Origin of the sequence: Pseudodesulfovibrio nedwellii (assembly GCF_027923765.1) — a bacterium.
Classification (GTDB): Bacteria; Desulfobacterota; Desulfovibrionia; order Desulfovibrionales; family Desulfovibrionaceae; genus Pseudodesulfovibrio; species Pseudodesulfovibrio nedwellii.
On sequence record NZ_AP026709.1, the window covers coordinates 2842243 to 2957585 of the forward strand.

The 115343-nt window shown below is 50.4% G+C and carries 98 protein-coding genes, 1 other RNA gene and 1 riboswitch (2 of these 100 only partly in view); of the genes, 43 read left to right on the plus strand and 56 right to left on the minus strand.

Annotation, left to right across the window (positions count from 1 at the left end; genetic code table 11):
• The 3 genes from SYK_RS13315 to SYK_RS13325 form a co-directional block, all read left to right on the plus strand.
• Positions 1-629, plus strand: partial view of a formate dehydrogenase subunit gamma gene (locus SYK_RS13315; RefSeq protein ID WP_281760763.1) — the 3' portion only. The gene continues 91 nt to the left of window position 1, outside the view; the window shows 629 of its 720 coding nt (coding positions 92-720); its start codon lies off the left edge, out of view; it ends in the stop codon at positions 627-629.
• An 81-nt stretch (positions 630-710) separates the two neighbouring features.
• Positions 711-1808, plus strand: coding sequence for a rhodanese-like domain-containing protein (locus SYK_RS13320; protein ID WP_281760764.1), 1098 nt, complete (start codon positions 711-713; stop codon positions 1806-1808).
• 64 nt (positions 1809-1872) lie between these two features.
• Positions 1873-2883: a rhodanese-like domain-containing protein gene (locus tag SYK_RS13325; protein WP_271121218.1), complete on the plus strand. Its 1011-nt coding sequence runs from the start codon at positions 1873-1875 to the stop codon at positions 2881-2883.
• On the opposite strand, the gene SYK_RS13330 is transcribed toward SYK_RS13325, so the two are convergent.
• Entirely contained in the window at positions 2880-3494 is a 615-nt protein-coding gene (locus SYK_RS13330; RefSeq protein ID WP_281760765.1) for a TorD/DmsD family molecular chaperone, read from the minus strand. The two genes, SYK_RS13325 and SYK_RS13330, sit on opposite strands and share 4 nt — an antisense overlap.
• A 98-nt stretch (positions 3495-3592) precedes the next feature.
• Between SYK_RS13330 and SYK_RS13335 the strand changes: the two genes are divergently transcribed.
• Together SYK_RS13335 and SYK_RS13340 are read left to right on the plus strand one after the other, a co-directional pair.
• A complete protein-coding gene (locus tag SYK_RS13335; protein WP_281760766.1) occupies positions 3593-3886 on the plus strand; it encodes a metal-sensitive transcriptional regulator in 294 nt (97 codons plus the stop codon).
• Positions 3887-3908: 22 nt separating this feature from the next.
• Positions 3909-4166 (plus strand): EF-hand domain-containing protein, encoded by a 258-nt coding sequence (locus SYK_RS13340; RefSeq protein ID WP_281760767.1) that lies wholly within the window; start codon positions 3909-3911, stop codon positions 4164-4166.
• Positions 4167-4221: 55 nt separating this feature from the next.
• Here the strand turns inward: SYK_RS13340 and SYK_RS13345 are convergent, their stop codons facing one another.
• From SYK_RS13345 to SYK_RS13360, 4 genes are all read right to left on the minus strand, one after another.
• Positions 4222-6702, minus strand: coding sequence for an ATP-binding protein (locus tag SYK_RS13345; RefSeq protein ID WP_281760768.1), 2481 nt, complete (start codon positions 6700-6702; stop codon positions 4222-4224).
• A gap of 73 nt (positions 6703-6775) precedes the next feature.
• A complete protein-coding gene (era, locus tag SYK_RS13350) occupies positions 6776-7684 on the minus strand; it encodes a GTPase Era (RefSeq protein ID WP_281760769.1) in 909 nt (302 codons plus the stop codon).
• A gap of 3 nt (positions 7685-7687) precedes the next feature.
• Positions 7688-8098, minus strand: a complete 411-nt coding sequence (locus tag SYK_RS13355; protein WP_281760770.1) for a DnaJ family domain-containing protein — start codon at positions 8096-8098, stop codon at positions 7688-7690.
• Between the two features lie 106 nt (positions 8099-8204).
• Positions 8205-8390: a hypothetical protein gene (locus SYK_RS13360; protein WP_281760771.1), complete on the minus strand. Its 186-nt coding sequence runs from the start codon at positions 8388-8390 to the stop codon at positions 8205-8207.
• On the opposite strand from SYK_RS13360, the gene SYK_RS13365 reads away from it, so the two are divergent.
• From SYK_RS13365 to SYK_RS13375, 3 genes are all read left to right on the plus strand, one after another.
• Positions 8389-9216, plus strand: coding sequence for a helix-turn-helix domain-containing protein (locus SYK_RS13365; RefSeq protein ID WP_281760772.1), 828 nt, complete (start codon positions 8389-8391; stop codon positions 9214-9216). The genes SYK_RS13360 and SYK_RS13365 overlap by 2 nt on opposite strands.
• A gap of 211 nt (positions 9217-9427) precedes the next feature.
• Positions 9428-11494, plus strand: a complete 2067-nt coding sequence (locus SYK_RS13370; RefSeq protein WP_281760773.1) for a TonB-dependent receptor — start codon at positions 9428-9430, stop codon at positions 11492-11494.
• 93 nt (positions 11495-11587) lie between these two features.
• A complete protein-coding gene (locus tag SYK_RS13375) occupies positions 11588-12469 on the plus strand; it encodes a DUF4198 domain-containing protein (RefSeq protein ID WP_281760774.1) in 882 nt (293 codons plus the stop codon).
• A 46-nt stretch (positions 12470-12515) separates the two neighbouring features.
• Here SYK_RS13375 and SYK_RS13380 read toward each other — a convergent pair whose 3' ends face one another.
• From SYK_RS13380 to SYK_RS13395, 4 genes are read right to left on the minus strand one after another with little or no spacing between them, the layout of a single operon-like run.
• Complete coding sequence (locus tag SYK_RS13380; protein WP_281760775.1) at positions 12516-13877, minus strand: B12-binding domain-containing radical SAM protein; 1362 nt, start codon at positions 13875-13877, stop codon at positions 12516-12518.
• 4 nt (positions 13878-13881) lie between these two features.
• Positions 13882-14058, minus strand: a complete 177-nt coding sequence (locus tag SYK_RS13385; RefSeq protein ID WP_281760776.1) for a hypothetical protein — start codon at positions 14056-14058, stop codon at positions 13882-13884.
• 3 nt (positions 14059-14061) lie between these two features.
• Entirely contained in the window at positions 14062-14829 is a 768-nt protein-coding gene (locus SYK_RS13390; protein ID WP_281763276.1) for a purine nucleoside phosphorylase YfiH/LACC1 family protein, read from the minus strand.
• Positions 14817-15389: a 5-formyltetrahydrofolate cyclo-ligase gene (locus tag SYK_RS13395; protein ID WP_281760777.1), complete on the minus strand. Its 573-nt coding sequence runs from the start codon at positions 15387-15389 to the stop codon at positions 14817-14819. The genes SYK_RS13390 and SYK_RS13395 overlap by 13 nt, the downstream gene beginning before the upstream one ends.
• Before the next feature lie 286 nt (positions 15390-15675).
• Between SYK_RS13395 and SYK_RS13400 the strand changes: the two genes are divergently transcribed.
• The 3 genes from SYK_RS13400 (at position 15676) to SYK_RS13410 (ending at position 21568) form a co-directional block, all read left to right on the plus strand.
• Positions 15676-18939 carry an autotransporter family protein gene (locus SYK_RS13400; protein WP_281760778.1) on the plus strand — a complete coding sequence of 1088 codons (3264 nt, stop codon included), beginning with the start codon at positions 15676-15678 and terminating at the stop codon, positions 18937-18939.
• A gap of 85 nt (positions 18940-19024) precedes the next feature.
• Positions 19025-20404, plus strand: a complete 1380-nt coding sequence (locus SYK_RS13405) for a sigma-54-dependent transcriptional regulator (RefSeq protein WP_281760779.1) — start codon at positions 19025-19027, stop codon at positions 20402-20404.
• Complete coding sequence (locus SYK_RS13410; protein ID WP_281760780.1) at positions 20405-21568, plus strand: ATP-grasp domain-containing protein; 1164 nt, start codon at positions 20405-20407, stop codon at positions 21566-21568.
• Between the two features lie 10 nt (positions 21569-21578).
• Here the strand turns inward: SYK_RS13410 and SYK_RS13415 are convergent, their stop codons facing one another.
• Positions 21579-22970, minus strand: coding sequence for a response regulator (locus tag SYK_RS13415; protein WP_281760781.1), 1392 nt, complete (start codon positions 22968-22970; stop codon positions 21579-21581).
• A gap of 102 nt (positions 22971-23072) precedes the next feature.
• Complete coding sequence (locus SYK_RS13420; RefSeq protein ID WP_281760782.1) at positions 23073-23678, minus strand: HD-GYP domain-containing protein; 606 nt, start codon at positions 23676-23678, stop codon at positions 23073-23075.
• 149 nt (positions 23679-23827) lie between these two features.
• Here SYK_RS13420 and SYK_RS13425 point away from each other — a divergent pair, with 149 nt between their 5' ends.
• Positions 23828-26680 carry a DEAD/DEAH box helicase gene (locus tag SYK_RS13425; RefSeq protein WP_431194135.1) on the plus strand — a complete coding sequence of 951 codons (2853 nt, stop codon included), beginning with the start codon at positions 23828-23830 and terminating at the stop codon, positions 26678-26680.
• A 616-nt stretch (positions 26681-27296) separates the two neighbouring features.
• Here the strand turns inward: SYK_RS13425 and acs are convergent.
• Both acs and SYK_RS13435 read right to left on the minus strand, forming a co-directional pair.
• On the minus strand, positions 27297-29279 hold the full coding sequence (acs, locus tag SYK_RS13430; RefSeq protein ID WP_281760784.1) for an acetate--CoA ligase: 1983 nt from the start codon (positions 29277-29279) through the stop codon (positions 27297-27299).
• Positions 29280-29561: 282 nt separating this feature from the next.
• Positions 29562-30926: a protein kinase domain-containing protein gene (locus tag SYK_RS13435; RefSeq protein WP_281760785.1), complete on the minus strand. Its 1365-nt coding sequence runs from the start codon at positions 30924-30926 to the stop codon at positions 29562-29564.
• Positions 30927-31076: 150 nt separating this feature from the next.
• Here SYK_RS13435 and SYK_RS13440 point away from each other — a divergent pair, with 150 nt between their 5' ends.
• Complete coding sequence (locus tag SYK_RS13440) at positions 31077-31694, plus strand: SPOR domain-containing protein (protein WP_281760786.1); 618 nt, start codon at positions 31077-31079, stop codon at positions 31692-31694.
• A gap of 51 nt (positions 31695-31745) precedes the next feature.
• Here SYK_RS13440 and SYK_RS13445 read toward each other — a convergent pair whose 3' ends face one another.
• The 3 genes from SYK_RS13445 to SYK_RS13455 all read right to left on the minus strand — a co-directional run bounded on the left by SYK_RS13445 (position 31746) and on the right by SYK_RS13455 (position 33432).
• Entirely contained in the window at positions 31746-32030 is a 285-nt protein-coding gene (locus tag SYK_RS13445) for an integration host factor subunit alpha (RefSeq protein WP_281760787.1), read from the minus strand.
• A gap of 29 nt (positions 32031-32059) precedes the next feature.
• A complete protein-coding gene (locus tag SYK_RS13450) occupies positions 32060-32485 on the minus strand; it encodes an HIT family protein (RefSeq protein ID WP_281760788.1) in 426 nt (141 codons plus the stop codon).
• Between the two features lie 323 nt (positions 32486-32808).
• Complete coding sequence (locus tag SYK_RS13455) at positions 32809-33432, minus strand: acetyltransferase (protein ID WP_281760789.1); 624 nt, start codon at positions 33430-33432, stop codon at positions 32809-32811.
• Positions 33433-33603: 171 nt separating this feature from the next.
• Here SYK_RS13455 and SYK_RS13460 point away from each other — a divergent pair, with 171 nt between their 5' ends.
• From SYK_RS13460 to SYK_RS13470, 3 genes are read left to right on the plus strand one after another with little or no spacing between them, the layout of a single operon-like run.
• Entirely contained in the window at positions 33604-34530 is a 927-nt protein-coding gene (locus SYK_RS13460; protein ID WP_281760790.1) for an ACP S-malonyltransferase, read from the plus strand.
• Positions 34531-34538: 8 nt separating this feature from the next.
• A complete protein-coding gene (gene aroE, locus SYK_RS13465) occupies positions 34539-35348 on the plus strand; it encodes a shikimate dehydrogenase (RefSeq protein ID WP_281760791.1) in 810 nt (269 codons plus the stop codon).
• A gap of 53 nt (positions 35349-35401) precedes the next feature.
• Entirely contained in the window at positions 35402-36064 is a 663-nt protein-coding gene (locus SYK_RS13470; protein WP_281760792.1) for a peptidylprolyl isomerase, read from the plus strand.
• A 67-nt stretch (positions 36065-36131) separates the two neighbouring features.
• On the opposite strand, the gene SYK_RS13475 is transcribed toward SYK_RS13470, so the two are convergent.
• Entirely contained in the window at positions 36132-36611 is a 480-nt protein-coding gene (locus SYK_RS13475; protein ID WP_281760793.1) for a chemotaxis protein CheD, read from the minus strand.
• A 99-nt stretch (positions 36612-36710) separates the two neighbouring features.
• Here SYK_RS13475 and SYK_RS13480 point away from each other — a divergent pair, with 99 nt between their 5' ends.
• Together SYK_RS13480 and SYK_RS13485 are read left to right on the plus strand one after the other, a co-directional pair.
• Positions 36711-37457, plus strand: coding sequence for a metallophosphoesterase family protein (locus SYK_RS13480; RefSeq protein WP_281760794.1), 747 nt, complete (start codon positions 36711-36713; stop codon positions 37455-37457).
• Positions 37458-37539: 82 nt separating this feature from the next.
• Positions 37540-39411 (plus strand): N-acetylmuramoyl-L-alanine amidase, encoded by a 1872-nt coding sequence (locus SYK_RS13485; RefSeq protein ID WP_281760795.1) that lies wholly within the window; start codon positions 37540-37542, stop codon positions 39409-39411.
• A 212-nt stretch (positions 39412-39623) separates the two neighbouring features.
• On the opposite strand, the gene dapF is transcribed toward SYK_RS13485, so the two are convergent.
• Together dapF and SYK_RS13495 are read right to left on the minus strand one after the other, a co-directional pair.
• Positions 39624-40475: a diaminopimelate epimerase gene (dapF, locus tag SYK_RS13490; RefSeq protein WP_281760796.1), complete on the minus strand. Its 852-nt coding sequence runs from the start codon at positions 40473-40475 to the stop codon at positions 39624-39626.
• 81 nt (positions 40476-40556) lie between these two features.
• Positions 40557-40922, minus strand: coding sequence for a hypothetical protein (locus tag SYK_RS13495; RefSeq protein WP_281760797.1), 366 nt, complete (start codon positions 40920-40922; stop codon positions 40557-40559).
• 193 nt (positions 40923-41115) lie between these two features.
• On the opposite strand from SYK_RS13495, the gene SYK_RS13500 reads away from it, so the two are divergent.
• From SYK_RS13500 to SYK_RS13530, 7 genes are all read left to right on the plus strand, one after another.
• Complete coding sequence (locus tag SYK_RS13500; RefSeq protein ID WP_353618234.1) at positions 41116-41319, plus strand: hypothetical protein; 204 nt, start codon at positions 41116-41118, stop codon at positions 41317-41319.
• A gap of 80 nt (positions 41320-41399) precedes the next feature.
• Positions 41400-42152: an MBL fold metallo-hydrolase gene (locus SYK_RS13505; RefSeq protein WP_281760799.1), complete on the plus strand. Its 753-nt coding sequence runs from the start codon at positions 41400-41402 to the stop codon at positions 42150-42152.
• A 125-nt stretch (positions 42153-42277) separates the two neighbouring features.
• On the plus strand, positions 42278-43612 hold the full coding sequence (locus tag SYK_RS13510) for a tetratricopeptide repeat protein (RefSeq protein WP_281760800.1): 1335 nt from the start codon (positions 42278-42280) through the stop codon (positions 43610-43612).
• A gap of 152 nt (positions 43613-43764) precedes the next feature.
• Positions 43765-45222 carry a tetratricopeptide repeat protein gene (locus tag SYK_RS13515; protein WP_281760801.1) on the plus strand — a complete coding sequence of 486 codons (1458 nt, stop codon included), beginning with the start codon at positions 43765-43767 and terminating at the stop codon, positions 45220-45222.
• Between the two features lie 144 nt (positions 45223-45366).
• Positions 45367-46401: a DUF2157 domain-containing protein gene (locus tag SYK_RS13520; RefSeq protein WP_281760802.1), complete on the plus strand. Its 1035-nt coding sequence runs from the start codon at positions 45367-45369 to the stop codon at positions 46399-46401.
• 110 nt (positions 46402-46511) lie between these two features.
• Positions 46512-48155, plus strand: a complete 1644-nt coding sequence (argS, locus tag SYK_RS13525; protein WP_281760803.1) for an arginine--tRNA ligase — start codon at positions 46512-46514, stop codon at positions 48153-48155.
• Between the two features lie 4 nt (positions 48156-48159).
• Positions 48160-48846, plus strand: coding sequence for an SPOR domain-containing protein (locus SYK_RS13530; RefSeq protein ID WP_281760804.1), 687 nt, complete (start codon positions 48160-48162; stop codon positions 48844-48846).
• Positions 48847-48942: 96 nt separating this feature from the next.
• Here the strand turns inward: SYK_RS13530 and SYK_RS13535 are convergent, their stop codons facing one another.
• From SYK_RS13535 to SYK_RS13610, 16 genes are all read right to left on the minus strand, one after another.
• Complete coding sequence (locus tag SYK_RS13535) at positions 48943-49635, minus strand: queuosine precursor transporter (protein WP_281760805.1); 693 nt, start codon at positions 49633-49635, stop codon at positions 48943-48945.
• Between the two features lie 224 nt (positions 49636-49859).
• The gene (gene tyrS / locus SYK_RS13540) at positions 49860-51140 is read right to left on the minus strand and encodes a tyrosine--tRNA ligase (RefSeq protein WP_281760806.1); all 1281 of its coding nucleotides are present in this window, start codon (positions 51138-51140) and stop codon (positions 49860-49862) included.
• A gap of 35 nt (positions 51141-51175) precedes the next feature.
• Positions 51176-51961, minus strand: a complete 786-nt coding sequence (locus SYK_RS13545) for a TIGR00282 family metallophosphoesterase (RefSeq protein ID WP_281760807.1) — start codon at positions 51959-51961, stop codon at positions 51176-51178.
• Positions 51962-52035: 74 nt separating this feature from the next.
• Positions 52036-52881: a CheR family methyltransferase gene (locus tag SYK_RS13550; RefSeq protein ID WP_281760808.1), complete on the minus strand. Its 846-nt coding sequence runs from the start codon at positions 52879-52881 to the stop codon at positions 52036-52038.
• Positions 52882-53120: 239 nt separating this feature from the next.
• Positions 53121-54677, minus strand: coding sequence for a ribonuclease Y (gene rny, locus SYK_RS13555; RefSeq protein WP_281760809.1), 1557 nt, complete (start codon positions 54675-54677; stop codon positions 53121-53123).
• 186 nt (positions 54678-54863) lie between these two features.
• Positions 54864-55047: non-coding RNA, 6S RNA (gene ssrS, locus SYK_RS13560), on the minus strand.
• A 42-nt stretch (positions 55048-55089) separates the two neighbouring features.
• Entirely contained in the window at positions 55090-55344 is a 255-nt protein-coding gene (gene zapA, locus SYK_RS13565; RefSeq protein ID WP_281760810.1) for a cell division protein ZapA, read from the minus strand.
• A gap of 12 nt (positions 55345-55356) precedes the next feature.
• On the minus strand, positions 55357-55533 hold the full coding sequence (locus SYK_RS13570; RefSeq protein ID WP_281760811.1) for a hypothetical protein: 177 nt from the start codon (positions 55531-55533) through the stop codon (positions 55357-55359).
• Between the two features lie 31 nt (positions 55534-55564).
• Positions 55565-56941, minus strand: coding sequence for a bifunctional UDP-N-acetylglucosamine diphosphorylase/glucosamine-1-phosphate N-acetyltransferase GlmU (gene glmU, locus SYK_RS13575; protein WP_281760812.1), 1377 nt, complete (start codon positions 56939-56941; stop codon positions 55565-55567).
• Between the two features lie 273 nt (positions 56942-57214).
• On the minus strand, positions 57215-59173 hold the full coding sequence (locus SYK_RS13580) for an OPT family oligopeptide transporter (RefSeq protein WP_281760813.1): 1959 nt from the start codon (positions 59171-59173) through the stop codon (positions 57215-57217).
• 241 nt (positions 59174-59414) lie between these two features.
• Positions 59415-61421: a DUF6785 family protein gene (locus SYK_RS13585; RefSeq protein ID WP_281760814.1), complete on the minus strand. Its 2007-nt coding sequence runs from the start codon at positions 61419-61421 to the stop codon at positions 59415-59417.
• Entirely contained in the window at positions 61418-66310 is a 4893-nt protein-coding gene (locus SYK_RS13590; protein ID WP_281760815.1) for an FtsX-like permease family protein, read from the minus strand. Before SYK_RS13590 ends, SYK_RS13585 begins: the two co-directional genes overlap by 4 nt.
• A 3-nt stretch (positions 66311-66313) precedes the next feature.
• Complete coding sequence (locus SYK_RS13595; protein ID WP_281760816.1) at positions 66314-67084, minus strand: ABC transporter ATP-binding protein; 771 nt, start codon at positions 67082-67084, stop codon at positions 66314-66316.
• A gap of 8 nt (positions 67085-67092) precedes the next feature.
• Positions 67093-67764 (minus strand): ABC transporter permease, encoded by a 672-nt coding sequence (locus tag SYK_RS13600; protein WP_281760817.1) that lies wholly within the window; start codon positions 67762-67764, stop codon positions 67093-67095.
• Positions 67765-67879: 115 nt separating this feature from the next.
• Positions 67880-68653, minus strand: a complete 774-nt coding sequence (locus SYK_RS13605) for a polysaccharide deacetylase family protein (protein ID WP_281760818.1) — start codon at positions 68651-68653, stop codon at positions 67880-67882.
• Between the two features lie 6 nt (positions 68654-68659).
• On the minus strand, positions 68660-70138 hold the full coding sequence (locus SYK_RS13610) for a PP2C family protein-serine/threonine phosphatase (RefSeq protein WP_281760819.1): 1479 nt from the start codon (positions 70136-70138) through the stop codon (positions 68660-68662).
• Positions 70139-70305: 167 nt separating this feature from the next.
• On the opposite strand from SYK_RS13610, the gene SYK_RS13615 reads away from it, so the two are divergent.
• From SYK_RS13615 to SYK_RS13630, 4 genes are all read left to right on the plus strand, one after another.
• Positions 70306-70974 (plus strand): hypothetical protein, encoded by a 669-nt coding sequence (locus tag SYK_RS13615; protein WP_281760820.1) that lies wholly within the window; start codon positions 70306-70308, stop codon positions 70972-70974.
• Positions 70975-70976: 2 nt separating this feature from the next.
• A complete protein-coding gene (locus SYK_RS13620; protein ID WP_281760821.1) occupies positions 70977-71894 on the plus strand; it encodes a hypothetical protein in 918 nt (305 codons plus the stop codon).
• Positions 71881-72258: a PqqD family protein gene (locus SYK_RS13625; protein WP_281760822.1), complete on the plus strand. Its 378-nt coding sequence runs from the start codon at positions 71881-71883 to the stop codon at positions 72256-72258. The genes SYK_RS13620 and SYK_RS13625 overlap by 14 nt, the downstream gene beginning before the upstream one ends.
• Before the next feature lie 679 nt (positions 72259-72937).
• A complete protein-coding gene (locus tag SYK_RS13630) occupies positions 72938-73180 on the plus strand; it encodes a hypothetical protein (RefSeq protein ID WP_281760823.1) in 243 nt (80 codons plus the stop codon).
• Here SYK_RS13630 and SYK_RS13635 read toward each other — a convergent pair.
• Both SYK_RS13635 and SYK_RS13640 read right to left on the minus strand, forming a co-directional pair.
• Complete coding sequence (locus SYK_RS13635) at positions 73168-73560, minus strand: 3D domain-containing protein (RefSeq protein WP_281760824.1); 393 nt, start codon at positions 73558-73560, stop codon at positions 73168-73170. The genes SYK_RS13630 and SYK_RS13635 overlap by 13 nt on opposite strands.
• Positions 73561-73645: 85 nt before the next feature.
• Positions 73646-74362 carry a glutamine amidotransferase gene (locus SYK_RS13640; RefSeq protein WP_281760825.1) on the minus strand — a complete coding sequence of 239 codons (717 nt, stop codon included), beginning with the start codon at positions 74360-74362 and terminating at the stop codon, positions 73646-73648.
• Between the two features lie 138 nt (positions 74363-74500).
• On the opposite strand from SYK_RS13640, the gene SYK_RS13645 reads away from it, so the two are divergent.
• Positions 74501-75874, plus strand: a complete 1374-nt coding sequence (locus SYK_RS13645; RefSeq protein WP_281760826.1) for a M48 family metalloprotease — start codon at positions 74501-74503, stop codon at positions 75872-75874.
• Positions 75875-76137: 263 nt separating this feature from the next.
• Here SYK_RS13645 and SYK_RS13650 read toward each other — a convergent pair whose 3' ends face one another.
• The 8 genes from SYK_RS13650 to SYK_RS13685 all read right to left on the minus strand — a co-directional run bounded on the left by SYK_RS13650 (position 76138) and on the right by SYK_RS13685 (position 85953).
• Positions 76138-78378 carry a vitamin B12-dependent ribonucleotide reductase gene (locus SYK_RS13650; protein ID WP_281760827.1) on the minus strand — a complete coding sequence of 747 codons (2241 nt, stop codon included), beginning with the start codon at positions 78376-78378 and terminating at the stop codon, positions 76138-76140.
• Positions 78379-78749: 371 nt separating this feature from the next.
• Complete coding sequence (locus SYK_RS13655; RefSeq protein ID WP_281760828.1) at positions 78750-79493, minus strand: ABC transporter ATP-binding protein; 744 nt, start codon at positions 79491-79493, stop codon at positions 78750-78752.
• Between the two features lie 17 nt (positions 79494-79510).
• Entirely contained in the window at positions 79511-80275 is a 765-nt protein-coding gene (modA, locus tag SYK_RS13660; protein ID WP_281760829.1) for a molybdate ABC transporter substrate-binding protein, read from the minus strand.
• Between the two features lie 20 nt (positions 80276-80295).
• Positions 80296-80985 (minus strand): molybdate ABC transporter permease subunit, encoded by a 690-nt coding sequence (gene modB / locus SYK_RS13665; protein ID WP_281760830.1) that lies wholly within the window; start codon positions 80983-80985, stop codon positions 80296-80298.
• Between the two features lie 561 nt (positions 80986-81546).
• Positions 81547-81966: a bacteriohemerythrin gene (locus SYK_RS13670; protein WP_281760831.1), complete on the minus strand. Its 420-nt coding sequence runs from the start codon at positions 81964-81966 to the stop codon at positions 81547-81549.
• Between the two features lie 24 nt (positions 81967-81990).
• Positions 81991-83925, minus strand: a complete 1935-nt coding sequence (locus SYK_RS13675) for an adenylate/guanylate cyclase domain-containing protein (protein ID WP_281760832.1) — start codon at positions 83923-83925, stop codon at positions 81991-81993.
• Positions 83926-84148: 223 nt separating this feature from the next.
• On the minus strand, positions 84149-85456 hold the full coding sequence (locus tag SYK_RS13680; RefSeq protein WP_281760833.1) for a MerR family transcriptional regulator: 1308 nt from the start codon (positions 85454-85456) through the stop codon (positions 84149-84151).
• A gap of 17 nt (positions 85457-85473) precedes the next feature.
• A complete protein-coding gene (locus SYK_RS13685) occupies positions 85474-85953 on the minus strand; it encodes a hypothetical protein (RefSeq protein ID WP_281760834.1) in 480 nt (159 codons plus the stop codon).
• A 182-nt stretch (positions 85954-86135) separates the two neighbouring features.
• Here SYK_RS13685 and SYK_RS13690 point away from each other — a divergent pair, with 182 nt between their 5' ends.
• From SYK_RS13690 to SYK_RS13700, 3 genes are all read left to right on the plus strand, one after another.
• Positions 86136-87308, plus strand: a complete 1173-nt coding sequence (locus tag SYK_RS13690; protein WP_281760835.1) for a pyridoxal phosphate-dependent aminotransferase — start codon at positions 86136-86138, stop codon at positions 87306-87308.
• A gap of 56 nt (positions 87309-87364) precedes the next feature.
• Positions 87365-87637 carry a hypothetical protein gene (locus SYK_RS13695; protein ID WP_281760836.1) on the plus strand — a complete coding sequence of 91 codons (273 nt, stop codon included), beginning with the start codon at positions 87365-87367 and terminating at the stop codon, positions 87635-87637.
• 235 nt (positions 87638-87872) lie between these two features.
• Positions 87873-88574: a hypothetical protein gene (locus SYK_RS13700; RefSeq protein ID WP_281760837.1), complete on the plus strand. Its 702-nt coding sequence runs from the start codon at positions 87873-87875 to the stop codon at positions 88572-88574.
• Between the two features lie 150 nt (positions 88575-88724).
• Here SYK_RS13700 and uvrA read toward each other — a convergent pair whose 3' ends face one another.
• Positions 88725-91490: an excinuclease ABC subunit UvrA gene (gene uvrA / locus SYK_RS13705; RefSeq protein ID WP_281760838.1), complete on the minus strand. Its 2766-nt coding sequence runs from the start codon at positions 91488-91490 to the stop codon at positions 88725-88727.
• A gap of 136 nt (positions 91491-91626) precedes the next feature.
• Between uvrA and SYK_RS13710 the strand changes: the two genes are divergently transcribed.
• From SYK_RS13710 to SYK_RS13720, 3 genes are all read left to right on the plus strand, one after another.
• The gene (locus SYK_RS13710) at positions 91627-92127 is read left to right on the plus strand and encodes a hypothetical protein (RefSeq protein ID WP_281760839.1); all 501 of its coding nucleotides are present in this window, start codon (positions 91627-91629) and stop codon (positions 92125-92127) included.
• A 106-nt stretch (positions 92128-92233) separates the two neighbouring features.
• Positions 92234-92308, plus strand: a riboswitch (cyclic di-GMP riboswitch).
• 72 nt (positions 92309-92380) lie between these two features.
• Positions 92381-93388 (plus strand): HD-GYP domain-containing protein, encoded by a 1008-nt coding sequence (locus tag SYK_RS13715; RefSeq protein WP_281760840.1) that lies wholly within the window; start codon positions 92381-92383, stop codon positions 93386-93388.
• A gap of 55 nt (positions 93389-93443) precedes the next feature.
• Positions 93444-93716 (plus strand): DUF4911 domain-containing protein, encoded by a 273-nt coding sequence (locus tag SYK_RS13720; RefSeq protein ID WP_281760841.1) that lies wholly within the window; start codon positions 93444-93446, stop codon positions 93714-93716.
• A gap of 460 nt (positions 93717-94176) precedes the next feature.
• Here the strand turns inward: SYK_RS13720 and SYK_RS13725 are convergent, their stop codons facing one another.
• The 3 genes from SYK_RS13725 to SYK_RS13735 form a co-directional block, all read right to left on the minus strand.
• On the minus strand, positions 94177-94506 hold the full coding sequence (locus tag SYK_RS13725; protein WP_281760842.1) for a carboxymuconolactone decarboxylase family protein: 330 nt from the start codon (positions 94504-94506) through the stop codon (positions 94177-94179).
• 245 nt (positions 94507-94751) lie between these two features.
• A complete protein-coding gene (locus tag SYK_RS13730; RefSeq protein ID WP_281760843.1) occupies positions 94752-95180 on the minus strand; it encodes a hypothetical protein in 429 nt (142 codons plus the stop codon).
• A 17-nt stretch (positions 95181-95197) separates the two neighbouring features.
• Entirely contained in the window at positions 95198-97741 is a 2544-nt protein-coding gene (locus tag SYK_RS13735) for an ABC transporter ATP-binding protein/permease (protein ID WP_281760844.1), read from the minus strand.
• Between the two features lie 157 nt (positions 97742-97898).
• Between SYK_RS13735 and SYK_RS13740 the strand changes: the two genes are divergently transcribed.
• Positions 97899-100487, plus strand: coding sequence for a SpoIIE family protein phosphatase (locus SYK_RS13740; protein WP_281760845.1), 2589 nt, complete (start codon positions 97899-97901; stop codon positions 100485-100487).
• Positions 100488-100504: 17 nt separating this feature from the next.
• Positions 100505-100837, plus strand: coding sequence for an STAS domain-containing protein (locus SYK_RS13745; RefSeq protein ID WP_281760846.1), 333 nt, complete (start codon positions 100505-100507; stop codon positions 100835-100837).
• A gap of 284 nt (positions 100838-101121) precedes the next feature.
• Here SYK_RS13745 and SYK_RS13750 read toward each other — a convergent pair whose 3' ends face one another.
• The 6 genes from SYK_RS13750 to radA all read right to left on the minus strand — a co-directional run bounded on the left by SYK_RS13750 (position 101122) and on the right by radA (position 107739).
• Entirely contained in the window at positions 101122-102066 is a 945-nt protein-coding gene (locus tag SYK_RS13750) for a DMT family transporter (protein ID WP_281760847.1), read from the minus strand.
• A gap of 138 nt (positions 102067-102204) precedes the next feature.
• Positions 102205-102672 (minus strand): LysM peptidoglycan-binding domain-containing protein, encoded by a 468-nt coding sequence (locus SYK_RS13755; RefSeq protein ID WP_281760848.1) that lies wholly within the window; start codon positions 102670-102672, stop codon positions 102205-102207.
• 53 nt (positions 102673-102725) lie between these two features.
• Positions 102726-103496 carry a hypothetical protein gene (locus SYK_RS13760; RefSeq protein ID WP_281760849.1) on the minus strand — a complete coding sequence of 257 codons (771 nt, stop codon included), beginning with the start codon at positions 103494-103496 and terminating at the stop codon, positions 102726-102728.
• A gap of 9 nt (positions 103497-103505) precedes the next feature.
• Positions 103506-104927 (minus strand): sensor histidine kinase, encoded by a 1422-nt coding sequence (locus tag SYK_RS13765; RefSeq protein WP_281760850.1) that lies wholly within the window; start codon positions 104925-104927, stop codon positions 103506-103508.
• 4 nt (positions 104928-104931) lie between these two features.
• Positions 104932-106272: a glucose-6-phosphate isomerase gene (locus tag SYK_RS13770; protein ID WP_281760851.1), complete on the minus strand. Its 1341-nt coding sequence runs from the start codon at positions 106270-106272 to the stop codon at positions 104932-104934.
• Positions 106273-106413: 141 nt separating this feature from the next.
• Positions 106414-107739 (minus strand): DNA repair protein RadA, encoded by a 1326-nt coding sequence (gene radA, locus SYK_RS13775; RefSeq protein ID WP_281760852.1) that lies wholly within the window; start codon positions 107737-107739, stop codon positions 106414-106416.
• Positions 107740-107856: 117 nt separating this feature from the next.
• On the opposite strand from radA, the gene SYK_RS13780 reads away from it, so the two are divergent.
• The 3 genes from SYK_RS13780 (at position 107857) to SYK_RS13790 (ending at position 110819) form a co-directional block, all read left to right on the plus strand.
• Positions 107857-108552 carry an AzlC family ABC transporter permease gene (locus SYK_RS13780; protein ID WP_281760853.1) on the plus strand — a complete coding sequence of 232 codons (696 nt, stop codon included), beginning with the start codon at positions 107857-107859 and terminating at the stop codon, positions 108550-108552.
• Positions 108545-108874 (plus strand): AzlD domain-containing protein, encoded by a 330-nt coding sequence (locus SYK_RS13785; RefSeq protein WP_281760854.1) that lies wholly within the window; start codon positions 108545-108547, stop codon positions 108872-108874. Before SYK_RS13780 ends, SYK_RS13785 begins: the two co-directional genes overlap by 8 nt.
• Before the next feature lie 232 nt (positions 108875-109106).
• A complete protein-coding gene (locus SYK_RS13790; RefSeq protein WP_281760855.1) occupies positions 109107-110819 on the plus strand; it encodes a SulP family inorganic anion transporter in 1713 nt (570 codons plus the stop codon).
• A gap of 52 nt (positions 110820-110871) precedes the next feature.
• Here the strand turns inward: SYK_RS13790 and SYK_RS13795 are convergent, their stop codons facing one another.
• Complete coding sequence (locus SYK_RS13795; RefSeq protein ID WP_281760856.1) at positions 110872-112296, minus strand: sigma-54 dependent transcriptional regulator; 1425 nt, start codon at positions 112294-112296, stop codon at positions 110872-110874.
• Positions 112297-112652: 356 nt separating this feature from the next.
• Between SYK_RS13795 and SYK_RS13800 the strand changes: the two genes are divergently transcribed.
• Entirely contained in the window at positions 112653-114755 is a 2103-nt protein-coding gene (locus SYK_RS13800; protein ID WP_281760857.1) for a glycosyltransferase, read from the plus strand.
• Positions 114736-115343, plus strand: the start of a protein-coding gene (locus SYK_RS13805) for a glycosyltransferase (RefSeq protein ID WP_281760858.1). Its footprint extends 967 nt past the window's final position; the window shows 608 of its 1575 coding nt (coding positions 1-608); the start codon lies at positions 114736-114738; the stop codon falls past the right edge of the window. The genes SYK_RS13800 and SYK_RS13805 overlap by 20 nt, the downstream gene beginning before the upstream one ends.

Consider the following 115343-nt stretch of genomic DNA (forward strand, 5'->3'; position numbering starts at 1 on the left):
GAGTGGGGCTGATCCAGCACCCGGCCATTGATCCGTTTGGTTCCGGCTATCCCGAGGCTATGCGTGCCATGGTGGGCGGCGGGGCAAATCTGCTGGTCATCCATGAAATTATCGGTCTGCTTTGGCTGGCCGGGTTCGTTTTCTATCTTTTCGTCAACTTCAAGGGTGCCCGGTTTTTTCTGGCAGAAGTGTTCGCCGTCAGTCCGGCGCGTGACATGGCGTGGATGATCAAGAAAATGGTGCTCATGACGCTGGGACCCAAGGCTCTCAAAGTAATGGGTATGGACCCGGAATTGCCGGATCAGGGATATTACAACATGGGCCAGAAGGCGTTTGCTCAGGCATCGGTTGTGGGCGGTATCGTTATCGCTGTGACCGGTGTGATCATGTTCATGTCCGACCGGACTTTCGGGGCCGAGTCCACAGGCATGATTGGCTGGGCTGTGACCCTGCACTTCATTGCCGTGGGGTTGGTTTTCGCGGGATTGCTGGTTCATATCTATATGGCTGCCATTTCGCCGGAAGAACGTCCTGGCTTTAAGTCCATGTTCACCGGCGTGGTTCCCGGCAACTATGCCAAACATCATCACCGCCTGTGGTGGGAAAAGGTCAAAACCGAGGGTGAATAGGCCTCGGAAACGATAGTGTCAGAGAGGACTCTGCCTCGTGCGGGGCGGAGCACAAACAAATCTTTAGGAAGGGAGTTTGTTATGTATAGGAAATTGTTTGCCGCAGTCATGATGCTGGTGTTCGCTCTGGTGGCGACAACCGGTGTTGCAATGGCTGATGAAGCCAAGAAGTCGAAGTTCAAGGAATTCCACTCCATCGTGGATTACAAATTCGTGGCTAAGTACGCCAAGATGCCCAAGCCCAAGGGTGCGATGATCGTTGATTCTAGGCCGTATAAGCCGAAATATGTCGCTGGGTACATCCCGACTGCCGTGTCAATTCCGACCAGTCAGTTCGACAAGATGGTGGATAAGTTGCCCGCCAACAAGGACGATCTCCTTGTTTTCTATTGTGGCGGCTTTCATTGCGGACTCTCCCATAAAGCGGCCTGGAAGGCAGAAAAGCTTGGCTATACCAACGTCCATGTCTACGCCGCGGGTTTCCCGGATTATAAGAAGCACGCGTTGTACTACTCCATCGGTCTGGAAAATCTCCACGGCAAGATGGCCAACGGCGAAAAATACGCATTGATCGACGCCCGTCCATACCAGAAGTATTTGGCTGGCGCGATCCCGTCCGCTATCGGCATTCCTGAAAAGGATTTTGCCGACAAGCGCGGTATGTTGCCAATTGATAAAGCTGAAGTCACACTGGTTTACTATTGCGGCGGCTACAAATGTGCCCTGTCGCACAAGTCCGCAATCAAGGCCCGTTACCTTGGCTACAAGAAAGTTGTGGTTGCTGAAGCCGGTTATCCCGGTTGGAAGGAAATGTTTGGTGGTGCCGATGTGGCCGTCAAGGCCGGTGAAGCTGAAGGCGCAGTCGATGCCGAGTGGTTTCTGAAGACCATCAAGGAAAATCCAGATTCCATTCTGCTGATTGATGTGCGTGATCCTGAGGAATACGCAGCCGGTCACTTCCCCTCCGCCATCAACATGCCTGTTGATATGGTTGAGAAAAAGGCCAAAGAAATTCCGACAGACAAGCCTATCGTATTCTCCTGTGCCACGGGCGCACGAGCTGGCGAAGCCTATTACCTGTTTATGGACATGGTGCCTGATGCCAAGAATGTCTTTTATCTGGAAGCCACTAATGATTTCGGTGAAGACAATTCTTACGAGGTTCATCCCAATAAATAGATTCCAGTTGCAGAAGGTCGGATAGTCCGACCAGACGTCACACACAGACAGGCGGGGAGCAGATATGATGATACGGACATCTTCCATTGTATATTTGCTCCTCGCCTTATGTTTTTTTGGGAGTGCACCCGCCAATGCCGACGAAAATGAAGTTTGGTGGGCCGCTGCACAAGGTGAAGCCGAGCGCGAAGGGTATAAGCTTATTGACTCCAAGGGGTTGAAAGAGCTGATTGATTCAGGCGCGACGCCACTCATTATTGATGCGCGAGCTGATTATGAGTTCTCTGCAGGGCATATCCACGGCTCAAGCAATATGGAATTTGATCTTGGCGACCGTATGGATCTGCCCGAGGCCAAGCGGGCTGTGCTCAAGGAATTGGCCGGACAGGATCAGAAAAGATTGCTGGTGGTGTATTGTCGTAGTTTCAGGTGACTGCGCAGCGGCATTGCGGCGCGCTGGGCAGCGCGTCTCGGATACACTGATGTTTATCGGTATGCAGCGGGTTTTCATGCTTGGAAAGAGACATACCCCGAACTCGTGGATGGCGTGCAGGAAGAAAAGCATATCCTGGCCGTGGGCGATACGTTTCCAGCCTGTCGGGTGGCGGTGCTGAATGGTGATGCGGATCGCGAATATCTGGAGTTACCGGAAGGGACCAAGTGGTTGCAGCTTTCTGAACTATCTGCCCGTTTTGTGCTGATCCAACTTTACAATACCATGTGTAACGACTGTGTCAGGGAAACCAAGTTGCTTTCTCGGTTTTTCAAGGATGTGGAGAACGATCCTGTCTTGGCCGGACAGCTCAAGATCATTGGGCTGGGTGTGTATGACTCGAATCATGCCGTTGTCCGTTTTAAGAAACATTACGAGGTGGCCTATCCACTGTTCTCAGATAAAAGTGGACAGATTTTCGAGTGTCTTGGGCAGGCCGAATTGCCGTTGGCCTATCTGGTTCGGGCCGAGGGCGATGGCAACTGGACCATTGAGTTGATTCGGCGCGGATATTTTGAACCGGATAGCAAGTTCTTGGATGTACTTCGGTCAGCTGTGATTCGAACTGAGGAACTGGATTAGATTTTTGATACTGCTTCCAGAGTTGCCACTGTGAGGTCTGCTATACAGGTGAATATTGGATGCGGGTTCGCCTTGTTTAGCGCGTCCCGGAAATGGCGTACCCACGGAAGCATGATTGACTCGGCGAATTCGCCGCCTTGAACCGCTTGTTCACTTTGGCCGAACCAGCCTTCGGAGAGCAGGTAGAAGAGGAATTCGAGTTCAATGGTCAGATGGTCGGCGGGTTCGTTGGAGTCCAACGATATTTCAAGCCCGGCTTCCTGAAGACGAGTTTGCATGTCTAACGCACTTTGTCCCATGGTTCGGGGTGTGGTGGCGAGATGACAGGATTCATACAACGGTGCGGGAATTCCCCCGGAACCGGCAATGAACAGTCGGACATATTCGGTTTCAAGAACCGCGACGTCTTCATCCGAAAGGCTGGCTGATAATTGGTTTAAACGTTGGACCGGAGCAAGGAAGGCATCGGGGTTTTTCTGGACACTGGCAAGGAGTTCAGGCACTCCAACCTTGGCGAGATTGGCCCATTCTTCTGCATTAGGGCCACGAAATACGGTGACACACAGTTCCAATACATTGAGTAAATGAAGTTTTGATTGAGATATGGACATTTTGAATCCTTTTGTCGGCAGTGATTTATACCGTACTACAGTACGGTAAAGTTTGAGACCCGGCAACGGGAACTTGCCCTGAAGTCAAGGAGAATGACATGGAATCAGCAGCAACAGTTGAAGAACAGAAAATTAAGAAAAACGTTTTGTCTCGTATGAAGCGGATCGAAGGGCAGGTGCGTGGTATTCAGGGTATGATTGAGGCAGGCAAGGAATGCCAGGATATTCTGGTTCAGGTTCGGGCTGTCCGCTCTGCTTTGCAATCCGCCAATAAGTTGATCTTGAAACGGTACATGTTGAGATGCTACGCCGATGCCATGGAGGGTGAAACTGATGAAAAAGAGGCTTTGGATAAATTGATCAAGGTTTTGACCGGTTTTATTGAAGGTTAATATAACGAGACTCGGAGAGTATATGAAAAAAATGTTTCTAGCCTTTGTATTGGTTCTCATTGCGAGTCAGCCTGTTTTAGCCAATACAAATTATAATGTCTGCTTCAATTCTTTGGATGCGGATGTGAATGGGACCATAACCAAAGGTGAGTTCTTGGTGGCGTTTCCCAGTGGAGAGTTGGCAATTTTTGAAAAGGTCGACACCAACGCGGATAGTGCGGTGGACCACGAAGAATGGGAAGCCTACAAGACGGAACAGGGGTTTGAAGAAAACCATTGATCTGTGTTGTGGATACCAGATCATAAACCGCTGCTTCCTTTGGGAGCAGCGGTTTTTACGTGCCGAGTACTTTGTTGAGGATGGCTCTGAGTCCGTTAAGGCTGACTGGCTTGGCAAGATAGTCGTCCATACCGACTTCAAGGAATTTCTCGCGGTCTCCGCTCATTGCGTGTGCAGTCAGGGCGATGATCGGGATGGTCTGCTTCTTTTGGTCTTTCATCGAACGAATTTCGTTGGTAGCTTCGATACCGTTCATGATGGGCATCTGGATATCCATGAGGATAAGATCGAAATCGTCTTCAGCCAGTTTTTCTAGTGCCATCCTGCCATTGTTTGCTTTAGTTGTAGTATGCCCCAGTCGTTCCACCAATTTAGTGATGGCGATCTGATTGACCCGCTCGTCTTCCACAATCAGGATCTTTTGCGGAGGGATATCTTCCACCAGCATATCCATGGGGGCATGGCATTGGGCTTCGGATCGATCATCCCATTTGAATGTGGCCGAGAAATGGACTGTGGTTCCGTTGTCTTCGGTGCTTTTAATGGAAACTTCGCCGTTCATGAGTGCGGCCAACTGTTTTACAATATGAAGGCCGAGTCCTGTTCCCTGAAATTTTCGTGATGTACCCGGTACCTGAGTGAATGCGCCGAAAACTTTTTCCTGCATGGCTTTGGGGATACCTATACCGGTGTCGATGACCGAGAAGAGAAGTATGGACGCTTCCGATGATTTTGCAGGTTGCTGTGAGACTTCAATCGAAACCGACCCTTGTTCGGTGAATTTGATGGCATTACCGACCAGATTGAAAAGTACCTGCCGCAGGCGGGCAGAATCTCCCACTACACATTCTGGAATATCTTCGTCTATCGAGAGGGAAAGCGTCAGGCCTTTCTCCTTGGCCGGTTGAATAAATGCATCTCGTACGGTCAGGAGAAGTTGTCCGGGGTTGAATGGAACCGGTGTAAGATCCATTTTGCCTGCTTCGGCTTTGGAAAGGTCGAGGATATCGCCGATGAGTCGGGCCAGGCTTGTGCAAGAGGAAAGGGCCGTGTCAACATACTCTGCATGCGGAAATTTGATGTCTTCCAATGCCATGAGTTGGAGCATACCCATGATGCCGTTGAGTGGTGTGCGCAGTTCATGACTCATATTAGCAAGGAATTCACTTTTGCTTGTATTGGCGGCTTCCGCATTCTCTTTAGCCTCGATGAGCAGAGCCTCGGTCCTTTTTTGGCGCGTGATGTCTTGGATGGCTCCTATGCGTTTGATGGGCATACCATCAGCGGAAAACTCGTAGGAAAAAACACCGGCTCCAGTTCTATAGGTTCCCTTACCTGGCTGTCTGAAGCGGAATTCCAGAAAAAAAGATGGAGATTTAGGGGAAACCGCGTTGGTCTTTCGTTCATATTCCTTCATATCTATCGGGTGCAGGCATTCGCGGAATTTTTTTGTGCTGGGGGCTTTGTCTGATCGCGGGAAGCCGAGGACCTTGTATAGACCTACGGACCATTGGCCTTCGTCCGTGATGAGATTTCGTTCAAGGCTGCCGAGGGACGTTAATTCCTGAGCTCGACTGAGCTGTGACTCTCTGGCCTTTAATTTTGCTTGTGTCTTAACCAGTCTCTCCATGGACTGTTTGAGTTTTTCGTTGATTTTGGACACGGACAGCCAACGCCAGAGCGAGAATCCTATTACCGTTAAAATTAAAAGGATTGTTCCAATGGAGACGACTTTTTGCGTTGTCCAATAGGGGATGGGTTTACCTCGCCATTTCAAATAAACGGTATTAAAGGCTGGAGAAGCGACATAGGTATGCAAGGCCTTGTCCAGTCGGTCGCGTAATTCGGTGTGGTCCTTGCGCAGGAGGTATCCGCGTTTGACCTCCATAAGAGGTGGGCCAACGACTTTGATTTTGTTTTCAACTCCGATTTTTTGCGCTGTCCGCCACAGGAAAGGTTCAGGGAAGATAATAGCGTCCGATTTGCCTGACAAAAGACTGAACAAGGCTTCATCGACAGAGTGGAGCGGTAACAGGGTGACACCAGAAATTGTCTTGAGCAGGGTCTGGGGTGCTGTTTTGTCGATGAAAGCTATACGGCGCCCAGGGAAGTCGGCTATTCCTTTAATGTCAGTGGATTCAGAGCGAACAAAACAGGAGATTGACACTGTTTCGAAAACATCTGTGAAGATGAATTTTTGTTTGTTCGGCTTGGTGAGTCCTATGCCGGGAATGAAGTCGGCTTTTCCGGTGGAGATGGCTTCTAACGCTTCGGACCAGCTTTCGACAACAAGCAGATCATATACTATCTCTGCTTCGGCCCCTACCGCCTTGAGCACATCCAGAGCAAAACCATCCGGTTTGCCGCTGCCGGTGGTTGTGTACAGGGGAGGAAATTCCGCGAGAACAACTGCTGTGACGTGATCGTTCGTATGTTCTGCCTGAGCCGGGTATGTGAAAAAAAGTCCGCAACAAAGCGTTGCCAAAAGGATGGCTTCGGTTAGGAGCCGAACGCGATGAATTAGAATTGCAAACATGACCACCTCATCTTTCAAGGACCATGGTGCATTATTTCACTGTTTTCGCAAGAGGGTTATATTCGGGGCAGAGCTATTCTCCCAGTCCCATGGCCCTGAGAAATCCGGGATCTTCTGTCCAGCCTTCACGGACCTTTACCCACATTTCCAAGTGAACTTTTGATCCTGTCAATTCGCTGATGTCTTTTCGGGCATCCGTGCCAATTCGTTTAAGGTTTGATCCCTGTTTGCCAATGATCATGCCTTTGTGGCTTTTACGAGAGGTGTAGATGACTGCATTAACGATGATCATGTCGTCTCGAGATTCTTCATCCCATTGTTCGATCTCAACCGCTGTGGAGTACGGAAGTTCCTGTCTGAGAGAGTAAAACAGTTTTTCGCGGATGATTTCGGATGCCATGAAGCGCATGGGAGCCGTGGAAATTTGATCTTCCGGGAACATGGGCGGGCCTTCGGGCAGAAGCGAGAGGATACGGTCCATGAGCTGATCCGTCCCCTTGCCGCGTAGGGCAGACACCGGGATATACTCGGCTTCGGGCCACATCTCAGCCACGCGGGCCATGAGTGGCAGGAGTTTGTCCTTTTCCTTGACCCGGTCAATCTTGTTAACAGCTACCAACACAGGTCTGCCGGACTCGCTAATGGGCTTGACCAGCGGAGCAATTTCTTTTTCCAGCAGGTGCGGCTTGGCGCAGTATAAGGCCGCATCGATGAGCACGACCACAGCATCAGAAGAGGAAAGAGCACTCCAAGCTGATTCAAGTAGGAATCGGTTCATCTTGCCGCGCAGTTGGTGAATTCCGGGTGTGTCAAGGAAGACGATTTGTGCATCTTCCTCGGTCAGAATGCCACTGATACGGTTGCGTGTGGTCTGTGGCTTGGGCGATACAATGGCCACCTTCTGTCCAAGATAGGTGTTCATCAGGGTGGATTTGCCTGCGTTAGGCGGGCCGATCAGTGCGACCATTCCAAATTTATGCATGATTTACTCGTTGTTTTTATGGGTGGTGCCGAATCGTTCTTCCGCGATCCGTACTTTTTCTACAATGCGGTGATAATATTCGCCCGAGTCATCCAGATGGATTGGGCGTCCGCGTCGTTCGTTCATCTTCAATATCATGACGTTCAGTTTTTGTATCTGTCGATACCGTTCCTGTTCGTCTTTCATGTGCGCCAAAAGATCGATGGTGCGTACTATTTCGTTTTCTTCAGCTATTTCAGAAGGCACATAGCCAGAGCTTTTTAACATTCGATACGCCATGCGTAGTTCTGGGGGCAGGTTCTCGGCTTCATCTTTGGGGAGTGGCTTTCCTTTCCCTTCAAGGTTGTCGAATTTGCCTTCCTTGATTGCCCGTTTGATATGGGCTTCAGACACGATCTGCGCGAAATTAAACATGGGGTAGTTTCCCATACAAAGAGCATCGGGTCAAAGTGAGGGGGAGCGGAATTTTTTTTTGCTGAGCGACAGGCTTTACTCCTTGCGGTGGAAAGAGTAAAGACTTTCAAAATTCATGATAATGAAAATCAAAATCAAATGGTGTAATTATGTCGGACATCCAAACATTCGAAGCCGAACCGCTTGTCCCTTCGAGCAATCCAGGCCACGTCTTTTTCCATTGCCCGAAATCTATCGGTACCGGAAATTTTTCCATGGAATCCTTTGCGTCAGGGTTGAATTTGGTGGTCATGGATGTTGCTTTTAACGAGTCGGCCATCATTCACCAGCAATGTTCCGCGCAATCAGTGGGAATGGGGTTTATTCTTAGAGGGCATTCCAAGTCAGCTTCCCCATCCTACAAACGGTCTATGAAGGTCGTTCCGAATATGAATGGTCATTTTGTTTTTCCTGAAACCGTTGATATGAAGGTTAAAATTTTGCCAGAAAGGTGCCAAAAGGTATGGATTCTCATGAATAAAAACACCTTGATTGATATGACTCGTGATGACGAGGAATCCTTTTCCCTTTTTTGGGAAGGGCTACACCAACAAAAAACGATTGTCGCGTCGGACAAGCTTACTTCCGTCATGCGTCACACCTTGCTTCAGGTCTTGAACTGCCCGTACCGAGGAAAGGTTCGCTCTTTGTTTTTAGAGAGTAAAACACTGGAGCTGATGAGTTACAAACTTGAACAGATTCAAAATAGTCGTCGGAAAGGAATGAGCAGGACTGCTACGGTGGGGCCTGCCGATGAAGAGCGGGTTCAATATGCTGCTGATTTGCTGGTTCAGGACATGCAGAGTCCACCGGATCTTTCTGCCTTATGCAGTGCCGTCGGTCTGAGTCGCAGTAAGCTTCATTCATCTTTTAGGCTTGTGCATGGGTGCACCCCTTTGGAGTACCTGCGTGACTATAGACTTGCCTCTGCCAAAAAGATGCTGAAAGAGGGGCGCTGCAATGTCAACGAAGCTGCTTACTGGGTGGGCTACGAAAGCGTCGGTTATTTTTCCAAGCTTTTTTCGGCGCGTTTTTTGAAAACGCCTAAGGAATTTCTTCGCACGAACAGCCGTTGTTGATTCTTTTTTTGCAACACCCATTCTTTTCCCTTTACGCGATTTTTCGCCTCCAACGGTCATCCTTGGCTGATAAATGCCGATTTTTATCGTTTTTACAGACGATCGTGGGTAAAATTTGGACGTTTGTGCCGTTCACCTTTGTCGGATTTTGTTAACAGTTTCAACTTACTGCTGAAGTGCTATTCAGAATTTTCAGAAATAAGGAGAAACAATGCTTGCACGATATGTCACTCTTGCCGTCGCATTGACGACGCTTTTACTCTTCACGAGTCATGCCTTTGCAGAGGATGATCAGGAGGTAAAGTTGAAAGGAGTAACGGTCACGGCTCAGAAACGGGAGGAGAATGTTCAGGACGTTCCCGTCAGCATGAATGTTGTCACGGGAATTGATATTGAGGAAGCTCGGATTACTGATTTGTCTGAATTAATTCAGTATACTCCTAATGTCTTTTCAACCCAGTCACTCGATAATCGGTCCATGGTCATACGAGGGATATCAACCATGAACACAGCACTAAGTCCGGCGGTTGGTCTTTTTGTCGATGATATCCCGTATGCCATTAATAGAATGCAAAATCCTGCCCTTTTGGATGTCGAACGTGTCGAGGTTTTACGCGGTCCCCAAGGCACTCTGTATGGCAAAAACACAGAATCCGGCGCTATTAATATCATCACCCGGCAGCCGGACAACGAGTTGCGAGGCAAAATCTTTGGTGAATATGGATTTTATGACATAGGTAAAGCCGTGCCGCTATACCGAGCGGGTGGTAACGTGAGCGGCCCTATTTTGGAAGATGAGCTGTTTGTTGGTGTCGCGTTCCAGGGTAAAACCTCTGATAGTTACATGGAAAATATTTACGACGGGGACAAAAGTGCTGCCGAGTATGATCAGAAGATCGGCAGGGTTTCTTTGCGTTGGACTCCTGCACAGGTGTGGGATATTTCTTTCATCGTAGATGCAGAGAAGAATAACAATAAATATGCATGGTTGCGATATGAATCTGGCGCCGGAGCCAGCGACAAACATAAGTCCAACTGGAATGGCGGAAACGACTGGGACACGGACAGTAACAATCAAGTTCTCAAAGCCAAATACAGCGGCAAACATTTCGACCTGCTTTCCATTACAAGCCGAAGCGATTACCGGACCGAAATTCTCAATGACGCGGACTTCGGCCCTTTTAATTTTGGAAATCAAGACTTCACGTTCGACTGCGTTTCCTACAATCAAGAACTCAGGCTGTCGTCTCCCAATGATGGGAAAGCGTTGGAATGGTTGGTCGGCCTGTTCGGTTCCAAGGACAAGACGTTTGCGAAATCACACACCCCCGTGTACTTCGCGGTGCGCGATACGGATATTGATATCGGGACAGTGGCCGTCTTCGGGCAGGCCACATATACACTGTTTGACAGTCTGCATCTGACTGTGGGGACTCGTTACGAACATCAGAATTTGGAAGGAAAACAAACCAACCAATTTGCTGCAACGCCCAAGTATTCTCATTCAGAGACTAATGATGAGTTCTTGCCGAAGTTATCGATAGCTTATGACTTGACTGATGATATCATGGCCTATGGAACGTATTCCAAGGGATTCCTGTCCGGAGGGTACAACTTCCACATGGGGAACAATGCTGATGACATGTATTTCAAGCCTGAACATACCACCAGTTATGAAGCCGGCTTCAAGTCTGTTTTCTGGGACAGCCGTCTTACCGTCAACGCCGCACTTTTCCACATCGACATCAAGGATAAGCAGGTGATCGAATGGCCGGTTGGTGGTGCTCCTACACTGAGACGTGTTTCGAATGCCGCTCAGGCGTCCTCCAACGGACTTGAGTTGGAAGTTTCGGCTCGTCCATGGAACGAAATCGAGTTTTTTGGTGGAGTTGGATACACTGAGGCCAAATTTGACAACTGGGTAGCACCGCGCCCTGGCGGCAATAGCTTTGATTACAAAGGCAAATATTTACCCAACGCCCCCAAGTATACCTACAATCTGGGAGCGCAATATCGGGCCATGAACGGTCTGTTCCTGCGGGGTGATCTTTTGGGAACAGGGAGTTATTACTGCGACTCGGAAAACACCCAAAAGGTGGACGGGTATAAGACCGTGAACCTCAAGGTCGGTTATTCATGGGAAGATGTTGATGCCGTTTTGTGGGCGAACAACGTGTTCAACGAAAGCTACGTCGTCAGCCGGATGGCCTATATGGGATCACTCGTTCAAGACGGGGAACCTCGGAGCACCGGTCTGACTTTGACCTACAGATTCTAATCATGAGTGTTGTCCGCATGGCGTGTAGTACACTGTACGGACAGCTTCTTTTTATTCGATCATGAAAATACTCAATGGAAAAGGAAAGAGAAAATGAAAATAGTATCTCAAGCTATTATAGCCTTGTTGCTGTTGGTTGCTCCCGCCCATGCGCATATGTTGTGGGTGAATGCTTTTGAATCCTTCGCGCATAAGCCCGGTCACACCACAGTATCTATCGGGTGGGGGCATTCTCTGCCTATTGATGACATAACGAATAGTGTGAATGCCAGAACCGTCGTGAAGGATTTCTCTCTGACCGACCCGGCCGGTAAAGTCCTTTCGTTGCATATTCCTGCGTCAAAAGTGACAAAGCCATTTGCAAAAACGGTTGATGTTGGGATTTTTGATGCAGACACCGCTTGTCAGAAAATCGCATTTAACAAGAACACGACACCCGGTACATATCTGGCGGCGGCAAAAACGGAAATTAAATCATATACCCGGTACATCGATTCCAAAGGGCGAACTCGTCTGGCTTTGAAGCCGCAAAATGAGGTTAAGGATATCGAGAAAGTGCTGTTTTCGGTCCAGTATCAGGCTTTTGCCAAATCGTATTTTTCTGTCGAAAAATGGATCAGTCCCAAACCTATTGGACATGGGTTGGAAATTACTCCCCTGACTGATCTTTCCAAGGTGAAAGTGGGTGATTTGGTGGAAGTGGATGTTCGTTTTCTGGGAAAACCATTATCGTATGGCCCTACCGGAATTGAATATGTGACAGCATTCAGCCCTTCATTTGGGCAGGGGAAGGGATTTGAGCTGTTCTCCTATATATCTGAAGGAAAGGCCCAGTTTGAGGTGCAAAGTGTTGGGCAATGGGTTGTGAATGTTTTTCATAACGAACCCGTAACAAAAGACGGTCCACTGAAAGATCTTTATGGAAAGGTGACGTCGGTCAATTACGGAGCCACCCTGACCTTTACCGCAAAATAGGAAGAGCCGTTGAGCGGCTGCTTCAGGTGTTTGTCAGGCTATTGAATTAGCCCGTCTCACCATGAAGCAGTCGTTTCCATTTTCGAGCTTCTTCCCAGTTGAATCCGCCGGGGACGCAGGGCCAGATGGAGTTGTTTTGGAATAGCGGGTCATTGGCTAGTGGGTATGGACTGGCTGCGCAGGCAGTTTCAAACATGGGTGAACCGGGAATGGGAGTGTAATAGGCTAGGTGTGGTCGGAATCCAAAGGCGCGGACGTGCTCAACCGCATGGGCTACATTGTCGAGGTCCTGATTTGGCAGGCCAAACAGAATATAGACGCCGATGTCGTCGAGATCAAATCCGGCATCCAGAAGATTGCGTGCGCCGGATTCCCACTCTTCGCGGGTGAGTTTAACGTCATTTCGGTGATCGAAATCTGTGGTTTCTAGTCCGAGCCGAACAGTGTGTAAACCGGCTGCCTTGAGTCTGGTGCAGACCTCTGGTGTAAGCCTGCGGATGTGCATGGCGTTGGGCGTGTGCAGTCGGAGGTCTGGAGCGTGTTCGGTTATTTGATCAAGCACCGGCCAGAGCCATTGCTTCGGGTTGACAAGCAGGGCATCGTCATAAAAGGAGAAGTCTCGTACTCCTCGGTCATACTCTGATTGTATGGATCGCATGATCGCATTGGGCGACCCTTGGCAGAAGTTGGGGTACAGAGCATGACTCGCGCAGTATTCGCAGGAAAATGGGCAGCCTCTTGATCCAAGAATAATCGAGTATGATGGGTCTTCGTATAAATCGAGTGCTAATGAAAGTCCTGCATTGTCGGGTAATTGTGGAATCGATGAATTAATGCGACTCCAGAAATCAGCCCAGTTGTCTGAACGTTCAAGCGGGCCTTGTTGCAGGTGCGCGTTCGCGTGTTTTTTTGCATGGTCCGCACACAAGGAGGCATAACCGCCGCCCAGAAAACGGGGTGTATCCGGCCAGAGTTCAGCGGCCATGTCGAGTACGTCCAGTGCGCCGGGATACCAGTAGGTCATGATGGACGAGACCATGACCGCATCAGGTTTGGGATCGAGCGCGGTCAGTGCTTCGCGTATCTGTTCGTGTGGCAGGCCGTAGCGGGAGAATCGTCGGTCCATAAAAGACAGTTGTTCGGGGAGTGGTATTTCTTCCTTGGGATAATGGCCGGTGCCGTACTTGCCCGGTTTGGGCCAATGCACGTCTCCCCATGTAGGGTTCAGGCAGTCCATGAGTGCCACGGAAGCGCCGGCTTTGCGCACCATGTCGAGACAGGCCAGCAAACCCACGGGCCGTGACCAGACATTGAAGGCGGCGAAGTCATGTATCCATGGATTGATGCCGAGAATGCGGGGACCGTTCCCCTCGGTCCAGAGGATATGCGGGAAATCCGGTCGAGTCACAACGTTACCGCGTCAGGAAGTTGGACAGGATGGACAGTCCGAGCATCACGATAACGATGATCAACAGTACGTTGGTCCATTTGTCACGGCGGTGCGCTCGTTCCACCTTAGATTTGGTGAATTGGCTGATAATGAGAAAGATCAGTCCGAGTACGATGATGAGTTTGATAAATAAGCCCATGGTTTATTCTCCACGTATCCAGATAATACCCGCTTGCCGGCCGGTATCTCGGTTCGGGGTCTTGCAGGCTTTGCGGTATGAGAAAAAGGTATCGTCCAAGCCCATGGTGCAGAGATTCATGCCGAAGATCTGATTTTCAGGCAGTCCTGCGTCCATGAGCTGGTCGCGGGTGATCTGCCATAGATCTACGGTGTTGGTGGTCGGATTGAAATAGCTTTTGAAATTTGGGCCAAAGTCCTTGTCGAAGTTGATGAATTCGGCGGCGTCAGGGCCAAGGGATGGACCGCGTACTGCGAAGACGTCTTCGGGTTTGAGAGCATATTGTTCACAGAAACGACGGACTCCAGAGCCGGGGAAATTGATCTTGTTACCGCGCCAGCCAGCGTGGAGCCCCGCTATATATTTGCCGGAACGGTGGGCCAACAGTATGGGCTGACAGTCTGCGGTCTTGATGACCAGTCCAATACCGGGAGTGGCCGTGGTCAAGCCATCTCCGTCGAGAGTCGCGTGGATTTCGGGCTGTGTTGGTTCCGGGTCACAATGAATTATATCGCCGTGAATTTGGTTCAGCTCGCACCAGCCGTTCAATTTCAGACGGTCAAAAATAGCGCGTCGATTGGTTTGCACGGCCTGTTCGTCGTCGTTGACGTCAAAGGAGAGATTCGTCGAATCGTGGGGTGGTTCGGAGATTCCGCCCCGGCGAGAGGTGAAGGCGCAGGCAACATTGGGAATGTCGATGAACTGATAGGGGAAGAACGCTATGGCCGCCATAATTCCTTGTCCGTGCAGACCGCGTGCATGGGTTTGTCCCATGGTTCGGTGGGGAGAGCTTCCACGAATTGAAAATCGTAGCCAATGCCCACGGTCAGAGTGTTTTGCATGTTTGTAGTGGTTAAAAGTCGGTCATAGTAGCCGCCGCCAAAGCCGAGTCGATTGCCGGCGCGGTCGAATCCAACACCGGGAATGAGGGCTATGTCCGGGCAGAAATCCTGTTTAGGCGGACATTTCTCCGTGTCCGGTTCCATAATGGAGAATGGACCTGGTGTGAGGTCTCCCTCACACGTTGCGCAGGCCAAATCCATTTTGCCGTTTGCGCCGGGATGACATCGTGGCAGGAGCACTCGACAGTCGCGCTGCCACAGTTCGGTGACCAATGGACGCAGATCTATTTCCCCTCTGATGGGCCAGTATATGAGTGCTTCGGTGGCGTCCTTCCATCGCGGTAGGGTACGAATGAATTCCATAACCTTTCGGCTGGCATTGCATACCTGTTTCGGGGTGAGGTTGTCGCGTTGCTTAAGAAGCGTCGTACGCAACGTCTGTTTGTCCATGTCCATCATAAAGAATGTCTATCATGCACGCTCAGGACAATCCAGAGTTCGCTTTAGGTAGAATCATCGAGTGAGCGTGCATGAGATTTTGTGAATATTTGATTGTGATACTCGATGTTATTTTAACGTAGGGTATAGCTGCCGGGAGTGTCTTTTTGAACCTCAAATCTATACCTGCGCAGTATGTTTATGAAATTATTATATTCTTTAACGCAATTTTTTTGACATTTTTAATAAATAGAAGGTAGTGCACACTATTCTAAATATAGATTAAGGATGTCTGACGATGCACTACCCCGTTGTTTTCCCTGCTGCTGATAGTGTCACTTCCCTTTCATTTTTCCCCTTTCCTTGGAAGTGGGCATCCCTTCTATCCATTGCTGTCTTTGTTTTTTTCGTTGCTGCTCCGACTGCAGCGTGGTCGGCCAATATCGCGGTTACCAATTTGGATGACACTGGTGCCGGTTCCTTGCGAGAGGCGTTGGGTGCTGCCGTTGACGGCGATACCATCACTTTCAAAACAGGGCTATCGGGTACTCTCCTTTTCGATTCCACCATGTCGGTGGATAAATCCGTAACATTTGTGAATAGAGAAAATATCACATTTAACCAGACCTCTGCTGCTGACGCCGTAGGGTTTCGAAATGTAGCCGCCGTTACGTTGACTGATTTTTTGTCAGGAACGATTTGGGTTGATTCCACGGCAAAAGCCTATGCGATGAGAGCCGCTGGTGCTCTCACTATTGAAGGTGGTATTACAGGGGATATTTATTCAACAGGAAGCATCGCTAACGGTTTAGTCTTGAGAGATACAACAATCAATGGAGATGTTTCTGGTTCGATTACCGCCAAGGGGATGTTCGTTGCATCCGCTTTGAGAGCCAACAACTTGGTGCTTAACAATGCTTTTTCCGGCTCTCTTTTAGCCTTAAGTGGCGGAGTTAATGCTGAAGTCCTGTATGCAAATGCATTGGATGTTTTCGGGGAATTCTCAGGCTCCATCATTGGTGGAAGTCAATCAGGGGATGTTTATGGACTTATGGTGGAGAACGGCCTCGTTCTGCACGATGATTTTTCCGGTTCAGTTTATGTGTCAGGGGGAAATAGCGCAGTGGCGGCGGTGGGACGTCATGTTGCGATTCACGGTGAGATGTCGGGGTCAATAGTGGCACTGAGTGACTCTATGGATGCTATTGGTGTATATTCAGCAAGTGATATAGTTTTGAATGGAGGCCTTTCCGGTTTGGTGACTGCTGAGGGAAAGTGTAATGTTTTTGGCTTCAAGTCGCGAAATTCCACGACAATTAATGGCGGTCTTTCCGGTGTCATTTCCGCAACGGCCAATAGGTGGCAGGGTGCGAAAGGAATTATGGCTGGGGATTCACTGACTATCAATGGTGGTCTTTCTGGTTCCGTTCTTGCCACGGCAGAAAATGACATGTCAGCGATTGGTCTTTTTGCTGGGGATTCGCTGACTATCAACGGAGGGCTTTCGGGCCTCGTTGGAGCGCGTGCTTCAGGGGACTATGCGACTGCATTATTTGGCGGGAATAACATAGCGATCAATGGCGGCTTGTCTGGAATTGTTTCGGCCGAGGGTGGAGGCAATATTGTTTTAGGGTTGGAGTCAAACGGTAATATTTTTATCTCCGATGGTATTTCTGGTACTGTCTCGGCTGTTTCTTCCGGAGGGGACGAGGCCTATGCCGTAAGAGCTCTTTCGAAAATTGAAGATGGGACTGGCGGAGCCGTGGATATTTCCGGTCAAGTGTTAGCCAGGGCCAAAGGGATCGCTGTTGGTGTTTCTTCCGGTCAGGGGCTTAAACTGAATGTGACAGGTGCAGTGAGTGCCCTTGATACGAGTGGTGCCGGGAAAGCATATGCTATCGCAGACGGTTCACGGGATGGTGCCGGTGGCTGGTCTCTTGGAGCAAGTGATGATGTCGTTACGCTTGGGGACGGCGCAGATATTAACGGCAAAATTGAACTTGCTGGTGGCACCAACATCTTGAATCTGGTTGGTGGCGGTTATCTGAATGGCTCCGTGAATGGTGGCGACACCATGACCAAGTCCGGGAGCGGGACGTGGACAACCGGTGAAATTGCCGCGACAAATCTGGATATTCAGGCGGGCAAACTGCAAGTCCGTGTTGGTCAGACTGCGACCGCGACAGTTGAGACTTCCGCTGCCGTGAACAACGATGCTGAAGTGGAATTTTTGCTCGATACAACGGTGGCCAGTGGAACCATATTTACCGGTTTGACCAGTGGAGGTCTGACGGGAACAGGCGTCTACTCTTCTCCCATGCTGGAAGTCGCTGTCGCTGGTGACGATCTCACCTTGACCAAAAAATCGTATGATAGCGTGGCAACGGGAGCGCATCGGCAGATAGCCGCATCGCTTGACCCACTTGTTACGACGGCGACCGGTGATATGGCAGCAGTTATGGCCGCGCTTGACTGTTCGACTTCTGTGGAAGATTTCAACAGCAATCTTGACCAGTTGACAGGCGTATTCTCAATGGATCTGTCATCTCAGACGTTGGATATGACACGATTTTCTTCTCTGTCCATCCAGTCCCGTATGGCCGATTTGCGTACTCATCAAATTTTGTTAGCACAACAAAGCGAACAGGCTGACGTAGACGATCCTGATTCTTGGCCTATGGTGGCATCTATAGGTGATTTGGCTGGCGTCATGCAGAGGACATCTGACTACTGGAATAATGGTGTCCATATGCGTGCCATCGGGCGCACTGCAAATATGGAGACCCATGGCAACCGTGTCGGGTATGACTATGGCAGCCTGATTTTATCGGGCGGGTATGACAGAGTGTTGAATGACGGGTTCCTCGCCGGTATCAGCGGTGGGTATTCCAAGACCAATGCAGAATATAAAGATGCAGGTGAAAGCGAATCAGAGGCTGACAGTTACACTCTTGGATTTTATTCTTCGTGGTTCGAGGATAATTGGTATGTGGATACGATTGTCTCTGGTTCCTACAACAAGTTCGACATTGAAAGGAAAATTCCTTTCTTGGGTCGTACTGCTGACGCTGATCCTGATGGGTATTCATTCTCGGCCAAGGTCGCAGGTGGTTACAAGTATATGCTGAGCGAGTATGGTCTGACGCCAATAGCTTCATTGGAATACACTCGGTTGCATCAAGGTAAATATACCGAAACAGGTGCAGGAGCTGCCAATCTGACGGTTGAGGACGTTGACAGTAATTTTCTTGAAAGTGGACTTGGTTTTAAAGTTGATCGGGCATGGGTGACTGATTTCGGTCAAATTATCCCCGAATTATCCGCCATGTGGATGCACGAGTGGTTTTCACAGGATGACGACCTGACAGTGTTTACCTCAGGAGCGCCGGATGTTGCCTTGTCTCAGCGAATTTCTTCGGCTGCTGACGATTCTTTGCGTTTTGGTGCAGGAGCCCAATTTATTCACAATGACGGTCTTGCCATGGCCCTGCGGTATCAGGGAGAAGTCGAAGAGTATGCAGAGTCTCACAGCTTCCAAATTGAAGCATTGTACGTCTTTTAAACGCATGACATCCCCGCTTGGGTTTCGGACCGTCTTGTTGTATTGTGTACGGCGATATCAACGAAACTGATCGAGCGGAGTACCGATGGCTGCGAATATACTGGTTCTAGACGACGAAAAAAACTATCTGCTCATCCTTGAGACTATTCTGGAGGACGAAGGGTTCAACGTGACCACTTTGTCAGACCCGGAAATGGGGTTGGCCTACCTTGAAGACTCCGAGGTAGACATTGTCCTGACCGACATGAAAATGCCCGGCCTGACAGGACAGGATGTGCTGGAACATTGTAAAAAGAACTATCCGCATATTCCGGTGCTGATCATGACCGCTTTCGGGTCGATCGAAGCCGCGGTGGAAGCCATGCGAATTGGTGCATTCGATTATATCACCAAACCCTTTGCCAACGAAGAACTGTTGCTTTCCATTTCCAAGGCCGAACAGTTCGCGGCCACACAGCAGGAGAACATTCGGCTGAAACGGGAAATCCGTGACCGCTATTCCAAGGATAACATTATTGCGCGCGGCAAGGGCATGCAGCAGGTTATGGACATGGTCGATCGGGCCGCTCCCTCTAGATCCACGGTGCTTATTCTTGGCGAATCCGGCACGGGTAAGGAACTCATCGCCCGCTCCATTCATACTTCTTCACCGCGTCGGGAAGCTCCGTTTATTACGGTCAATTGCATGGCTCTTAATCCTGGCGTGCTGGAATCCGAACTTTTTGGTCATGAAAAAGGATCCTTCACCGGCGCTACCGCTCTGCGTAAGGGCCGGTTCGAACAAGCCAACAAGGGCACGCTTTTTCTTGATGAAATCGGTGAATTGACACCGGAATTGCAGGTCAAACTGCTTCGAGTGTTGCAGGAACACCAGATTGAGCGCGTGGGTGGTGCCGAGACTTTTGATGTGGATATTCGCATCGTGGCCGCCACCAACAAGAATTTGCAGGAGGCTGTTGCCAAGGGCGAATTCCGTGAGGATCTGTTTTATCGACTCAACGTGGTTTCCGTCTTCATGCCTCCTCTGCGTGAACGACGCGAGGACATCCCTCTGCTGGCTGCTCATTTTCTTGAAAAATATACCAAGGAAAATGAGGTCGAGATCAGTGGCTTTTCTTCCGGTGCCATGGATTATCTGAGTGCTTACGAATGGCCTGGTAACGTCCGTCAGCTTGAAAATGTGGTGGAGCGATGTACAGTCCTGTCTCGTACGGATGTTATTCATGCAGAAGATTTGCCGCCTGAGATCAAGGATGAGGAAGCGCAGTTCAAGTCCGCTGTTGATTTGTTGCCTACCAAGCTGAACTTGGCTGATACCATGGATAAAATCGAAGGTGCGCTCGTGAAGCGTGCTTTGGTCAAAACCGAGTTTGTGCAGGTCAAGGCCGCTGATATGCTCGGTCTGTCCAAGTCTAATCTTCAATATAAACTTAAGAAATACAGCCTGTCCGGCAAAGCAAAATAAATGTTTCTTCTCGACGCTCCCTATGTTTCCGAGTTTCTGAAAAAAACAGTCAGGGAACTCGGCCAGTCGGTCTTGGATACCCCCGAAGCCCGTGCTCTTGCTGGTGACGCGGGGTTTGATTTTATTGATACGGTCGATTTTTCTGCCCGTCTCGGGGCCGGTGAGAAGGTCTTGGCCAACTCGGAAAATGCCCTCGAATACGTCATCCGTTGTGGGTGTCAACCGGATTTGGCGCGGCAGATAGATATTTGTAAGGACAAGGCGCTTTTTCGTGAGACCGTGGCCGACATGCATCCTGACTATCATTTCATGCGTGTGGCATTTGATGATCTTGACGGGTTGGACATTTCGCCCATGTCATGTCCGTTTGTGGTTAAACCTGCGCGTGGATTTTTCAGTCTGGGTGTGCATGTTGTGAATGACCACAACGAATGGGCCGAGGTGGTCGCCGCCATCCACGGTGAACGCGAGATCATGAATGCCGAATACCCGGAGGAAGTGGTCAATTCGGGCGAGTTTATTGTGGAGCAGGGTATTGATGGCGAAGAGTACGCCATTGATGTCTACTATGACGACGATGGCGAGGCTGTGATTACCAACATCATGCATCACCATTTCATTTCCGAGGATGATATTTCTGATCGCCTTTACTACACCTCGACCAACATCATGAAAACGTGGCTGCTGCCATTCTCGGAGTATGTATCTGAGGTCGGAAGAGCCTGTGAATTTAATAAATTCGCTACGCATATCGAAGTGCGTGTGACCACTGACGGTGAAATTGTTCCCATTGAGGCGAATCCGCTTCGATTCGCAGGATGGTGCGTGGCCGATATCACCCATTACGCTTGGGGATTCAATCCGTATGAGTGCTATTTCGAAGGTCTGCGCCCGGACTGGGATGCCATTTTAGAAGGGCAGGAGGATGTGGCAACGGTCATGGTCATCGGTGATTTTGTGCCGGGGACTGATCGAGAAAACGTCAAGTCCATCGACTATGAAGGATTCTGTTCGCTGTTTAGCAAATTGCTGGAATTGCGAAAGATTGATTATTTATCTTACCCTGTGTTCGCTTTTGCATTTGCTCGTACGAATGAGGCGGACCTCAAAGTATTGAAGTCTGCTCTCGCAGTTGATTTCAGTCGGTTTGTCGAAATGGAATAGTGAAGTTTGTCTAGTTGTCCCAATCGCCTGGGGGGCTGATGATTCCATCGGATTGTTCATACCAATCCATAAAGGCGTCGACACATTCTGGGCAAAATTGTTTGTCTCGTCCTTCAAGAATGATGTCTCGAATCTTTTTTTTTGGCATCCCTTTGCGGTAGACGCGATCACTGGTCATGGCGTCGAAAACGTCAGCGACGGCGATGATTCTTCCGAGCAGAGGAATATTTTTTCCCTTGAGACCGTGAGGGTATCCTGTCCCGTCCCATCGTTCATGATGGGATGATGCGGCCACTAGAACATCTTCCATTCCGGGCAGCGGATCAAGAATGTCGACCACCACTGTGGTGTGACTCTTGATGTGTTCGAATTCCTCCGTGGACAGTTTGTCGGGTTTGAGGAGTACGTTGTCCCTGATCCCTATTTTGCCCAAGTCGTGAAGGTTGCCTGCTATGTGGAGCCTTGTCATTTGGTCATCATTGAAATTTAGCCGTTTGGCTATTTGCATGGCAATGTGTGTCACTGATTCTGAATGACCGCTTGTGTAGTGGTCGCGAGCTTCCAGAGCCTTGACCAGGCTGGCTATCGATCCCAAGGTCATCCGCCGTTCAGCTTTTAGTCTGTCCCTTTCCACCAGCATGATACGGAACTGTTCTGAGAGAATCTTTTCAATAATCTGGATGAGATTGTTTATGCCGAATGGTTTCGTAATGTAAGAAGCGGCTCCGTCATGAATCATGCGATGCATAACCGCCTTATCTTGCATGGACGACATAATGACCATCGGGATATCCTTGAGGTTTTCGCGAGTTTTGATCTGTCGGCATAGTTGCCGCCCATCCATGTTTGGCATCATCAGGTCAGACAAAATTAAATCTGGAGAGATTCCGTCGAGTAAAGTCATGGCTTCATTTCCGTCTCGGGCAAGCAGGACCTTAAATCCTGCGATGGAGAGGCCGTTATGAAGAAATGTTCGTATAGCCTCTGAATCGTCAACGACGAGCAGAACCCTGTCTTGAGTCATGGCCGTTCTATCCAGAATTTGTTCTATGCGTGGGATAAGTTCTTTTGCAGCGGAGCTTTTGGGGACGTAGCCGTCGGCACCGACCCTGAATCCGTTGTCAATGTCTTGATCTGACTCTCGGGAACTGAGGATGATGACCGGGGTGGTATTTGTTTTTGGATTTTCTTTGATCCATTTGCAGAATTCCAAACCATCGAGTCTGGGCATATCGACATCGGTTATGACCAAATCAAAAGAATGCTTTTCCATTATTTCCCGAGCTTCAAAGCCATCCATAGCCGTGGTGAGGATGGCATCAGTGGGAGCAAGGTTCTTTTTCAGCGCGTAAAGCGCGGATGTGGAGTCATCGGCAATAAGAATCTTGAGGGATTCAGTCATAGCCACCTTTCCGGTTCAGAGTGGAAAATAGAGCTGCCGTTCATTGTATACCTACGCCTTGTGGGCGTATTCAATTATAAACGTGGCAGCATTTATTCTCTCTTATTCATCTTTGATTTCTATCCGGCTCCCGGTCTTATCAAACCATTTTTGGAATGCATCCACACAGAGAGGGCACAGCAATGTGCCTTTTTCTTCGTTGAGGATATCTGCTGCTACAGGTTCAGGCATGGAATCACGGTGGGGTCGCTCGGAAATGATGGCGACATAGACGTCAGCCGTGCTGATGAGTCGGGCGGCAAATGGGATTTCTTCACCTCGCAGGCCGTGAGGATAGCCGGAACCATTCCATCGTTCATGGTGCGTTAGGCAGACTTCAGCGACATCTTCGAGTTCCTTAATGGGGGCGAGCATCTGTGCTCCCAGAATCGTATGATTTTTGACATGGGCGTATTCCGAGTCAGTGAGTTTATCTGTTTTGAGCAAAACGGTGTCACGGACCCCTGCCGTGCCGATGTTGTGCAGTCTACCCATGAGCAGCAGTCGTTCAAGTTTCTTGGTCGGGAGGTCAAGCTCTAGTCCAATGCCGTGTGCCACCTGCGCCACGCGTTCGGAATGGCCCCTGGTCAAGGTGTTTCGGGCTTCAGCGGCCTGAGCCAGACTGATGAGAGTCGTTAGAACATCGTTTTTTTCAAGCTGTTGGGTCATGGGCTGCTCCATATGTAAAACTCTACTTCTTTCATACAATATGCGTCCGTAATACGTCCATGGCAAGTATATTTCACGGCTTGCTTCGGGATGCCGCACGTACTACCATCCGACCTGTGGAAACTCCTGTCGCAGAATATGTCGCGGCCATGCTCAACTCCGAGCGCATGGCCCATCAGATAGCTCATCATCGAATGGTGGGCGGCGTTGAAGCCCGTTTGGGCGAACCGCGCCGTCCGTGGCCTGCGGCCCTGCAAAATGCTCTTTCTTTGCTTGGTGTGGACCATCTGTACGCGCATCAGGCCGAGGCCGTGGACTATGTCCGGGCCGGTCGTCACATTGTGGTCGCCACCCCTACGGCCAGCGGCAAGACGTTGACCTATAATCTTCCGGTCATGGAACGGTGCATGGCTGACCCCGAAGCCAAGGCCTTGTATCTTTTCCCGCTCAAGGCGTTGGCGCAGGACCAGCTCAAGGGATTCAACGAACTGGCTGCTTTGTTGCCCGAGGATAATCGGCCTACGGCCGCCATTTATGACGGCGACACCACGCCTCATTTTCGTAAGAAGATCCGTAATTCACCGCCCAATGTCATTATGTCCAACCCGGAAATGGTCCATTTGTCCATGTTGCCGTATCACGCGAGTTGGGCCGAATTCTTGTCAGGTTTGACGCATATAGTTGTGGATGAGGTTCACACTTATCGAGGTGTCATGGGCGGGCATATGGCTATGGTTTTCCGGCGACTGCTTCGGCTTTGCCGGTATTATGGTGCCACCCCGACTTTCGTGTTTTGTTCGGCCACAATCGGCAATCCGGCTGAACTTTGTCATATGCTCACTGATCTTGAAGTGCATCCCATCCTTGAGTCCGGAGCTGCGCGTGGCGGGCGGCATATGGTATTTCTTAATCCTGACGGCAGCCCGTCACAGGCCGCCATTCAGTTGTTGCAGGCCGCATTGGCTCGTGATTTGCGGACCATTGTCTATTGCCAGTCGCGTAAGATGACCGAGTTGATTTCCATGTGGGCGACAGAACGTAGCGGGCAGTTTAAAGAGAAAATTTCTGCATACCGGGCCGGTTTTTTACCTGAAGAGCGGCGCGAAATCGAAACGAAAATGGCAGATGGCGACTTGCTGGCTGTCATTTCCACCTCGGCCCTTGAGCTTGGTATTGATATCGGTGGACTAGATGTTTGTATTATGGTCGGCTACCCCGGCTCTATCATGGCGACGTTGCAGCGCGGTGGACGCGTGGGCCGGAGTCAGCAGGATTCCGTGGTGGCGCTTATCGCGCAGGAAGACGCCCTCGATCAATACTTCATGCGCAACCCGGATGATTTTTTTAGCCGACCTCCAGAGTCAGCCATGCTCAATCCGCACAATCCGGTGATCATGGATCGGCATCTTATCTGCGCTGCAGCCGAGTTGACCTTGCGGAGAGGGGAGGTTTTTCTCCGTGAGGAGCCTGTCAGCAAGCGCGTGGAAGAGTTGATCAGTTTTGGTCAATTGTACGAGGTGCAGCCTGATACGTCAGGTCATCCGGCAGAAGTTGTTTCCAGCCGCAAGCGGCCACATCGAGACGTTGATTTGCGTGGAGCAGGTCAACAACTTCATATTGAGGACAATTCGTCGGTTCGGGAAAAAGCGCCTGTTATCGGAACCATTGACGCACATCGGGCTTTTCGGGAAACACATCCCGGTGCCGTTTATCTGCATCGCGGCCAGACCTATGTCATTTCTGATCTCAATGTGGGGGCGGGTGCTGTCCATGCTCGCAAGGAGCGCGTGGGCTACTACACCAAGCCACGCGGGAGCAAGGATACCGAAATTTTGGAAGTCCTTGGCCAGAAAGCAAGTTTTGGAACTCGTGTCTACTTCGGGCGGGTCAAGGTTACGGAGCAGATCACCGGCTATGAAAAGCGTTCCGTACGTGGTGGCAAGTTGCTCGGTATCATGCCGCTTGATTTACCCCCGTTAGTGTTCGAGACCGAGGCCATTTGGTTTGAGGTGGGCCATGACATCCGTCGTCGGTGCGAGGAGGAGTTCCTGCATTTCATGGGGGGTATTCATGCCTTTGAACATGCGGCTATCGGTATGTTACCGTTGTTGGTTATGACCGATCGCAATGATCTTGGTGGTATCTCCACGCCCATGCATCCGCAGGTGGAAGGTCCGGCGGTTTTTATTTATGATGGTATGCCCGGTGGGGCAGGGTTGACCCGACAGGCTTTCGAGCGTGCCGATGAGTTGATCGAGACAACGCTCAAGACCATTGTTGACTGTCCGTGCGACCTGGGGTGTCCGTCTTGTGTGCATTCGCCCAAGTGTGGATCAGGCAACCGGCCCATTGATAAACGGGCCGCACAGTTTGTGCTGGAAGCAATTCGCTCCGGCGATCCGAAATCAATCGAACCAAAGGAGATAGACGTGAATCTTCTGCCAGGAATCGACATGAAGAAGCCCGCGCCCAAGCGGTATGGTGTGATTGACATTGAAACCCGCTATTCCGCCGACGAAGTGGGTGGGTGGGGACGTGCCGACCGTATGGGCGTGTCCATTGCTTGCGTGTATGATTCGGATGATGATGCCATGCATGATTATGAGCAGGATGAGATGCCCGAGTTGGTCGAACATCTGCAACAATTTGATCTTGTTATCGGTTTTAACCATGTGAAGTTTGATTATGCCGTGCTTGGCGGGTTGAATCCGTTTCATTTCAGAGGATTGCCCAATCTTGATTTGCTCATGGAAGTGCATAACCGGCTTGGGTATCGCCTCAAGCTTGATAATATTGCATCGGCCACCTTGGATGTTGGCAAGTCTGCCGATGGGTTGCAGGCGCTTAAGTGGTGGCAGGAAGGGCGGCTTGATCTTATTACTGAATATTGCCAGCAGGATGTGGCGGTGACACGTGATGTCTATTTGTTTGGGCGAGAGCATGGGCATGTGTTTTTTACGAATAAGGCGGGGCAGAAAGTAAAATTGCCAATTGATTGGTAAGTTTGTTTGAAGCACCGGGGTTGAAATTCCGTTGAAGATGAAGAAATAAAGATGGCCGTTTTTATGCGGCCTTTTTTTTTGAAGATGCGCCTTTGGCGAGAGTTATTGTTGGGTGCTGAAGCACCCAAGGCTTTCCATGCCCTGCGTGGGCGGCGGATCTTTTTGGCTGAGCCGCCCCAAAAAGAGCCCAAAAAACTCGGCTCACGAGTTTGGCCGCCCAATGATCAGCAGCAAGAATCTGATCCAATCGAGTCGGCTCCACTCGATTAAAAGTATAAGCGCTTTCTCCTTCGATTGGTTAGCTTCTATGCCGCAGATCAAGGGCCGGGTCCGGTCTTCGTCTGATAGGAAGGAAGAAACCTTCTTCGAAGGGAGAGCGGTGTTGGGGTGTTGAACACCTCAAGGCCCTTTATGGTTGTCGAAGAGCCTTAATCATAAGTGGGTATCTGCACCGATAACAAATTTACAACGACGAAAGCTTTACAATAATAACGTTTGCATTTTCACTGCGGATGCATACACACCTTCCCAAATTCTCCCTCAAAAAAGATCGTGCATAAGCATAAAAAAGGCCCCGCACACCGTGCAGGGCCTTTTCATTCTGTTTGTTTTAATACTATCCGACGAGGTCTTTGTTTCCTTCGACCAAATCAGTAACAACACCCGGATCGGCGAGTGTGGAAGTGTCGCCAAATTCATTCGATCCTTCGACGATTTTGCGCAAAACACGGCGCATGATTTTACCGGAACGAGTCTTGGGCAGGCCATCCGCAAATTGAATGAATTCAGGGGTGGCGATGGGGCCAATTTCTTTGCGCACCCAAATCTTTAATTCTTTGACCATGTCGTCGTCAGGCTCCAGGCCGGATCGGAGAGTTACATAGGCGTAAATGGTTTCGCCTTTGATGTCGTGGGGCATACCGACGACTGCGGCTTCTGTTACATCCTTGTGTGCGACCAGCGCGGACTCGATTTCTGCGGTACCCATACGGTGACCGGATACATTGATAACGTCATCCAGACGGCCCATGATCCAGAAATATCCATCATTGTCAACACGAGCACCATCACCGGCTTCATATGCCCCGGGGAACCCGGCAAAGTAGGTGGACTTGTATCGTTCCGAGTCGCCCCAAACACTTCGAAGCATACCGGGCCACGGCTTATCGATGATAAGATGACCGCCCTCATTGGGGCCGGCGGGAGAGCCATCACGGCGTACAATTTTGGCAGAAATACCAGGCAGTGCCTTGGTGGCGGAACCGGGTTTGAGCGGGGTGGCATACGGCATGGCGGAAATCATAACACCACCGGTTTCTGTCTGCCACCATGTATCCACGATGGGCAGCTTACCTCCACCTATATTGTTGTGATACCAGAGCCATGCTTCCGGGTTGATGGGTTCACCAACAGACCCGAGCAAACGGAGGGAAGAAAGATCGTACTTCTTGGTCCACTCCTCTCCTTCACGCATGAGCGCACGAATCACTGTGGGAGCGGTGTAGAAAATATTGACCTTGAATTTGTCGACGATCTGCCAGAAACGGTCCGGCTTGGGATAACTCGGCACACCTTCGAACATGACGGATGTGGCACCCAGGGCCAGCGGACCGTACACGATGTATGAATGGCCGGTAATCCAGCCGATATCAGCCGTACACCAGTATACATCATCGTCTTTCACATCGAACACATATTGTGTGGTGTGGGCCGCATAGGTCAGGTACCCACCGGTGGTGTGCAGCACGCCCTTGGGTTTGCCGGTGGAGCCGGAGGTATACAGAATAAAAAGTGGATCTTCGGATTCCATTTTCTCGAAATCGCACTCGGAAGTAATGTCGTCGGCATTGATTTCTTCGTGCCACCAGGAATCACGGCCTTCGACCATGCTGACTTCGTTGCCGCCACGCTGAACCACGATGCATTGTTCAATCGTAGGGCAGTCCTTGAGCGCTTCGTCTGCGTTGGGCTTGAGCGGGATGGTCTTGCCTGCGCGCAAAACAGCGTCGGAAGTAATCAGAACCTTGGCCTGACAGTCATCAATACGGGATTGCAGCGCGATAGAAGAGAATCCTGCAAAAACAATGGAATGCAATGCGCCAAGACGGGTGCAAGCGAGCATGGCAATAGCCAACTCGGGAATCATGGGCATGTAAAGTGCAACACGATCGCCGCGTTTGACACCTTTCTTTTTCAGGACATTGGCGAAACGGCAGACCTCGGTGTGCAACATTTGATAGGTGTAAACCCGAGTGTCTTCTTCCGGTTCACCCTGCCAGATAAGTGCGGCCTTGTTCCGGCGACCATTGGTCAAATGCCGATCCAGACAGTTGTAGGAAACGTTGGTCGTACCGCCAGCGAACCATTTGAACTCGGGCTTGTCATAGTCCGCTTCCAATACGGAATCAAAATCGGAAAACCAGGTCAGAAGATCCTTGGCCCTGTCGCCCCAGTATCCTTCGGGATCGTTGAGCGCCTTTTCATTGGCCGCGTCATAGGCCTCCATATTTTGAATCCACGCCTGGGCCTGCATTGAGGTGTCAGGTTCGAATATCTGCCCGTCTTTTTGCAGACTCTCGATTTTCTTCTCTTCGCTCATTCTGGTATTCTCCTGATCTATGGTTGTGTCTTCAAGGTCTCCGTCAAAATGGACCGCAACCTTCTGAAATGTCGTTTCCATTGTGGGGGTGAGTCACGCTGGACACGTTATCATTTATTCAAAGAAGCGCGCAACCGCGTTCTTTTTTAGGTGAACGGTTCAAATACGCCCGGTGAACGGTGAATCAATCAAAAGACAGGATTGAATCCTCGGTAAACGGTGAATATTCATCCTCCGACGGCATCAGGTCATTGCCCTCTGTCTCGGCCATATAATCTGGGATTATCGTCCACTCACGGCTCGGACGAAGAAACGACAGGTTCGGTCCTGCCACCAGACAAAACCCAATTCGGCGTCCGCATACCATGCTGCGGTAAATGCTTTGGTGTCAGAAGACCAAAGCCGTGCCTTGCGTGGATCAAACACGGATTCCAGACAGAATTCCCCTGGTTCGGTGCGGCCTGTAAATAATGTGGTCAATTCATCCACTGTGGGCAGTCGCCAATCGGTGCGTCCAGCGAAACCATTGCGATTCAGCCGCTCCACGTGGGTATGGGCGCGTTCCCATGTCAAAGGATACCGTGATCCGATTTTTTCCCAGACCCGACCGGATACGCGATCCAGCACCGTTTCATCATCGGTATTCTTAAATGCGCTGGGGCCGTATTCATTGGGTCGCCACAGTTTATCGAGATCGAAAAAGGCACGGGCGCCCTTGATTCCCACCTTTACGGATTCATGGCGTGGCAACCATTCAGGATCATGGCGTTCAGGTTCGAACAATAAATTCGGAGCTACACAGGTGGCGTCTTTTTGGGACAGCCATGCTGTTTCCAGATTGTTTAAGGCGTCAATCATGGCCATGGCATCCTGAAATCTTTTTTCTGGATCAACGGCCAACGCCTGATCGAAAAAATTATCCCAGGCGCAATCAAGATCAGCGTGGATGTCGCATAGCCGTTTGGTACTGCCACTCTCTTCGGGCAAAGTCCCAGTGAGCATGCGATAGAGGGTCATACCCACGGAATATACATCGGAACGGGCGTCTGCGTTTTCGGGATCAGCTTCCTGTTCGGGAGCGGTATAATATGGGGAACCGACAACCATGCCCTTGTGTCCGGCGGTTTTTTCACCGCGTAATTTGCTCAGGCCGAAATCAATAAGTTTGACCTGCCCCGGCCCGCCTTGATCCTCGGCCAGCATGACATTGAAGGGTTTGACGTCTCGATGGATAATGCCCTCAAAATGCAACCTGTCCAGACCATGCAGCATACCACGAGCAATGTGCAAAGAAGCCTCAACTCCAAGGCGGCGAGATTCACGTTCGACCTCGTATGTTTCTCCCATGAGCACACCGAGGTTGCCGCAAAAATATTCCATGGTGAAATGAGGTGGTGTCACGGAGTCTCCCGTGCCCACATCCAAAATTGAGGCCACATTGCCATGGCTGATGCTCGCCATGGTGGCTGCTTCTTTGAAAAACATCTCCCTGAGCGCATCCTCGCCCACAATGTCCTCAAGTATTTCGGCAGGTTTTAACACCTTCAGCGCGACAATTCGTCCGGTCATCGGCATCGCCGCTTTATACACTGCACCCATGCCGCCTCGGCCTAAAAGGCCCCGTATTTCATATCGTCCGATTTGCATTAAGAAATACTATCTTAACCAGCACTGGTCCGTCCACACTCTGTCCAGTCCGGTGCGGTTCTCCATTCACTCTTGCGCTTGGATATCGTTTAGATTATCTCTAGACTTGATTTACTATCCATAAGATTGAAGGAAAGGGGGAGTTATCCCATGAAGAAAAGCATATTGCTTCTGACTTTTTTGGCAACGTCTGTTCTGATGTTCAGCGGGTGTTTTCGCAAACACATTGAATCGGCGCCTCCGGTAAAACAACCGGCGCGACAGGTTGAGGTGACACCTGCTCCTGCTCCGCAAAAGGTAGAGGGACAGTCCGAAATCATTGAAGAGACATACGTCGTCGACGCTCCGGCAGAAGCGGCAGCTCAACCCGTAGATGTGGGTGAAAATGATTTGGCCGAAGAGTCGTTGCCCCAAGCCAAGGCCGCCGAAATCCCGGCAGCTAAAAAAACAGAAGCAGTGGTAACCGAAGAAGTGACCATTACTGAAAAGGTGGTTGTCACGGAGGAGGTTGTTTCTTCGGCCTCAACTGAACCCGGTATGTACTATGTACAGATTGGCGCATTTTCCGACCTTGAAAACGCAAACAAAGTCCTCGCACGTCTCCTTTCGGATGGGTACAAGGACTCTGTATTGTCCAAAACGGATACGGGATTGTTCCGCGTGCAGGCAGGTTCATTCCCGGACGAAATCTCGGCCGAAAATGCGCTCACCACACTCAAGACGGACTACCCCGAAGGGTTCGTATTCAAGAAGTCAGCCGACGAGTAATATCGGTAGGTGGTTCAGAGGCTCGAAACGAATCGGGCCTCGTGAACAATCCTAGCGATTCAGTTCGGCGCGGAACTTACGGGACAACCTGAATACAACCACTTTGCGCGGTGGCAGAGTAATCGTCTGGGTGGTCTGGGGATTGCGCCCCTTGCGTGCCCGCTTGTCGTACGCTTCAAACTTGCCGAAACCGCTGATCAGAAGGGCGTGGTCCTTCTTGACGGCAGTCTTCATGATCTCAAGGATGGATTCAACCAAGTCCTTGATTTCGGCGCGATTCTTGTCAGTGCGCTCGTAGATGTAGTCTACGATGCCAGCTTTGGTGAGGGTGCCCATTGATCGCCTCCAGAAAAGGTTTTCAGAAATTACTTCACGAGTTTTACAATTTTAGCCGCAAGCCGATTCATCTCGTCAGGATCTTTATACGGAGTCTGCTCCCACAGGCGCAGTCCGTCGTCCGAGAATCTCGGAATGAGATGATAGTGTGCATGATGCACCAATTGTCCGGCAGCCTCGTAATTGTTCTGCATAAGGTTCAGGCCGTCGGCTCCGGTAGCCTCCATGACCGCCTTGCCCACTACGGACAAAGCCTGAAGTAAATCGCTTCCCATTTCTACGGGAATGTCCATGAGTGTGGGATAATGCCCTTTGGGTAGCACCAGAGCATGCCCCTCGTTCACAGGTGCGATGTCTAGAAAAGCCATGCAGGTTTCCGACTCAAATACCTTGGCACAGGGAATTTCCCCTGCCACAATCTTACAAAAAATACAGTCAGAATCCACGTGAGCCATTCCTTCTCTCCACTCCGTTCGGTCTGAAATCCAAGCCTTTCAGTGGCATGGAAACGTTCCATGCGAACGAAGAATTTTTGACAGTTACCCGCTTTTATAACCGGGAAATCCAGTTAAATCAAGTCAGTTGGCGTTTTTTGTAGAAAGCCTTGCACAGCAAGGGCTAGCGGCTAGTCTAGAAATGTTCTGGAAAAATAACACGTTGTTTTGCTTAACCTGTTGAAATACCTGTTTGAATTCTAAACACATGCAATTCCAGCGAGTTATAATGCATTGTGACATTTTATCCAACCATTGCGGATAAATAATGAGAAAAATGATTTTTATACGTCTTTTTTTGTTTTTGCCGGAATTCCTACCACTGTTGAGTTCGAAGCAACGTCATCAATGACAACCGCCCCAGCGCCAACCACACTGTCTGAACCGATCGTAATACCTTGAATAATACAGGCCCCAAGGCCAACGAACGCACCGTTATTTACGGTGACGTTTCCCGCCAACTTTACACCGGGTGCCACATGTATATGCGATCCGATAGAACATTCATGCTCGACCACACAGCCGGTATTGAGAATGACGTTGTGGCCGATAACTGCACCTGTATTCAGGATAACCCCGGGACAAATAACACACCCGGTCCCAAGTTCCACGTCAGGATCCATAATAATACTGGGGTGCACGGCGTTCACCAAAATTTCACCGGACGCTGACAATTGGTCAAAAAGTCGTTGTCGGACATGATTGTCACCCACAGCCACGATCACGCCATCATGATCCACAGTGGATACGCAATCATCTCCACCCAATACGGGTAGGCTCAGAGGACCGAGAACTCCGGCTGTACCGTCTCCAGATACATAGCCCAATGGTTCCATGTTTTCCATGGCTACCAAAATAGACGCTACCATTCGGGCATGGCCACCGTCACCAATGATTAATATCTTCATATCGTTGCTCCACTTATACCCATTGATCTACCTGCTTTGTCTTTTTCCTGTCAACGAACAGACAACGGACTGCTTGACGCATCATTCTCAGACGCGATATCTCCGGTATCACCAAACATGACAAAGCATGAAGGGAACAACCATTCCCCCCATCCATACAAGGAGAATATAATGACCAAGATTGGCGTACTCTTTCCGGGACAGGGTTCTCAGGAAAAAGGCATGGGCCGGGATGTTGCCGAAAGCGACAGCGCGGCTTTGGACCTGTGGAAATTAGCTGAAAATGAATCGGGTCTGCCTCTTCGTGAAATATACTGGGACGGCGAGGCTGCTGACATGGCCGATACACGGGCGTTGCAGCCGGCATTGACCGTGGTCAATCTATCCCTGTGGTTGACGGTGAAGAACAAGATTGCTCCTGCAGCAACGGCAGGACATAGTCTGGGAGAATTCGCATCTCTTGGTGCGGCAGGTATTCTGAGCATGGAAGACTGCATCAAGGCCGTCATTCTGCGTGGTCGGCTCATGGCCGAATCCGGTGGTGCAGGGCACGGCATGGCCGCTGTTGTCAAACTTCAGCAGGACATTGTCGAAGATATCGTTGACAAGGCTGCCAAAAGTACGGGTAAGGAACTGCGCATCGCCAACTACAATACTCCGGCTCAGTTCGTTATCAGCGGTGAGCAAGAAGCACTCGATGCCGCCGATGTTCTCGTCAAGGAAGCCAAGGGCCGCGCTATCCGATTGGCTGTATCCGGCGCATTTCACAGTCCGCTTATTCAGGAAGCTGCCGACGAATTTAGTGCGTTCCTCAAGACACTTACTTGGTATACTCCGGCTTTTCCTTTGCACCATAACGCCACGGCTTTGCCTCAGCCTGACCCTGAGCAGATATTAACTACCATGCAGAATCAGATGACCTCTAGCGTACTGTGGATTCAAACCATGCAGGCCATGTGGGTGACCGGCATTCGAGAATTTGTTGAAGTCGGCCCCAAGGGTGTTCTCTTTAAAATGCTCAAGGCCAACCTTGGATCCATGGAAGAAAAATGGTCAGGCCGGAATATTGGTAATCTTGAACAGGCCGGAGAATTGTAAAGGTCGTCATGTTTAAAAGTTATGGAATTATCGGTTGGCCGCTGGGTCACACCATGAGCCCAGCTCTGCACAACTGGGGATTTGGGGAATTCGACGTGGAAGCCAGCTATGCGGCATGGCCGGTTTCCCCGGACGACCTGTCTTCATTTATGGGGCAGATCCGAACCCGGCCCATTTCTGGTCTCAGCGTGACTATTCCACACAAACAGACGGTTATGGATTATCTGGACGCGATCTCTGACCGAGCTGCGCAGGTCGGCGCGGTCAACACCCTCTATTGGGATAATGACATTTTGTGTGGTGAGAACACTGATGTCGTCGGTTTTATCGCTCCTCTTCGTTCATTGGATCAACTTCCCGACTCGGCCCTTGTATTGGGTGCTGGGGGCGCGGCACGGGCTGTCATTGTCGGCCTCAAGGAATTGGGCGTACAGTATATCAGCGTTGCCAATCGTACACGCAGCAAGGCAAAGGAATTGGCCGAAGAGTTCAAGATAGATTGTATTGATTGGAACGCGCGTATGGACACCCCGTGGGGACTTGTTTGCAACACCACGCCACTGGGCATGTCGGGTGATTTTGAAGGCCTTTCTCCGTGGTCTGCGGATGCCTTTACCCCGGATATGGTGGCTTATGATATCGTTTATAACCCGCTCGAAACCCGTTTTTTGCGGGATGCAAAAACAGCTGGTTGCAAGACTATTTCCGGTTTGGAGATGTTTCTTCACCAAGGACTGGCTCAATTTCGACTCTGGACCGGTTTGGATATGAATGAAACCGGAGCGAGACACCTATTACTCAACGCCTTAAAGGGTTGACCGGTTTCGCGAAACAACATATTTTTTTGATCATTTCAAGCAAAGGTGACACAATGAATATCGCACGAAACATCCTGTTATCAGTGGTTACGTCTTGCATGCTGCTTACGGCGATGGCCTTTTTCCCGTCCAATGCACAAGCCGGACCCAATCCTGTTGTGGTTATGGAAACATCCGCAGGCCGCATCATCGTGATGCTTTACCCCAAAGATGCACCCAAAACCGTTGCTAATTTTCTCAAGTACGTTGATTCAGGATTTTACGAAAAAACAGTTTTTCACCGCGTCATTAGCCAACGCAAACCTCCGGCAGGCGCAGACGATTCCTCCATGAATATCGTCCAGGGCGGCGGATATACCTACCAACTCCAAAAGAAGACCACATTGCCCCCCATCGTCAACGAAGCCGCTACAGGTCTGTTGAACAAAAAGGGGACAATCGCCATGGCTAGATCAGACAAGCCGCTTTCCACGACCTGTGAATTCTTTTTCAATGTGGAAGACAATCCGGTTCTCGACTACAAACAGACCGCCGAACAAATCGGTACAGGCAGTTACTCGGGCAGCACCACCATGGGCTATTGTGCCTTCGGTAAGGTCATCAGGGGTATGGATGTAGTCAACAAGATCCACGAATCACAGACAGCCCGCTCCGGCAGAATGAGTGATGTGCCGGTCAAATTGACTGTCATCAAAAAAATATACCAACCCAAATAAAGCGAAGAGATATCAGATTTAGGAGCGGTCCGGAAACGGGCTGCTCTTTTTTTATGCAAAATAGGAATTAATCAAGGTCGCGGAATATGCCTTTGGAGCGAACAAGAACCCGGCCTGTATCTATGTGAAGAAACATGCTTCGAGGGATGGTTCCTCCAAATTCTTCAGCAGCTAGTTGAGCATTGTTATAAGAGAGCACCCCCCGCAAGGCTTCGGCATTTTCTGCACCAATGGGGATATGGTACTGGCTCCGAATATTGGCTCCGCCTGCTCCTTTAAAGACCAGACGGTTCTGTTTTGCACCGGCTTTAACCAGACGGCGTACCATGACAGGAACGCCAGTAGTAACAAACTTGAAAGGGTTGTCCCGATCCCCTTTTGGGGCTTCACCCGGAGATGGCAATAGACAATGGATCAGGCCACCGATGCGTGCCTTCGGATCATAGGCAGAAATCCCGATACATGATCCTAGGGAATAGGTGACGAGTACGTCTTCAGGGGTAACTGAAAACCGCATGTCCGATATGCCGACAATAATGGTACTCATGATAACATTCTCTTAAATACTTATATAGAGCCTGCCTCTCGTCGAGTAAAGGAAAGCCTCCTTGCAATACGTCTGATTTTATCCAATAGTCATTTAATTATGTATAAAGATTCCATAGCCGTATTGGCTGACATTCATGGCAACAGTCTTGCCCTCGAAGCAGTGCTCACTCATGCCCGGGCACACGGCGTGCATCGATTCTACAATCTCGGGGATACCTTTTATGGTCCATTGGACCCGGAAGGGACATGGGCCATACTTAAAAATGAGGACATGCCCGCCATTCTTGGTAATCAGGACAGAATCCTCATTGAGGGCGGTTTGGACTGGGAAAAGGTGCCGACTTTCCGGCGCACATTGAAAAGTATTGGAAAAGAGGGACTGGAATGGTTGAAAACACTTCCAGCCATAGTGTGTCCTGCACCGGATATTTTGCTCTGCCACGGAACGCCCAAGGACGACATGTCCTACCTGCTGGAAGATGTAACCACAGGCCTGCCTGCCATGCGGGATCACACAGCTCTTCTTGAGCATCTCATGCCTGAAGCGAATGGATGTTCACTGGTTCTGGCTGGACATTCTCATCACGCAGGCCTGATTATGTGCGATGATATTACTATCGTTAATCCCGGCAGCGTGGGGCTGCCTGCTTATGATGACGATACTCCGCCGCATATAATGGCCAGCGGTTCACCCCATGCGAGATATGCGATTCTTACGAGGGAAGGTTCTGGCTGGGAAGTCGAATTCATGAACGTGGAGTACGATTGGGACAGTGCTGCAGCCATGGCAAAAGAGAACGGCAGGGACGATTGGGCCGAGTGGATTACCACCGGAGTTGTCTAATTTTCCCCATTTATCGCATTCTTTTCTGGACTTTTTTTAGATTTTTCTGAAAAATGCTGCCAAACTGTATGTTCTGACATATATGATTCAGATAAATCGTCTGTTGAAGTCTCTTTTCATTCAGCCCTGGTCTGGAACAATGAAGCTGCATTACGCTGCGAAATTACATCTTCTGCTTTTATTTACGGCTTTTTTCCTTGCCGTCATTTTCCTGTGCCCGAATACAGGTCTTACCGCTTCGGCCAAATCCTATTTTATTGTTGGCCATTCTGATTTTCATGCATTGATAAAAAACAGTAAGCGCGCCAAGTATCGCTCCAACTGGGAAAAAGTGGAGAAATCTTTTTCTCGTTGTCTCAAGGCGGACCCCAATGGACCGTACGCGCCCAAGGCGTTGTATTACATTGGCCGGGTTCACGAAGAGCTTGGCATACAAAGCGGTTTGAAATCCGATTTCCGACGGGCCGTTGACTATTTTGGCCGGGTGCTTGCCCGTTATCCACGCCATGGATGGGCTGATGATTGCCTGTATCGGCGAGCCGGAGTCTATGCCAAACGACTCAGGGAAACCACCAATGCCCGTCTGGATTTGGCGACCATTATTGTCGACTACCCGCGTTCAGACATGAAAAATAAAGCTAAAACAGCCCTCAAAAAATTGGGTAAATACGACTGGGCCATTGCCAAAGTTTCAGGCGGCACGATGTCCGGCAACGGGACATTGGATTCCGTTGCGGCAAAAGCCACAGCCAAAAAGCCGATAGCCAAGACTAAACCGACCAGTACCAAAGCCAAGGATCCTTCCGGCATGGCCCATCTAGATGTGGTCCGATATACTTCCAGTGACGAATATACTCGCGTAGTTTTGGAGTTGGACGATCAGGCCAAGTACCGCTATCAGGTGCTCCAGCCAAATGCGGCTGTAAACCGGCCACACAGGCTTTACGTCGATATAAGCAATTCACGACTGGGCCATGATGTTACCGCGTCCACGACGGTGTCAGACGGCATTCTTCGTTCTATCCGTACAGGGCAATACAACAAGAATACCACCCGTGTGGTCCTCGATTTTCTTGATTTACAGGATTACAAGGTTTTTCCGCTCCAAAATCCATATCGTATTGTCATTGATGTATACGCTCCTGACGCAAAGACTCTTGCAGCTCAAAAAGCGGCAGCCAAGGCAGCCCCCAGAAAAACCACGGCCAATTCAAAATATCGTCCACCGTACGGCAGCAAAAAGATGGCTGGGGATCTGCTTGAGCAGCTCGGCCTGACCGTCAAGACGATCATGATCGACCCGGGTCATGGCGGCAAGGACCCCGGGGCCGTTTCCAATGGCCTGCGTGAAAAGGACATCAATCTCCGCTTTGCCAAACTTCTTGGTAAAAAACTCAAGGCCAAGGGTTTCAAGATTACGTACACCCGTACCACGGATGTATTCATTGCTCTGGAAAAGAGAACGGCCATGGCTAACGTCAAAAAAGCCGACCTATTTTTGTCCATTCACTGTAACGCCAACCGGAGTCGCAGTATTCACGGTATGGAAACATACAGCTTGAACCTTGCCAAATCCAAGGATGCAGTCCGTATTGCCGCCCGTGAAAACGCGGTTGATCCACGTTCGATTTCCGACCTTCAATTCATTTTGACCGACTTGATGGTCAACTCCAAGATCAAGGAATCCCGAGATCTCGCTTCGGATGTACAGTCGAGCACAATCAAGCGGGTTCGCAAAAAATATTCTCTTAAAAACATGGGAACACGCGAGGCTCCTTTCTACGTATTGATGGGAGCAAAAATGCCTTCCGTGCTGGTTGAATTGGGATACATCACCAACAAGACAGAGGCCAAGCGACTCAAGTCCGATAGGTATCTTGACTATCTCGCAAACGGCATTGTTGAAGGTATTCTGGCCTACAAAGGCAAGATCGAACGATACGCGTCATTGTAGTTTTTATTGCATTCGTTTTTTAAGAGGCTCCCGACAAATAGTCGGGAGCCTCTTTTTGCGCGTGCATTCGCAGTGGGGATGCACGCGAGATCTTTATAAAGGTTTCGTTTTTACGGGGATTTGTTTTTTTCGAGGCGAAAAAAAGGAGGTAAAAAACGCCTCACCAACATAATGATGAGGCGTTTCATTTGCCGGGGCACTCTGTGGAGGTCTTACAGAGTCAACCCTAGCGGCCCGAGAAAGAATTCGCCTTGGAAGGTCAATTCTGCTGCTCCTTGGAGGAAAATATTACCGTCTTCCAAAAAGATGGTTAGCATTTCATCACTGGTCGTGGTCAGATTCGCGAAACTCCCGGTCAAACCAAGGGTATTGGCCAACACCTGCGTGGCGGCTGCGCCAGTCCCACAAGCATATGTCTCGGCTTCCACACCTCGTTCATAGGTGCGTAATAACATCGTATTTTCGTCGATGATCTGTGCAAAATTAACATTGGTACCAGCTGGAGCAAAGGCCTCGTGGTAGCGAATTTTTGGACCGATATCCATAATGTCGAGGGCCTTGACGTCATCTACGAAGACGACGGCATGGGGAACGCCTGTGTCCGAGAAGTGGACGGTCAACGGTTCACCTTCGATGTCCAGCGTGATGTTGGTTTTTGTTTCTTTCGGTGGAGTGAGTTGAACTTTGACGCGACCTACGTCGGGTCCGTCAAGAAGGACTGATGCCTTGATGGGGCCAGCATCAGTGCCGAAGGTGTGCTCAGCCGGGGCTAAGCCTATGGCGTGGGCAAGTTTGCCCGCACAGCGGGAGGCATTGCCGCACATCTCGGCGCGAGACCCGTCGGAGTTGTAGAAATGCCACCGGTAGTCCAGTGCTGCATCTTCTGAATCCTCAAGAAAGAAGAGCCCGTCGGCATAAATTCCAAAAGCTCGGGCGCAGAGGGCTTTGGCCCATGCTTCCATGGCTGATTCCGGGATGCCAAGCTCCCGGTTGTCGATGACGACGAAATCGTTGCCGCAACCCTGCATTTTGTAGAAAGGAACGGACTTGGTGAATATATTCATGGTGTGTAACTCCATTTTTACCACTGGTAGGCCGTGATTTACATATGGTCCAATTCTTTTTGGATATGGATGAGAGGTGAATCAGGATGTGAGCCACTGCATGGCTTGTTCTTTCTCCATGAAAGTTTTGCAGTTGAGCGATCGGTTGAAGAGTGCGTTTTCATACGTGACAGCAATAGAATACTCGTTTGGAGTGACAATGGTGGCGACCCGTATTCCTTGGACGGCTGCCATATCAATTTCGACGGAGTTGGCCAGAAGGCTCGCGTCAAGTGACGAGGTATTGTTCTTTAGGCCGGTTTGGTCCAGTAAAATGCGTTTGATGCCATATTTATACGTCTTATTGAGGATGGCCGTGGCGTATTGCTGCATTTCTTCGAGTGTGTTCACTGTCCCGGTTGTAGAACTGAACAGGTAATCGTTTTCGAGTTCCAATGTGAATTTCATGAATGGGAAGCCTTAATTTGTATTACGATTTTTGATGATTTAAGAATCGAAGCAACGGCGAAAAAAGTCAAGTGCACTTTCTTGCCATTTACGGCGGCCAAAGGTATCGCTGACCCAATAAGAATCAGGAGAATGAAAAGACATGTCCAAGCCGTGTGTTGGATGTGGGTGGTGTTGTCTGCAAGACCCCTGCATGGAATCTCATAGACGATATGGTTATATGCGCCGTTGCCCGGATCTTTTTTGGGATGAAGAGAAGAAGCGGTACATGTGCGGCCTTATGCTCGATCCTGAAATGAGTGAGCAAGTGCGTCAATCTCAGCATGAGGGGCAGGGCTGTTATGCCCCGCTAAATTCCTGGCGGGATGACGTCAGAAATAGAGACAACGAAAAATAGGGTTTACCCCTATTGCCCTAATTCCTTTTTCAGGCGATAGTCCGTCGCATGTACAAAATTTCAGATACGGAGTTTTCCCCATGCGTGTGACCTTTGCCGGTGTTGGCGAAGCCTTTGATGACAAGTTGCCCAACACTTCTTTGTTGGTGCACGCCGGTTCTTCCACCGTCTTGCTTGATTGTGGTTTTACTGCTGCCTGTGTCTTTTGGGGGATGGCCGCGAATCCCCTTGCATTAGATGCTGTTTATATTTCTCATTTTCATGGCGATCATTATTTTGGATTGCCCGCATTGCTTGTCCGCTCCATTGAGGAAGGGCGCACCAAGCGTTTGACCATTCTTGGCCCTTCGGGCATTGAATCTCGCGTTACCCGCCTTATGGAAATGGCGTATTCCAACGCCTTGGCTCGGGCAAAGTTCAGCATTTTTTTTATTGAATGTGATCCTGGCCAGGATTTTAAACACGCTGGTTTTCGGTTCCGATTTGCTATGAGCGATCATGCCATGCCTTGTCAGGCTATTCGGCTTGATACTGCGGATAAGTCCTTGTTTTATTCCGGTGACGGACAGCCCACTGATGACACTTTGGAGCTGGCTTTGGGGTGTGACCTTGTGGTTCACGAGTCCTATTCTTTGGATCAGGAAAAAACAGGACACGGAAGCGTTGAGTCTTCCGTTGATTTTGCACGTAAGGCAAGTGCCAAAGCCTGCGCTTTGGTTCATGTGAAGCGAACGGTTCGACGGGAAAGGAAAAATGTGATTCTTGCACGGGCAAACGCCATTTCTGACATGAGGGTTTTTCTGCCTGAGCCTGGAGATGTCCATATTTTGTAGAGTCTTATTCCCTTATTTATCATTCCCAACCAGACTTTTTTATGCCATCCTGCACAGTGAGTAACGTTGTGAAACGAATGTTTGATTGGCGTAATTGATTATCTGGTTTTGTTTCAGAGGGGATTATGGCGGGAAAATACGATTCTATCGTTTACGATTATTTTGAGAAATCAAATGGGAATGTGGTTCTTGTCAGTGAAGATCTTTTGTTCAAGAAGACACTGGCTACAACCCTTTTCAAGGTCATCGGCACCAAACGCAATTGCTTCTTCGCTTTTGAAAATGTGCAGCAGGGACTCAAAAAAATCCAGGAATTGGATAAACGGTCTTTAGAAACAACAGTCTTTATTGAGCGGATTTTGGGCGGACATCCGAGCACGGATACCATTATTACTCTCAAGCGGTTGTTGCCGGAGCTGAAAATTGTCGTTTTGGCAGGTGAAACCAAACGGGAAAACATCGCCTATTTTTATGAACTTGGCGTGAATAACGTTATTTCCAAACCTGCTTCCATCAATAATATAATCGAAAAAATGGCGTTCACCGTGCAGCCTCAGGGCAAGCTCAGCGAATATATGTCCATTGGAAAGCGGTGTCTTGCTGCCAACAAATTCATGGAAGCCATGAAGATTGCAGACAAGATCTTGCAGCTTAAACCGGAAAGCCCGGCCGGACTGATGCTCAAGGGTGATGTCTATTCATTGCAGGGTGATATGGATAAGGCGTTGGCCTGTTTCCATCGTGCACATGATAGTTCCAAATTGTATTTGGAACCTCTCAAGAAGTTAGTGGGAGCATATAAGGGGTTGGACGAGGATAAAGCCCTTGCTTATATGAAGAAACTTGACAAATTGAGTCCGCTCAATGCTGAACGAAAAACGGATATCGGCAAGATTTTTGTCCATCAAAAGAAAATGGAAATGGCGGAAAAATATTTTGATCAGGCCATTGACGCTGCAACGCACGAAGCGATGAGTCTGATCAGTTCGGTTGCCGAAAATATTTCTGAAGCAGTACAACAAATATCACCCCGTATGGCCGAAAAATACTTGAGCAAAGTATTGGAGGCAAAAGGTTCACGTCTTGGACCGGGGGACATTACGCTTTTCAATAAGCTTGGTATCGCATTGCGTGGACAGGGCAAATGGAAGGAAGCTATTGAAAATTATATTCAGGCATTGCGGATTTCTCCAGACGACGAAGGGCTGCATTACAATATGGGGATGGCCTATATTGATGGTGGAGAACGTCGATTGGCGGGGAAGTGCTTTGAAAATGCTCTGAAGCGGAACCCTGTTTTTTATAAGGCGAGCGAAGCTGTTTCCATGAATGTCGGGATGCTTTTTAGCGAACTCAGAGAGAATGAAAAAGCCATACCCTGTTTTAAAAGCGCGATGGAAATCAATCCGAACAACACTGCGGCTCTGCGGAAGCTGGCCGCGCTCGAAGAAAAATCCTAGACGGTCTTTGCGTTTTTCAAATCATCTAACCCCGGTTGTCCTTGTTGACAGCCGGGGTTTTTCGTGTCGGGTTGACCCGTTTCCCTCACATCACGTAGTATGCAGTATGGCAGGACTAGTGGCAGTTCACTGTGTGAAAAACGGGAGAGATCATGCTTGGAAAATCCGCTGACACCATTGTTCTTGATTTTATCAAGAAAGACGGAGGAGTCATCGTCTATCTATCCGACGATTTCGTCTTTACCCGTGCTCTGCGGAATATCGTTTCACGGGTTATCGGTTTGAGCGGGGATTCCTTGCTTGCTTTTTCTTCCATGGGTTCAGCCATGAAGAAGTGTTTGGAATTGCAGGATCAAGGGATTCCCTGCGTCATATTTATCGAGCGGATGATCGACAATCGCCCTTCCACGGATTTTATTATCACGCTTAAACGGGAATTCCCGGATGTGAAGATGGTCATGTTGACCTGGGAAGCAACACAGGAAACCGTGGCCTATTTCTTTGAGCTGGGAGTGAGTCGAGTGTTGGTTAAGCCAGCCTCTGCCAATATGGTCATTGACGCTTTGGCTGAGGTGATCTCGCCGTTCATGGAACTCAAACAGCAAATATTGTTGTGTGAGGAACTTTTGGAGAATCGTGAATATAATGCGGCTTTGGATGCCTCGGATCGTATCCTCATGACGCGTCCAGACAGTGCTCGGGGATTGGTCCTTCGGGGTAATGCCCTCATGGGAGTGGGCGAAATCGACAAGGCTGTGCAGTGTTACATGGCCGCCCATGAAGCCAAACCGATTTTCATGGCTCCGCTTATTAAGCTCGCCGAGGCCTTCAGGGAGATGGAAGATGAACGGGCTCTTGCCTACATGAAGGAGCTGGACGACATCAGTCCGTTGAACCCTGAACGTAAAATTGACATCGCAGAGGAGCATCTGCGCAAAGGGGAGCATGAAGAGGCTGAGAAGTACCTTGATCGAGGTATGGCTGTTGCGGAAAAGGAAGTCAGCAGCATGGTCGGCGACCTGACCCAGCGCATTGTGGACGCGGTGACGGCCATTGCTCCAAATCTGGCGGTTAAATATTTGAATCGGGTTATTGATACCAAGCGGGTTCTGGGGAGGGACGATCTTGTTCATTTTAATCGTCTCGGCATTATTTTGCGTGGGGAAGGACGATGGGCCGAGGCTGTTGAAGTCTATGGTAAGGCCGTGACTATTGCCCCGGAAGACCCCGTTATTCATTATAATATGGGCTTGGCGCAGTGGGAAGGCAATCAACGCATGGTTGCTTTGAAATGTTTTGAGAAGGCTCTAAATATCGATCCTCATTTTTATGCTGGCAGCGTGGGCGCGGCCTTAAATATTGGATCGCTGTATCTGGAGTTGCGACGGTATAGGGACTCCTTGCCGTTTTTCGGACATGTTCTGGATCTTGACTCGGAAAATTCTTTGGCACAGGTGAAGCTTGCTGAAGCGAAAACCAAAGCCGAAACCGAGCCTGATCCAGTCCGGGCAGCCGTTGAATCCGTGGGTGATTCTGGTTTTGATTTGTCTTTGTTGGAGTCAAAGAAAAAAAAGAAAAAGTGGAAGCCCTTTACCAACCTGGAGCTGTAAAGGGGGCGGTTACTCCTGTTTGAGTGATTCTCTGTCATTTTTTAAAATACGTATCGTGCCAAGAGTGTGAAAAATTGCAAATGTGTACATGGTGCCATGTTTTGCGTACTCTGCCTCGGAAGATTGTTTCAAGGAAGGAGTACCATGAAATTTTCGATGAAAGATCTTGATTGGGCAGCAGATACACAAGTTATTGCGCCAGAGGTGCGCGATGCACTGGTTGACGCGTTCCAGCAGAAATATGCGGACAAGCCATCGTTGTCCTTTGCTAATGTTCTTTATTATCTGGGTGGACTTATTGTTATCGGTTCCATGACGTTCTATGTCACCTCGGCGTGGGAAGCCCTTGGTGGAGGCGGTCACTTGGCCGTGGCACTTTTCTATGCCTGCATGTTTTTGTTGGTGGGGCGATGGCTCTGGAAAGGCAAAGGGCAGCGTATTCCCGGTGGAATTCTGGTTACGGCAGCGGTTTGTATGACGCCCATGGCCGTTTTTGGGATTCAGGAAATGACTGGTTGGTGGGGCTGGCATGAACCCGGAAGTTATTCGGATTTTTATCTATGGGTTAAAAGTGGTTGGTTCCTCATGGAAGTATGCACCATCGTGGCTGGGCTTGTCGCTCTTCGGTGGTGCAGATTCCCTTTTATAATGCTACCTGTGGCGTTCAGCCTGTGGTTTATGTCCATGGATTTGACCGCCGTTTTATATGGCACTGATTTTTCTTGGGAACAGCGCAAACTGGTTTCCGTGTGGTTTGGTTTGGTTATGCTGGTCGGGAGTTTTCTGGTGGATCGACGAACCGAGCAGGATTTTGCTTTCTGGGGGTATCTGTTTGGCCTGCTCGCCTTTTGGGGTGGTTTGACCAGCATGGACAGTGACACGGAACTCGGCAAACTCGTTTATTGTTGCATTAACGTAATTTTGATGGGTGTGTCGGTGCTGTTGCAGCGTCGCGTGTTCATCGTTTTCGGCGGCATTGGGGTCAGTATATATCTTGGTCATCTGGCCTACGATGTTTTTGAGAGCGAGTTGCTTTTTGCCTTCGCCTTGAGCGGGGTTGGATTAGCAGTTATCGCTTTGGGATTGCAGTATCATCGACATAAGGACACCATTGAACGGAAGATGATGGAGATGCTCCCTGAAATCTTGAAACGGACATTGCCGCAGTTCAGAGTATAGGGTTCAAGCTTGTATTTCCGCCGGGATTGGTCGCCTTTATCCTCTTGGATTGCGGCACCAAACGTGCTAGTGCCTGCCCCACAAGCTTTGTTTAAGGAGAATATATACTCATGAGAGCGAAAATACATTTGGAAGAAGCACTGAGAAAGGTGCTGGACGGTTTTGGCTGGGAATGGCCGGAGAAAACGGTTATCGAGCCGCCCAAGGACAAGAAGTTTGGTGACATGTCGGTCAACGTGGCCATGATGCTCGCCAAGCAGGCCAAGAAGGCCCCGCGTGCCGTGGCCGAAGACATTCAGGCTGCTTTTGAAGGTGATGCCTTGATTGAGAAGGTCGATATCGCTGGCCCCGGTTTCCTGAATTTCACCTTTGCCCCGAGTTTTTGGCAGGACACCGTGGGTGTCATCACCGAAGTCGGTGAGGCATACGGTACGTCCACCATGGGTAACGGCACCAAGGTGCAGGTGGAGTATGTCTCTGCCAACCCCACTGGTCCGTTGCACATTGGGCATGGACGTGGTGCTGCACTGGGTGATTCTCTGACTCGTATTCTGGAAAAAGCTGGATATGACGTCGAAGCCGAATATTATATCAATGACGCTGGTCGTCAGATGCTTATTCTGGGTGGTTCCATTCTGTATCGCGCTCGTGAGATCGCTGGTCAGGATGTGACTGAGCCGGAAAATTTTTATAAGGGCGGCTACATTGCTGACATCGCCCGTGATGTCATGGCGAAGTACCCCGACCTGCTGGACAGGGATGAAGCCGAAGCCACTGAGCTGTGCAAGGTTTTCGGTAAAGATGTGATTCTTGAAGGTATCAAGGTCGATCTGGCCGCCTTTGGTGTGCGTCACGACGTTTGGTTTTCGGAAAAGTCTTTGGTCACGGACGGCAAGGTTGATGAAACCTTTGCGGACATGACAGCATCCGGCATGGGCTATGAAGCTGACGGCGCGTTTTGGTTTAAGTCCACTGAGCTGGGCGATGACAAGGATCGTGTTTTGCGCAAATCCAATGGCGATACCACGTATTTTGCATCCGACATCGCCTACCATGACAACAAGTTCAAACGTGGCTTTGACCTCGTTGTCGACATTTGGGGTGCGGATCATCACGGCTACATCCCGCGCATGATGGCGGCCTGTGAAGCGCTCGGCAAGAAAGGCGGCCTGCACGTCATTCTGGTCAATCTGGTCAACCTACTTCGGGATGGACAGCCTATCGCAATGTCCACTCGCGCCGGTCAGTTCGAGACGCTCAAGGATGTGGTGGACGAGGTTGGCTCAGATGCTGCTCGGTTCATGTTCCTGTCTCGTAAGTCCGACTCCAAGCTTGATTTTGATTTGGAGTTGGTCAAGCAGAAGTCCATGGATAACCCCGTATACTATGTGCAGTACGCTCACGCCCGCATCTGTTCGCTTAAAAATAAAGCGGACGAGGCCGGCTTGAGTGCAGCCGCAGTTGGATCGGATTCCTTGGCTTTGCTTAATACAAAGTATGATATGGAAATTCTTCAACATCTTGATCTTTACCCCGACTTTGTGGAAGTGGCCGCACGGACCCAAAGCCCGAATATGATCTCTATGTATTTGCAGGAGCTTGCATCAAAGCTCCACAGATACTATACCAATTGTCATGTACTCTCTGCTGAGGTCGATATTGCATCGGCCAGACTCATGTTGTTGAGTTGTGTGGCCGTTGTGGTCAAAAATGGATTGGGTCTGCTCGGAGTGAACGCACCGGAATCGATGTAGGATCATGGCGGAAAAAAAAGAACCGAAATACAAGATTAAAGTCCCTAAGCTCAATGCGAGCAAGAAGACCTATGATTTATCCCTGTCCCTGCCGGGCATGATCAGCGCGGTTGGAGCGGGTGTACTCGCACTGACTTTTTTCTTTATCATGGGAATACTTATTGGCCGAGGATATCGACCAGAGGCAGATGTGCCGCCCCTTGAGCAGATTATGCCCTCCAGTGAGCATGGTCAGGCAGAGGAGCAGGCCAAGCCTAAAGTTCTTAAGCTTGAGGAGTTGGAATACGCGGATCGTCTGTCTGCGCCGACTCAACAGGTTATGGATCAACCCGCAGTTAAGCCGAAGCCGGTCAAGCCAGCGGTGAAGAAGCCTGAAGTCAAAGTTGAGGTTTCTTCTGTCAAGCCAGAGGTCTTTGATCCCACGGCAGTTAAGCCGGGTGATCCTGTCTTTGATTATATTTACCAGGTTGCTTCGTTTAAGAAGGCCGAAATGGCAGATGCCTTGCGTGACAAGCTGGTCGCTTCAGGCCTGCGTGCTCAAGTGGCATCTGGAGAAGCCAAGGGATCGACATGGCACCGCGTTCAGGTGCTTTATCACGGCTCGCCTGCCTCGACGGATGAGATGAAGGCGGTGCTTGCCAAGCATGGCATCAAGAAACCTCTTTTGAAAAAAAAGACACCAGCGCAATAATGAAAATACAAAGGCGGACCATACGGTCCGCCTTTTTTATTTCCAAAAAAAGCCCCTGCAGAGCAAGGGCTTGATGATTTTGAATATCGGTGTGCGTTATGCTTCTTTGGGGCTATGGCTGCGATCTGTAAAGATTCGTTTGGCCAGATAGATGAACGGCGTGTCCAGTCCGGCGACCACGATCTTGATGACGTAGGTGGAAAGCAGTATTTCCATAAAGACGTCTGTAGGGAACAGACCCCAAAATGCGATGAAACAGAAGATGGCCGAGTCGAACAGCTGGCTGACCATGGTGGAGGCGTTGTTGCGCAGCCACAGATATTTTTCGCCGGTCCGTTGCTTGATGGCGTGGAAAGCCCAGACGTCATGGAGTTGGGATATGAGATAGGCCATCATGCTTGCCAAAGCGATGCGCGGCATGAAACCGAACAGGGCAGACAAGTGGGGCTGGGCAAAGTCATCTGCGGCAGGTTGGAAATAGAGTGCAATTTGCATATATCCGACCATCATGACCAGAGCCACGAATCCGAGGAGAACGCCTTTACGCGCTTCTTTCTTACCGTAGAATTCGCTGAGCAGGTCCGTGGACAAGAATACGCTGGCATACAGCACGTTGCCCAACGTCGTAGTCAAACCAAAAAGTTCAACGGTTTTGAGCACCTGAATATTGCACAGCAATAAATTGAAGACCATGAGGCCAAACAGACCAACGCGACCAAAGAGCCGGTAGACCACTAGGACCATACACAGGTCCACCAATGCGAAGAGTATCCATAACGTTTCGTTCATGCGCGTGGGATTGCCCGTTATCGGGGATTAGGTCAAGTGTTAACCGCCCGTCAAAGGCCCGAGAAGTCCAATTCCAAGCGAAGTCATACTCCGTGTTCAACGGTTGTTTCGTTATCTTCTACGCTGTAACCGAATGGAGATGAGGACAGTTCTTGGATAGGAACACAAAAAAAGGGCCACCTGAAACTGGCGGCCCTTTTGAGGTCATTTTTATAGTGTTCGGATTATCCTTTGGTGATCAATCCGTAATTCTTTTTGCCTTTGCGGATGACCAGCAGCTCGCCCGCGATGAAATCGGAATCCGTGACCACATGGTCTTCTTCAACGCGTTCGCCGTTGATATAGACACCGCCACCTTTGAGGTCCTTTCGGGCTTGGCCCTTGGACTTGACGAGCCCGAGGTCTACAAACATCTGAGGCAGGTCGGGAACATCTCCGGGTGCGTAACGGAAGGTCGGGGCGGACTCCAGAGCGGATCTGAGAGTGACCGGATCAATGGCCTTGAGATCACCCTTGCCGAACAATGCTTCGGTGGCTGCCAGGACGCGATCCAGCTCCATCTGGCCGTGAATCATGCGAGTGACTTCTTCGGCCAGTTTCTTCTGGGAGGCCCGCTGGTGCGGTGCTTCTTCAAGCTGCTTTTCCATTTCCGCGATTTCGTCTTGGTCAAGGAAAGTGAAGATCTTGAGGAATTTGATGACATCGGCATCGTCAGTGTTCACGAAGTATTGGTAGAAGGCATATGGTGAGGTCAGATCTGCGTTCATGTAGACCGCATTGCCTTCGGATTTGCCGAACTTCTTGCCGGACGCCGTGGTAATCAGGGGGAAAGTCAATGCAAAGACCTCGGCCTGTTCGCCTTCGTGGGCAGAACGGCGACGAGTGAATTCACACCCTGCGGTAATGTTGCCCCATTGGTCACCTCCACCGATCTGCAACTTACAGTTGCGGGTCTTGAAGAGATGATAAAAGTCGTAGCTCTGGAGGATCATGTATGAGAATTCGGTGTAGGAAATACCGGTTTCTTCACGGCCGATGCGGCCTTTGACCGATTCTTTCTGCAACATCCAGTTGATGGTGAAGTGTTTGCCCACGTCACGCAACAGCTCGATGGCGGTCATGTCCTTGGTCCAGTCATAGTTGTTGACGATGTCCGGGCGATCACCGGTGTTGCGCTCTACAAAGCGGCGGACTTGGCCTTTGATTTTTTCAAGGCGCTCTTCCATGATGTCGGTGTTGGACAGTTCTCGTTCTTTATCCTTGCCGGATGGGTCGCCGATGCGGCCTGTGGCTCCACCCATGAGGTAGAGTGGATTGTGGCCTGCTCGTTTCATGCGCACGAGGCAGAGCAGGGGCACGAGATTACCAATATGCAGGGATTCCGCGGTGGGGTCGAAGCCGCAATACATGGAGGCTCCGGGGGTAGCAAGATATTCACGTACCTTGTCTTCGTCGGATACCTGATTGATAAGCCCTCGCCACTTTAATTCGTCGAAAATATTCACTTTTATCCCCATTATTGCCGTACGTTTATGCTGTGTTACGGTCTGTCATTTTGCTTGAACGTAGTTATGGAAACCGCGTTGCCGGTTGTATCCTCTATGTCAAAAATCGCGCCTTGTAAAATCCCGGGTCCTGCAGCGGCTTCAAGCTGTCTGGGCAACCCGGTCAGGTATCTGTCCAGTATGATTTCAGGTTTCATGCCAAGACAGGAATTGACGGCTCCACACATACCCAGATCCGTTAGATATGCTGTGCCACCTGGAAGAACTTTTGCGTCATTGGTTTGAACATGTGTGTGAGTACCGACTACAGCTGATACCTTGCCTTCCAGAAAATATCCCATGGCTATTTTTTCACCTGTGGCCTCGGCATGGAAGTCAACGAGCTGAACCGGGATATCAGCGGGCAATGCGTCGAGAGCTGATTCCATGGCTGCGAACGGACAGTCTATGGGCGGCATGAAGGTGCGTCCAATGACATTGAATACGGCTACGGGAGGAAGCCCCTTTTTTTCGAAGATACGCAATCCGGTTCCGGGAAGGTGGTCCGCGTAGTTGAGCGGTCGTAAAATTCTTTTGTCCGAATCGAGCATGGAGTACAGGTCCTTGTACTTCCATATGTGATTGCCGCCAGTGATTCCATCAACCCCGGCTTTAAAAAAATCTTTGGCGTGTTTGGCCTTGAGGCCATAGCCACCACTGGCGTTTTCACCGTTGGCAAAAACAAGGTCGATAGACTCCTGTTCCCTGATGCGGGCAAGGCTGTCCTTGATCGCCTTGCGACCGGGAATGCCAACGATATCGCCGAGAAACAGAATACGCATGATACTCCTGTGAATAATAGGCCGTCAAAAAACGGCGGATGTGGAAGAGAATAGGGTGGACCGGTCGGCGCTGATTATAAGCGTTGGAAGACCGTGGGCGCTACCTGTCTGATGGGCAGCGTCAAGCCTGACAGGCTCTCTGAGTGTCCGATGAAAAGATATCCGCCCGACTTCAGGTTGTTGCAGAATTTAGCGAACAGCGTGGCTTGGGTAGCCCTATCAAAGTAGATAACCACGTTGCGGCAGAAAATGATATCCTGATGGTTGGGGAGTTTGAAATCTTCCATGAAGTTGAGCCGTTGGAATGAAACTTTGTTGCGGAGGCTCGCATCCATCTTGACCAGTTTCTTGTCCTTTGACTTGAGCATGTACTTTTTTTTGTACTGCATGGGGACGTCTTCCACCTTGTCCATGGAATAGACGGCGTTGCTGGCTTCGGACAGAATCTTTTTTGAGATATCGGTGGCAAGGACAGAAAATTTGAAACCGTGATGAGTCGTGGCCCATTCGTGGAGAACCATGCCGAGAGTGTATGGTTCTTCTCCACTGGAACAGCCGGCAGACCATATGCGCAAATCACTATTTCGGCCGATGCCCCGACTCCATAGTTCGGGCAGCACGGAGTTGTTCATGATGTCCCAATGTTTGGGCTCACGGAAAAAGTGGGTAGTGTTGGTTGTGACCACATCGATGAGGTGTGATCGTTCTTCTTCACGGCCTTTGTCGGAAAAGACGTAGTCGCAATATTCTTTGTAAGAAGACATGCCCAGAACGCGGAGACGCTTTTGAAAACGACTTTGCAGCAATACGCGTTTAGTCGGCGGCATTTTGATGCCAAATTCCGTGTGGATGAGTTCACTAAACCGTTTGAATTCGGCATCGCCCATCTGGGACTGATTGACCTGCATGGCTTTATTCATTGTCTGCCTAGTGTCGACCTCGTTTTATGGCGCGGTGTTCCGACGGACCGTCGCCCTGTTGTCTTCGTCTTTCCCGTGCGCTTGTGAGGCCCGGTTTTACCAATTCATGATGGCATCATACGACAAATGTTTTATTATGCCATGATAATTTGCACCAATGTCATGGGAGGCATCAATGTATTCGTATAATGTAAGTACACCCGGATTTCATGTGAAATCCGGGTGTACATTGAATCATGCTATTTGGCGTAGCCGACAGCCCGTTTTTCTCGAATGACTGTCACCCGGATCTGGCCGGGGTAGGTCATGTTGTTTTCGATCTTTTCGGCAATATCTTTACAGAGAACATATGTGTTCTCGTCGCCGACCTTTTCCGAATCAACCATGACGCGAATTTCACGTCCGGCCTGAATTGCGTACGCTTTTTGCACGCCTTCGAATCCGGTAGCCAGTCCTTCCAATTCTTCAAGGCGCTTGACGTAGTTTTCAAGCAGTTCCTTACGTGCACCAGGCCGTGCGCCAGACAGTGAGTCCGCAGCCTGAACCAGATTGGCTAGAATGGACATGGGCGGTGTGTCTTCGTGGTGAGCAGCGATGGAGTGAATGATTTCTTTGGATTCACCGTGCTTTTTGGCCAAATCCGCACCGATGATGGCGTGGGGGCCTTCGATTTCGTGGTCCACGGCCTTACCAATATCGTGCAGCAGACCTGCGCGTTTGGCTTCTTTTTCGTTGAGTCCCAGTTCGGCAGCCATGACACCACACAGGAAGGCGACTTCCATAGAGTGCTGGAGCACGTTCTGGGAGAAACTTGTGCGGTAATGCAGGCGGCCCAGAAGGTTGATGACCTCTGGGTGGATGCCGTGAACACCAACGTCAAAGGTGGCCTGTTCGCCAATTTCCTTGAGCTTGGTGTCCATCTCACTTTCAACTTTGCGCACTATTTCTTCAATGCGGGCGGGGTGAATGCGCCCATCGTGGATGAGACGTTCCAAAGCCTGCTTGGCAACTTCGCGTTTGAGCGGGCTGAACGCAGACAGAACCACGGTTTCCGGTGTGTCGTCGATTATCAGGTCAACGCCGGTTGCAGCTTCCAGAGCACGGATGTTGCGACCTTCGCGTCCAATGATGCGGCCTTTCATATCTTCGGAGGGCAGAGCGACAGCGGTGACAGTTTGTTCACCTGCGTAATCGCCCGCATAGCGTTGCAAGGCCAGGGAAAGGACTTCTTTGGCCTTCTTGCTGGCTGTCTCTTTGGCTTCCATCTCAATATTGCGAATCATTTTAGCGGCTTCATGACGAGTACGCGATTCGATTTCACTCAGGAGATTTTCTTTTGCCTCTTCGACAGTCAGGCCGGAAATTTCCTGAAGCTTGCGTTCATGTTCATCCGCTTTGTGTTCCAGGTCTTCCTCAAGCTCGCCCAACTGCTTTTCCTGTTTGATGAGCTGCTTTTCCAGCTCTATGGCTTGGGCTTCTTTATCAGCGACTTTTTCTCGCTTTGTATCCAGGCGCTCCTCTTTGGAGTGGAGCCTTCTTTCTTCGTTTTTGAGTTGGCTTTCGCGGTCTTTGAATTCCCGTTCCAGCTCTTTTTTCTGGGTATAAATTTCATCCTGAGCCTGGAGGCGGGTTTCCTTTTTCAAGGCCTCGCTCTCCTTCCTGGCTTCTGAGATTATGCGCTCGGCCAGGCCCCTGGAGTCTGAAACCTGCTTGTCGGATATATATTTGAAGAGGATGAAGCCGGCTCCAAGACCGACAGCTATCCCTCCACCGACCATGGCGATTTCGGTTAACATGGGGTTACTCCTTCTATTATATGTTGACAGACTTGGGCGGTCTGTTGACGCCGTAATGTACCTGAAGAGTACGAGAAAAGGTACTCTTTATGCGAAGAGAAGAGGGGAAGGGGTGGATTGGACGGAAGGGTAGTGTAAATATATTACCGTCTGAAAATGCCGATCTTTGTCGGTCAGACAGTTTTATTAATCCCCAGGGTGCCGTGTTGTCTGTTTGTTTTGAACCTGGCATTTCCAGGTGGGCATGACTCGTGAACCTTTAGGCTTCCCGGCTAAACCGGGCTTGCTCACCAACTCACTGGCGTCGTCGCCCTTTTACAGAGTATTGGCTCAATAACACTCCAAACAATCACGCACGCCCCAGGGGTAATTCCTTTCCGACCTCGGTCCTGCCCAATTATCGGCACAGGATCTATGAGGTCTTTTCCAAAATCTCTCCAATCTTCTCTTCCAGTCGCTGCAGTTTATCTGTGGCGACCAGATAGTCGTCCGCCAAGCTGAGGAGCAGATAGGTCAGCAGTTTTTCCTTGCTGATATCACCGGCTCCGGCAACAAGCTCCTTGTGCTTGTTGTCAATGAACGCCTGAGCGGCCTCAATGCGGGGGTTATCCGCATCTGTCTTGAAGGATATTTCGAGTCCCAGCAGAGTCAACGTGTATCGTGGCATCGTAACGCACTATTATTCCAGCTCGTTCTGAATCTTATCGAGCAAGATGTCGATGCGAGATTCGATGTCGTGACGCGTTTGTCTCTCGGTCTCGACTTCCTCCCTCAAGCGCTGGTTATCTTCTTTTAATTCGTTGATCTTGTTCAACAATTTACTGAATCTTTCTTCAAGTTGGGCAACAAGTTCCATATAATATATCTAGTCCTTTTTTTTTAACAAATCAAGACTTCTTGAGTCTGCGTTTTATGTTTACCTGCTTGCCTCGAGCCACGGCTCCCTGACCTTCCGGCACGTCTTTCGTGATAGTCGATCCGGCCCCTACAAGGGCATCCTTTCCGATGGTGACCGGGGCCACTAAAGCGGTGTTGGAACCGATGAACGCGCCTTCGCCGATGGTGGTGACGAATTTGTTCTTGCCATCGTAGTTGCAAGTGATGGTTCCGGCTCCGATGTTGGACCCGGCTCCAACGTCGGCATCTCCCAAGTATGTCAGGTGGTTGGCTTTAGCTCCTTCGCCGAGCGTTGCCTTTTTCATTTCCACGAAATTGCCGACGCGGGCGTCCTTTTTCATGACAGCACCGGGGCGCAACCGTGCATACGGTCCTACCCAGCATTTTTCGCCAACTGTCGCATTTTCGATGTGATTGAATTGGCGCACATCGCATCCGCCTTCGAAGGTCGAGTCGAGGATGTAGTTGTATGAACCAAGCCGTGCTCCGGCTTTGACCGTGGATTTACCGTAAATTTCGCAGTGACCGAATATTTCGGCGCCCGGTTCAACTTCGACTTTGGGGCCGAGGATGACGGTATCAGGGTTGTGAATGAGCACACCGGAATCCAGTTTTTCATCCACGATCTGGCGGCGCAAGGTGTTTTCGGCGGTGATGAGTTCTCGTGGGGAGTTGATGCCCATGAGGCTGATATCGTCGCCGCACTGCACTCCGTCGATGGTTAACCCTTCGCTTACGGCCAATTCAACGATATCGGTGATGTAGTACTCACCCGATTTGTTTTCATTTTTCAATTTTGAAAGTAATGGCCCAATGGTGTCCATTTTGAGCAGGTAGACCCCAGCATTGACTTCACCCGTAACCGGGCCGTGGACGTTCAGGTCATAATCCTTGGCTTCCACGATGGCCGTAATTCTGCGTTCAGGATCACGCACAACGCGACCAAAAGCGCCGGTGTCGCGGGGGGTGATGGTCATGAAGGCGAGGTCGCAGCAACCGACTACATTGGTAATTCTGTGCAGTGCTTCAACTGTGACCAGTGGGGTGTCGCCATTGATAACGAGACAATGGGTTGCTCCAGTTTTTTCTACGGCATCCCATGATACTTGGAGTGCGTGGCCAGTACCAAGTTGTTCATCCTGCGTGATGAATTGGTCGGCTTTGTCCGGGAAGGCGGTTTCCACGCCTTCTGCATCATGTCCGACCACGGTCAGGATGTTTTCCTGCATGATCGGTTTGAGCGCGGCATAAACATAGTAAAGCATCGGCTCGTTCAAAAGCGTCTGCAACACTTTTGCCTTGGCGGAATGCATACGTGTTCCCTTGCCTGCGGCCAGGACCAGGGCGGTGATTTTTGTATCAGGCATTATATTCTCCGTGTCTTTTGTTTTAGGCACGATCAATCTCAGTGCAATCAGTCGGAGGATAATTTACCTGCTAGAAGTGAAAAGGACAAGGACCGTTTGTGAAATCCCGTTAGGATACAGAGTGTAGAGAATCTTAAATCGAAGTTATCCGATTTTTTGAATATGAATTGAGAGAGAAAAACCATTGGGTATAGCCCCGCGAAGCGGCACCAAAAAGTTTGGGAGATTATCAAGAATTCTTCTCAAAAGGCCCTTGAGCTACCGGAGGCATTTCTAATACGCCAATCGGCCCAGTGATTTCATGATAAGCGTGCAACCCATGGCGAACATACCCGTTAATCCCATGCCGCAGGAGAACCCAGCCAGCAGAACCGGCGCGTAATGCCGCCATTGCTTGCCGTATTTCTTCAGGAAATAGAATCGACCGAGCAATGCGCCGATTACCTCCAGCAACATGCCATGCGGCGTTGATTGTCCCAGACCACGCACCACTCCATAGACGAGTAGTACGGGTAATCCGAGCACGTTCAGCACCGAATACATGATCAGCCCCAGCCCGAGACCTGACAGTACAATGGGACCGGACAACGCCTCGAAGAAGAGTGAGTTGCCTTCAAGTGTTGAGGTTTGCATCAGCAAGGTATTCAATGCCTGCAAATGCCATAATTCCTGGGCAAACGGATATTCCGGGGACGGAATGGGTGCCAACTGCCACAGGAATTGCGAGAACAGCAGCGACGATACCATGACGATGGGGAAGACGATGATTTCCGCCTTGATGATGCCGCGTAGGCTTGTTCCGGTCAGTTCGATCTGCCGGAATTGGACCGTGGCCTCTCCATAGTTGTGAATGGGAATGGGCGCGTACCAGATTTCAAGACCTTGATAGCCGAAGAATTTGGCGCCGGCGATGAATGAGAATTCTCGAACCATGGGCAGTGCGATGAACTGACCGGCTACACCTTCCATTCGGGCTGTGATGTACGAGATTATCGGCGTGTAGATGAAGCCGTACAGCACGAAGAAAATCCATGGGAATGATGGCACCAGCCAAACGCAGAACGCGATGTAACAGAGTGTTGAAAAAACATAGATGCCGATGGATACCCAGAAGTTGATGTCACCACGGCCTTCAGGTGGATTGAACAGGGCCGAGAAATCCAGTCCTTTACCATCCGTATTTCGGAAAGATTTGACCACATAATAGATACCCACCGCGCCGATGGCCAGGCCCAGTCCGATACCGAAGCTCATGTAAAAATCAAAGTTGTTGGCGAACACTGTCTCAACGGTTGCCATACCCGGATGCCAGCGGTGCAGGACTCCATGGGAATACAGGATCGGGTTGGCGATGATGGTAATGATCAGACCAACCAGCCCGCCTATGACCGCCCAGAATGGCAGGACCATGCCGATAAACACTAGCCCCAGATCGAACTGTATACCTGTTGCCACTGCGGGCAAAAGGTCTTCAGTGTGCATGGTCAACTCAATCCACGGAATGGGAATCAGTCGGATTGGTTCACTGAACAGTAGTCCTGATAGTGCTGGCAACAATACATAGAAAAATCCAAACGCCAGTCCGATGACTCCGCCGATGGAGAACACCCGCCATTTCCAGCCGGTTTTTTTATCCTCGGTGGATTCGGCCAGTGCCATGGTACCCAATGCGCCAACCGGGGCCATGGGGAAGGGCAGTTTTTCCACATCCGAAGTGATGCGATACAGAGAATATCCCAGCCCGAAGTGGTCGATGCGCTGCACCAGTTGTGCGCCCACCAGCAGCATGATTGGTACCAGCCAGTCCGGGTGCATGAATGTGCGTTCTAGATATGATCCTGACCCAAGAGCCGGGGCTATCCAGTGTGGAATGAATTCGGTCAGTCCCAACATTCTCGCCGCGTCCGACTGCACGAGGTACTGGTTCCATAGCAGTCCTTGGAACGGCGAAGCCAATGCCGCGCCAGCCATATAATAAAGAAGGAAAATTTCTTGCTGTTTTAGGTGGGTGTATGAGCGTTTTGCAATCTCTGCAAAGAGGATGATCGTTACCCAGCGGGCTGCAGGACCGATGCCCTGACCAATGACGAGTTGCAAATACATAGACCCCGGCATCATCAGGAATCCTATGAAAATGGCACCAACTATCGTCTTCCAATCAAACCCCTCCTCGAACTTGTCGGGGGGCTTCATTAAGTCACGATACTCTTTCAGTTCTTTGTCGTCATACATCCAAGATGCCTCCGGCCCCCCCTCATCCCTCTATTTTCCTGAACTTTATATCGCGCCTTTGGCGAAATTTGGTTGAGGCGGGGAGCCGTGCTTTATATCGTTTAAGTAATCTTTATCTTATTTATTACATCTGCGCGAAATCGTACACGGGCTTCTTAAGGCCCTCGGCCTTAAGCCGCCAGAGGCGAAATCACCTATCAAATCCGCCGACAGGCGGTCTTACCTTTCCTCATTCCCGCCACTACAACGGGAATACATTATAACTTTGTTCGTTGAACAATCCGATCATGGCCCAGAAGCCACCCATCAGGAAATCGCCGAGTATGAGTCCTATGAACAGGAAACGGACTCGATTGAACAGACTGGTCCCGCCGTAATGCAAAACTAGATGGTTACACATCCAGCCGAGGAAGAATGGGAACCAGAGTATCTTCATGCCAGCCGAATAAGCGGCCAAGTAGCCGAGCGGATGCAACGGCCACCATGGGAATTTATAATAGCAGAAAATCAAAAGGAACATGGCGAGCGCGCCAAAGCCTGCATAGGTGATGAGCCATTCGTTGGGACCGGTGGGTTGATCCACGAGCCGTTGTGCATTTTCGTAGTTGGCGAGCACGGTCTGAGTGGCCCAATCGAGATTGAGTTCTCGTAGGCCGTATTTGTAGCCGAGATAGAGCATGGTCACGAACGCGGTGACGAGTGCGAGCACCAGAGACAGACCGATGGCAACAAGTACGAGATTACGCTTGGGGGTTTCCTGCCGGATTTTGGAACCGTGGAAGAGCGTGGGCGCAATGGCTTCACGTACATCGAGGAACAGGACTTTTTGCATGACAGCGGTGGCAGCCACACCCACGGAACCGAAAAAGCCGGTGCCGAACAGTCCCATAAGACCATCAGATGGCGCGGCAGTGAGTGTGAAATATGGCAGTCCACCCTGACAGACCAGACGGCTGGTTACCAGTGTGACGATAAGAAATGCGCAGGGTAGGAGTACAGCGGCCAGAAGCGGGAGGCCGAACCACCAGCCCCAGGCCATGAGAAAAATCATGCCGATGAAGAGCCCCCATAGCGGCCATGTGGGTGGTCCCCATTCATCGGGGATTGTGTCGAATTTGCCTTTTCCGTCCAGTTCAGAGCTGTGGCAGGTTGGGCGGAGGAAGCAAATGAAGGTTTCCTTGAGATGATGCCGAGCCAGCCAGATGAGGAAGATGAAGAAGATGGCGTATGCGCCGATGACCTGTGCACCTTCGGGACGGGCAAGGTCTGGGCCGAAGGTGGTTCCGAGTGCGGCTTCGGGGAGCTGCCACCCGAGGATATAAAGCAAACCGAAAAGCAGTCCGGCCATGAGATGAAACACCCACATGGAAAAGGATATCTGTCGGGTTGTCAGGAAGGCGAATCCGATAAACGCCGGGATGATGTAAAGTTTGAGCTTATAGAAACCGGAAAAGAGACCGAATTTGGGGAAATATGACCCGGCCAGAATGAGTGTCGGTATCTGCGGGACGGATGGATAATAGAATTGCAGCCCGTTGATGAGGTGCAACGCTCCGGCCATGGTCAGTCCGATGAGCAGATAGTTGTTGGACCACCATGAAATGAATTGTTTCTGGTCCAACGCGTCTCCCATGATCATGGGGACGCTCACCATTGGGAAATGGACCCGTTCGTTGACAACCCATTGGCGGCCGAAAAGGGTCATGAGGCAGATCATGACAAAGAAGGAGCCGAGAATGAACAGTGACCAGACAAACAAGGTGGGTAACCAGACGCCCCACGGGATGGCTGACAGAACTGCGGTGACACCCATTTCGTTGCCGCCATCCAGCCCTTCGAAGAACAGGCTGACGGCATCGGCTGATTGCGGAAACCATGATTGGGGAAGAAGCGGTGTCAGGACTTCGGTCCAACGATAGGCATCCTTGGCGAATCGTTCCGGAGCTGTGATGTTGATGAAGAATGTTTCGGTGAGACCGGCAAAGCCGATAGCCGTGAACAGGACCATCATTAGCCATATAACGAGCAGTTCAACCCCGGAAAAGAATGGGGGACGTTTGCTGAGTCTGGAGGAAAAGGCATCGAACACGAACAGCCATGTCACGATGAAGAATGGGGCCATAGGGAAATGTCCGCCACCCATTGGCGTGTTGTGCAGAACCGTGTTGTTCAGCGGCGTGAAAATGCACAAGGTCAGGCCAAGGAGCAGGCCGGTCAGAAGCGCGCGGAGGCGGAGTCTTCCGTTCATGCTGCCCCCTCTTTGTCGTTCAGTTCTTTTGCAATGGTTCGGTTCATGTCTTTAGCGTAACTGTCCACGGCTTGGTCATCCAGAGAACGCCATGCCAGCAGTTGTTTGCGGAGGTCATTGAGGAAGTTCCTGTTTAGATTTTCCCATGCTTTGTGTTCGCCTGCCTCACGGTGGAGGATGACTTTGATCTGCCGGAATCCGGTGTAGAGATCAGACGGGCAGAACACGAGTTTTACTTTTTGGCGCACACCAAAATCGAATGGGGCAAGCCAGACGCGCAGGTCCATGGAAAAGCAGAGATCGTCGGGTATGGGGATATTCTCGGACAGCCCGCTGACTAGGCCTGTGTTTGTTTCGACCTGTTCGAGGTCCAGGAAGTTGCATTGCATGTCATCGGTGCAGAACGCGCCGTGTGAGACATCGTGATGAGCCATGTAATACTCGTGCAGGAATCCACCTGCGGAGTTGATTTCACGGAGTTTGATAAGGAAAGGCAGAATTACAACTAGTTCATTGCCTTCGGCTTTGGGCATGCTCCATGATTTGTTCACGTCCGGGATGGCGATATTGGCTGCGACTTTGGCCGGATAAATGGCTGAGATAAGCACCACGCCGATGACCAGAATCATGGCGGCTACACCGGCGGTTGAAGAATAGTTGGCGGTCATGCCAGCCCAGAGGGGGGTCCCGGCAAGGAATGCCGAAGATATCTGGGCCAGAAGATAGCCGACCACCACGGAAATGACAGCAAAGGCGAGTGCTTCTGCAATGAACAGGAAGGCTACGTGCGGAGGAGCCAGTCCGACCGACGTATAGACTGCGATTTCAGGTTTGCGCTCATAGACTGAGCCGATCATGGTGTTGAGTACGATCAATATGGAGATGCCGAGGGGGATCAGGATGTTGGCCATGCCTGAATAGTTGACGGCGTCGGATGCGAAATAGAGCGAGGTGCCGTTCGGACCGCCCCGGAACAGGAGCATGCCGAACCGGTCTCCCATGTCGTCGGTTTGAGCAAGAGTGGCGTTGTCCGGTTTGACGGCGATCCCTTTGAGCCTGCCAGCCCTGAGGGACAGCAGCATCTCGGCAGGCATGAGTATGGTTTCCGAACCGGGGATGTGTTGGTAGCGGGATTCGGTGGTGACCACATCTTCGCCGTTTTCAATGGCTTCAGCCTCAACTTCGGATAGTTGAGTGGCGGCCTGATTGGGGAAGATGATGGGCGTTATGGGTTCGCCGTCGAGGTCCGGGTGATCGTTTAGCCCTTCATCGCTGAAAACGCCGACAAGGGTGATCTTGGTGCCCCATGTTGTGAGCGTATTGCGTTCGGGGTCGAGCGGGTCTGCTCCCAGCTGGTTCGCCATGCGTTCGGACAGCATGACGACATTACGTTCGCCTTCCTTGAACCAGCGGCCTTTGATCAGAATGCGATCAAGTCCACTGACCTGTGGTTCGAGGTAGGAAAGACCGACCAGCCCACGAGCCTGTGCGGTTTTGTCGCCAAAGGAGATAGGGATGAGCGGTGCGCGGGATTTGTCTGCCGTGAAACCTGTGTCATACCATGCACGGGGAGCGACAACGCCCTTTCCGGCAAAGGCTGTTTCCACCACAGACAAGGCTTCTGCGGGGACATCTTGCCAGTTGAGATATTTGAGCATCAGGCCGGAGTAGGAGGCCTTGTCGCTGAACTGTGCCCACCCTGCCTGTCGCACGGATTTGACCGTGGTGAAGTTCATGATGGTGAAGGTAAGGATAACCAGTGTGGCAAAGGTCAGGAACGTGCGTACCGGACGGCGTTTCAGGTTGCCCACACCGAGCACAAAGGCCGCACCGAATGCAGCGGCAGGGCTGATTCCAGTCAGCTTGATATGGGCTGATCGTTTCTGGAGTTCCACCATTTCACGCTCGAATCGAAAGAATATGATGAGCGACACCAAAAGAGATAGCGCGAGAATGAAGAACGCGAGTATGACCACCATTGGTGAATAGGTCAGTTGGAAAGCGGGATGAACGAAATAGACTACGCCGATGATCAGCGTCAGGAACCCGAGGAAGGCGACAATTCGCTTCTTGATATCCACGAATGAGAAGAAGAGTCGTTCCATGCAATAGGCGAACGGCACGAACAGGGCCACATAGAAGAGTACGCCGATGAGTACGTCTTTCTGGGTCTTATCCACATCGTTATACACTCGGCTTGCCTTGGATAGGGAGGCTCGCGCTGCTTCAACAAATTTATCCCATTGTTTTTCGGCCTTGAATTTTCTGGCCTGAGCCAGTTCGTCATCGCCCTGTCGGCGTAGGTCTCGGATACGTTCGTTGATGATGCCTTTTTGTTCCAGATTGTCGATGCGCGGACCGATCAGTCCCCACATGTCTATGGCCGCCTGAAATTCCGTCATGGGTATCACCGGCCACTGACGGGCAATGAAGCCGAGTCCCTGTGGATGGTTCTTATCCGTGTTCAGAAGTAGGACCTTTTTATCCAGTACAGTGTCGGACAGCGTAAGTTTGATGGGTGTGTCCGGCTCAAGAAACAATGTGCCCAATGTGGATTTTCGTGTGTCCATGCGGCTGTACCAATAACTGACCGGCGGGGCCTCGGTGCGGCCGTCAATAAGTGTAGGCCGATAGAGGAACTTGAACGTTCGTGGGTCGAACATGTTAAACAGCGTGGTCTGAGTGCAACCAAAAAGGATGAGATCTGTTGCCTGTACGGTTCGTTTTAGTTTGATGCGATATGCCGATTTGCCGGTTTTGGGCTTATCGATGGCCCAATCGGCCAGACCGGTCAGTTCATTGAATTTGAACGCTTCGATGACGGCCTTGTGGTAACTGACTTTTTTATTGGCGAGGCCGGGGATGCGGAAATTCCCTTGCGTGTCGACCATGCCGTAGTTGCGGGTTTGCCATTGGAAGGCGAGCACAACCATGCCTGTTCCGGGCCGATCCGGGAATATTTCACCTTTTCTGAGGAGATTGGCGCGCCCCTCAATGGTGACGAAACGGTCTTTGTTCCGTTTGCCTGCATCGGCTATTGGCTCATTGGCCAGAGCGTCGAGCAGGGATGTCACAAGTGTGGTCTGTTGAGCCAGAAAATCGAAATCAACACGGTCAACCGTGTCGTAGGGCGTACCCCAGACGGGACGGACATCGTGCACTGTCGCCAGAGTTAGTCCGGGGAATCCGGCCAGAGCCATGGGCTCACCGCCCAGTTCCGGGGTGTCGGGCAGGTAACTTTGCCATGCGCGTTTTCCCGGACGCAGGGTGTCGCTGAAAAGTTTTGCGATATCGCTGTTTGTTGCTTCAAGTCCTTTGACGGTCTCTTTCATGACCGTGTCCAGAGGGCGGAAAAATGCAGTGCGGTTGATTGACGGCTTGAGGTCGATAAGCCATCCCTTATCAAATCCGCCAACACCGTTGCCGTGACTGGATAGAAAGAGTGAAACATGGGCTGCGATTAGTGATTCACCAATAGTCTCACGCAGCGTTAGGGCAGAGGCGACGTCTTTGAGTTGGCCCGTAATATCTTCAAGGATGGAGGTTTCATGAACTGTGGCCGGTTGGATGAAGGCATTCAGTGCCGTGCGTTCCATGTTGGAGAGCGGGAAATCGGCAGTATTGGAATTGATCCAGTTGAGCCGTTTTAACGCCATGCGTTCACCGGCCAGATGTTTGATACGCTTCTGGTGATTTTCTTCTGTTTCTACTTCGTCAGTTTTTTGTCGGGCAAGCAGTCGTAGTCGCATCAACTCTTTGGTGATGTCGTCTTCCTGATTGCGGACCACGGCTTTGAAAGCTGCCTTGAGCAGGAAACGATCATCCTTATTTGCCAGATTTGCTTCGGAGAGAGGAACGCCGCTGCCGAGCAGTTGTAAGGTGCGATCTGTGTCGTGAACCAGTTTTTCAAGCGATTCTTTGCGTTTGATAAGATGTTCTTTTTCGGTAGCCAGCGCCCAAGTGAATTCACGCATGCCAGCTTGAGCCGAGGCCTTACCTGCAGTGGCGACCAGGAGAACGGAGCGTTTGGGTGTATTCTTTGCGAATCCTTCGGCCGTATCCATGAGTGTGGCGATTGAGGATGCTTCGTCAGCCCCCGGCGCATGGCCGTCCACCAATGCGGTGGAGTCATAGAATGTCTCGATGATGACCGTTTGTTTGGAAAGTTCGGGGTCGCTGCCTTGAATACGGCAATAAATCGTGTCAGCTGAGACATTGCGCCATGCCGCTTTTGCCGTGAGCCGTGTGGTGCCGAGGTGTTTGGGACTTTTTTTGGTGAATCCGGCACCGAACAGAGATTCGGCTTTCTCGCGGGAGAGCCAGAACGTTGGAAAATCTATTGGGGTCTGTTCGAACTTGTATTCGAACAAAGGTTTAGGCGCACGTCCTCCATCTCCTCCGCGTCCGATGAATACCAGTCCTCGTGCGCCGAGCATAGCCGCATTGTTCCAGTTCTTGCCGGAATCCATGTCCATGAGAACGATGGAACCTTCTACACTCAGTCCGTTGAAATCAGAGACTCGGCCTTGTTTTACGTAGATGAGCGGGCCGCTGATGCCGGGAGGTGTGACGGCTCCGGGAGACAGCGCATTGATCTGTAACTGTCTGAGGTCTACTGTCTGTCCTGAGTTTTCAAAGGTCAGACGTGCTCCCATTTTAATAGGAACAGGGATGTGGAATGATTGCCGTCCCACTGTTGCGTCGGGCAAGAGTTTTTTGAATTCGGCTTCCACCATATCCGCGGCTTTGGCTGCGCCGGTGGTTCCGAGAGATCGGTCTTCAAGGTTGGTGAGTTGGCGCAGAAAATCTACGCCATTGGCACGGGCCGGGAGGGTTATCGCCACAATCATGGCGATACAGAGCAGGAGACGCAGTCCGAAACGCGTCATGGGTTACGCCCTTTCCTCGCCGTTTGTTCGGCCTGCGAGTTTGTCGCCGATACCGCCGACGGTGATGTCCAGTTCTTCACGTTTTTCTACACGATCCACTTGACCGTCACGCACCCAGATTACACGATCCGAGACATTGAGCATTTTATAATCATGGGTGGCGGAGATGATGGTCACACCGCGTTCCACCGAGAGCATCTGTAACAGTTCGATGATTTCTTCACCCGTGGACAAATCAAGGTTGCCGGTCGGTTCATCCGCCAAAATAATGGATGGATCATTGGCCAGCGAACGGGCGACTGCCACACGTTGCTGTTGTCCACCGGATAATTCCAGCGGCTTGTGTTGAAAACGTTTTCCCAACCCGACCAGTTTGAGCAGTTCAATACCCTTGTCTTGTGCATCGTCTGCATTCATTCCGGCAAAGGTCATGGGCAGGGTGACGTTCTCAAGCGCGGTCATGACCGGGATGAGATTGAAGGTCTGAAAAATGTAGCCGATCTTGCGGTTGCGGAGCCATGCTAATTCAAAAGCGTCCAGTTGAGAGATGTCCACTTCATCAATGAACACCTTGCCGTCCGTGGGTTTGTCCAGCCCGCCTATCATGTTGAACAGGGTGGATTTTCCCGAACCAGACGGTCCCATGATGGAGATATATTCTCCGGCGAATATTTCCAGATCCACGCCTTTGAGCGCCTGCAATTCGACTTTTCCCATGGTGAAGGTCTTTGTGACGCCGATGACGCGGACAATGGTACGTTTTTCTTCGCTCATACTATTCCTTAATGTTCTGCGCGTATCGCATTGATCGGTTCCATACGTGCCGCCAGCAGGGCTGGATACAGGACACCAAGCAGGCTCAGGAGGCAACCGGCCAGAGTGGCGATTCCTACCGAACCGAGCATGGAAAGAATGGAAAGGTCGTGAATTGCGGTGAATCCGAAGCGGATACTGTTTGTCAGCAGGGAGACAATACCCCCGAGAAATGCACCGACACTTGCTCCGGCCAGCCCTTGCATGGCTGCTTCGAGTAGAAAGATGCGCAAGATCATTGAATCCAGTGCGCCGAGGCATTTCATGACCCCGATTTCCGAGAATCGTTCGGTGACGGACATGAGTTGGGCGTTGATAATACCCACGGTACAAACCAAGAGCGAAAGGATGACGATCCATCGTTCCTTGGCGGACATGGTGACTGCACTTTGCGCTGTATCCACATCGTATCCCGCTTGGAGTAATGCTCGGGCCGCGTCTTTTCCGCCGTGTTCAAGCAGCCCTGCCGCTATATCCAGATTAACCAGCACGAAGCTCAGGAACGAAACGGCCAGCACCAGACTCGAGACCGTGATCATGGAACGGAAGAACCGAACCTTCAGGCTCTTGAAGCTGATCTCCACCGATTTGGAGAAGGGAAGCGAGATAAGGCGGTCAACCTTTCCTGCGGGAATGTTCATGCGTATCCTTCGAATTCACTGATAAATATTCAATTCCTCCCATAGTAGGCTCAACCTGCATCCATGACAAGGATAAATGGACCGCAAGGGGGTGATTTTATGGAAGAGACTGATTTTATGGGGTATCGAATCGACGATGTTTTATAGCGGAGTGGTTTGCAATGTGCGACAGACAGGTGTCGAGAAAGTCTATGGCCGCTTGATTCATGCGTTGATGATGCAGCATAACTCCGACGTTTCCTGTTTGAATGGCGTCCTCGAATTCTTTGGCGAGAGCGTCCCAGCCTTGAACAGAATTGGTTTCGTTTCGGGTGTGCAGGTCAACGTTGATGGGGATGTCCGGTAAGGTATCGGGAAGCGGAACTTTGCGCTGTTCTCCAGCAGAACGGGAGACACACGCATAGCCAAGTTCGATCAGCGCTTCTCCCGTCTGTGCGTCGAATCGGTTCCACGGTGGAGTAAACGCCGGGTAAAAAGATTCTCCCATGATTGAGTTCAATCGGTCGCGTCCTTTTTTTAGGGCCGTTCTTTTGTCAGAGGTAGGTCGTTGGTCGCCGAATTCCGAATTCTTACCCGAGGTTTGGTGGCTGCGATGCTGCCAGCCGTGTTGGTGCCAGCAGAATACAGGGCTGTCTCCGGCCCAATGTATGAGGATATCCCAACGGGCCTGCGTGAGCCATGCCGGAGTGACAGCCATGTGGAGGGGGATGCCATGCGTGATGAACAGGTCCATCATTTGATGGCAGTTATTACTGGGAACGGCCACGTCATCGGCACGAAAGAATATTTCCGTTCCGGCCGGGGCTGCGTCGAGCAAATGGCCTATTCTTTGTATGCCGTCCGTAGACGGGGTGAGCCATAGCGATGAAATATGTGTTTTGACGATCATGAGGGATCAGGACTCCACGCCTTTGATGACCACCAGTGTGAGGTCGTCCTCGCGAAAGTCCGACCCGGAGAATTCAAGTACTGCGTCACAGAGTTCTTTCATGATGGTTTGTGCGTCTTTGTCATTGTTTTTTCGAATAATTTCACGGATGCGTTCGCCGCCGAACATTTCTCCGGCGGGGCTGTGCGCTTCCCATATGCCGTCAGTACAGATGAAAATGATTTCACCTGGATCAGGCAAATCCATGGTTTTTTCGTGGAACTTCCATTCCGATTCGACTCCCAGAGGGATGTCTGCGCCTCTCAGTTCCGTGAACGTGTCGGTTGCCGGGGCATAAACCAAGGGTTGTTGATGACCTGCGTTGACCCACGTTGCGGTTTGTAATGTCGGGTCCATGACCATAAAAAACAAGGTCATGAATCGGCCTGTTTCACCGATGTCATGCGTCAGATGTTTGTTGGCCCGCGCGATGTTTTCCGTGGCCGATCCCGGCGTTGCTGCATTTTGTCGGATCACGGCCCGTCCTGCTGTCATGAGCAGGGCTGCGCCGATACCATGACCGGATACGTCGCCCACGGCAACAGCCAACTGTCCGCATGAATCCAGATCGCATTGGATGAAATCGTAAAAATCACCGCCGGTTTCGTCCGAGAAAAGACTGACACCCGCGATATCCAGTCCCGGAAAATCGGGTTGCTCGGACGGCAGGAAATGTTGCTGGACCTCCTTGGCGATGAGGAGCCCTTCGCGCATTCGGACACCTTCACGCAGTGCGCCGATCATGGCGTTTGTATGCCCGGCGATAACGCCGAGTTCATCCGAAGTGGTCACGGGGACGCGGCGGGTCAGATCGCCTTGTGCTATGTTTTCAAGGACCATGGTTTCTGTGTTGAATAGGAGCCGAAGATTTTTGGTATAGGAAAAAATCAGGTTGACCACCATGATGAGCAGAAAAGCCATGATGAAGATGATTTCAAGCAGGACCGAGCGGTTCAGGAAGCCCACGGCCGACATGGTCAGTTCCTGATTCGCCAGCCATTGTACATCACGGATGATGACCAACAAAAGAATGGAAGTAATCAGACAGATGGTCAGGGTGGCTACAAAGGAAAATTTGCGTGTCATGGGTGTCAGTTTGCGCGGCGGATCGTATTCGGCCTGCCCTGTTAGGGCTGTGTTGATAACCGTACGTTCTCGCTCAAGGCCGAGGTCCAGTCCGGCAAAAAAGCCGATGGTGAAAATGCCTAGAGCCAGTTTAAGTCCACTTTGTAGGATCGGAAAGCTGTAGCCGAATTGCAGGATAAGGGCGGCCATCAATCCCGCGCCAAGAAACAGGAGCAAGTCCATCCGAAATTGTAGAAAGGCCTGCCGGATTTGTGGGGCGGTTTCGACCAGTTTTTTTTGGATGAATTCGCGGACAAGATAGGCTGTTGCCATGGGGACAAGAATGACCAAACCAAGCTCCCAGACCGGGAGCCGTATCATGAAAGGTCAGACCCGGCCGCCGTATATGGCCCCGCCAAGCACGGCGAGCAGGTAATAGGCCAGAGGCCGGATGGCGGACATTGTCGTTCCCTTCTGCATTCGAACCGATCCCTTTTTTGTCTTCTATACCTTTGCCAAGAGGCACGATCTTGTTTAATCATAGGTCAGTGTCCACCTCGTGGACAAGTCTTAATTCTGAAAAAGGCAGTGTCGAACCGATGAAAAAAAAGTGTACGATTATTTTGGCGGCAATGGTTTGCTCCGTACTGTTCTTTGGAACAATGGCTTTGGCCGGAGATGATTTTCCTACATCCCTTGCGGGTTTTTCGTTGGGGGATGATGTCAAAAGTTATTCTGATTATTGTCATTTGGAGAAGGCTGTTCCTGGTTCGGATGCTCCGTTTTTGAGCGAAGCTATTATCAAGTCTGACGTTCTGCCCGGCGTTAGGGGTGGAAGTTTGATCTTTGGCAACTGTAACCACAAGAATGAACTTGTTGGTATCAAGTTGAAATTTCATGATCGTGGCAAAGGACTTTTTGACAAACTGTACAAACGGTATGAGAAGAAATTTGGTGAGCCTGACAATTACGTGGGTGATGCCTTCAAGAACGTCATAGCCTGGCAGTGGGTGTTCAAGAATGACAGCAAGGAAGAAGTTGCTCTGGTGCTTATGTGGAGTCGCAGCCAGCAGATGCGCCCTGGTGTTTCTATTAAGCTGACGCATAAAACTCGCGTGAAGCAGGAACTAGATTGTTATCTGGCGATGGATGAAGATAAAAAGATGAATGAAAAGAGAAGTCGGATCAAGTCTCTGGATCAATATATTCCCCGCTAGGCATGGCTGAATATCTTTGGAATGGCCTTGGTGTTGTTGCACCTGACGCATGGGAACCTGCCGCTATCGAGCGGGATGGGTTGACTCTTGCCGAGGGTGGGCAGCCAGTATGCGAACTCAAGTGGAACCGCATTCGCGGTTCCTTTTCTTTTGAAAAGCATATCAAGAAGCTCACTAAGGGCCACAAAGGAGCGGCCATAAGCGGTGTTGCCGATGAAGAGACGCCTCCCGCTTGGAATGATGCCTTGAAAATATTGGCTGAATCCGGTCTTCGTTCCCGGAGTTTTATTTGGCAGGCTTCCGGTGTGCGTGGCATTGGTGCAACCTTGTATAATCCCGGTACCGGACTGGCCGCGCTGGTGCAGTTTTTTATTCGTGCCGAGTCCGATGAAGATCGGGCTGCTGATGTTTTGGCTTCGCTCCGTGATTATTCGAGTGGGAAAAGTCTGCCATGGACCATGTTTGGAGTGACTGCGCGAGTTCCGGCAGAGTTTATTCTCGATACATTTTCGTTTCAGCCAGGGCATTATCGTGTTCAATATTGGCGGCCTAAATCTGGTAAGATGTCAGAGCGTGTTCCGCCGGGGAAAGGGCTGGGAACCCAACTTACGTTTGAACGATTTGCACCGGCTTCGGTTTTGCTGCGGCATACCGGTTTGGCCGAATGGATCGCTGAGACTGTGAAGGAAACACCTGAAATCGAGGCTTTTGTAAGTCAGTCGTCGAGAGTTGCGTGGAACAGCGCCCTCAAGACATCGTTGCTTCGTAAGACATTACGGCGTGAAGTGTATTCTCAAGGGCGGGCTTGGACGACTGAAACAGGGAATGCCATCCTTTCTGTGTGTGCGTCGGGGACAGTCCCTGCACCTGAAATTTTGTTTGCCGATATTTGTGGGAGTTACGCACTTGTTCAAGAATAAATCGCCTGAACCTGTCATCTCGCGCGCCGAGGCCCTGAATATGGTTCCAGTGAAGAACAGGGCCGTGGAAGAGATTGCATTGCCTGATGGTTTGGTGCGGCTGGCATATCCCTTGGCGATAAAACCGTGGTTTGGACGGTTGGCTGAAAAGGTCGGTATGTGGGACAAGAAACCCATGATCAAACAGGTTGAACTCGATGAACTGGGAGCGTTTGTTTGGGAACGAATCAATGGCGAACGTTCTGTTCAACAGATTGCCGCAGAGTTGGCATCATTTTATGAAGTGCAGCCACGCGAGGCCGAGTTGAGTGTGACTGCGTTTATTAAAACGATTGGTCAACGAGGGATTATTGGGTTGAAATAGTTTTTTGGGGTGGCCGTCTCCCAATTAGCCTTTGGCTGATTGATCATCTCCTTTTTTATAGAATGCGTTGCGTGCATCCGCAGTGAAAATGCAAACGGTATTATTGTAAAGGTTTCGCCTTTACGGCGACCTGCTTTTTTTGAGGCGAAAAAAAGGAGGCAAAAAACGCCTTCTTCGTTGTGCGTCTGATAGCGGACCCAAGAGCCTGTACGCGGCTTCACTGCCCGACAGGATTGTCTGTGGCACAGACTCGGTCGGGCTACGTTTCGCCGCGCGGGACAGGCTCTAAGGCCCGTTATCAATTTCTCGTCGTTGTAAGGGATTTCTCGGTGTAGGTGTTTGTTTTTGATTTGGGTTTTCGATAAATGCATACATATTTTTTGGTGTTTTATGCCATCGTGATAAATATATTTCATCATAGGTGTTTACTTTTAATTTCAAACTCTTCGCTCACCATAAAGGGCCTTGGGGTGTTTAACACCCCAACATCGCTCTCTCTCCGAAGACGAATTCTTTCCCGCTCAACCAGACGAAGACGGGAACCAGCCCTTGATTGGCGGTTTAGAAGCTGACCAATCGAAGGAGGCGGCTTTAGTCGGGGGATTAGACAATTTGTCTTAAACTGAAGGATAACGGGAGAGACAGGGCTTATATTTTTGACAGGGTGGAGCCGACTCGATTGGATCAGATTCTTACCGCAGATCATGGGGGCGGCCAAGCTCGTAAAGCGCCTTTTCTTTCGTCTATTTCTTTTGGCGCAGCAAAAGAAATAGACTCCGCCGGAAGGGCGCGCTTTAGCGCAATCTTTAAAAAAATAAAACGCCGTCCTCAAGACGGCATCCTTATTTCTTTTCCCTCAATGGAGGCAGCCTCCATCCTTCTTCAGGCCCGCTGCTCGAAGCGCTCCCTCTACTTCCAGTAGATGGTCGCCGTCCGCTCTCCAAATTCCCGAGCTTTTTTTACATCGACCCCAAAATATAGATCAATCCGCCGTTTGAATCGTTTATTCATTTTGTCCAAAACAACATAAGGTCCGCCGAGTCCTTCAATATGTACTTCGGCCTGATTCCCCAAGCCCATGGGAATAAGGTCGCGCGACACTGCCACACTTTTCATGCCGGGTTTGAGCTTGTTCGCCCATGCCGCAACAAATGGATTGCCGTCTGTCTGCCCCCGCGTAGAGTTGTATGCCGTCACCGTCACCTCCAGACTTTTCCAGAATACCGGATTAGGAATACTCAACCCTGCACTCACAAAGGTCATCAGCCCGACCACGGTCATGGAAAGAATAAAATATTTCATAACTCAGTGCGTTACATGAGGAAATAAAGATCGGCAAGACAATGTCGTTAGCGTCATCCTGTTTGGTTGTTTTCTGATGAATTGTTTATGATTCGGTGCAATATGCTGCGAATCGTTTCAGCACCGATGCTGATTCCGGTGTTTCAACCACCGCATCGCGAAGACTATTTGCATCCCCACCCTGATCCGTGATTTTCCCTCGCAATTGTTCAATATAATAGCAGATGGCCTCGGCATTGAATTCCGGGTGAAACTGTACTCCCCATGCGTGGTTGCCTACACGGAAACATTGGTGTGGATCATGGTCGCTGGCAGCGAGCACGGTGGCGTTCGGTGGCAGGCTGAGTGCGGTTTGGGAATGGGTGACATGGCCCTTGAAAAATGAGGGCAGACCGCCAATGAGTGGGTCGGCCATGCCGTTTTCGGTCAACGTGACATCGACGGTACCAATTTCCAATCCATTGGGATGAAATCCGGCCTCGCCGCCCAGAGCATGAGCCATCAGCTGATGGCCGAAACAAATGCCGAGCATGGGGAGTTCCGTATCAATGGCTTCGCGCAACCATTGGGTCGTAGCGGTTATCCATGGTAGATCATCTGTGACCATGTCGTGGGAGCCGGTGATGACACACCCTGCAATGTTGGCCGGATCGGGCAATGATGCGCTCGTGCGGACGTCCACACAGAGGCAATCTTCAAGGGACAATCCCATGCCATTGGCTGTCCAATGTTCGAAATCGTCGTGATCGTGGGTGAACTCTTCAAAAGTGCCGCCGGTTTTGATGATCAGGATTTTTTTCATGAAAGACCTGCGAAAGCGTTTTGGAGTGAATGAAAGATTGGATGATGGCGCAAGGTATCCAGACTGTCAACGGGCCGTGTGTAGACTTGAATTGTTACCCCGCTTTGCGGTATTGTATGGCAAGCACAGGAGAGTATAATGGACTATATTAATATTGTCAGACAGTTGAGTCGCCGAGATTTTATGAAAGCCGGGGGCATGACAGTCCTTGGTCTCGCTTTTGGCGGATGTGCAAAAAACCCTGTTACTGGCGAGAATCAGTTTATGCTGGTCAGTGAGGAACAGGAAATTCAGATGGACAGAAAGGCTTCGCCGCAACAACTGTCCAACGATTATGGTCCAACGCAGGATCTCGTGCTCAATGAATATGTGAGCGGCGTTGGCACGTCCCTGTCTGATCAATCGCATCGGCCGCAGATGCCGTACTCCTATCGTGTGGTCAACGCCAATTACGTCAATGCCTACGCTTTTCCGGGTGGGACCATTGCCTGTACTCGCGGTATCATGCTTGAAATCGACAACGAGGCTGAACTTTCGGCCTTGCTCGGTCATGAGATAGGACACGTCAACGCTCGGCACACTGCGGCGCGTATGAGTTCGCAAACCGTCATCGGTACATTAGCCGGTGTCGGTGGAGCGGCGGTGGGCGCAACATATGGTGGAACTTGGGGAGCTCTCGCGGGTGGTCTCGGTGGCCTTGGCGCAGGGTTGCTTCTGGCATCATACAGTCGCGACGACGAGCGGCAGGCAGACAGCCTTGGTATGGAATACATGACCCGTGCTCAATATAACCCGGACGGCATGATAGGATTGATGGAAATGCTCAACGAACAGCATGATCGGGAGCCGAGTTCCGTTGAGATCATGTTTGCGACTCATCCAATGAGTTCAGAACGGTTGGCTACGGCGCGTAAACAGGCCGTTAATAAATATATGGGAGCCGGAGAGTACGCCATCTATCGCGAGCGGTATATGGACAACACCGCAGAACTCCGCAAGATCGGTCCGGCCATTAAGGAAATGCAGGACGCAGAAAAGCTTGGCGGTCAGAAGAAGTACGATGAAGCCGAGGAAAAGATGCAGTCCGCCCTGAAGAAGGTTCCGAACGATTACACCGGCCTTTTGCTTATGGCGAAATTGCAGATGGCCCAAAAAAAATATGAAGACGCTCTGCCTTACGCCATGGAAGCCAGACGAATTTATCCTGATGAGGCACAGGCCAGTCAATTGAGTGGGGTGCTTTTGATTCAATCCAAACAGTATTCCCAAGCGCATGATAATTTCGAGGCCTATGACAAGGCGTTGCCCGGCAATCCTTATTCCAATTTTTTCAAGGGCTACAGTCAGGAAGGCATGGGCAACCGCGAAGAAGCGGCCCGTGAATATTACAAATTCCTTCAACAGGTTCGGCAGGGTGATCAAGCCGGTCACGCTTACCAACGTCTCATCGATTGGGGCTACATCAAGGGCGAGGTGCGCCCTGTGCGCGACCCCATGTCTTATCTGGGATAACGGTGTTCGCTTTTAGCGGGACCAGGACGCTGTCCTGGACTCTCCCAAATTTCTTATAGCGCCTTCGGTGAGCACTCATAGTCCGAAAAAGACTTTTAGTCCTGATGCAAATCGGGTTTTGATTTAGCTGACTAAGATCTCGCGAAGCGACATAAAAAGTTTAGGAAAAGAGAGGGATAGGGGGTCTGGGGGGAAGGGAGAGAAAGAACCCTTTACAAAGGGTTTTTCTCTCCCTTCCCCCCAGCCGTCGGAGACTTCTTAAACTACCCGCCGCACTTGGTATAAGCGCAGGATTTGCAGATGTGGCAACCTTCTTCGAAGACGAGCGGTTCGCCGCAATCCGGGCAGAGTTCCTTGTTGAGCGATGCGACCTGTACGTCAACGCGATCACCACTGAGATAGCGGGATTCGAAGACGTGGGCGATGGCATCGGGAATGGATTTGACCAGATGCTTTTTCATGAACTTGGGATTTTCGCCGCCGATACCCTTGAGCTGTTCGACGATCTCGCGCACTTCAACGCCGGAACGCAGGGCAAGAGAGACAAGCCTGCCAATGGCTTCGGCCTTGGCGGTGATTGATCCACCGGATTTGCCGATGGTGGCAAAAACTTCGAAGGGTTTGCCGTCCATCTCGTTGACGGTCAGGAAAAGCATCCCGAGACCTGTGGCGATTTTTTGGGTGAATCCGTAAATGACATCCGGGCGATCCTGAACAACGGAAGTATCTTCTTCTTTTTTCTTGTCGCTTTCGCCAGTGCAGAGAACTTGGGATGTTTTGGAGCCGTCGCGGTATACCGTGACGCCCTTGCAGCCATATTCGTAGGCCTTCCAGTAGATGTTCCAGATGTCTTCCTTGGTGGCGTTGCTGGGCAGGTTCACGGTCTTGGAGACGGCATTGTCGGTGTGCTTTTGGAAAGCTGCCTGCATTTTGAGATGCCAGATAGGCTCGATATCCATTGATGTGACGAAGACGGTTCGTAACTCTTCGGGCAGATGTTCCATCTTTTTAATGGTGCCGATCTTGGCTATTTCTTCCATAAGGTTGGCGGAATAGGCTCCGGCATCCTTGACCGCAGTTTCGAAAAAGGAGTTGGTCTCGACCAACTTGTCGTTGTCCATGACGTTACGCACGAAGGACAGGGCAAACAGCGGTTCTACGCCGGAGGAACAGCCTGCTATGATGGACAGAGTGCCGGTGGGCGCGATGGTTGTGGTCGTGGCGTTGCGGTAGGGGCCGAGATTGGCCTCACCGAAAATGGACTCGACGTATGTCGGGAAATGGCCGCGTTCGGTAGCGAGGGTCTTGGATGCGCTCCGGGCTTCGTCCTGCACGAATTTCATGACGCGCTCGCCCATATCTACGGCAGACTGGGAGTTGTAGGGAATTTTGAGCTGGTAAAGCAGGTCAGCCCACCCCATGACACCGAGACCGATCTTGCGGTTCATCTCAACGGTTTCGGTGATCTGAGGCAAGGGGTACTGGGAAGCGTCGATGACGTTGTCCAGGAACCTGACGGCTAAGTGTACGATGCGCTTGAGTTCATCCCAATCCACTTCGGAATCGTGACCGTTTTTGCCTTTGGCGAAGCACTTGCCGAGGTTGATGGAGCCGAGATTACAGGCTTCGTAAGGCAGCAAGGGCTGTTCGCCACAGGGGTTGGTAGACTCCATGTCACCGAGTTTGGGCGTGGGATTGTCGCGGTTGATACGATCCAAGAAGACGATCCCCGGATCGCCGGATTCCCATGCCTTTTGTACCAAAATATTGAAGACGTCACGGGCATTGAGTGAGCCCACTTTTTCGCCGGAATTGGGGGCGATGAGATCAAAGTCTGCTTTTTTCTCAACAGCCTTCATGAATGCTTCTGTCAGTCCGATGGATAGGTTGAAGTTGTTCAATTCTCCATCGCGTTCTTTGGCCTTGATGAAATCCATGATGTCTGGGTGGTCGACGCGTAAAATGCCCATGTTCGCGCCGCGTCGGGTGCCGCCCTGTTTGATTTGTTCAGTGGCGCAGTTGAAAATCTTGAGGAAGGAGAGAGGCCCGGATGCCACACCGCCAGTGGAACCGACCACGGAATCTTTGGCGCGTAGGCGGGAGAAAGAAAATCCTGTGCCGCCGCCGGACTTATGGATCATGGCTGCGTGCTTCACGGCGTCGAAAATACCTTCGATATCATCCTCGATCGGCAGGACGAAACAGGCGGCCAATTGTCCGATGTCGGTGCCTGCGTTCATGAGAGTGGGGGAGTTGGGCAGGAAACGATATGAGGTCATCAGTTCGTAGAACTCACGCGCCAGCTTGGTGGATTTGAACGAAGACTCCTTATACTTGTCTTCTTCTTCAGCAATGGCTGCCGCCACTCTCCAGAAGAGTTCCTTGGTGGTCTCGTAAGTGACCCCCTCGGTGTCTTTCCGTTGGTAACGCCGTTTCAAAACTATCTTGGCGTTTTCATTGATAATCGGGTCGGAAAGACTTGCGGGCATTTTGAGTTTTGACATGGATGAACCTTCGTAAGCTGTTGAAAAAATTGTATTTATCTAAAAAAGTAGCGGAAAGTGAATGTAGGCACTAGAGAATATCTAGATTATAGAAAGCAGACGAAAAACGCCAGCGCAAATTGCATTTTCATGCATAAAGACCGGGAAGCCTTGACCTGTCTTGGTTGTCAGCTTTGAGGGTCTTATCAAAAATAGTTATTATTTCATTTTTGGTATTTTTTACACCCTTTTTGAAGGGCGTGAGTAACGGAAAGGGGATTTGAGTCATCAACAAATAATGTCACTTTAGCTCATGAGATTCAATCACGAATATAACAGGGGACTTGTTGACTCAGGGAGGGTGAAATTCGTCTTAGATATCAAAGTGGGGATTATTCATACGCCAGTGAGACCTGGTGGCGGAGGGTCTCGGCCAGGCGTTGATCCGAACCGACAAAGTCACAGGCTGAGTATACGTTTGCCACACTACCGTTGTGATAAACAACGATGGTCTCAGCAAATGCTTCCACTTCGTCGGCATCGTGGGTGACCATAATCATCGGGATGTCGAAAGTCTCCAGTACCTTGGTCAGTTCATTGCGCATACGTATGCGTAGAGGTTGGTCCAGTGCGCTGAAGGGTTCATCCAGCAGCAGAAGCTTGGGGGATGGAGCCAACGCCCGGGCCAGTGCAGTTCGCTGTTGCTGCCCACCTGATAGTGCAATCGGTCTTTGTCCTGCGATTTTTTCAAGGCCGAACACATCAATTAATTCTTCTACGTGCTGTTTTTCTTTATGACCAAGTCTGCTGAAGAGCGGCTTGAGGCCAAATCCGATGTTTTCTCGGACGGTCAGGTGTGGAAATAGTGCATAGTCCTGAAATACGTACCCGACATCGCGGCATCGAGTGGGGACATTAATATTCGCTTTGGAGTCGAAGATAACGTCTCCGTTAATTTTAATGTATCCTTTGTCAGGTGTAAGCATGCCCGCTATGGATCGAAGGGTCAGGGTCTTGCCCGAGCCGGACGGCCCGAACAGTACCAAGGCCCGGTCTGTCGAGAAGAACTCCGAGCGGAGGAGAAATTCATCTCCTCCGCTTCGCATATGTTTTGTGATATCAAGTTCGAATTTCATGACACTAGATGGTTTTGTTAGGGGCGTTTGAAGCCGCGTCCTTCCAACAGGGAAGCACCGGCATCGCTGCGGACAAATTCTACAAAGGCCTTGGCGATGTCCTGCTCGCTGGATTGCTTAAGTACTGAAATAGGGTAAGTGACAGGCTTTTCAAGGGGAATTTCCTCAATGATGGTAACGGTTTTACCTGCTTTGACGGCATCAGTACGGTAGACAAAACCACAATCGATTTCATCGCGGGACAGGTAATCAAGGATCTGACGAACGGATTCGCCGAAGATCATCTTGGGCGTCAGTTTTTCATACAGATTTTGAGCGGTCAGTGCTCCCTTGGCGTATTGGCCGGCAGGAACTGTCTCGGGTGTGCCGATTCCAATGGATTTTACGGCTGCTCCAGTGAGGTCATTCAACGTTTTTACGCCAGCTGGATTGTCTGCCGGGGTTGTCAGCACCAGAGAGTTGCGGGCAAAGACCTTGGCGTCGATTTTGTTGACGAAGCCTTTGTCAACGGCCTTTTTCATCCATTTGGGATTGGCGGATGCATAAACATCAGCCGGAGCGCCCTGTTCGATCTGGCGGTACAAAGCGCCGGATGAAGCAAAGTTCATAACTACATTCACGCCGGGATGGGCCGTTTCAAAGGCAGGCTCGATGTCGCTGAAGGCATCGGTCAGGCTGGCGGCGGCAGAGACGATGAGTTCCTGTGCCATGGCACCTGTAGCGGTTCCTGCAATGAGAAAGAGTGATAAAACAATAGAGGCAAAAATAGTCGTTCGTTTCATGATGACTCCTTGAATGGTCGTTAACAACGAGGTTTTAATAATTTGCTCGTGGTCATGAGGATGATCACGCAGACGATACTGATGATGAGCACCAGTGTGTTGGCGAGTGCATTGTTCCCGGCTTGAACCGCAGAATAGACGGCAAGCGAAAGGGTTTGTGTCCTGCCTGGAAGGTTACCGGCCACCATGAGGGTGGCACCGAATTCTCCCATGGCACGGGCAAAAGCGAGCATCCCCCCGGAGAGGACCCCCCTGAAAGCCAGCGGGAGGGAGACACGAAGAAAGACAGCCAGCTCTCCTTGTCCCAAGGTGCGGGCTGCATTTTCATAATGTGCACCGACCCCTTCGAGTGCGGCACGAGCGGATTTGAATACCAATGGAAAAGCAACCACCGTGGCAGCGATGACCGCCCCCTGCCAGGTGAACATGAGTGTAATATTGAAGTGCTCTTGCAGCCAGCTTCCGATAATCCCTCGGCGTCCGATGAAAACGAGCAGGTAGTATCCGAGCACAGTAGGGGGCATGACCATGGGCAGTGTGCATACGGCGTCCAGAAAGTCTCGTCCGGGGAAATCCCATCGGGCAAGTGCATAGGCAGCGGCTACGCCAAGAACCAACGCCCCCAGAGTCGCCAGTCCTGCGACTTTGAGAGTCAGTAACAGTGGTCCTGTAAAGGCCACATCGGTAAAATCAAACCACATCATATCCATGACAAGTCCATCAATAAGAAGTCTGGCAATATATTTTTACAGCGTACTCGTATTCTCCACCGGAAAAGTATAGTAATTTGTTGCCCATCAATGCATTATGCACACACAAAAAGAATTGTAAAGCATAGAGCAACTGTCACGAATATACCAAAAAGCGTGACAGTTGGCTTTTGACGGGCGGTAATGAGTACTCTTTGTCGTGTATTATGCACAAAATAACATAGTAGAGTCCGTCTTTTGCTGCCATGTACAGTGATAAATTGTGTATCTACCTTTATTGTTCATCGTGATAGTATGATTTTACTGTGCATGACCTTTTATCTTGGCTGATGCAAAGGATGGAAGGTTCTATAGAGCTTTCACGCCGCTTTTGCGTGTAATTTGTCATGTGCATAAAGAAAGAATGGAGGGGGCCGGAGACGGTCCGGGAGAGAGAACAGCCCCTCTCATGATCGGGCGGGGCTGTTCGTGTGGCTGGGAGTATTCGTTATTTTTTGAATACGTGGAATTCATACCCATATGTGCCGGGGTAATCCTGATACTGTGCGATTTCCTTGCGGGTTATGTCGATGAAGGCCCGTCCATTTTCTCTCGAAGGAAGTTCCCCATATCTCTGTCTGTTCCCATGGTATGGTCCTTCAACCATCCATTCAGAAAGTCGAGCAGTTCAAATGTTACAGTGGCGCTTCCGTCCTTGAATTGTTCTTGCAGTTTGACTGCCTGACCTGTGAGTTCGTCGTGTTCTTTTTTATGGTTTTCATACTCCGGATACTTTTGTTCCTGCATGAATTTTTCTTCGGTATCAAAGTGTTCCACCGTATAGACGATGAGATCATCGAAAATTTTCACGATAGCAGACTGCTCCTGTCCTTCAATTGTAGCGGTATGCATCATGTTGAGAATTTCAAACAGATTGCGGTGCTGTTCGTCTATTTCTGGAATGTGGATCATGTTTTCTTTGGTAAAACTAATGAAAGACATTGGAGAACTCCTCTATTGGTATAGTTAGAGAGTGCTAATGCCTGTCCATCCGTCGCCCGGAGGGATGCGCATCATGGTTTTGCATCGTTTGAAGAAAATAGGGCTTATGGTGTCACCAGGGCATTTCTTCATGCACAGTTTAAAGAGTTCAGCAGCTTCGTTGAAGTCGCCTTGCCTATAGAGGCCTAATGCCTGTTTAAATGAGGGCAGTAACGATTTTTTCTCTGCAATCAGAGGTTCAGGGTCGGCATCAAAGACTTCGTAAAGCGCCACGGGAATCTGTTTTCCCTTGACGCGAACCGTGTCGATTTCACGTAGATTGAAGGCTGTAGGGTCGGGGAGTTTCTTGTATACGCTGTCGGATATCACGATATTGACACCGAAAGTCTTGGTGCAAGATTCGATACGAGCGGCTAAGTTGACCACATCGCCGATGACCGTGGCCTGGAGGCGTTCGTTGGTGCCGAGCGCCCCGAGTGTCACCTCGCCGTAGTGTATGCCAATGCCGGAGGCGATCGGTTTTTTAGCTTTCGCGGCTCTGTTTGTGTTGAATCGTTTTATACGATGCTGCATGGCAATAGCGGCTTGGGTCGCACCCTCGGCATTTCCATCTTTGAACAATGCCAGAAGAGCATCGCCGTGAAAGCTGTCCACGAACCCCTTATTGTCCGCGATGGGTTCGTTTACGGTCAAGAAATATTCATTGAGGAACTGGATGACATCCAGATGGGTCATGTCCTCGGAGAGTTTAGTGTAAGAACGGATGTCACTGAACAGGATGCACATCTCATGATTCGCGTGACTATTCAGAGCAAGGTCGCGGTATCTGCCCTTGCCCAGAAGTGCTAGGAATTCCTTTGGAACAAATCGGGCATAGGAAGCCTGCTGCTCTATGATGTCGAGTTGTGCCTGTTTGTTAGTTTGTCGGAACAAGCAAATAGAATAAATACCGGCCATGATAAGGATTGATAGGGGAATAAGTACCATGGACATCTTGGCTAGGTATGCCTTGGGGCGAGCTGTGAGTTTGGCTACAGGCACATGGATCATGATTATCCATTTTCCGGCATCACTGGTAATTTGAATCCCTGCCAGTTCCGAGATGAATTCTCCAGGGTCAATGGTGGCGTATGTAAAAAGGCCATTTTTCGTTCTGATTTGGCCGTTTACTGTATTGACGATATTATCCCATTCCTTCGGAAAACTTGCTTGAAAGGTGAGGTCTTTACCTCCTTCACGCATGAAGCCCCATTCTTTATCTGCGTCATTGGACCGCAGCCAGTACCCTTTGTCGTTGAGTAACATGGGTTTTTCGCTTGATCCCTCAGTCCCGAGTTCCATAATGCGGCATAGGTGATCTCCGAAGTAGTTGAGCATAACCACCCCGTGTCTCGTCCCTTCGGAGTCGAATAAAGGAGCTGCGATGCGCATGATGGGCTTGGGAATAGCGCCGGGATCACAGGAATTCGTGTCTAGATCCAGTGCGGAAATGTACAGTTCACCGACCTTCAGTTTGCGGGAACCTTTGTGGTAGTACCTTCTCCCTTTATCTTGCAAAGCCATGTTCTCCGCCACTGAGGGGTTGCCTTCGTGGTAATCAATGCGGAAAAGTTCCATGCCTTGTCTGTCCAGATAGCGGATATTGTCATATGTTTTTTTATCCAGAGAGAAAAAAAGTAGGTTTTTGGCGAGAATGGCGGTCATGTGGCTGGTGAAGACCTGTTGTGACTCCTGCATTTTAGAAAGTAGGCGGACATCTGCCACGATATTTTCGAATTCAAATTTCAAGAGTTGTAGAAGTGAATATACCGTATTGGAGGTCTTTTCTGCCTCTAATGATTCCACATGATTCTTGTTGGATTGGTACAAAGTGAAGGCGCAAGCGCCTACGATGAGGCATACCAGCATTGAGGCTGCCAGCCATTGGCATAAACTTGATTTAAGGATTCTTTCCCCCATGGGAACGCCTTTGTGCTTAGTAATTATTACTACATATCATATTATAATTGTTTCATTTTTTTTTGTAAACACGAAAGCAATATTTGTTGATCTCTCTGATAAAAAATAATGTCCACCATTGAAGCTGGGGTACGATTTGTCGTGAGATGTAAAATAGATGGTCGACAAAAAGGCCCCGCACAGGAGGAATACGGGGCCGGTAATGTCTTGGGAAACGAACGGGTTATTTCTTGAATACGTGGAACTCGTAACCGTATGTGCCGGGGTAATCCCGATACTGCGCGATTTCCTTGCGGGTCATGCCGATGATGGCTCGTCCATTCGGGTCTGTTCCATAGGTCGATTCAATTTCGTTCATTCGCCGTTCAACGTCATTGTAGAAAGCATCCCAACAGGCGGTGTCGATGGTGAAATTGCCGAGCGTGGTATAGCCCGCGGCTTCGCCAGCGCGGTTATTTTCTTCGGCAGTACGCATGGCAGGGTAGCCTTCGGCCCAGAAGTTCTTGACTTCTTCAGGCGTGTTGTCACGGATGTCGTCCGAGAGCCAGACCGCGTCGGAGATGCAAAGGCAGCCCCCCGGTTTAAGGTAGTGTTTCCACTGTTCAAGCGCCTTGTCCACGCCCAGAATATATGCCGCGCCTTCGCACCAGATGAGGTCAAAGGATTCAGGTTCAGCCTGTATTTCGCCCATGTCCATGACTGCGGCGATAATGCGGTCTTCCACTCCGGCTTTCTTAGCGTTTTCGACCATCTTTTCGAGGAAGGGGTGATAGATTTCTGTGGCCGTGACAATGCCGTTGGATATCTGCGCCAGTGGGATCGTTGCCCCACCTGATCCGCAACCCAATTCGAGAATCTCCGGTTTTTCCGGCAGGTCAGTGCACATATCGTAAGCGCGTTGTGTCATAGCAAAACTGCCGGGACCTTCGCGGTCGAGTCCTTCGTATATCTTAAAGAATATTTCCATGAATTTTCCTGATTCCTTGTTGATGTTGAATATTGCATGCGGTGCTGCGGCCATTGCCCGGATGGCTGAGATTTCTCCTTCAGGTATATGCAGGCGGCGCAGGAAATCCGCATGTTTGTCAGGTGCGCTCTTTTCAAATTGGACATGCCAGCGTCGCATATCTTTTTCGCTGAATCCGGCGGAACTGAGCAGGGAAACCCATGTGGCCTTGTCCATGACTTGCTGTTCGTTCAACAAGTCGGCTCGGCCAAGCAGGTTGGTGATGAATCGTTGCTGTTCTCGCAAGGTGTCCATTTCCCGGTTCAGTTCTGAGAGCCGATTTTCCAGAGTCGTGGCCACGCCGGTTTCCGCTTGATCGTCGAGCATGTCACCAATGGCTTTGAGGCTGATCCCGGCTCTACGGTATTCACATATCCTTGTCAGGTGGATATCGTCTTCATCCGAATACTGTCGATATTCACCTTTGGTGTGACCGTTTGGTCGGAGTAGGCCGATGCGATCGTAGTAGAGCAGTGTTGAGCGAGATAGGCCGTGCTTTTTGGCGAGCCTTCCAACAGTGTACATATGTTGTCTGTCTCCTGTCAGCTTTTATCGTTTGTCCGCAGCATTTCGCCTGTTGCGAGATAGTATGTGAGCATTTTTTCAAGTCCTTTTATTGTGGCTTTGAATACTTCTGATTTATGTTTCACGTATTCATTTCCCTGCTTGTTTAATGCTGTCACATGTTGGGTCCATTTGAGAGTCGTTCCGGTTTTGCTCGGTTCTACTTCGATGATGTAATGGGCGATTCTCCATGCGTTGGTGCGGATGAACTCGATACGTTCCATCGGGTCGAATCGGCATGTGAACCAGGTTTCCGGGCCGCCTTCTGTTGGGAAATCGGTGTGGAAGACGCAACCCAATTCATTGAATCCGGATTTGGAGTGGAGTATCTCGCATTCCCAGTCTTCTATCCAATCGTATTCGCGCACAGGGCAGAGTTGTGGCCAGATATCCTCGGCTGGAAAGTCAAGGTGTATCACTTGTTCAACCGTGGTGTGTTTCCCCTTGAATGTAGACATGAGTTTCTCCTTGTCGGTGTTGTTCATGTCTTTGTTTCTGCACTATGAACCTATAGACAGGTCAACGCGTTTGGCAACTTTTTTCCCGATTGGGGGAAAACCCGATTTACGTCCGAATTGTTTTCGTCTATTGGCAGGTTAGCGGTCCATATCATTAATACCTAACAAGAGAGAGTCTTCATATGCGTATTTCAGATCGCCTGACGCGTATCAAACCTTCCGCGACTTTGGCTGTCAACGCCAAGGCCTTGGAACTCCGCGCTCAGGGACGCGAGGTTATCAGTCTGGCAGTAGGGCAGCCCGACTTCGATACACCTGCCCATGTTTGCGATGCGGCCAAAGCCGCCTTGGATGAAGGGTTCACCCGCTATACTCCGGTGCCGGGGATACCGGAATTGCGTGAAGCCGTGGCCGGATATTACACAAAATTTTATGGGGCAAAAGCCTGCGCTGACAATGCGATTGTTTCCAATGGCGGCAAGCAGGTGTTGTACAACTTGCTTATGGCCGTGGTGAATCCCGGCGATGAAGTTCTTATTCCGGCTCCTTATTGGGTCAGCTATCCGGCCATGGTGCAGTTGGTTGATGGCGTTTCCGTGTTCGTCCCTACTACTGCCGAGGAGAAGTATCTTGTCACCGTGGAGGCTCTTGAAGCCGCACGTACTGATAAGACTCGTGTGCTTGCTCTCAATTCGCCGTCCAATCCGACTGGCTGTTGTTATACGCAGGAACAGCTTGAAGCTATTGCCAAATGGGCGCGTGACAACGATATTTTTATCATCTCTGACGAGGTTTATGACCGTCTTGTGTACGCTCCGTTTGAACCGGTGTCCCTTGCCAAGACTTGGGAAGCGTATCCTGAGACCATCGCCATTGTTGGTGCCTTGTCCAAATCATTTTGCATGACCGGTTGGCGTGTGGGGTATGCCTTGGCGCACGAGGATCTGGTCAAAGCCATGAGTAAGATTCAGGGGCAGTCCACATCCAATATTAATTCCATCACCCAGAAGGCTGCGCTTGCCGCGTTGAATGGTCCGTGGGATATCGTGGATGAGATGAAGGAAGCATTTGTTCGTCGTCGTGACCTTGCGTACGAGATCATTACTGGTTGGGGAGCAAAATGTCCTAAGCCTGATGGTGCATTCTATCTGTTCCCGGTGTTGGATCAGTTCTACACCGAAGACGCGCCGGATTCTGCGGCTATGTGTACCAAGATTTTGGAAGAAGCTGGCGTTGCACTGGTGCCGGGGTCTGCGTTTGGCGACGACAAGTGTATTCGGTTTTCCTACGCTGTTGATGACGAGACTTTGAAGGATGCTCTTTCCAGAGTCGGTAAAGTGCTGATGGGGAAATAGTTTTTTGAGAATGAAGAAGCCGAGGGGGGCACCCTCGGTGGAGAGAAGAAATAAAGATGGCCGCCTATACAGGCGGCCTTTTTTTTGTGGAAAGGAAGGAAGAAAATGAAGAAAAAGATTGCGCCAACGCGCGCCCTTCCGGCGGAGTCCATTTCTTTTGCTGCGCCAAAAGAAATAGACGAAAGAATAGGCGCTTGCGCGAACTGGGCCGCCCGGTGATCGGCGGCGAGAATCTGATCACCGCGCGCAGCTTTCGGAATCGTGTTCTTCTGCTCCGCTCCAGTGCAATTCCGAACGAGGCGCTGCCGATGCGCGCTGTCAGCTTCTAGGCCTCTCGATCAAGGACTGAGGGGAACTATTAGCAAAAAAAACAACATGATTGTTTGGTCAACAAATCATAAAAGACAATCGAACTTGTAGCGCACAATATCTATGCGTACACTAATAAATCAAAATCGCATTTCTAATACTCGATACTGTTAAATTTAAGAACATTTGTAATGCACTTTAAATTCACTAACGCAATACAAAGGGCCTACGATGATGACAAAAACTTTTCTATATATGGATCAATTAACCTGCCGCAATAAACAAAATGAAATTGATGCTTATAGCAATTGGATCGAGTGCCGCCTATTCCCTTCCATTGATTCATGGGATTCTGAACAAAAACGAACGGAACACGAAATAAATGAACGCAACGAAAGAAAAAATTTCTCTGAATGGCACGACCCCTTAGATGAATTTGAAGAAATAATTACTCAAACCCTTCAGGTTGCAGAGGTAAATTCATATATGATTGGGGTTTCCATTTCTGGTTTGTACCATCTTTGGGAAAAACAAATTATTGACCATTTAATTCACGAATTAAAACATGATTGGGTTATCCCTGAAAAACATTTAATGAAAACATGGAATGAGATTAATTACATATTTAAATCATACTCAACAAACCTTTCCCAAATGTCCTTTTATAAAAACCTTGAAGAGCTTCGTTTAGTTTCAAACACAATCAAACATGGTAATGGGAGCAGTTATAGGCAACTCGTCGGAATAAAAGCTGACATAGTAAAACCGTATAACAAATCTAACAATCAACCCATTATCGGTGGGAACCATTCCCTTATCCGAGTTGATCTCTTTCCACGCATTGATCATTATATGAAATATAAACAAGCGGTATTGGACTTCTGGAATTTTGACATCTGGCATTCACAAGGCGAACGGTTACCCTTTGATAATTGGCCTGAAAAGAAAAAACGATGACAGTCAGTTAAGAATGCGACCGCTCTTTACCCCTCCCGCTGCAAAGCGGGCAATGGGATTCCTAAGGCCCTCGGCCTTAGGCGGGTCCAGGGCGGCGCCCTGGTCTCTCCGAAGGAGCGCCCCAGCGAGGCCGCCGGAGGCCCTTCCCCGCTACTTCAAAAACTGACCAGTAGCGCTGTCGGGGTTGGCGAGAATTTCTTCGGGCGTACCGCTGGCGACGATTTGGCCGCCGTGCTCGCCTCCGCCGGGTCCGAGATCGAGGACATGATCGGACGCCATGATAACGTCGGTGTTGTGCTCGATAACGATGACAGTGGCGTTCTTGTCGACAAGAGCATGAAGAACACGGATGAGCTTGCCGACCTCGTGCATGTGTAGACCGGTGGTCGGCTCGTCGAGAATGTAGAGCGCACCGGGCAGCTTGCGCTTGCCAAGCTCGCGGGAGATTTTGATGCGCTGCGCTTCACCGCCGGAAAGCGTTGTGGCGGGCTGGCCAAGCTTGAGATATTCGAGACCGACCTGGGCGAGCACGTCGAGCTTGCGCATGAGGGAGGGATGGTTGGCAAAGAATTCACGGGCCTGACGCACGGTCATGTTGAGCACGTCGGCGATGTTCTTGCCCTTGTACTCCACTTCAAGCGTCTGGGCGTTGTACCGCTTACCTTTGCAGGCTTCGCAGGTGACGTACACGTCGGGTAGGAAATGCATTTCGACGCGGATTTGGCCGTCCCCCTTACAGGCTTCACACCGCCCACCCTTGACGTTGAAAGAGAATCGTCCGGGCTGATAGCCGCGTGTACGCGCTTCTTTTGAACCAGCGAAGATTTTGCGAATCTCGTCGAAGATTTTGGTGTAGGTGGCAGGATTGGAACGCGGCGTCCGACCAATGGGCGTCTGGTCGATGGAAATGACTTTTTCGATCTTTTCAAGGCCGTCGATACCGCCGATTTTGCCGGGGTTGTTGGCTTTCTGCCCACGATGCAGCAGCAGATGCTTGTACATGGAGTCCATGACGAGGGAGGACTTGCCCGAACCGGATACGCCGGTCACACAGGTCATGACGCCAAGCGGAATTTCCACATCAAGATTCTTGAGATTGTTGGTCTGCACACTGCGGAGGGTGATGAATTCCTTGGCCTTGCGACGGGATTCGGGCGGCTCGATAAACATGTCGCCACGCAAATATTTGCCGGTCAGGGAATCCGCTGTGAGCAACTTGTCCACAGGACCTTGATACACGATTTCGCCACCAAGCCAGCCCGAACTGGGGCCGATTTCGATGACGTGATCCGCTTCGCGAATGGTCTCCTCGTCATGCTCGACCACGAGCACGGTGTTGCCCCGGCGTTGCAGGGAGCGAAGCGTGTCGAGAAGCCGCTGATTATCGCGAGGATGCAAGCCGATGGACGGTTCATCGAGAACATATGTTACGCCGACCAGCCCGGAACCAAGCTGAGAGGCAAGACGAATCCGCTGGGCTTCGCCGCCGGACAGGGTGCCCATGTTTCGACCAAGCGACAAGTATTCAAGGCCTACGTTGACCATAAAGCCGAGTTTGTGGGTCAGTTCCTTGAGTAATGGTTCGGAAATAAGTGTGTCGTGACCATCAAATTCCAATTCGTTTAACCAGTCGAGCGCACGTTGAATGGACATGGACGCGAACTCGTACATATTTTTGTCTGCGACACGCACAGCAAGGGCTTCTGGTTTGAGGCGTGCACCTTTGCAATCAGGACATGGTCGCGACTGCTGAAACCGGGCAGTCCAATGATCCCATATGCCGGACTGCATCTGGCCGTATTCAAGAATGGGAACGATCCCCTGCCAATTGACCTTGGGGTTGCCGTAAAACAAATCATCCCACGCTTCGGCTGAAAAATCAGATAATGGAGAATCCAAAGTGATGCCGTGTATTTTACACAGCGCCTTGAGCTTCGGCCCGTATTGTTCCTGCCGGTAGGCGGACTTCCACGGGATCACACCGCCTTCGTTCAGGGAAAGTCCCTTGTTGGGTGCAATGAGGTCAGGCTCAAAATATTCGACAGTGCCGATACCGTTGCAAGTGGGACACGCCCCCTGCGGCGAGTTGAAGGAAAAGAGTTGCGGGGTCAATCGCGGTAAGGAAATTTTGCAGGACGGACAGGTCGACAACGTAGACATAGGGATGTCGCCAGAATTATCGCCACCAACCACGGCCACGGTTAAACGCTCATCGCCACGCTCAAGAGCCAGCTCCACGGAATCCGTGAGTCGTTTTTTGATGCCGTCTTTGATGACAAGCCGGTCCACAACCAGATCAATGGTGTGCTTCTTGTGCTTTTCAAGCTCCGGCACGTCGTCGAGGGTGTACATTTGCCCACCGATTCGCACTCGCACAAAGCCTTCTTTCTTGAGCTTGGCGAACAAGTCCTTGTGTGTACCTTTCTGATGCTCAATCAGTGGAGCCAGCAACATAAACTTGGTGCCCTGCTCCATGGCGAGGATGGTCTGCACGATCTCATCTGTGGTCTGGGCCGCGATAGCCTTGCCACACTTGGGACAATAAAATTTGCCGAGTCGTGCGTAGAATACTCGCAGAAAATCATAAACCTCGGTCACAGTGCCGACCGTAGAACGCGGGTTGCGCGTGGCGGTTTGCTGTTCCAAGGATATTGCCGGGGACAATCCCTCGACCTTGTCAACATCCGGCTTGTCCATTTGGGGCAAAAACTGGCGAGCGTATGCGGACAGGGATTCGACATACCTCCGCTGTCCTTCGGCATAGACGATGTCGAAGGCAAGCGTGGATTTGCCCGAGCCTGACGGACCACACACCACGACCAACTGATCGCGGGGGATGTCCAAAGTCAGGTCCTTGAGATTATGATGCCGGGCGCCTTCTATATGAATGAATTTCTTATCTGCTGATTGAGTCATTGACCGAGAGTAACCATTCCTGAATAGAAGGCAAGCCGGAAGGGGAAAATGATGGGAATGGTCAAATTGCACATTGACTTTCGACACAACGGTCACACTCTAATTCAGATACTAGACTTTTCAAGGAGGGATTTGAATGACCAAACCAATGAATGATCTGCCTATGGATACAAAAAACCGGGATTGCACCTGTGGTGGTCCACCGGAATTCATAGAAACGACTTGTCCCAAGTGCGGCGAGAAGGGTGTGCGCGTCAAATCTGGTACTGTACGATATCTGCTTGATGACGAGCATCGCATTGCTGTTACGGATAAAATATATGGGCTGTGTCTTACACCTGATTGTGCTGTGTCATGGTATGCTCAGGGTGGTTCTCATTTCTTTACCACTGACCAGACAGCCACACCGATTTGGACCAAAGCTGACGTTGATCCGATCATGGCCTGTTATTGTAATGAGATCACCAAAAACATGGTTTTTGATGCAGTAAAAACCAACGGTTTGAACGACATGCAAGATATTATTGAGCATTACCGTGGCAAAATGAAATCCATGTGTGCCGTAAAAAATCCTATGGGGAAATGCTGCTCCGAATCATTTAATACTATGATTAAGGAAGCTCAAAAAAATATATAGCACACATTGTATATCAACAAAATGTGATTTGATTTCAGACCAAACTGACAGACATAAAACTATAATTCAAAGGTTTACAGCCATCGCATTGGAGTGTATCTATTCCCGGAAGAAAAGCCAAACCCGTTGCGAAACGGGGACGGAAAGCCACGGGTCTCATTGAGACCGCCGGGTTGTCAAAGCCATACTCCATGAATCCACTTGATACGGTCTCTGATTGCTTTGGCTTCCCCGCTTTCCCAAGGGAAAAAGAATGCAGGACGCAACAGCGACTGGGATCGAAAACGAAGAATCCCACAAAATATCAGCGAACAATGTTTTTAAAGTGTCGCCATACATGGTCATCCCTTCCAGGGTCGGCGGTTTCTCGTTGTACCTGAAGCAGGATAAAAACTTTGTGCTGTATGCGGAAAAGGGCGTCCTGTTTACCGAGGAGCACACCAAGCGTCTCATTATGCTTGATGTAAAACATCTGTACGTCAAAGCCTCAGACTATGCCTTTTATACGAGTTACCTTCAGGATAATATCATGGAGGTGCTGGAAGATGAAGCCATCCCATTGTCCGAAAGAGCCAGGGCATGGAACGACGCCACCGTGGCCATTGCCAAATCAGCTTTTGATCGATCTTTGCCTGCCCCTGTAGACAAGCGGCAATTCAAACGCATTAAGTCTCTCATCTCCAACTCTCTCACATTTCTAACCCGCGACGATGCTTTGCGTGAACTGTCTCGATTCATCAGAGAAGGGGACAGCCTGTACCGCCACGGCATTGCCGTCATGGTCCTGACCATTGTTACCCTCGCCACGTTCATGAAAGATGAGCACGACATATTGGTGGCCGTCGGTCTGGGAGCCATGCTCCACGACATAGGCAAACTGGAACTGCCCCAGAATATCTTCGTCAACAGGTACGAGACTCTTAACCGTGAAGGCAAAGATCTCGTACGTTCGCATCCTGCGCTTGGTGTAGGCTACTGTTCTTCGCTCCCGCTGCCGCAGGAAACTTTGCAGTGTATTCTTTTCCACCACGAACGGGAAGACGGAACAGGGTATCCCTCCGGCTCAACAGGAAATTTTCTTCCAGACTATGTTAAGGTCCTGACCATGTGTAATCTGTATGACAACCTAGTCACCGGGAAATATGGCCGGAAAAAAACGCCTTTCGAAGCGTTGACGCACATCCGATCCATGCGAAGTGCCTTTGATCAGAAAATGCTCAAACGATTGATTTCAGTGCTTGCCACGTCTGACTTGGCCTAAAAGTATTGATCTGCACGGTATTGCCTTTTTTACAGGCTGACGCTAGACAACGTCCATGAAGAAGAGTTCACGCAATCGCCCCAGAAAAAGAATTTGTCCGCCTCCGCCACAAACGTCGGCGCGTACTTATGTTCGTATTAACACCGCAGATATCGGCATGTTCCGTTTTCTGCTGGAAGGATACGACAACCTCGGGATTTTTACAGTAGTAAATAAATTCAAGGGAATTCTGCTGTTACGATACAGCCCACACCTTAAGCGTGAAGTGAAGGTCTTCTTGAAAGCTGCTGCGACAGAAATGAAATTGGAGATTCTTCCCCATTTATAGAAGTACATTTCGAGCAGAGTACCTGAAGAAGCGGTGGGCAATCCTGATGGAGAGAAAATATAATGATGGTCGCCTAAGGGCGGCCTTTTTTATTGGGAGAAACGCCTTTGGCGACAGTTATTATTGGATGCTGAAGACTTAACTTTTCCATGTACTACGCGGTCGGCGGATCTTTTTGGCAGAGCTACCCCAAAAGAACTCAAAAAATCGGCTTATGTATTTGGTTGCCTGGTGATCGGCGGCGAGAATCTGATCAACGCGTGCAGTTTTTGGAATCGCGTTTTTTTGCTGCGCTCCAGTGCAAGTCCTAACGGGACGCTGCTGTTGTGCGCTGTCAGCTTCTAGGTTTTTCGATCAAGGACTGGTTGGGCATCTTTGAAAATAACGAAACAAAGCCCCGCTTGAAGTAAATTCAAGCGGGGCTTTGTTTTAATCTTGCTTCGCAAGAGGTAGGCAATCTCTAGTCAAAGAGTTTTTCCGCCTCTTCATATACATATCGCATGTACATCATCTTGGGAGAACCACCCATGGCAACGGCCAAGAGGCCTGCATCGATGATCTCATCCTTGGTTGCGCCGTGCGTGGCCGCATTCTGAACGTGCAGTGAAATACACATGTCGCACTGGGACAGGATGGAGCAGGCAATCAGAATCAGGGACTGATATTTGTCCTCGATGGCACTGCCCTTTTTGATGGTGGCGGTGAACCCCTGGTAGGCCTTGAAGACATCCCGGCGGTTTTTGTTCATCTGTCGGAAGAGATCGGTAGCTTTTTCAGCAGGTTCTTTCATTCCATACTCCTTTAATAATACAGCGCCGGTCCAAGAGAACATCTCTTGGGCCGGGCGCTATGAGAGGGAGAGAGTCCCGATTGGGTTAGACGTTGGGTACATCCAAAAAAAACGCCTGTAAAGCGGAAAAATGACGTTTTTTTTGCTGTTTTGGCGAACTTTTTTGCGTATTTTATCAAAAAAGCAACCGATACCACATTGTTGGACAAAAAAAGTAGTTTCCGGTTTCGTTTTTTGAAAGAAAGTCATGTAGATGGGCCTTCGTTTTGCTTGAGCTCATGCCATTTATGTGTACCTCGAATGGCGTTGATAAATGCAAGAATAAAGAAGATGGCGAAAAAACCACTGATGAGCGTCTGAATTGGTACATCGGTAATTTTCGAGATGAATATATAAAGGTACAGAACAAGCCCGACAATGGCGGCTATGTTGTATTTTTTATGAATGCCTATCCCGATCAGACCGAACAAGGCGACATCCACAAGAGGCAACAGATCTACCGGCTGCCCTGGATAATCAATCATGAACATGACGGTATTAAGTACCGTGAAGCCACATATGATGCCGCAGGCCCAGACGCCTTGTGCCGCTGCATACTTGGCAATTTCGAGATCTGTGATTTTTGGCCAGAACTTGTTGAAGTCCTTGCGTGGTTGTTTGTTTTCTTCAGACATCCTTAATCACCGTCAGTTTAATCCTCTTTGCCGTGAATGAGCGTGTAGAGCGCTCCCTTTTGTTCCAGTAATTCTTCATATCCGCCCTGTTCGACGATGCGGCCTGCTTTGAGAACCACGACCTTGTCGTAGTAGGGGAGCATGTCCAGACGGTGAATAACGGCTAGAACTGTGGATTTGCCTTTCCAATTGTTGGTCAGGATGTTTTGCACTCGTCCTTGTGACTTGTTGTCCAGAGCGGCGGTGGCTTCATCCAGAATGAGGACAGGCGGTACCTTGAGGAATGTTCGTGCAAGAGCGACTTTTTGTCGCTGCCCACCGGACAGTCGGTCACCCATGGAACCGACTTCGAAATTCAGGCCCATTTCGGCCACTGGCTCCAACGCTCCCTGCATGATGAGCGCTTGCATGATGCGGTGGTTAATTTCGTCCTCAGCACCTGTGGCATCGGCGCGGACGCGACCAAACAGGATGTTGTCCTGAATGTTCAGAGAATCGATGTATTCTTCATGGCTAAAGAAACGGAAAGAGTCAGGGTGATCTCGTGTCACCTTGTCCATGAAGTCCTGACGAGATCGGACCACACGGTTGACAAAACCCTTGTCCAGTTCAATCTGGCCGTGAATACCCGGAATGAAGGCCAAGGCCAGCTTGAAGATGAGGCCTTTTTCCTTTTCCGAAAGAGGTTCGCCGGAATCGAGTCGGTTTGCGACCTTCTGATATTCGCCGTACTCAGCCTCGGGGATAGGGTTGTTCGTGAAGGCGTCGTGTTCGGGTGTCGGTCCCAGTTCGTCAGTAATCATCCGTGCTAGAGTTTCGCCCAGAACGGTCAGGTGCGCGACGAGTCCGTGTCCTTCAAGGAATTCGATGAACTGATGGTGTTCATGCAGATGCTCTTGATCGAATTTTTCGTTAATGGCTGCGCCGAAGGCTATGTTTTCGGCTACGGTCATGTAGCGGCTGTAGCTATCCACATCAAAGAATTCAATGTATTCGGCCACGTCTGCGTACATACCGGCTTCGCCTTCCTGGAATTCTTTGCGTGAGGCGAGAATTGCTTCCTTGAGACTTCTGTCTGGGTTCTTCGTGTCCAGCTTGGCTCGCAGGGCAAAGGCAAGGACATCAGTGAAAAATCCGACTTGTTGCGATATCTTGATCAGGTCGTCGAGTGTCGGTTCATTCCCTGAAGGCGTGCAACTTCCTCCTTGCATGGCCAGAGATTGACAGGAGTAGAGCAGATTTTCTTTGACTGTGCCGTCAAAGATGAAGGGATGCTGGGCTACCATGCCAAGGTTGTATGAAATATCTTGTTTGGTCAGTTCCGAGACTTCGCGACCGCCCACAAGTATGCTGCCGCCCGTGTATTTATAGAGCTGGGCCACGCACAGAGCCAGGGTGGATTTACCCGAACCGGAGAAGCCTACCAAGGCCACGTGTTCGCCACCTTTGACTTTCATTGACACGCTGTCGAGCAGACGGATATTGCCGCCTATGACGAAGGAAAGGTCGCGGACTTCGATGTCGTTGTCCAGAGCATAGGGTTCGCGTCCTTCAGTGAATTGTTTGAATTCCGGGGCGTGATCAAAGGCGCGCATGATCTGGCCGTAACGAACGGAACTGTCTTGATATACCTGCCAGAATTCCATCAGCTCTTTCCATGGGTCATAGAGCTTTTCATAGGCAGACAGGAAGGCCACGATAGCACCTACATCAAAATGGCCCTGAATGGCATAGTAACCACCGATGAGAAAGAGGACGAACGGTCCGAGGCTCATGAAAAAATTGTTCACGAACTTGATACCGAATTTGATGCTGTTTTGTGTCACTGTGGCTTTGTAAAGCTTTTCAATGACGGCGGAGAAGCGGGCTTTTTCCAACGGGATGGACGCATTGGAATGGACTTCATGGACGCCTGAAACGGCTTCGCCGACCAGTCCAGAGAGTTTTTGGGTGTGCTCTATGCGTTGACGATTGGCTCGTCTGAAGTATTTTTGGATGCGAGGCAGGATGAACAGTTCTATTGGATAAATGGAAATGGAAATGAGGCCGATAGTTGGATTCAGATGAATCATATAGCCGGCCATTGCAAAGAATGTCAGTACGTTGACAGCTGGGACGGCTACAGCCTGGCCGATGAACGTGGCCACTGGGATGAATTCTGTGATAAGATAGGAAATGACATTGCCTGGAGAGGTGCGGCGATAGAATTGGACGGGTAGGGAAAGTAGGTGTTCATAAAGCCGTTCCCGGACGACTTTGAGGGTCTTTTCTCCGATATATACCTGCATCAGGTTGATACAGTATTTGAGTATACCCGCCAGGGTCACGGCGCCTATGTACAAGGCGCAATATCTCCACAAGGCCGGAAGGTCTTTGAGGCCGATCGCTTCGTTGATGATTCTCTTCTGCATTTCAAGCGGCAGGACACGCATGGCAACTGTGACCACGATGATGCCCACTACGGCAAGCTGGAGAGGGATATTTTTATAAAGAACCCACGAATAGAGTGCGGTTTTCGTGATGCGTTTATTATCGTTGGGATGCGGCATGTGACGGTCCATTGTGCTGATTGTGAAGATTTTGTTTTGTATAAACGGAATAGGATGTTTTTCCAAGTATTATATAAGGGAAAAGCGGTTTCGCTGTGGACAATTGCCCCTGTTGTATGGTCAAACTGCGAGGGATGTACAAGAGGACGGCCTCATTGAGGAATAGTGTATGAAATTTTCCATCCGTATTAAAATATTTGTTGTGCTTCTGGCGTTTAGTCTAGGGCCGCTTTTCCTTTCGCGTGGGCTTATGGGCAAGGCCTCTTCCGAGGCAGTCCGTGATATGGCCGAAGAGTTGCGCAAGGAACTGCTTTTTATCGTTGCATCGGAGCTTGAATATAATGCCTCGTCGCTGTTGACTCTTCTGGAGCGTGGCGGGGAGACCATGAAGCTGGCAGTGCGTGCTCTCGCTGTTGATACGAGTCGGATTTTTGAAAACAAGAAAACTGACGTTGAATCCCGGATTTATTATTCCATTGATTTTGCCGATCCCGACGAAGCTCCACCGGACGCCGTGCCTCATAAAGGATATGTGCGAAAGACCATGTCTGGGCGGGAGCGTCTCATTAAAGTAAGTTTTGAATATCCATCAGTTCATTTGTCCCATCGAGTGCGTGAAAAAGACGTAAAAAAGGATCTGCAACTGTTGCAGCAGTTGTCGCAGACATTGCGCAGTCTCATTCAGGACATGACGGATGCACCGTTTTGGATCAATGTCGGTCTTGAATCTGGTGCATTTCTGACCTATCCGGGGCATGGTGGATTCCCTTCTATGTACGACCACAGGGATCAGGATTGGTATCAAGAGTCCAAGGAATCGAAAACATGGAAGTTTTATCTGACTGTTGATCCTGTCACACGGGCGACTGTGTCTACGATAGCCTTTCCCATTCGATCAAATGACGGAACATTTCTCGGCTGCGCTTCTTTGGATCTGCCTGCTTTTGCCTTAATGGGTGAGGAGGAATTGAAGGAGCGGTGGGATGGAGAAATCCTTTCTTTCATGGTCAGCCGGGATTCTTCCGGTGATACTCAGAACAAAGGACTACTTATTCTTGCACAGAAGGATCCCCATGCTGACGGCCATCGTCATTGGATGTCCGGCGTGAAACAGGAGTGGCTCACCTTTGATGATCCAATTGGTACGGAAATCCTATTGCATGCGATGGACATGCAGAAGTCTGGGGCGGTGCCGCTCTCCTATAAGGGTGAAAATTCGCTGTGCGCTTTTGCTTCCAACGATTTTTATTCTTTTATTATTATCGCGCCTGAAAGAGTTATTTCCAAATTACCAAATGCTGTGGCCGGTTCATTGGATATTTTATTTGATGAAATGCGGGATATTTCCTTTATTATTTCCGGCATAATGTTGATTTTTACAGGGGTTATAGCATGGTTCGGTTCGCGGGCGATAACCCGGCCACTTCTTGCCATGAATGATGTGGCGCGGCGATTGGCTGGCGGTGATTTCTCGGCGCGTATGACGCAGAAAACCGGGGATGAGCGCGATGATCTTATTGAATCATTTAATGAAATGGGACCACAACTCAAGGAATTGATGCGTCTCAACAAGGATATGGAACTCGCACAGGAAGTGCAGCGTCTGCTGTTGCCACACTCCGAGCCGTGTCTGGATGGATTCGATATTTCCGGTGGTATTTCGTATTGCGATCAGACTGGTGGCGATTATTATGATTTTCTGAATGTTAAATGTCAGGACGGCGATGCCTTGGGCGTTGTCGTTGGTGACGTGTCAGGTCATGGCCTTCCGTCCGCCATGGTCATGGCCGCTGCCAGAGGGCAGTTTCACACTCTGTCTAAAATCACCATGGGACCGCACGAACGGATGCAGTCCATCAACGAGGTGTTGAGCCGTGACCTGGATGGAACAGGTCGATTCCTGACGATGTTCTATTTACGACTCAAGAAAAATAATGCCTCGGTCAAATGGGTGCGGGCAGGCCATGATCCGGCCATTCGATACAATCCGGACACTGATAGTTTCGGCGAGTTGCTCGGCGAAGGGCTTCCTCTTGGGGTTTTGGAAGAGTATGAGTATGAATCCAATGAAGCCCTGTTGGAAAACGGGGAGATTCTGGTTTTGTCCACAGACGGCGTCTGGGAGGCTCGGAATGATGAAGGTATAATGTTTGGCAAGAAGAGAATGCTTGCTATCATCAGAGAGAGTGCGCATAAAAACGCAGAGGGAATCCGTCTGGCATTGATGGATGCAGTGGATCACTATCAGGTTAATGGTCAGGAAGACGATATTGCAGTCGTCGTTATCAAGAAAACCAGCGGAAAGTGCATGCCTGGAGATACCGTTTCATTTCGTATGACCAACAAGGAAAATTGCTTTCGGTGTTTTCAGCCGAAAGTAGAGGCCTTTGGTGAGTCCAACGGCCTGCCGGGAAAGATAATTTTTCATCTGACGTTGGTGCTGGATGAATTGGTTACGAATATTATTGATTATGGGTACGCCGATTTCGACGAACACCCTATTGACGTTTCCCTGTCCATGGACGGAGACATCTTGATTATCAGGGTAGAAGATGATTCCGAGCCTTTCAATATTTTGGAAGCCCCGGAACCTGAGTTGGATGTGCCACTGGAAGAGCGTGATCGTCCTATTGGCGGCATGGGTATTCATCTGATCAAGAACATGGTGCATTGTATTGAATACGTGCGCGAAGACGGCAAGAACGTCCTCACATTGAGCAAAGACACAAGCAAGTCCTGCACCCCCGCAAAGGGGTAGGCATACGGAGGCATACAATGGCAATGAACCAGGAAAATGAGAATGGCGTCACCATTCTTGCGGTAGACGGTAATCTCGATGCCGAGGGCACTCAGGCTATGGAAGAGAAAGTCCTCGCCTTGCTTGAGAGCGGCGAAACCAAATTGCTTTTTGATTTTTCGGGATTGGACTACATCAATAGTTCGGGCCTGCGCGTGCTCGTGCTTGCTTATCAGCGACTTAAAAAAGCATCGGGCACTGTCGCCATCTGTGGCGTTAAGGATTACATTCAGGAAGTCTTCGAAGTCTCCGGCTACGACAAGATTTTTCCGCTGTATACCGCACGGGCTGATGCTTTGGCGGGAATGTAGTCTCGCGGGCCATCTGCGTCGCTGTCGGGTGTAATTTAATTGTTCAATGGAGCGAGGTTCGCCTGCGGTTAAATCACATACGCCACCGACACATCTGATTCATTCTTGAAAGCCTGACTCTGTGCGTTGGGCTGGGCATTTCATTGTTGCCTTATGTGAATGTGAAAATATAAGAAGGTCTCATTTTTTTCGTAAATACGGAAAAAGTGGGACCTTCTTTTGTCCTTTAATCGTGCCAACTCACAAAAATTTGCCGAAGGCGCACTAAAAAGTTCTGGAAATCCTCAAGAACCTTTTTCAAAAGGTTCTTGAGCCGCCGGAGGCCTTCTCCTTAATGTGAGTCGCCCGTCAATAAGAATGGCTGCGGCCGAAACAATGAGCATGCCGATTATGAGGCGCATAGTGAACGGTTCGCCGAGGAAGGAGATGCCGAGTGTTGATGCGCTGAATGGGATGAGCAGAGTCACAAGGCTGATGTTGGTTGCTCCGGCTGAAGTGAGTATGCGGAAGAAGATGAGAGAGGCGATTGTTGAACAGAGTAGTCCTAGACCTGTGATGGCTGCAAGAGTTTCGAGTCCGGGCATAGGCAACTCCCATGGCCGGGTGACGACAAGGACAACGGGGGCCATGACCAATGAGGCCGCAGAGAGCTGAAGGCAGCCCATGACTGTGGGGGACATACCTGTCAGTCGTCTGGCGTAGGTTGCCGCACAGGCATAGGACAGAGCTGCTCCCATAATTGCGATCTGTCCGAAAACGTGGTCGCCAAATCCCATAAGCGCATCGGTTCCGATGAGGGTTGCCACGCCGCCTAGGCCGAGGGCTGCGCCGGAGAGTTTGCGCATGGAGAACCGTTCGTCTGCCGTGAAAAAGTGGGCCACCAGTATGGTGAAGGCTGGAGTTGTGGCATTGATGACCGCGGCCAGTCCGCTTTCGATGTATTGCTGCCCCCAGACAATGAGGAAAAATGGAAGGGCCGTGTTGAATGTGCCAAGAACGGCGAGTTGCCGCCAGCGGTGTAAATGAACACGGGCATTTTGTCGGGTTATGAAAACCACAGCTATTAAACCGAGACTTCCTATCGAGATGCGTCCGAAGACAACCAGCATCGGCGGTAGTTCTCGCAGAGCTATTTCGTTGAAGAAGAACCCGCCACCCCAGATGATGGAAAGAGTGATGAGCATCAGCCATTCTGTGAGAGTCATGCTTTGTATACCGCGTGGTGTCATGGTGCCCTTGTGCCTGTGAATTTGAGCTTATTCAAGCGGATATCGGAGTTGGCTTTCACGAAAGTATGCGACTGCAGATAAAAAAATCCGCCTGTCCAGATAAGGACAGGCGGATATGTATGGCTGGTGAGGCTAGCCTTAGAAGCTATAACCGAGAGCCGCGCGCATTTCTGCGGGGATCATGGCATCCTGTCCAGGCTCAAGAGCCTTCCAGGGAGCACCGGCTTCCTTGCGGGATGCCTTGACTTCTTCGAGGTCGAAGCCGTAGCGGGGCACGTCAAACTGCTGGCCGGGGTAGATCATGTCAGGATTGTTGATCTTGTCACGGTTAGCCTTGAAAATCAGGGGCCACATGAAGGGATCGTTGTACACATGCTTGTATTCGGAGATCCACCACAGGCATTCGCCCTTGGTCACAGTGTGTGTCACCGGGAGAGAATCGTATTCAGCTTTGTAGACCTGCATGGGGTCGACAATAACGACTTCTTCAACAATAACTTCTTTTTCCTCAACGATAACCACTTCTGGCTCGGTTTGGACTTTTTTGGCGCAGCCCCAGGCAAAGACAAGGCACAGGGCGATTGCGAGTAAAATCAGCTTCTTCATTGTGGGCCTCCTCAAAAAGATCGCATTTTGCAGATTCCAGTGTGAAAACTGGGTCAAGTATTTATTCTAGTTGCCCAATTATCAATAATTTTCTTTTCTTGCAACACTATTTTGCTGGTTGGGTTCTCGGCAAAGGCTTTCTCCGCTGCCTCACCCGCCTCTTTCATCCACCCTCCCATACGCAGGCTCTGACTGGCAAGGACGAACATGCGTTCTGGCTCATTCCCATAAATGGCAGAGATCAGATGGTCGTATTCGGTGCCGAAAACCGCCTTAACTAATTCGTTTTGTGAGAAAATGTATCGTGCAAGTAACACGTTCTCACTATACCTGTGAAGGTAAAACGGAAGAAGCTGTCGGCACTTGTCGATAATGAATCGGATGCGGTCAATTTCGCGGCGCATGGATTCTTCGGTCTGATTGAGAATCTGAAAAAGTTGATCCGTAATATCTTTTTCTGACTCGCTCAGATCTCCCTCGTGGAGTTTATGGAACCATGGTGCGTAGTTTTGTTTTTGATAGGCGTCTTCCTTGAGTTTGGTCGCTTCATGGAAGATGTAGCCGAGTGCCCAGTCCAAAAACTTTCCGCCCAATTGTGAGTGCGGATCATTACGAAAGACGTGATGAGCCGTGTCTTTCATGCGCCAGAGCAGCCCTTTGTTCATTTCAAGACCCACGAGGTCCTTGATTACTTCAAACTTTACGGTTCCGTTTTTGTCGAACCCGATGAATTGAAGTTCAAGCTGCTCGCAAGCCTGGCAGAAAAATTTGAACAAATCCCGCACGAACTCGGGATGTTTTGTCTGTATCCACGCTTTTGACATGTCTATTCCTTATGCAGGGAAGATGACATCTATCCGTGCACCGCCGTTTTCGCCGTTGCTCAGATGCATCTCGATGCCGTGGCTTTCGAAGATGGTGGAAACCAGTGCCAGACCGAGGCCGGTACCGGAATCCTTGGTTGTGAAGAAGGGGTCGCGGACTTGATCCAGATGCTCGGGTGAAAATCCCGGTCCTGTGTCGAGAAGAATGACATGGAGGCGTCCGTGCCCTCGTGCCGCGTTGATGGACAACTCACCATCACCATTCATGGCCTGAAGAGCATTGGCCACGAGATTGTAAAAGGCGCGGTACAGAAGATCCTTATCACCTTTGGCCGACATATCGTCGCAGTATTTTCGTTCAATGGTTACACCGAGTTTTTCGCATTCCGGTTCCATGAAAATGGAGACTTGCTCCAAGATGGAGTCCACTTTGACAGGGAGCATGGACGGCTTCTTGGGGCGGGCGTAATCAAGGAATTCGGTCACGGTCCGAGAGAGGCGTTTGGCCTCTTCATGGAGGGCTTCAAGAATACGAGTGGAGGAACTGCCCTCTTTTTTTGCTCGTTTCAGAATGAGCTCGGAGCTGGAGCAGATGATGCCGAGCGGGTTGCGGATTTCATGCGCAACACCCGCGACCATGCGGCCCATGCCTGCCAGTTTTTCCTGCTGTTGCAATTCAAAAATGAGTTTTTCCTTTTCCTTGAGCTGTTTGTTGCTCAGTCGTTCAGCCCTGCGTAATACCGTCAGGACGAGGAAAAAGAGTACCAGTGAGGTGACGAGGGAAAAGGCGATAACGAGCCGTTCGAAGTTGAGCATGGACAAATAATCATTCGTAATATCTTGTTCAAATTCAAGGATGCCCATGATCGGGTTTCGGTCGATGTTGGTCAGACTTCGTTCTGCGCGTAGCGGATTGTAGGCCCTGAGAGTCATGCTGCCGGGTTTGAGATCAACCATAAACAGGGCGGCGATTTTGGAAACGCGGGCCAGAATTTCGGCGCTGAAATCTTTAGATTCCCAAGTTTCCGTAACCTTGTATATGGCATTGCCCGGTTTGCCGATTTCATCTTTTTCCATGGAATAGATAACAGTCCCTTTGGCGTCATATATTCGCAAGGTCGAGACATGAAAACTGTGAATCGTGGATCGGATGACCTTGTCCATGGCTTTGTATTGGTCGTCGTTTCGCAGCTGGATGTGACCGAATTTGACTACCGTGGGGATTACGAATCTGGAAAAGAGCTGGTGGCTGACATTCTCGGCCAAGAGCAGAGCAAAGGCCTCCTGTTTTTCCAGGAGGGTCTGCTCGGCATATTTCGATATGAACAGTGACAGCAGTAGGCTGAAGCTCAAGATGATGACCAGTAGCGTCCAGGATATGACCTTGACGAACTGGAGTGGTTTGCCGCCGTCGGCGTCGGATATCTGCAACGGATTAAAACTCCCGTAAATCTCTGTCTGCGGTGAGGAAAGCGTTTAAATCTGCTTTTTCACCTTCAAGGCCATCCGCGTTCATTCGCGCCTTGGCCAATCGTTTGCCGAGTTCCACTGCGGGCTGGTCCAGCGGGTTGATACCCATGAGCCAGCCGGTCAGTATGGTGGCCGCACCGAGCAGGGCGATAAGTTTACCTGCCTGTCTCGGGCTGTCCGCGCCCATGCGCAGCTCCACCAGCGGAACGCCGTTCGTCGACAACGCCATGCGTGTGCCGAGGCCTTCCGCCTGAATCAATTCGCCGAAATCCTTGTCCCGAACATAACTGAATTGGTCCGGGAGGTCTGCCGGGAATTTCGGTCCGGTAGGCAGATTCGGACAGGTCATGAACAAGCACGCCTTGTTGCGCACACCGTCCATGAACATCTGATTTACGGAGTGTTGGTCCGTCACGCCGAGGGCGGGAACAGGCTGACTGCCTTTTCCTTCCTTGCCAAGTGATTCGGCCCAAAGCTGGGCAAACCAGTCTCCAAAACTGGCCCACAAGGGGATATAGGCGAAAAAGATCATCTCATCAAATCCCTTGTCCATGAGTGCCGCGCCCCAAGCCGCCAATTGGAATGATCCGTGTTCGGTCAGGGTTTCGCCGGTCAGGCTTGGGGTGGTTAACTGGTCCGCCACTTCCTGCGCTCCGGCCATGAGCGAGTTGATGTCCATGCCCAGGAATAGGGCCGGGACCATGCCAACGGCAGATAAAACGGAGTATCGACCACCAAGATTGTCAGGGACCGGCAGGGCCGTGATGCCGTAGGTTTCCACTTCGCCGCGCAGGAATCCCTGTTTTTCATCGGTCACAAGCAGCATGTTTTTATGCCACTCGTCCCCCAAGTGGTGTTGCATCCATTTCTTGAGGATGAAATATTGGCCCACGGTTTCGATGGTGCCGCCTGATTTGGAAACCGTCACGACGACCGTTTTTTCGGGCGGGAGTTTAGCAAGATACGCTTCAAGGGCGTAGGCGTCGATATTATCAGCAATCCAGAGACTCGGCCCGGAGTGTCCCGGTTGATCTTGCTGAGGGAAGAAAGCTTGTTGCAAGGCTCGTGCGCCCAAGGCGGAACCGCCTATGCCGAGCAGGAGCATATGGTCGAATTTTTTGAGAAAAGGTTTGAGCTCCTCTAGTTGCTTTTTGAGGGCCGTCGCATAAGGCATGGTCAGGAAGGGGAGTCTGCCTGCGCCGGTTTCCTCGCGAAGACGTACCGCCATTTCTTCGGCCCGAGCTTCGAAACTCGCCATGTCCAGGTTTTCCAAACTTGAATTGGTCCAATCAAGAATATCAGCCATGATGTCCTCCCGGTCAGTGTCGTCAATGCGCCGAGCACTTTTTAGCATCGTGCGTGCCGTACAGAAAATATCATTTCCCTGTCATGTACAGGGTTCAGTAGAATACCATGATTTTCAGAAAAGGGAAGTCATGGGCTTCTATCAATTCCGCTTGCCGAACAGGACGCGTTGCAGGTCGGCCAGTGTGCCGGCGGTCCCGGAATGGCAGATAGGGTCATGCCCCAGTCGGTCGGCCTGCTTGAGCCTGACATCATGGGCAGCGACTGGTCGGACCTGCCCGTTGAGATCGATCTCTCCCCAGAACACGGCGGATTCCGGCAGAGGTTGGTCATAAAATGACGACATGATGGCTGCCACTACAGCCAGATCCAAGCCGGGATCTTTGTAAGCCAGTCCACCTGTTATCTTTGCATAAATGTCATGGCCGCTCAGGTTCAGGCGTAGTCGCTTTTCAAGCACAGCCAGCAGCAGGTTGAGGCGGTTTGTATCAAAACCGAGTGCCGTACGTCGAGGAATGGTCAGGAATGATTTGCAAACGAGAGCCTGTACCTCCACGGCAAAGGGGCGCTGGCCGTCTACAGCCAAGGCCATGGCCGTGCCGGAAAGGGATGGGTCACGTGCCCCGAGGAAAAATGTGGCGGGGTCTGCCACGACTTCCAACCCCTTTTCCTTCATGGTGAAGACCACCAGTTCATCACTGGGGCCGAATCGGTTTTTGAGCACGCGTAGGATGCGGGAAAAATGTTTGCGGTCACCTTCCAGATACAGGACCGTGTCCACCATGTGTTCCAAGAGCTTTGGACCGGCAATCTGGCCGTCCTTGGTGACATGCCCCACGAGAATGAGTGTGGTGCCGGTTTTTTTGGTCTTTTCCACCAGTTCACCGGATACAGCGCGTACCTGACTGACCGAGCCGGGGATGCCGTCAGCCAGCGGGGATGCTAAAGTTTGTACGGAATCCACAATGAGTAGTTCCGGCGGGTTGGGGGCGTCGAGTACTGCCAGTGCATCTTCCACCTTGTTGGATGCCATGGCGAGCAGTCCCGGTCCGAGCAGGTCGAGTCGTTCCGCACGTCCTCGGAGTTGAGGCAGGGACTCTTCACCTGAAAGATAGACCGCAGTGTGTCCAAGTTTGGCCTGACTTCCGGCCAGTTGCAGGAGCAGGGTGGATTTACCAATCCCCGGTTCTCCGCCAAGTAGAATGGCCGCACCCGGCACCAAACCGGAGCCAAGCAATTCATCGAGTGACTCCATGCCCGAAGTGCGCGTGGAGTATTGTTCGCTGTGCAGGTCTTCAAGTGGCTGTGGTCTATCCTGAGCGGCTGCCGCGTTCACGGATGAGGCGCGTTTCTTGTTTACGGTGATGGATTCCAGAGTGTTCCATTCCTTGCAGGAAGGGCATTGCCCTTGCCACCGAGGTGATTGTGCACCACAGGCTGCGCACCTAAAGATGTCTTTGGTTTTCATACGTGTGAGTATCCCGCTTTTTACCGGAAAAAGTCCAGCCCGGAAAATGTGTGGCAAACAATAAAATTGTTGACGATGTGCGTGGGGCGTCAGTACCCATGCTGTACAGGAAAAAGCATGACTGACCGAAAATCGACATTTCTTCAAGGCGCTCGCGACATCAGCCCCATCTTGGCGGGTGTGATGCCGTTCGGCCTTATCTGTGGCGCGGTAGGAGTCTCTGAGGGGATGCCTGAATGGGCCTCATCCATGATGTCCGTCATCGTCTTTGCCGGAGCGTCTCAGTTGGCGGCCATCCAGCTCATGAGTGAGAATGCGTCCATCGCTGTGGTTATTCTTACCGGATTGATCATCAATGCACGATTCTTCATGTATTCCGCGTCTATCGGGCCGTATCTCAAGGGAGCTTCACCGTTGCAGAAGGCTGGATTAGCCTACCTGTTGACGGATGGGGGATATGCCGTGTCCGTAGCCCATTACCTTCGTAGTGAGACTGGTAGCGTTAACAAGGTCTGGTATTATCTGGGGACCAATGTCGTCATATGGGTGGGCTATATTTTTTCAACCATCATCGGTGCGTATGTTGGCGCAGTCATTCCACCTGAGTGGCGACTTGATTTTGCTGTTCCGTTGACGTTTACGGCTGTGGTTATGCCGGCCATTGTCGACAGGCCCATGGTTCTGGCCGCGCTTGTTTCTGGCGGCATGGCCGTTGCTGCGTCTTCGCTTCCGTATAATCTTGGGCTGATGGTTGGTGCCGTCAGCGGCATGGTGGTAGGTTACCTCGCAGAGAGGAGGCTTGCCAATGCTTGATATGTCTGACTACTGGCCCGTCGTGTTGGGTATTGGTGTTGGTGTGTTTTTGATCCGGTATTCTTTTATTTTGATCATCGACAAGGTGACATTGCCGGAGATGGTGCAACGGATGCTTCGATACATTCCCGCCTCGGTGCTTCCTGCGCTGATCGTCCCGGCGGTGCTTCTGCATAAGGACGGTGGTGTGACAACATTTGCCGGATGGGATCAACTGGCTGCTGCTTTGATCGCTGTTCTGGTCGCATGGAAGACCCGGAATATGTTGGCGACTATTGCTTCCGGCATGATTGTCTTGTGGGGAATTCTGTTTTTTTTATAAGTTGCGTTTTCAACCTCGTCTTTGGTTGAATTGTCGTTTCCTTTCTTTTGTGCTGTCTGCACGTCCTTTTTTTGTTCAATTCCATGTGAAAATATTAACGCTTGACTCTTGGCGAACAGAGGTATTTAGTCTGCCCCTTTCCGCGTGATTCTCCAGCCCCTGGCCTCCTCTTTCATAGACTCGACCATTGACTGTGACCACGAAGAAACCACCAACCTAAGGAGGTCTCTCAATGGCTTTTTCATTGCGTGCGCAATTTAAAACGTACGCTCCCAAAAGTATTACCTATTTGAAATCCTACTCGCTGACTGCGCTGCAACGGGATTTGGGTGCGGGTGTCACGGTTGGCATCGTTGCGCTACCGTTGGCCATGGCTTTTGCCATCGCGTCCGGGGCCAGTCCGCAAACTGGTCTGTTCACCGCTATTGTTGCCGGTTTTGTTATTTCAGCCTTTGGTGGTACCCGTTTTCAAATCGGTGGACCGACCGGCGCATTCGTCGTTATCATATCCGGCGTTATTGCCCGAAATGGTTTTGAAGGCCTGATGCTCGCCACTATTTTGGCCGGACTGTTGCTTGTGGTCATGGGATTGCTTCGGCTTGGAAGATTGCTGCAGTATATTCCGTATCCGGTCACAGCCGGATTTACCTCTGGCATTGGCCTCTTGATTTTTACATCCCAGTTGAAAGACTTCTTGGGATTGCAGATCAGCGCTATGCCGTCTGCCTTTGCTGAGCAGATAATGGCATGTGCGCATGCCCTACCGACTGCACTGCCTGCAACTTTTGGTATCGGCGCATTGACATTGGCAATCATGTTGATTGTCCGCCGTTACATTCCACGTATCCCGGCTCCTTTTGCCGGAATAGTTGTTGGTTCAATCGCGGCGTGGTCTTTGGGGCTACAGATCGAGACCATCGGAAGCAAGTTCGGTGGCATTCCTTCGACCATGCCTGATTTTGTCCCTCTGACCGGGATAAGTCTTGCAACTATCCGGAACATTCTTCCTGATGCTTTGACCATCGCAGTGCTGGCGGGCATGGAATCACTGTTGAGTGCCACGGTGGCAGACGGCATGAGCGGTGACAGGCATAACTCTTCCACGGAATTAGTCGCACAGGGATTGGCTAATATTGCCTCTCCGTTGTTCGGCGGCTTGCCTGCCACGGGAGCCATTGCCCGTACCGCCACCAATATCCGGGCCGGAGCATTTACGCCCATGGCCGGTATTTTCCATGTTCTAACATTGGTAGTGTTTATTAAATTCATGGCACCAGTTGCGTCGCTCATTCCCCTTTCCAGTCTCGCCGCCGTTTTGATGGTAGTGGCTTGGGATATGAGTGAGCCCCATCGTTTGAAACGCCTTTTTCTGGCGCCCAAGTCCGATTCCATGGTGATGTTGAGCACCTTTTTGCTGACGGTTTTTGTTGGTCTGACTGTGGCGGTGGAGATTGGCGTTGTGCTGGCGGCTGTGCTGTTCATGAAGCGCATGAGTGAACTGGTGGATATTCACAGTCTCGATACAGGTTTACCTGAAGATGCGATCATCAGTCGTCGAACCGGAAACCCCAGAGTGGTTGTGTATGAGATTGCAGGTCCGCTCTTTTTCGGTATGACGCAACGGTTTATCGATATCATGCGATTTACTCGCAAGAAACCGGAAATTCTCGTGCTTTGCATGCGGCTTGTCCCCATCATCGACGCGACGGGACTAGAAGGATTGGAAACGGTTATTCGCAAGGGACAATCTCGTGGTATCCGAGTTATCCTGTCAGGGGTAAACCCGAGAATCATGAAGATTATGATCCGGCTTGGTACGGACAAAGTCGTTGGTAGCGATAATATCTTTCAGGATTTTTCAACTGCCGTTGCCGCAACGTTGCCTTATTTTGAAGAAGAAGCAGAAGCGGATGAAGTTGTGGGTAAGGTCCAGCATTGCGCGTAAACATAGCGCTGTTATAAAGCAGATGAGGGTCGCCTGAGGGCGGCCCTTTTTTTTAGACTTCTACGCCCTGCTTTTTATATTCGTTAAGTTTGTTGCGGAGAGTACGGACCGAGATGCCGAGGAGTTCGGCGGCGCGAGTGCGGTTGCCGGTAGTTTCTTCAAGGCTTTTGAGAATAAGTCGTTTTTCCATTTCATGGATGGGCATGACTGACAAAGCTTCATCCGGGGTGGACGGTGGCGCGGTTTCGGAAACGGCCTGTTGGTCAGCATCAATGGATGACAGATCGTCAGGTGTCCATTGTTCGTCGCCCATGAGAAAGTGCTTGGTTTGAATGGGACCTTGTCCGGCGAGAAGCACGGCGCGTTCCATGAGGTTCTGGAGTTCGCGCACGTTGCCTGGCCAATCATAGGACATGAGCCATTTTTTGGCGTCCTCTGCAAAGGCGAGTCGATCAAGGCCATAAGTAGCCGTAAATTTGTTGGTAAAATATTCCGCTAACAGAATGACATCATCGCCCCGTTCTTTGAGAGAGGGTAGGGCCAACGGGATGACGTTCAGGCGATAGAACAGGTCCTGACGGAACTTGCCTTCTTTGACTGTGGTTTCGATGTCGCGGTTGGTGGTCGCGAGTACGCGTACATCAATGTTGACTGTTTCCACGCCACCCACGCGATCAAATTCCGATTCTTGCAATACGCGTAACAGTTTGGCTTGGAGGCCGAGGTCCATTTCCGTGATTTCATCAAGCAGAATGGTGCCGCCGTCAGCCAGTTCAAACTTGCCAAGTTTGCGATTGATGGCTCCGGTGAACGCACCTTTTTCATGGCCGAAGAGTTCGGATTCAAGGAGATGCTCAGGCAGGGCCGCGCAGTTGATCGCCACGAATGGTTTGTCCGTGCGGGTCGAATTGTGATGCAAATACCGCGCGAACATTTCTTTACCTGTGCCGGATTCACCGGAGATGAGCACGGTGGCCTTGGAACCTGCCACCTGTCGGGCAAGGGCAAGAACACGTAAAACCGCATTGTGGCGGCCTATGATTTGAAATTTGCTGGGTGTGGACGGTGCGGCGGCTGCGGATTTGGGTGATACGGTTGGTGCCGGTTCTGGTTCGGGCTCCGGTTCAGGTTCCGGGAGGACCAGCTTGATTTTTTCCCAGACCAACGGTTCGATCCAGTAATCACGTGCACCGAGTTCAAGGTATTCAGTGGCTTGCTCGGCAGAACCGGATGCGGAGAAAATGACCACGGGCGGGAATCCTTCAACGGATTGCGCCTGCGTCAGAAAGCTTTTGGCATCAAAGCCTTGAAGTTCTGGTCGGCAGAAAACGAGGCACGGACTGGACTTTTTGATGAAGCCGAGTGCGCCAGTGAGATTGTCAGCCAACCCGGCCTGCAACCCCGCCTTTTGCAAGGTGGGGAAGATGCCTGTGACGGATTGCGGTTCCGCGATGAAAAGTACTGTTCTAGCCGACATGATCCCTTCTATTAGCCGTAAGTGGGACAGTTTACAAGAGGTTCACTCTTTTCAAGGGTTGAACGGTGTTTTTGGAAACCTGTCAAGTTGATTGTTTATACCTTTTTGACGCTTTTCCTCGATATTCGCTGACATCTTGACGCTTGGTCGAAACCCTGTGTTAGGTTTTCCGCAAAATTCATGAAGTCGTTTTATGTCGAAAATCATTCCCCCAACGAGTGCTCGATCACGAAGCACTGAATTACGAAGAGCCGTTCGTCATTGGTGGACGGCTTCAACTATGGTTTTTCCCCTTTCCTTGCCCTGTTCTGACCCATCTGGTACTTCTCGGTTGCTTAACCGCAAACGAGAAAATAATGATCAGAACATCAATACCTGTCCTTTGCTATCATAACGTCAGTGACATCGACGGCCATACGCCGGAGTTGTTTCGTGAACACCTGGACGCCATTGTCAACGCTGGCTGGCACACCATCTCTTCCCGCGACTTGCTGGCCGTGACGCGGGGACAGATGAGGGCCCCGAAGAAATCCGTGGTCCTGACTTTTGATGACGGTCATCTGTCCAATTGGCTGACCGTGGTTCCTGAACTGGAAAAACGGAACATGACCGGCACATTCTTCGCTTTGAAAGATTTCACTGTGGACGGTCCTGTGCGCACATTTGAAACTGCTCCTGACATGATGACCATGCCGGAGACGTTCAAAGCCGCACACCTCAATGGTGATTTTTCTCAATTCATTAATAAGAGTGAATTTAAGGCCATGCTCGATAAGGGAATGGAAGTATTTTCGCATGGCTGCCGTCATCAGGGCGCATTCCTTGACCTCAAGCCGCTCCAACCCATGGGGCAGAATGCTCACTGGGGGGCATGGTCCATTTATCCCGGTTATAATGAGGACTGGCTGACCTTCAAAGTCGGTAGTGCCTATGTCTACGGCGGTTTTCAGCCCACTTTCAACGGTTCAGGAAAACCCCATTTTGTCCAGAGATCCGTCGCAGATCGTCGGGCTTTCTGTCGCAAGGAATTCCGTAAGAGTATCGAATGGATTCGTGATCTGAATGGCTACGACGAACAACTTTTTTGTTGGCCATGGGGTCAGTTCTGTGATGATGCGCAGGAAGAATTGCACAAGGCTGGATATGTTGGTGCATTCACTTTGGAACGGTGGGTCAATGCCAAGGGCACGAATCCGTTTCGGTTGAATCGTATTGGCGTGGGCAAGAAAAAGACCGGTAAATGGATTCAGTCCCGCTTACGTATGTACGGTTCTGATCCAGCGGCTCGGGTGTTTTTCAAGTTGCACACCAAGCGGCCTGAGGTGCAGAGCGTATTGTATGCCACGGATTCTGCAAAGTTGTCTGGCGGCAGTCGTCAGATGATCAACAATATCAAAGCGATGTCCGACATGGGTGTCAAGACTTATGCCGTAATCACCAGCGATACGCCCATCAACGCCGCGCTCGAAGGGCTGGACGTGGAAGTTTTCCATTTCGATGAATTCAAGAAGTACAAGAAATCCGGTCAATTCCTGAAAAAGCTGGTGCGGAATAATGCTATTGATGTGGTGCATACTTTCCACAATCGGGCGTACAAAATGGGCGTGCTGGCACGACTCATGGGTGCCAAGTGCAAGTTGTTCATCAATAGAGGTGTTATTTCCAAGCCCAACTCGATATTTTTTCTGTGGACCGCATTGGCTGACGGTGTGATAGCCAATTCACGGCAATGTGCAGAAGTCATGCACAAGTATCATGTGCTGAAAAAACGGCTAAACGTAGTTTACAATGCTTATGTGGGACCAGATTTTGGCGATCCCAAGCCACGCAAGAAGCGTGGAATCCGTTTTATTTACATCGGTAACACCGTGGACATCAAAGGGTATGACGTGTTTCTTGATGCGGCATCCGCTCTTTGTGAAAATGGTGATTGTCGGGATATGGAGTTTGTGGCCGTGGGTGTTCCCGAAGATCGGCGGGAATGGTTTGCAGACCACATGACCCCGGCTGTCAGAGAGCGTCTTCATTTGCCCGGTGTCATTCCTCATGAACAGGTGCTTGAGGAGCTGGCTTTTTCAGATGTGCAGGTCATGACCTCGCGTAAAGAGAGCCTGCCCAATGCTTTGCTTGAAGGGTTTGACCTTGGCGTTCCGGCCATTTGTACCCGTGTGGGCGGGGTGCCGGAGATTGTCCGTGATGGCGTCAATGGGTTTTTATGCGAGAGCGAAGACGTTGCGTGTCTGGCTGAAAAAATGCGGTATATGGCTGACAATCCTGCGGCGCGCTTTTCCATGGGGTGTGGCGGACGGGCTTTGGTCCGTACCATGTTGACCCCTGAAGCCAAGGGGCGGAATCTCATGCGTGTGTATATGGGAGAAACCCTGTGCGAGCCATTGGACATGGACAGCCTGCCCAAGGCGCAGAGCGAGGAGCAGATTTATGGCAAGAGCGATCACTGATGGATTGATCGAATTCTGGCAGTCGTTGCCCGAAGACCTTAAGGCTAAATTGCGCCTTGGGTTTACCGGGAAAAAACATTTGCTGGATATTGCCGGATGGTGTCTGCGTTCTGGTAATCCGGCTGTGATGCCCATTGCCGTCGATGCTCTTGAAACTGTTGTTCGCGAAAATCCACTCGACGGACGTATGGCTGCCGAGTTGCTTGCGTTGAATCCGATTAAAGATATTTTGTCATCGGAAGTCGTGGAAAAGCTGACTGTGGTGGCAAATTATTATCAGGCACCTGGCCCCTCTGATCCTTTTATGAAGCTTCGAGCGAGCCGAGATTTTTTGGTACTCAAAGACTTTATTCGTACTCAAGTCACGAAGGAGCCGAATAATTTATATTGGCGAGAACAGGCGTTGACTATTGGTGTGTTTAATTTCGACACCGATTTCTGTGTCGAAATATTATCAAACGACATTGAGTCAAGTGCTGAAAGTGTGATTAGTATCGCATTATCTCGAGTCAGAGCGTTGTCGTCTCCTGAAAAAACGATCGATACAGGTCAGCTTTTGAATGATTTGGCTACTGCACCATGGAATAT

Excerpts from the sequence above, each read along its gene's own strand:
- SYK_RS13320 (WP_281760764.1), top strand. The coding sequence starts at position 711 with ATGTATAGGAAATTGTTTGCCGCAGTCATGATGCTGGTGTTCGCTCTG.
- SYK_RS13330 (WP_281760765.1), bottom strand. The coding sequence starts at position 3,494 with ATGTCCATATCTCAATCAAAACTTCATTTACTCAATGTATTGGAACTG.
- SYK_RS13335 (WP_281760766.1), top strand. The coding sequence starts at position 3,593 with ATGGAATCAGCAGCAACAGTTGAAGAACAGAAAATTAAGAAAAACGTT.
- SYK_RS13340 (WP_281760767.1), top strand. The coding sequence starts at position 3,909 with ATGAAAAAAATGTTTCTAGCCTTTGTATTGGTTCTCATTGCGAGTCAG.
- SYK_RS13345 (WP_281760768.1), bottom strand. The coding sequence starts at position 6,702 with ATGTTTGCAATTCTAATTCATCGCGTTCGGCTCCTAACCGAAGCCATC.
- era (WP_281760769.1), bottom strand. The coding sequence starts at position 7,684 with ATGCATAAATTTGGAATGGTCGCACTGATCGGCCCGCCTAACGCAGGC.
- SYK_RS13355 (WP_281760770.1), bottom strand. The coding sequence starts at position 8,098 with ATGTTTAATTTCGCGCAGATCGTGTCTGAAGCCCATATCAAACGGGCA.
- SYK_RS13365 (WP_281760772.1), top strand. The coding sequence starts at position 8,389 with ATGGATGTTGCTTTTAACGAGTCGGCCATCATTCACCAGCAATGTTCC.
- SYK_RS13360 (WP_281760771.1), bottom strand. The coding sequence starts at position 8,390 with ATGACCACCAAATTCAACCCTGACGCAAAGGATTCCATGGAAAAATTT.
- SYK_RS13370 (WP_281760773.1), top strand. The coding sequence starts at position 9,428 with ATGCTTGCACGATATGTCACTCTTGCCGTCGCATTGACGACGCTTTTA.
- SYK_RS13375 (WP_281760774.1), top strand. The coding sequence starts at position 11,588 with ATGAAAATAGTATCTCAAGCTATTATAGCCTTGTTGCTGTTGGTTGCT.
- SYK_RS13385 (WP_281760776.1), bottom strand. The coding sequence starts at position 14,058 with ATGGGCTTATTTATCAAACTCATCATCGTACTCGGACTGATCTTTCTC.
- SYK_RS13390 (WP_281763276.1), bottom strand. The coding sequence starts at position 14,829 with ATGGCGGCCATAGCGTTCTTCCCCTATCAGTTCATCGACATTCCCAAT.
- SYK_RS13395 (WP_281760777.1), bottom strand. The coding sequence starts at position 15,389 with ATGGACAAACAGACGTTGCGTACGACGCTTCTTAAGCAACGCGACAAC.
- SYK_RS13400 (WP_281760778.1), top strand. The coding sequence starts at position 15,676 with ATGCACTACCCCGTTGTTTTCCCTGCTGCTGATAGTGTCACTTCCCTT.
- SYK_RS13405 (WP_281760779.1), top strand. The coding sequence starts at position 19,025 with ATGGCTGCGAATATACTGGTTCTAGACGACGAAAAAAACTATCTGCTC.
- SYK_RS13410 (WP_281760780.1), top strand. The coding sequence starts at position 20,405 with ATGTTTCTTCTCGACGCTCCCTATGTTTCCGAGTTTCTGAAAAAAACA.
- SYK_RS13415 (WP_281760781.1), bottom strand. The coding sequence starts at position 22,970 with ATGACTGAATCCCTCAAGATTCTTATTGCCGATGACTCCACATCCGCG.
- SYK_RS13420 (WP_281760782.1), bottom strand. The coding sequence starts at position 23,678 with ATGACCCAACAGCTTGAAAAAAACGATGTTCTAACGACTCTCATCAGT.
- SYK_RS13425 (WP_431194135.1), top strand. The coding sequence starts at position 23,828 with ATGCTCAACTCCGAGCGCATGGCCCATCAGATAGCTCATCATCGAATG.
- acs (WP_281760784.1), bottom strand. The coding sequence starts at position 29,279 with ATGAGCGAAGAGAAGAAAATCGAGAGTCTGCAAAAAGACGGGCAGATA.
- SYK_RS13435 (WP_281760785.1), bottom strand. The coding sequence starts at position 30,926 with ATGCAAATCGGACGATATGAAATACGGGGCCTTTTAGGCCGAGGCGGC.
- SYK_RS13440 (WP_281760786.1), top strand. The coding sequence starts at position 31,077 with ATGAAGAAAAGCATATTGCTTCTGACTTTTTTGGCAACGTCTGTTCTG.
- SYK_RS13445 (WP_281760787.1), bottom strand. The coding sequence starts at position 32,030 with ATGGGCACCCTCACCAAAGCTGGCATCGTAGACTACATCTACGAGCGC.
- SYK_RS13450 (WP_281760788.1), bottom strand. The coding sequence starts at position 32,485 with ATGGCTCACGTGGATTCTGACTGTATTTTTTGTAAGATTGTGGCAGGG.
- SYK_RS13455 (WP_281760789.1), bottom strand. The coding sequence starts at position 33,432 with ATGAAGATATTAATCATTGGTGACGGTGGCCATGCCCGAATGGTAGCG.
- SYK_RS13460 (WP_281760790.1), top strand. The coding sequence starts at position 33,604 with ATGACCAAGATTGGCGTACTCTTTCCGGGACAGGGTTCTCAGGAAAAA.
- aroE (WP_281760791.1), top strand. The coding sequence starts at position 34,539 with ATGTTTAAAAGTTATGGAATTATCGGTTGGCCGCTGGGTCACACCATG.
- SYK_RS13470 (WP_281760792.1), top strand. The coding sequence starts at position 35,402 with ATGAATATCGCACGAAACATCCTGTTATCAGTGGTTACGTCTTGCATG.
- SYK_RS13475 (WP_281760793.1), bottom strand. The coding sequence starts at position 36,611 with ATGAGTACCATTATTGTCGGCATATCGGACATGCGGTTTTCAGTTACC.
- SYK_RS13480 (WP_281760794.1), top strand. The coding sequence starts at position 36,711 with ATGTATAAAGATTCCATAGCCGTATTGGCTGACATTCATGGCAACAGT.
- SYK_RS13485 (WP_281760795.1), top strand. The coding sequence starts at position 37,540 with ATGATTCAGATAAATCGTCTGTTGAAGTCTCTTTTCATTCAGCCCTGG.
- dapF (WP_281760796.1), bottom strand. The coding sequence starts at position 40,475 with ATGAATATATTCACCAAGTCCGTTCCTTTCTACAAAATGCAGGGTTGC.
- SYK_RS13495 (WP_281760797.1), bottom strand. The coding sequence starts at position 40,922 with ATGAAATTCACATTGGAACTCGAAAACGATTACCTGTTCAGTTCTACA.
- SYK_RS13500 (WP_353618234.1), top strand. The coding sequence starts at position 41,116 with ATGGAATCTCATAGACGATATGGTTATATGCGCCGTTGCCCGGATCTT.
- SYK_RS13505 (WP_281760799.1), top strand. The coding sequence starts at position 41,400 with ATGCGTGTGACCTTTGCCGGTGTTGGCGAAGCCTTTGATGACAAGTTG.
- SYK_RS13510 (WP_281760800.1), top strand. The coding sequence starts at position 42,278 with ATGGCGGGAAAATACGATTCTATCGTTTACGATTATTTTGAGAAATCA.
- SYK_RS13515 (WP_281760801.1), top strand. The coding sequence starts at position 43,765 with ATGCTTGGAAAATCCGCTGACACCATTGTTCTTGATTTTATCAAGAAA.
- SYK_RS13520 (WP_281760802.1), top strand. The coding sequence starts at position 45,367 with ATGAAATTTTCGATGAAAGATCTTGATTGGGCAGCAGATACACAAGTT.
- argS (WP_281760803.1), top strand. The coding sequence starts at position 46,512 with ATGAGAGCGAAAATACATTTGGAAGAAGCACTGAGAAAGGTGCTGGAC.
- SYK_RS13530 (WP_281760804.1), top strand. The coding sequence starts at position 48,160 with ATGGCGGAAAAAAAAGAACCGAAATACAAGATTAAAGTCCCTAAGCTC.
- SYK_RS13535 (WP_281760805.1), bottom strand. The coding sequence starts at position 49,635 with ATGAACGAAACGTTATGGATACTCTTCGCATTGGTGGACCTGTGTATG.
- SYK_RS13545 (WP_281760807.1), bottom strand. The coding sequence starts at position 51,961 with ATGCGTATTCTGTTTCTCGGCGATATCGTTGGCATTCCCGGTCGCAAG.
- SYK_RS13550 (WP_281760808.1), bottom strand. The coding sequence starts at position 52,881 with ATGAATAAAGCCATGCAGGTCAATCAGTCCCAGATGGGCGATGCCGAA.
- rny (WP_281760809.1), bottom strand. The coding sequence starts at position 54,677 with ATGTTAACCGAAATCGCCATGGTCGGTGGAGGGATAGCTGTCGGTCTT.
- zapA (WP_281760810.1), bottom strand. The coding sequence starts at position 55,344 with ATGCCACGATACACGTTGACTCTGCTGGGACTCGAAATATCCTTCAAG.
- SYK_RS13570 (WP_281760811.1), bottom strand. The coding sequence starts at position 55,533 with ATGGAACTTGTTGCCCAACTTGAAGAAAGATTCAGTAAATTGTTGAAC.
- glmU (WP_281760812.1), bottom strand. The coding sequence starts at position 56,941 with ATGCCTGATACAAAAATCACCGCCCTGGTCCTGGCCGCAGGCAAGGGA.
- SYK_RS13580 (WP_281760813.1), bottom strand. The coding sequence starts at position 59,173 with ATGTATGACGACAAAGAACTGAAAGAGTATCGTGACTTAATGAAGCCC.
- SYK_RS13585 (WP_281760814.1), bottom strand. The coding sequence starts at position 61,421 with ATGAACGGAAGACTCCGCCTCCGCGCGCTTCTGACCGGCCTGCTCCTT.
- SYK_RS13590 (WP_281760815.1), bottom strand. The coding sequence starts at position 66,310 with ATGACGCGTTTCGGACTGCGTCTCCTGCTCTGTATCGCCATGATTGTG.
- SYK_RS13595 (WP_281760816.1), bottom strand. The coding sequence starts at position 67,084 with ATGAGCGAAGAAAAACGTACCATTGTCCGCGTCATCGGCGTCACAAAG.
- SYK_RS13600 (WP_281760817.1), bottom strand. The coding sequence starts at position 67,764 with ATGAACATTCCCGCAGGAAAGGTTGACCGCCTTATCTCGCTTCCCTTC.
- SYK_RS13605 (WP_281760818.1), bottom strand. The coding sequence starts at position 68,653 with ATGATCGTCAAAACACATATTTCATCGCTATGGCTCACCCCGTCTACG.
- SYK_RS13610 (WP_281760819.1), bottom strand. The coding sequence starts at position 70,138 with ATGATACGGCTCCCGGTCTGGGAGCTTGGTTTGGTCATTCTTGTCCCC.
- SYK_RS13620 (WP_281760821.1), top strand. The coding sequence starts at position 70,977 with ATGGCTGAATATCTTTGGAATGGCCTTGGTGTTGTTGCACCTGACGCA.
- SYK_RS13635 (WP_281760824.1), bottom strand. The coding sequence starts at position 73,560 with ATGAAATATTTTATTCTTTCCATGACCGTGGTCGGGCTGATGACCTTT.
- SYK_RS13640 (WP_281760825.1), bottom strand. The coding sequence starts at position 74,362 with ATGAAAAAAATCCTGATCATCAAAACCGGCGGCACTTTTGAAGAGTTC.
- SYK_RS13645 (WP_281760826.1), top strand. The coding sequence starts at position 74,501 with ATGGACTATATTAATATTGTCAGACAGTTGAGTCGCCGAGATTTTATG.
- SYK_RS13650 (WP_281760827.1), bottom strand. The coding sequence starts at position 78,378 with ATGTCAAAACTCAAAATGCCCGCAAGTCTTTCCGACCCGATTATCAAT.
- SYK_RS13655 (WP_281760828.1), bottom strand. The coding sequence starts at position 79,493 with ATGAAATTCGAACTTGATATCACAAAACATATGCGAAGCGGAGGAGAT.
- modA (WP_281760829.1), bottom strand. The coding sequence starts at position 80,275 with ATGAAACGAACGACTATTTTTGCCTCTATTGTTTTATCACTCTTTCTC.
- modB (WP_281760830.1), bottom strand. The coding sequence starts at position 80,985 with ATGGATATGATGTGGTTTGATTTTACCGATGTGGCCTTTACAGGACCA.
- SYK_RS13670 (WP_281760831.1), bottom strand. The coding sequence starts at position 81,966 with ATGTCTTTCATTAGTTTTACCAAAGAAAACATGATCCACATTCCAGAA.
- SYK_RS13675 (WP_281760832.1), bottom strand. The coding sequence starts at position 83,925 with ATGGGGGAAAGAATCCTTAAATCAAGTTTATGCCAATGGCTGGCAGCC.
- SYK_RS13680 (WP_281760833.1), bottom strand. The coding sequence starts at position 85,456 with ATGTACACTGTTGGAAGGCTCGCCAAAAAGCACGGCCTATCTCGCTCA.
- SYK_RS13685 (WP_281760834.1), bottom strand. The coding sequence starts at position 85,953 with ATGTCTACATTCAAGGGGAAACACACCACGGTTGAACAAGTGATACAC.
- SYK_RS13690 (WP_281760835.1), top strand. The coding sequence starts at position 86,136 with ATGCGTATTTCAGATCGCCTGACGCGTATCAAACCTTCCGCGACTTTG.
- SYK_RS13695 (WP_281760836.1), top strand. The coding sequence starts at position 87,365 with ATGGCCGCCTATACAGGCGGCCTTTTTTTTGTGGAAAGGAAGGAAGAA.
- SYK_RS13700 (WP_281760837.1), top strand. The coding sequence starts at position 87,873 with ATGGATCAATTAACCTGCCGCAATAAACAAAATGAAATTGATGCTTAT.
- uvrA (WP_281760838.1), bottom strand. The coding sequence starts at position 91,490 with ATGACTCAATCAGCAGATAAGAAATTCATTCATATAGAAGGCGCCCGG.
- SYK_RS13710 (WP_281760839.1), top strand. The coding sequence starts at position 91,627 with ATGACCAAACCAATGAATGATCTGCCTATGGATACAAAAAACCGGGAT.
- SYK_RS13715 (WP_281760840.1), top strand. The coding sequence starts at position 92,381 with ATGCAGGACGCAACAGCGACTGGGATCGAAAACGAAGAATCCCACAAA.
- SYK_RS13720 (WP_281760841.1), top strand. The coding sequence starts at position 93,444 with ATGAAGAAGAGTTCACGCAATCGCCCCAGAAAAAGAATTTGTCCGCCT.
- SYK_RS13725 (WP_281760842.1), bottom strand. The coding sequence starts at position 94,506 with ATGAAAGAACCTGCTGAAAAAGCTACCGATCTCTTCCGACAGATGAAC.
- SYK_RS13730 (WP_281760843.1), bottom strand. The coding sequence starts at position 95,180 with ATGTCTGAAGAAAACAAACAACCACGCAAGGACTTCAACAAGTTCTGG.
- SYK_RS13735 (WP_281760844.1), bottom strand. The coding sequence starts at position 97,741 with ATGGACCGTCACATGCCGCATCCCAACGATAATAAACGCATCACGAAA.
- SYK_RS13740 (WP_281760845.1), top strand. The coding sequence starts at position 97,899 with ATGAAATTTTCCATCCGTATTAAAATATTTGTTGTGCTTCTGGCGTTT.
- SYK_RS13745 (WP_281760846.1), top strand. The coding sequence starts at position 100,505 with ATGGCAATGAACCAGGAAAATGAGAATGGCGTCACCATTCTTGCGGTA.
- SYK_RS13750 (WP_281760847.1), bottom strand. The coding sequence starts at position 102,066 with ATGACACCACGCGGTATACAAAGCATGACTCTCACAGAATGGCTGATG.
- SYK_RS13755 (WP_281760848.1), bottom strand. The coding sequence starts at position 102,672 with ATGAAGAAGCTGATTTTACTCGCAATCGCCCTGTGCCTTGTCTTTGCC.
- SYK_RS13760 (WP_281760849.1), bottom strand. The coding sequence starts at position 103,496 with ATGTCAAAAGCGTGGATACAGACAAAACATCCCGAGTTCGTGCGGGAT.
- SYK_RS13770 (WP_281760851.1), bottom strand. The coding sequence starts at position 106,272 with ATGGCTGATATTCTTGATTGGACCAATTCAAGTTTGGAAAACCTGGAC.
- radA (WP_281760852.1), bottom strand. The coding sequence starts at position 107,739 with ATGAAAACCAAAGACATCTTTAGGTGCGCAGCCTGTGGTGCACAATCA.
- SYK_RS13780 (WP_281760853.1), top strand. The coding sequence starts at position 107,857 with ATGACTGACCGAAAATCGACATTTCTTCAAGGCGCTCGCGACATCAGC.
- SYK_RS13785 (WP_281760854.1), top strand. The coding sequence starts at position 108,545 with ATGCTTGATATGTCTGACTACTGGCCCGTCGTGTTGGGTATTGGTGTT.
- SYK_RS13790 (WP_281760855.1), top strand. The coding sequence starts at position 109,107 with ATGGCTTTTTCATTGCGTGCGCAATTTAAAACGTACGCTCCCAAAAGT.
- SYK_RS13795 (WP_281760856.1), bottom strand. The coding sequence starts at position 112,296 with ATGTCGGCTAGAACAGTACTTTTCATCGCGGAACCGCAATCCGTCACA.
- SYK_RS13800 (WP_281760857.1), top strand. The coding sequence starts at position 112,653 with ATGATCAGAACATCAATACCTGTCCTTTGCTATCATAACGTCAGTGAC.